Annotated in this window: 110 protein-coding genes, 2 tRNA genes and 3 pseudogenes (2 of these 115 cut by a window edge); 39 read left to right on the top strand and 76 right to left on the bottom strand. The window is 64.5% G+C overall.

Annotated features, from left to right (window positions below; genetic code table 11):
• Both gltX and GN330_RS10215 read right to left on the bottom strand, forming a co-directional pair.
• Nucleotides 1-963: the 5' portion of a glutamate--tRNA ligase gene (gltX, locus tag GN330_RS10220; RefSeq protein ID WP_156712558.1), read on the bottom strand. It extends 411 nt beyond the left edge of the window; 963 of the gene's 1,374 nt are visible here — the first part of the coding sequence; it begins with the start codon at nt 961-963; its stop codon lies off the left edge, out of view.
• Nucleotides 960-2,204, bottom strand: coding sequence for an MFS transporter (locus GN330_RS10215; RefSeq protein WP_156712557.1), 1,245 nt, complete (start codon nt 2,202-2,204; stop codon nt 960-962). The genes gltX and GN330_RS10215 overlap by 4 nt, the downstream gene beginning before the upstream one ends.
• 284 nt (nt 2,205-2,488) lie before the next feature.
• On the opposite strand from GN330_RS10215, the gene GN330_RS10210 reads away from it, so the two are divergent.
• The 5 genes from GN330_RS10210 (at nt 2,489) to GN330_RS10190 (ending at nt 5,103) form a co-directional block, all read left to right on the top strand.
• Complete coding sequence (locus tag GN330_RS10210; protein WP_156712556.1) at nt 2,489-3,295, top strand: alpha/beta fold hydrolase; 807 nt, start codon at nt 2,489-2,491, stop codon at nt 3,293-3,295.
• Between the two features lie 17 nt (nt 3,296-3,312).
• Complete coding sequence (locus GN330_RS10205) at nt 3,313-3,540, top strand: hypothetical protein (RefSeq protein ID WP_156712555.1); 228 nt, start codon at nt 3,313-3,315, stop codon at nt 3,538-3,540.
• 111 nt (nt 3,541-3,651) lie between these two features.
• On the top strand, nt 3,652-4,071 hold the full coding sequence (locus GN330_RS10200; RefSeq protein ID WP_343040521.1) for an ArsR/SmtB family transcription factor: 420 nt from the start codon (nt 3,652-3,654) through the stop codon (nt 4,069-4,071).
• A complete protein-coding gene (locus tag GN330_RS10195) occupies nt 4,068-4,442 on the top strand; it encodes an SRPBCC family protein (protein ID WP_156712554.1) in 375 nt (124 codons plus the stop codon). The genes GN330_RS10200 and GN330_RS10195 overlap by 4 nt, the downstream gene beginning before the upstream one ends.
• Nucleotides 4,443-4,482: 40 nt before the next feature.
• Nucleotides 4,483-5,103, top strand: coding sequence for an ATP-dependent Clp protease proteolytic subunit (locus tag GN330_RS10190; RefSeq protein WP_156712553.1), 621 nt, complete (start codon nt 4,483-4,485; stop codon nt 5,101-5,103).
• Between the two features lie 46 nt (nt 5,104-5,149).
• On the opposite strand, the gene GN330_RS10185 is transcribed toward GN330_RS10190, so the two are convergent.
• From GN330_RS10185 to GN330_RS10135, 11 genes are all read right to left on the bottom strand, one after another.
• Entirely contained in the window at nt 5,150-6,823 is a 1,674-nt protein-coding gene (locus GN330_RS10185) for an NAD+ synthase (protein WP_156712552.1), read from the bottom strand.
• 52 nt (nt 6,824-6,875) lie between these two features.
• Complete coding sequence (locus GN330_RS10180) at nt 6,876-7,589, bottom strand: DNA-3-methyladenine glycosylase I (protein WP_156712551.1); 714 nt, start codon at nt 7,587-7,589, stop codon at nt 6,876-6,878.
• A 125-nt stretch (nt 7,590-7,714) separates the two neighbouring features.
• Nucleotides 7,715-8,302 carry a hemerythrin domain-containing protein gene (locus GN330_RS10175; RefSeq protein ID WP_156712550.1) on the bottom strand — a complete coding sequence of 196 codons (588 nt, stop codon included), beginning with the start codon at nt 8,300-8,302 and terminating at the stop codon, nt 7,715-7,717.
• A 72-nt stretch (nt 8,303-8,374) separates the two neighbouring features.
• Nucleotides 8,375-9,193: a DODA-type extradiol aromatic ring-opening family dioxygenase gene (locus GN330_RS10170; RefSeq protein ID WP_156712549.1), complete on the bottom strand. Its 819-nt coding sequence runs from the start codon at nt 9,191-9,193 to the stop codon at nt 8,375-8,377.
• A gap of 127 nt (nt 9,194-9,320) precedes the next feature.
• Nucleotides 9,321-10,934, bottom strand: coding sequence for an ArnT family glycosyltransferase (locus GN330_RS10165; protein ID WP_197435109.1), 1,614 nt, complete (start codon nt 10,932-10,934; stop codon nt 9,321-9,323).
• A 190-nt stretch (nt 10,935-11,124) separates the two neighbouring features.
• Nucleotides 11,125-12,504 (bottom strand): class II 3-deoxy-7-phosphoheptulonate synthase, encoded by a 1,380-nt coding sequence (locus tag GN330_RS10160; RefSeq protein ID WP_156712547.1) that lies wholly within the window; start codon nt 12,502-12,504, stop codon nt 11,125-11,127.
• Between the two features lie 136 nt (nt 12,505-12,640).
• Nucleotides 12,641-13,252, bottom strand: a complete 612-nt coding sequence (locus GN330_RS10155; protein ID WP_156712546.1) for a gamma-glutamylcyclotransferase family protein — start codon at nt 13,250-13,252, stop codon at nt 12,641-12,643.
• A gap of 1,118 nt (nt 13,253-14,370) precedes the next feature.
• Complete coding sequence (thrS, locus tag GN330_RS10150; RefSeq protein ID WP_156712545.1) at nt 14,371-16,347, bottom strand: threonine--tRNA ligase; 1,977 nt, start codon at nt 16,345-16,347, stop codon at nt 14,371-14,373.
• Nucleotides 16,348-16,546: 199 nt separating this feature from the next.
• Nucleotides 16,547-16,723, bottom strand: a complete 177-nt coding sequence (locus GN330_RS10145; protein WP_106569238.1) for a YegP family protein — start codon at nt 16,721-16,723, stop codon at nt 16,547-16,549.
• 150 nt (nt 16,724-16,873) lie between these two features.
• Entirely contained in the window at nt 16,874-17,206 is a 333-nt protein-coding gene (gene yidD / locus GN330_RS10140) for a membrane protein insertion efficiency factor YidD (RefSeq protein WP_156712544.1), read from the bottom strand.
• Between the two features lie 100 nt (nt 17,207-17,306).
• Entirely contained in the window at nt 17,307-17,753 is a 447-nt protein-coding gene (locus GN330_RS10135; protein WP_156712543.1) for an iron-sulfur cluster assembly scaffold protein, read from the bottom strand.
• Nucleotides 17,754-17,993: 240 nt separating this feature from the next.
• Here GN330_RS10135 and folE point away from each other — a divergent pair, with 240 nt between their 5' ends.
• From folE to GN330_RS10120, 3 genes are all read left to right on the top strand, one after another.
• Complete coding sequence (folE, locus tag GN330_RS10130) at nt 17,994-18,617, top strand: GTP cyclohydrolase I FolE (RefSeq protein ID WP_156712542.1); 624 nt, start codon at nt 17,994-17,996, stop codon at nt 18,615-18,617.
• A 121-nt stretch (nt 18,618-18,738) separates the two neighbouring features.
• A complete protein-coding gene (gene hisI, locus GN330_RS10125) occupies nt 18,739-19,203 on the top strand; it encodes a phosphoribosyl-AMP cyclohydrolase (RefSeq protein ID WP_156712541.1) in 465 nt (154 codons plus the stop codon).
• A 78-nt stretch (nt 19,204-19,281) separates the two neighbouring features.
• Complete coding sequence (locus GN330_RS10120) at nt 19,282-20,253, top strand: patatin family protein (RefSeq protein ID WP_156712910.1); 972 nt, start codon at nt 19,282-19,284, stop codon at nt 20,251-20,253.
• Nucleotides 20,254-20,277: 24 nt separating this feature from the next.
• Here the strand turns inward: GN330_RS10120 and recJ are convergent, their stop codons facing one another.
• The 5 genes from recJ to GN330_RS10095 all read right to left on the bottom strand — a co-directional run bounded on the left by recJ (nt 20,278) and on the right by GN330_RS10095 (nt 26,211).
• On the bottom strand, nt 20,278-22,062 hold the full coding sequence (recJ, locus tag GN330_RS10115; RefSeq protein ID WP_156712540.1) for a single-stranded-DNA-specific exonuclease RecJ: 1,785 nt from the start codon (nt 22,060-22,062) through the stop codon (nt 20,278-20,280).
• A gap of 54 nt (nt 22,063-22,116) precedes the next feature.
• Nucleotides 22,117-23,094, bottom strand: coding sequence for a class II fructose-bisphosphatase (gene glpX / locus GN330_RS10110; protein ID WP_156712539.1), 978 nt, complete (start codon nt 23,092-23,094; stop codon nt 22,117-22,119).
• A 146-nt stretch (nt 23,095-23,240) separates the two neighbouring features.
• A complete protein-coding gene (locus GN330_RS10105; protein WP_156712538.1) occupies nt 23,241-24,554 on the bottom strand; it encodes a homoserine dehydrogenase in 1,314 nt (437 codons plus the stop codon).
• A gap of 37 nt (nt 24,555-24,591) precedes the next feature.
• A complete protein-coding gene (locus tag GN330_RS10100; protein WP_156712537.1) occupies nt 24,592-25,815 on the bottom strand; it encodes an LL-diaminopimelate aminotransferase in 1,224 nt (407 codons plus the stop codon).
• 69 nt (nt 25,816-25,884) lie between these two features.
• Entirely contained in the window at nt 25,885-26,211 is a 327-nt protein-coding gene (locus GN330_RS10095; protein WP_156712536.1) for a hypothetical protein, read from the bottom strand.
• A 182-nt stretch (nt 26,212-26,393) separates the two neighbouring features.
• On the opposite strand from GN330_RS10095, the gene GN330_RS10090 reads away from it, so the two are divergent.
• The 6 genes from GN330_RS10090 to GN330_RS10065 all read left to right on the top strand — a co-directional run bounded on the left by GN330_RS10090 (nt 26,394) and on the right by GN330_RS10065 (nt 33,157).
• Nucleotides 26,394-28,226: a PHA/PHB synthase family protein gene (locus GN330_RS10090; RefSeq protein WP_156712535.1), complete on the top strand. Its 1,833-nt coding sequence runs from the start codon at nt 26,394-26,396 to the stop codon at nt 28,224-28,226.
• 369 nt (nt 28,227-28,595) lie between these two features.
• Entirely contained in the window at nt 28,596-29,879 is a 1,284-nt protein-coding gene (locus GN330_RS10085; RefSeq protein WP_246188606.1) for a YcbK family protein, read from the top strand.
• Nucleotides 29,880-29,983: 104 nt separating this feature from the next.
• Nucleotides 29,984-30,059 (top strand) — tRNA-Glu (locus GN330_RS10080).
• A gap of 228 nt (nt 30,060-30,287) precedes the next feature.
• Entirely contained in the window at nt 30,288-31,115 is an 828-nt protein-coding gene (map, locus tag GN330_RS10075) for a type I methionyl aminopeptidase (protein WP_156712534.1), read from the top strand.
• Between the two features lie 418 nt (nt 31,116-31,533).
• Complete coding sequence (radC, locus tag GN330_RS10070) at nt 31,534-32,271, top strand: RadC family protein (RefSeq protein ID WP_156712533.1); 738 nt, start codon at nt 31,534-31,536, stop codon at nt 32,269-32,271.
• Nucleotides 32,272-32,431: 160 nt separating this feature from the next.
• Nucleotides 32,432-33,157, top strand: coding sequence for a class I SAM-dependent methyltransferase (locus GN330_RS10065; RefSeq protein ID WP_156712532.1), 726 nt, complete (start codon nt 32,432-32,434; stop codon nt 33,155-33,157).
• Between the two features lie 90 nt (nt 33,158-33,247).
• Here GN330_RS10065 and tig read toward each other — a convergent pair whose 3' ends face one another.
• The 4 genes from tig to GN330_RS10045 form a co-directional block, all read right to left on the bottom strand.
• Complete coding sequence (tig, locus tag GN330_RS10060) at nt 33,248-34,684, bottom strand: trigger factor (protein WP_156712908.1); 1,437 nt, start codon at nt 34,682-34,684, stop codon at nt 33,248-33,250.
• An 83-nt stretch (nt 34,685-34,767) separates the two neighbouring features.
• Nucleotides 34,768-34,852 (bottom strand) — tRNA-Leu (locus GN330_RS10055).
• 155 nt (nt 34,853-35,007) lie between these two features.
• Nucleotides 35,008-35,583 carry a GDYXXLXY domain-containing protein gene (locus GN330_RS10050; protein ID WP_156712531.1) on the bottom strand — a complete coding sequence of 192 codons (576 nt, stop codon included), beginning with the start codon at nt 35,581-35,583 and terminating at the stop codon, nt 35,008-35,010.
• Nucleotides 35,580-36,689 (bottom strand): DUF2157 domain-containing protein, encoded by a 1,110-nt coding sequence (locus GN330_RS10045; RefSeq protein ID WP_156712530.1) that lies wholly within the window; start codon nt 36,687-36,689, stop codon nt 35,580-35,582. The genes GN330_RS10050 and GN330_RS10045 overlap by 4 nt, the downstream gene beginning before the upstream one ends.
• 288 nt (nt 36,690-36,977) lie before the next feature.
• On the opposite strand from GN330_RS10045, the gene GN330_RS10040 reads away from it, so the two are divergent.
• Nucleotides 36,978-37,118, top strand: coding sequence for a DUF1127 domain-containing protein (locus GN330_RS10040; protein WP_106569223.1), 141 nt, complete (start codon nt 36,978-36,980; stop codon nt 37,116-37,118).
• Between the two features lie 214 nt (nt 37,119-37,332).
• Here the strand turns inward: GN330_RS10040 and GN330_RS10035 are convergent, their stop codons facing one another.
• Complete coding sequence (locus GN330_RS10035; RefSeq protein WP_156712529.1) at nt 37,333-37,941, bottom strand: hypothetical protein; 609 nt, start codon at nt 37,939-37,941, stop codon at nt 37,333-37,335.
• A gap of 109 nt (nt 37,942-38,050) precedes the next feature.
• Between GN330_RS10035 and trmFO the strand changes: the two genes are divergently transcribed.
• A complete protein-coding gene (trmFO, locus tag GN330_RS10030; RefSeq protein WP_156712528.1) occupies nt 38,051-39,469 on the top strand; it encodes a methylenetetrahydrofolate--tRNA-(uracil(54)-C(5))-methyltransferase (FADH(2)-oxidizing) TrmFO in 1,419 nt (472 codons plus the stop codon).
• A gap of 49 nt (nt 39,470-39,518) precedes the next feature.
• Nucleotides 39,519-40,355, top strand: coding sequence for a crotonase/enoyl-CoA hydratase family protein (locus GN330_RS10025; protein ID WP_156712527.1), 837 nt, complete (start codon nt 39,519-39,521; stop codon nt 40,353-40,355).
• Between the two features lie 353 nt (nt 40,356-40,708).
• On the opposite strand, the gene GN330_RS10020 is transcribed toward GN330_RS10025, so the two are convergent.
• The 7 genes from GN330_RS10020 to yajC form a co-directional block, all read right to left on the bottom strand.
• Nucleotides 40,709-41,140 carry a DUF1801 domain-containing protein gene (locus GN330_RS10020; RefSeq protein ID WP_156712526.1) on the bottom strand — a complete coding sequence of 144 codons (432 nt, stop codon included), beginning with the start codon at nt 41,138-41,140 and terminating at the stop codon, nt 40,709-40,711.
• The gene (locus GN330_RS10015) at nt 41,125-42,105 is read right to left on the bottom strand and encodes a sterol desaturase family protein (RefSeq protein WP_197435108.1); all 981 of its coding nucleotides are present in this window, start codon (nt 42,103-42,105) and stop codon (nt 41,125-41,127) included. Before GN330_RS10015 ends, GN330_RS10020 begins: the two co-directional genes overlap by 16 nt.
• Nucleotides 42,105-42,536 carry a hypothetical protein gene (locus GN330_RS10010; protein WP_156712524.1) on the bottom strand — a complete coding sequence of 144 codons (432 nt, stop codon included), beginning with the start codon at nt 42,534-42,536 and terminating at the stop codon, nt 42,105-42,107. Before GN330_RS10010 ends, GN330_RS10015 begins: the two co-directional genes overlap by 1 nt.
• Before the next feature lie 75 nt (nt 42,537-42,611).
• Complete coding sequence (locus GN330_RS10005) at nt 42,612-43,427, bottom strand: phytoene/squalene synthase family protein (protein WP_156712523.1); 816 nt, start codon at nt 43,425-43,427, stop codon at nt 42,612-42,614.
• A 1-nt stretch (nt 43,428) separates the two neighbouring features.
• Nucleotides 43,429-43,818: an Mth938-like domain-containing protein gene (locus tag GN330_RS10000; protein WP_156712522.1), complete on the bottom strand. Its 390-nt coding sequence runs from the start codon at nt 43,816-43,818 to the stop codon at nt 43,429-43,431.
• A gap of 7 nt (nt 43,819-43,825) precedes the next feature.
• Nucleotides 43,826-46,396, bottom strand: coding sequence for a protein translocase subunit SecDF (gene secDF, locus GN330_RS09995; RefSeq protein ID WP_156712521.1), 2,571 nt, complete (start codon nt 46,394-46,396; stop codon nt 43,826-43,828).
• Nucleotides 46,397-46,444: 48 nt separating this feature from the next.
• Nucleotides 46,445-46,786: a preprotein translocase subunit YajC gene (yajC, locus tag GN330_RS09990; protein ID WP_156712520.1), complete on the bottom strand. Its 342-nt coding sequence runs from the start codon at nt 46,784-46,786 to the stop codon at nt 46,445-46,447.
• 165 nt (nt 46,787-46,951) lie between these two features.
• On the opposite strand from yajC, the gene GN330_RS09985 reads away from it, so the two are divergent.
• On the top strand, nt 46,952-47,818 hold the full coding sequence (locus GN330_RS09985) for an ATP-binding protein (protein ID WP_156712519.1): 867 nt from the start codon (nt 46,952-46,954) through the stop codon (nt 47,816-47,818).
• Between the two features lie 101 nt (nt 47,819-47,919).
• Here the strand turns inward: GN330_RS09985 and GN330_RS09980 are convergent, their stop codons facing one another.
• The 15 genes and pseudogenes from GN330_RS09980 to GN330_RS09915 form a co-directional block, all read right to left on the bottom strand.
• Nucleotides 47,920-49,491 carry a LysM peptidoglycan-binding domain-containing protein gene (locus tag GN330_RS09980; protein WP_156712518.1) on the bottom strand — a complete coding sequence of 524 codons (1,572 nt, stop codon included), beginning with the start codon at nt 49,489-49,491 and terminating at the stop codon, nt 47,920-47,922.
• A 127-nt stretch (nt 49,492-49,618) separates the two neighbouring features.
• Nucleotides 49,619-50,272 carry a protein-L-isoaspartate(D-aspartate) O-methyltransferase gene (locus GN330_RS09975; protein ID WP_156712517.1) on the bottom strand — a complete coding sequence of 218 codons (654 nt, stop codon included), beginning with the start codon at nt 50,270-50,272 and terminating at the stop codon, nt 49,619-49,621.
• Complete coding sequence (gene surE, locus GN330_RS09970; protein WP_156712516.1) at nt 50,269-51,027, bottom strand: 5'/3'-nucleotidase SurE; 759 nt, start codon at nt 51,025-51,027, stop codon at nt 50,269-50,271. Before surE ends, GN330_RS09975 begins: the two co-directional genes overlap by 4 nt.
• 2 nt (nt 51,028-51,029) lie before the next feature.
• A pseudogene (gene serS / locus GN330_RS24270) lies at nt 51,030-51,629 on the bottom strand (serine--tRNA ligase); the annotation flags it as partial.
• Nucleotides 51,630-51,773: 144 nt separating this feature from the next.
• Nucleotides 51,774-52,460 (bottom strand): annotated as a pseudogene (locus tag GN330_RS24265) (serine--tRNA ligase); the annotation flags it as partial.
• A 142-nt stretch (nt 52,461-52,602) separates the two neighbouring features.
• Nucleotides 52,603-53,448, bottom strand: coding sequence for a twin-arginine translocase subunit TatC (tatC, locus tag GN330_RS09960; RefSeq protein WP_156712907.1), 846 nt, complete (start codon nt 53,446-53,448; stop codon nt 52,603-52,605).
• A 41-nt stretch (nt 53,449-53,489) separates the two neighbouring features.
• Entirely contained in the window at nt 53,490-54,095 is a 606-nt protein-coding gene (tatB, locus tag GN330_RS09955; protein WP_156712514.1) for a Sec-independent protein translocase protein TatB, read from the bottom strand.
• Between the two features lie 41 nt (nt 54,096-54,136).
• The gene (locus tag GN330_RS09950; RefSeq protein ID WP_156712513.1) at nt 54,137-54,364 is read right to left on the bottom strand and encodes a twin-arginine translocase TatA/TatE family subunit; all 228 of its coding nucleotides are present in this window, start codon (nt 54,362-54,364) and stop codon (nt 54,137-54,139) included.
• Between the two features lie 36 nt (nt 54,365-54,400).
• Nucleotides 54,401-55,525, bottom strand: a complete 1,125-nt coding sequence (locus tag GN330_RS09945; RefSeq protein WP_156712906.1) for an ABC transporter ATP-binding protein — start codon at nt 55,523-55,525, stop codon at nt 54,401-54,403.
• Between the two features lie 45 nt (nt 55,526-55,570).
• Nucleotides 55,571-56,317, bottom strand: a complete 747-nt coding sequence (gene scpB, locus GN330_RS09940) for an SMC-Scp complex subunit ScpB (protein ID WP_156712512.1) — start codon at nt 56,315-56,317, stop codon at nt 55,571-55,573.
• Entirely contained in the window at nt 56,310-57,113 is an 804-nt protein-coding gene (locus GN330_RS09935; protein ID WP_156712905.1) for a segregation and condensation protein A, read from the bottom strand. The genes scpB and GN330_RS09935 overlap by 8 nt, the downstream gene beginning before the upstream one ends.
• 68 nt (nt 57,114-57,181) lie before the next feature.
• On the bottom strand, nt 57,182-58,201 hold the full coding sequence (nagZ, locus tag GN330_RS09930) for a beta-N-acetylhexosaminidase (protein ID WP_156712511.1): 1,020 nt from the start codon (nt 58,199-58,201) through the stop codon (nt 57,182-57,184).
• A 216-nt stretch (nt 58,202-58,417) separates the two neighbouring features.
• Nucleotides 58,418-61,435: an SPOR domain-containing protein gene (locus GN330_RS09925; protein ID WP_156712510.1), complete on the bottom strand. Its 3,018-nt coding sequence runs from the start codon at nt 61,433-61,435 to the stop codon at nt 58,418-58,420.
• 103 nt (nt 61,436-61,538) lie between these two features.
• Nucleotides 61,539-63,296, bottom strand: coding sequence for an arginine--tRNA ligase (argS, locus tag GN330_RS09920; RefSeq protein ID WP_156712509.1), 1,758 nt, complete (start codon nt 63,294-63,296; stop codon nt 61,539-61,541).
• Nucleotides 63,297-63,345: 49 nt separating this feature from the next.
• A complete protein-coding gene (locus tag GN330_RS09915; protein WP_156712508.1) occupies nt 63,346-64,569 on the bottom strand; it encodes a deoxyguanosinetriphosphate triphosphohydrolase in 1,224 nt (407 codons plus the stop codon).
• An 85-nt stretch (nt 64,570-64,654) separates the two neighbouring features.
• Between GN330_RS09915 and erpA the strand changes: the two genes are divergently transcribed.
• Nucleotides 64,655-65,005 (top strand): iron-sulfur cluster insertion protein ErpA, encoded by a 351-nt coding sequence (gene erpA, locus GN330_RS09910; protein WP_156712507.1) that lies wholly within the window; start codon nt 64,655-64,657, stop codon nt 65,003-65,005.
• Between the two features lie 146 nt (nt 65,006-65,151).
• The gene (locus tag GN330_RS09905) at nt 65,152-65,772 is read left to right on the top strand and encodes an SH3 domain-containing protein (RefSeq protein WP_156712506.1); all 621 of its coding nucleotides are present in this window, start codon (nt 65,152-65,154) and stop codon (nt 65,770-65,772) included.
• Nucleotides 65,773-65,829: 57 nt separating this feature from the next.
• On the opposite strand, the gene GN330_RS09900 is transcribed toward GN330_RS09905, so the two are convergent.
• Entirely contained in the window at nt 65,830-67,200 is a 1,371-nt protein-coding gene (locus tag GN330_RS09900) for a uracil-xanthine permease family protein (protein ID WP_156712505.1), read from the bottom strand.
• Between the two features lie 123 nt (nt 67,201-67,323).
• Between GN330_RS09900 and xth the strand changes: the two genes are divergently transcribed.
• Nucleotides 67,324-68,100: an exodeoxyribonuclease III gene (gene xth / locus GN330_RS09895; protein ID WP_156712504.1), complete on the top strand. Its 777-nt coding sequence runs from the start codon at nt 67,324-67,326 to the stop codon at nt 68,098-68,100.
• A gap of 146 nt (nt 68,101-68,246) precedes the next feature.
• Here the strand turns inward: xth and GN330_RS09890 are convergent, their stop codons facing one another.
• The 3 genes from GN330_RS09890 to GN330_RS09880 all read right to left on the bottom strand — a co-directional run bounded on the left by GN330_RS09890 (nt 68,247) and on the right by GN330_RS09880 (nt 69,945).
• Nucleotides 68,247-68,873 carry a LysE family translocator gene (locus GN330_RS09890; protein WP_156712503.1) on the bottom strand — a complete coding sequence of 209 codons (627 nt, stop codon included), beginning with the start codon at nt 68,871-68,873 and terminating at the stop codon, nt 68,247-68,249.
• 514 nt (nt 68,874-69,387) lie between these two features.
• Nucleotides 69,388-69,630 (bottom strand): hypothetical protein, encoded by a 243-nt coding sequence (locus GN330_RS09885; protein WP_156712502.1) that lies wholly within the window; start codon nt 69,628-69,630, stop codon nt 69,388-69,390.
• Between the two features lie 42 nt (nt 69,631-69,672).
• The gene (locus tag GN330_RS09880) at nt 69,673-69,945 is read right to left on the bottom strand and encodes a hypothetical protein (protein WP_156712501.1); all 273 of its coding nucleotides are present in this window, start codon (nt 69,943-69,945) and stop codon (nt 69,673-69,675) included.
• A gap of 48 nt (nt 69,946-69,993) precedes the next feature.
• On the opposite strand from GN330_RS09880, the gene GN330_RS09875 reads away from it, so the two are divergent.
• Nucleotides 69,994-70,248: a GlsB/YeaQ/YmgE family stress response membrane protein gene (locus GN330_RS09875; protein ID WP_156712500.1), complete on the top strand. Its 255-nt coding sequence runs from the start codon at nt 69,994-69,996 to the stop codon at nt 70,246-70,248.
• Nucleotides 70,249-70,328: 80 nt separating this feature from the next.
• Here the strand turns inward: GN330_RS09875 and GN330_RS09870 are convergent, their stop codons facing one another.
• Nucleotides 70,329-70,565 (bottom strand): hypothetical protein, encoded by a 237-nt coding sequence (locus GN330_RS09870; protein ID WP_156712499.1) that lies wholly within the window; start codon nt 70,563-70,565, stop codon nt 70,329-70,331.
• A 185-nt stretch (nt 70,566-70,750) separates the two neighbouring features.
• On the opposite strand from GN330_RS09870, the gene ade reads away from it, so the two are divergent.
• Nucleotides 70,751-72,568: an adenine deaminase gene (ade, locus tag GN330_RS09865; protein ID WP_156712498.1), complete on the top strand. Its 1,818-nt coding sequence runs from the start codon at nt 70,751-70,753 to the stop codon at nt 72,566-72,568.
• On the opposite strand, the gene GN330_RS09860 is transcribed toward ade, so the two are convergent.
• From GN330_RS09860 to GN330_RS09850, 3 genes are all read right to left on the bottom strand, one after another.
• Complete coding sequence (locus GN330_RS09860) at nt 72,569-72,928, bottom strand: VOC family protein (RefSeq protein WP_246188605.1); 360 nt, start codon at nt 72,926-72,928, stop codon at nt 72,569-72,571.
• An 11-nt stretch (nt 72,929-72,939) separates the two neighbouring features.
• The gene (locus tag GN330_RS09855) at nt 72,940-74,064 is read right to left on the bottom strand and encodes an alpha/beta hydrolase (protein ID WP_156712496.1); all 1,125 of its coding nucleotides are present in this window, start codon (nt 74,062-74,064) and stop codon (nt 72,940-72,942) included.
• Nucleotides 74,065-74,257: 193 nt separating this feature from the next.
• Nucleotides 74,258-75,715, bottom strand: coding sequence for a TrkH family potassium uptake protein (locus tag GN330_RS09850; RefSeq protein WP_343040517.1), 1,458 nt, complete (start codon nt 75,713-75,715; stop codon nt 74,258-74,260).
• A 129-nt stretch (nt 75,716-75,844) separates the two neighbouring features.
• Between GN330_RS09850 and ilvA the strand changes: the two genes are divergently transcribed.
• Nucleotides 75,845-77,116 carry a threonine ammonia-lyase IlvA gene (gene ilvA / locus GN330_RS09845; RefSeq protein WP_343040516.1) on the top strand — a complete coding sequence of 424 codons (1,272 nt, stop codon included), beginning with the start codon at nt 75,845-75,847 and terminating at the stop codon, nt 77,114-77,116.
• The gene (locus tag GN330_RS09840) at nt 77,113-77,661 is read left to right on the top strand and encodes a DUF1697 domain-containing protein (protein WP_156712495.1); all 549 of its coding nucleotides are present in this window, start codon (nt 77,113-77,115) and stop codon (nt 77,659-77,661) included. The genes ilvA and GN330_RS09840 overlap by 4 nt, the downstream gene beginning before the upstream one ends.
• A gap of 31 nt (nt 77,662-77,692) precedes the next feature.
• Here GN330_RS09840 and GN330_RS09835 read toward each other — a convergent pair whose 3' ends face one another.
• On the bottom strand, nt 77,693-78,037 hold the full coding sequence (locus tag GN330_RS09835; RefSeq protein WP_156712494.1) for a VOC family protein: 345 nt from the start codon (nt 78,035-78,037) through the stop codon (nt 77,693-77,695).
• Nucleotides 78,038-78,499: 462 nt separating this feature from the next.
• Between GN330_RS09835 and GN330_RS09830 the strand changes: the two genes are divergently transcribed.
• The 6 genes from GN330_RS09830 (at nt 78,500) to GN330_RS09805 (ending at nt 88,599) form a co-directional block, all read left to right on the top strand.
• Nucleotides 78,500-79,864, top strand: a complete 1,365-nt coding sequence (locus tag GN330_RS09830) for a DEAD/DEAH box helicase (protein ID WP_156712493.1) — start codon at nt 78,500-78,502, stop codon at nt 79,862-79,864.
• 140 nt (nt 79,865-80,004) lie between these two features.
• Nucleotides 80,005-81,201 (top strand): MFS transporter, encoded by a 1,197-nt coding sequence (locus GN330_RS09825; RefSeq protein WP_156712492.1) that lies wholly within the window; start codon nt 80,005-80,007, stop codon nt 81,199-81,201.
• Nucleotides 81,202-81,298: 97 nt separating this feature from the next.
• Nucleotides 81,299-81,796, top strand: a complete 498-nt coding sequence (gpt, locus tag GN330_RS09820; protein WP_156712491.1) for a xanthine phosphoribosyltransferase — start codon at nt 81,299-81,301, stop codon at nt 81,794-81,796.
• 211 nt (nt 81,797-82,007) lie between these two features.
• On the top strand, nt 82,008-82,484 hold the full coding sequence (locus GN330_RS09815) for an NUDIX hydrolase (protein ID WP_156712490.1): 477 nt from the start codon (nt 82,008-82,010) through the stop codon (nt 82,482-82,484).
• 133 nt (nt 82,485-82,617) lie between these two features.
• Entirely contained in the window at nt 82,618-84,180 is a 1,563-nt protein-coding gene (locus tag GN330_RS09810) for an inorganic phosphate transporter (RefSeq protein WP_156712489.1), read from the top strand.
• 618 nt (nt 84,181-84,798) lie between these two features.
• Complete coding sequence (locus tag GN330_RS09805) at nt 84,799-88,599, top strand: vitamin B12-dependent ribonucleotide reductase (protein ID WP_156712488.1); 3,801 nt, start codon at nt 84,799-84,801, stop codon at nt 88,597-88,599.
• 340 nt (nt 88,600-88,939) lie between these two features.
• Here GN330_RS09805 and GN330_RS09800 read toward each other — a convergent pair.
• Both GN330_RS09800 and GN330_RS09795 read right to left on the bottom strand, forming a co-directional pair.
• Nucleotides 88,940-89,227, bottom strand: a pseudogene (locus GN330_RS09800) (GIY-YIG nuclease family protein).
• Nucleotides 89,228-89,278: 51 nt separating this feature from the next.
• Nucleotides 89,279-89,620, bottom strand: a complete 342-nt coding sequence (locus GN330_RS09795; protein ID WP_156712487.1) for a helix-turn-helix domain-containing protein — start codon at nt 89,618-89,620, stop codon at nt 89,279-89,281.
• 270 nt (nt 89,621-89,890) lie between these two features.
• On the opposite strand from GN330_RS09795, the gene GN330_RS09790 reads away from it, so the two are divergent.
• Nucleotides 89,891-90,451 carry a type 1 glutamine amidotransferase domain-containing protein gene (locus tag GN330_RS09790; protein WP_156712486.1) on the top strand — a complete coding sequence of 187 codons (561 nt, stop codon included), beginning with the start codon at nt 89,891-89,893 and terminating at the stop codon, nt 90,449-90,451.
• A 47-nt stretch (nt 90,452-90,498) separates the two neighbouring features.
• Here GN330_RS09790 and yghU read toward each other — a convergent pair whose 3' ends face one another.
• The 4 genes from yghU to GN330_RS09770 all read right to left on the bottom strand — a co-directional run bounded on the left by yghU (nt 90,499) and on the right by GN330_RS09770 (nt 93,367).
• Complete coding sequence (gene yghU / locus GN330_RS09785) at nt 90,499-91,371, bottom strand: glutathione-dependent disulfide-bond oxidoreductase (RefSeq protein ID WP_156712485.1); 873 nt, start codon at nt 91,369-91,371, stop codon at nt 90,499-90,501.
• Between the two features lie 168 nt (nt 91,372-91,539).
• Nucleotides 91,540-92,535: a glycoside hydrolase family 25 protein gene (locus GN330_RS09780; RefSeq protein WP_156712484.1), complete on the bottom strand. Its 996-nt coding sequence runs from the start codon at nt 92,533-92,535 to the stop codon at nt 91,540-91,542.
• Nucleotides 92,536-92,698: 163 nt separating this feature from the next.
• Entirely contained in the window at nt 92,699-92,908 is a 210-nt protein-coding gene (locus GN330_RS09775) for a hypothetical protein (protein WP_156712483.1), read from the bottom strand.
• Between the two features lie 210 nt (nt 92,909-93,118).
• Nucleotides 93,119-93,367, bottom strand: coding sequence for a ParB N-terminal domain-containing protein (locus GN330_RS09770; protein WP_156712482.1), 249 nt, complete (start codon nt 93,365-93,367; stop codon nt 93,119-93,121).
• 246 nt (nt 93,368-93,613) lie between these two features.
• Here GN330_RS09770 and GN330_RS09765 point away from each other — a divergent pair, with 246 nt between their 5' ends.
• Nucleotides 93,614-94,072 (top strand): DUF411 domain-containing protein, encoded by a 459-nt coding sequence (locus tag GN330_RS09765; RefSeq protein WP_246188603.1) that lies wholly within the window; start codon nt 93,614-93,616, stop codon nt 94,070-94,072.
• Nucleotides 94,073-94,151: 79 nt separating this feature from the next.
• Here GN330_RS09765 and GN330_RS09760 read toward each other — a convergent pair whose 3' ends face one another.
• On the bottom strand, nt 94,152-95,690 hold the full coding sequence (locus GN330_RS09760) for an NAD(P)H-hydrate dehydratase (RefSeq protein ID WP_343040510.1): 1,539 nt from the start codon (nt 95,688-95,690) through the stop codon (nt 94,152-94,154).
• A 303-nt stretch (nt 95,691-95,993) separates the two neighbouring features.
• On the opposite strand from GN330_RS09760, the gene GN330_RS09755 reads away from it, so the two are divergent.
• The 3 genes from GN330_RS09755 (at nt 95,994) to GN330_RS09745 (ending at nt 98,504) form a co-directional block, all read left to right on the top strand.
• On the top strand, nt 95,994-96,332 hold the full coding sequence (locus tag GN330_RS09755; protein ID WP_156712480.1) for a P-II family nitrogen regulator: 339 nt from the start codon (nt 95,994-95,996) through the stop codon (nt 96,330-96,332).
• A gap of 145 nt (nt 96,333-96,477) precedes the next feature.
• Nucleotides 96,478-97,887, top strand: a complete 1,410-nt coding sequence (gene glnA / locus GN330_RS09750) for a type I glutamate--ammonia ligase (RefSeq protein ID WP_156712479.1) — start codon at nt 96,478-96,480, stop codon at nt 97,885-97,887.
• A gap of 161 nt (nt 97,888-98,048) precedes the next feature.
• Nucleotides 98,049-98,504 carry a DUF2799 domain-containing protein gene (locus GN330_RS09745; protein ID WP_156712478.1) on the top strand — a complete coding sequence of 152 codons (456 nt, stop codon included), beginning with the start codon at nt 98,049-98,051 and terminating at the stop codon, nt 98,502-98,504.
• A 130-nt stretch (nt 98,505-98,634) separates the two neighbouring features.
• Here the strand turns inward: GN330_RS09745 and GN330_RS09740 are convergent, their stop codons facing one another.
• Nucleotides 98,635-99,294 (bottom strand): hypothetical protein, encoded by a 660-nt coding sequence (locus GN330_RS09740; RefSeq protein WP_156712477.1) that lies wholly within the window; start codon nt 99,292-99,294, stop codon nt 98,635-98,637.
• 160 nt (nt 99,295-99,454) lie between these two features.
• Here GN330_RS09740 and GN330_RS09735 point away from each other — a divergent pair, with 160 nt between their 5' ends.
• From GN330_RS09735 to GN330_RS09725, 3 genes are all read left to right on the top strand, one after another.
• A complete protein-coding gene (locus GN330_RS09735) occupies nt 99,455-99,730 on the top strand; it encodes a DUF4212 domain-containing protein (protein WP_156712476.1) in 276 nt (91 codons plus the stop codon).
• A gap of 10 nt (nt 99,731-99,740) precedes the next feature.
• On the top strand, nt 99,741-101,552 hold the full coding sequence (locus GN330_RS09730) for a sodium:solute symporter family protein (protein ID WP_156712475.1): 1,812 nt from the start codon (nt 99,741-99,743) through the stop codon (nt 101,550-101,552).
• Nucleotides 101,553-101,624: 72 nt separating this feature from the next.
• Complete coding sequence (locus GN330_RS09725; RefSeq protein WP_156712474.1) at nt 101,625-101,987, top strand: YggT family protein; 363 nt, start codon at nt 101,625-101,627, stop codon at nt 101,985-101,987.
• A 24-nt stretch (nt 101,988-102,011) separates the two neighbouring features.
• On the opposite strand, the gene GN330_RS09720 is transcribed toward GN330_RS09725, so the two are convergent.
• From GN330_RS09720 to secY, 14 genes are all read right to left on the bottom strand, one after another.
• Nucleotides 102,012-102,800 (bottom strand): ATP12 family chaperone protein, encoded by a 789-nt coding sequence (locus GN330_RS09720; protein ID WP_156712473.1) that lies wholly within the window; start codon nt 102,798-102,800, stop codon nt 102,012-102,014.
• Between the two features lie 40 nt (nt 102,801-102,840).
• The gene (locus tag GN330_RS09715) at nt 102,841-103,761 is read right to left on the bottom strand and encodes a DMT family transporter (RefSeq protein ID WP_156712472.1); all 921 of its coding nucleotides are present in this window, start codon (nt 103,759-103,761) and stop codon (nt 102,841-102,843) included.
• Nucleotides 103,758-104,741 carry an RluA family pseudouridine synthase gene (locus GN330_RS09710; RefSeq protein ID WP_156712471.1) on the bottom strand — a complete coding sequence of 328 codons (984 nt, stop codon included), beginning with the start codon at nt 104,739-104,741 and terminating at the stop codon, nt 103,758-103,760. The genes GN330_RS09715 and GN330_RS09710 overlap by 4 nt, the downstream gene beginning before the upstream one ends.
• 43 nt (nt 104,742-104,784) lie before the next feature.
• Complete coding sequence (gene crcB, locus GN330_RS09705; RefSeq protein WP_156712470.1) at nt 104,785-105,162, bottom strand: fluoride efflux transporter CrcB; 378 nt, start codon at nt 105,160-105,162, stop codon at nt 104,785-104,787.
• A 134-nt stretch (nt 105,163-105,296) separates the two neighbouring features.
• Nucleotides 105,297-105,860 (bottom strand): flavodoxin domain-containing protein, encoded by a 564-nt coding sequence (locus GN330_RS09700; protein ID WP_156712469.1) that lies wholly within the window; start codon nt 105,858-105,860, stop codon nt 105,297-105,299.
• Between the two features lie 391 nt (nt 105,861-106,251).
• Nucleotides 106,252-106,671 (bottom strand): hypothetical protein, encoded by a 420-nt coding sequence (locus GN330_RS09695; protein WP_197435106.1) that lies wholly within the window; start codon nt 106,669-106,671, stop codon nt 106,252-106,254.
• Nucleotides 106,668-107,981 (bottom strand): replication-associated recombination protein A, encoded by a 1,314-nt coding sequence (locus GN330_RS09690; RefSeq protein WP_156712468.1) that lies wholly within the window; start codon nt 107,979-107,981, stop codon nt 106,668-106,670. The genes GN330_RS09695 and GN330_RS09690 overlap by 4 nt, the downstream gene beginning before the upstream one ends.
• 18 nt (nt 107,982-107,999) lie before the next feature.
• Nucleotides 108,000-109,511, bottom strand: a complete 1,512-nt coding sequence (locus tag GN330_RS09685) for a DegQ family serine endoprotease (RefSeq protein WP_156712467.1) — start codon at nt 109,509-109,511, stop codon at nt 108,000-108,002.
• 271 nt (nt 109,512-109,782) lie between these two features.
• Nucleotides 109,783-110,214 carry a 50S ribosomal protein L17 gene (rplQ, locus tag GN330_RS09680; protein WP_156712466.1) on the bottom strand — a complete coding sequence of 144 codons (432 nt, stop codon included), beginning with the start codon at nt 110,212-110,214 and terminating at the stop codon, nt 109,783-109,785.
• A gap of 43 nt (nt 110,215-110,257) precedes the next feature.
• Nucleotides 110,258-111,268 carry a DNA-directed RNA polymerase subunit alpha gene (locus tag GN330_RS09675; protein WP_156712465.1) on the bottom strand — a complete coding sequence of 337 codons (1,011 nt, stop codon included), beginning with the start codon at nt 111,266-111,268 and terminating at the stop codon, nt 110,258-110,260.
• 103 nt (nt 111,269-111,371) lie between these two features.
• Nucleotides 111,372-111,761, bottom strand: a complete 390-nt coding sequence (rpsK, locus tag GN330_RS09670) for a 30S ribosomal protein S11 (RefSeq protein WP_156712464.1) — start codon at nt 111,759-111,761, stop codon at nt 111,372-111,374.
• A gap of 123 nt (nt 111,762-111,884) precedes the next feature.
• Complete coding sequence (rpsM, locus tag GN330_RS09665; RefSeq protein WP_156712463.1) at nt 111,885-112,253, bottom strand: 30S ribosomal protein S13; 369 nt, start codon at nt 112,251-112,253, stop codon at nt 111,885-111,887.
• Nucleotides 112,254-112,442: 189 nt separating this feature from the next.
• A complete protein-coding gene (locus tag GN330_RS09660) occupies nt 112,443-113,039 on the bottom strand; it encodes an adenylate kinase (protein ID WP_156712462.1) in 597 nt (198 codons plus the stop codon).
• On the bottom strand, nt 113,036-113,219 hold the 3' portion of the coding sequence (gene secY, locus GN330_RS09655; RefSeq protein ID WP_156712461.1) for a preprotein translocase subunit SecY. The gene runs 1,157 nt beyond the window's last position; 184 of the gene's 1,341 nt are visible here — the last part of the coding sequence; its start codon lies beyond the right edge, outside the window; the stop codon is at nt 113,036-113,038. Before secY ends, GN330_RS09660 begins: the two co-directional genes overlap by 4 nt.

Raw genomic sequence — 113,219 nt, 5'->3', positions numbered from 1 at the left:
CCGGTTGAGATGGACAAGGTCGGCGGGATCGAACTTGGCCGCCGAACGCGAGGCGGCGGCGGGGTCGAACTTTTCCGCCAGGTCGCCCATCGACGGCACCGGCTCGATGTTTTCCGACGTACCGGTCAGAACCGCGAGCGAAGCGATCGCCATCGGCTCGATGCCGTCCTCGCGCAGGCTGGCGATCGACAGCGCGCCGCTACGCTTGGAAAGCCCCTCGCCGCTTGCCGCCGTCAGCAAATTGTGATGGCCGAAGGCGGGTGCGTCCGCGCCCAGCGCCTTGAACAGCGCGATCTGCACGCCGGTATTGGTGACGTGATCGTCGCCGCGGATGACATGGGTGATCCCCATCTCGATATCGTCGACCACCGACGGCAGCGTGTAGAGATAGGTGCCGTCGGCCCGTATCAACACCGGATCGGACAGCGAGGCCAGATCGACCGTTTCCTCGCCGCGCACGATGTCGTTCCAGGATATGTCGGTGCGCTGCGTTTCGGACGGGTCGCGCTGGTAATTGGGCAGCAGGAAGCGCCAATGCGGCTTGCGGCCCTCGGCCTCGAGCGCGGCTCGGTCTTCGTCGCCGAGCGCCAGCGCCTCGCGACCGTAGATCGGCGGCAGTTTGCGCGACAGCCGGATCTTGCGCTTCAGCTCAAGCTCGTCGGGCGTTTCGTAACACGGGTAGAGCAGCCCTGCGGCCTTCAGTCTTTCGACGGCGGCCTGGTAGCGCTCGAAGCGCCGGGACTGATGGTCGACCTTGTCGGGAAAGATGCCCAGCCAATGCAGATCGTAGAGGATCTGGTCGGCGAATTCCTGTTTCGAGCGCGCCTGGTCGGTATCGTCGAAGCGCTGCACGAACCGGCCGCCGTTCTTGCGCGCGAACAACCAGTTGAACAGCGCCGTGCGCGCGTTGCCGATATGGATGTTGCCGGTGGGCGACGGCGCAAAACGGACTGTGACTGTCATGCGCGCGGCGTAGCCGAAAGGCCCGCCGCTTTCAAGGCGCGGACCCGCACCCTGGCCGCCACATAGGTCATCAAAAATGATGTCACGAAGCAATAGAGCCCCATCGCCACGATCTGCGCCGGGTAGGAAACGCCCCGGTCGATCAGGAATCCGGTCAGGCCCGGTCCCATCGCGGTCGCAAACACCATGATGGCGACCGTCAGCGCGCGGATCGAGCCGAGATGTTTGAGCCCGTAGACTTCCGGCCACAAAGCGCCGAAAAGCGTGGAGGAAAAGCCATAGGAAATACCGAGCAGGCCCATGAAGGCAAAAGCGCTCCACTGGCCGTCGAACGAACCCAGCACCAGGCAGGCGGCCCCCAGCGGAACGAGGAAGCCCGGCAGGATGGCAACCGCGGAAAACCGGTCGATCAACTGTCCCGACACCAGCGCGAAAGTAACCGTCATCGCGGCCATGAAGGTGAAGGAAACGGCGAAAATCTCGATCGACCAGCCGCGCAGCTCGACCAGATAGACCTGGTGGAAAAAGATCGTGGTGCCGATGAAGCCCGGCGCCATCACCCCCATCAACAGCAGATAAAACATCGGATCGCGGATAACCTGGCCGCGCGTCCAGTCGGGCGCGTCGACCTTCCTGGCGACCGGATCGTTAGCGCGCGGCGCGCGCTCGACGGCAATCAGCGCGCCGACCGCCGGCAGCGCCACGAGAGCCAACGCCAGCGCCGCCACGACCCACGAGCCGCGCCAGCCCACCAGCCCTGCCACCAAGACGAACAGCAGCGGAAACACCGCCTCGCCGACATTGTGGCCGAGGGTGACGACCGAGACCGCGCGGCCGCGCTGGGCCGAAAACCAGCGCGCCATGGCGGTGAATGCGTTGTGGGTCATCATGCCCTGGCCGAACAGGCGCAGCATATAGATCGAAACGGCAAGCACGACGATGTGGCTCGACACCGCCATCAGCAGCGCCGCCGCGGCGAGCAGGGGCATGATGATGAGCGCCACCGTCCGCGCGGAATAGCGGTCGACGATCTGGCCGAATTTGGGCAGCGTCAACGCGCTTGCGAGCGTGGCGACCATGTAGAGCGTGCCGAAGCCGCCATGGCTGAGCCCGTATTCGGCGCGGATCTGGCCCGCCGACAGCGAGATGAAGAAGGTCTGGCCGAACGAAGAGAACAAGGTCAGCAGAAAACCGCCGGCGAGCCAGCGGGCATTGTCGCGCAGGAAGGTGAAAAACATCATGGGCGCAGGTGACGAAGGGTGACGAAATGGGCGACGGCACGCTCACGCGCCGGCCCGGTTGGGTTCGACTGATCGCGCCAAGTCTATAGGGTCGGCACGGGCGAATTGATAGGCCGAACCGGACTGGGACCAAGGCAAATCCGGAACGCGGTTTCCACGTTCGGCCCGCGCGACCGCCAGTTTCGGCGTCGCAAGCGGGGCATGCAAGGCACCGTATGCGCCGCCTTGCCAAGCCCGGCATCATGCCCGACACTGTTTCGCACCGGTCAAGCTGGAGCGAGACCATGCCATATGTCGAGGCGAACGGGGCAAGACTGCATTATCTGGACGAGGGGTCAGGTCCGCACACCGTCGTTTTTTCGCATGGGCTGCTGTTTCGCGGCGAAATGTTTCGCGCCCAGATCGACCGTTTGAAACAGCATTACCGCTGCATCGCCTACGATCATCGCGGCCAGGGCGACAGCGCGATTGCAAGCGACGGCTACGACATGGATACGCTGACGGAGGACGCGGCCGCCCTGATTGTGGCGCTCGACGTCGGCCCGTGCCATTTTGTCGGGCTTTCAATGGGCGGGTTCGTGGGCATGCGGCTTGCCCTGCGCCGGCCCGAACTTCTGCGCTCGCTCACGCTGCTGGATACGTCCGCGGGCGCGGAGCCGGCGAAAAACCTCCCGCGCTACCGGACCCTCAATTTCATCGCGCGCTGGTTCGGACTGGGAATCGTTTCCGGCAGGATCATGCCGATCATGTTCGGCAAGACCTATCTCGACAATCCGACGCGCGCGGCCGAGCGCGAGATGTGGCGCAAACGCATCGTTTCGGCAGACCGAACCGGCATTACCCGTGCCGTTGCCGGCGTAATCGACCGCCAGGGCCTTGGCGAGACGATCGCGGCCATCAAGACGCCAACCCTCATCCTGGTCGGCGAGGAGGATGTCGCGACCCCGCCTGAAAAATCGGAGACCATGCACCGCCTGATCCCTGGATCAAAACTCGTCCGCATCCCCAAAGCCGGCCATTCCTCGACCATCGAGGCGCCGGAAGCGGTCAATGCCGCGCTTGAGGCTTTTCTGGTCGGACACGATACCTGAACCTGCGGGAGGCGCCGATGAAACGACAGAGTTTCGAACGGTTCTACCTGGAAAAGATCGCGCTCGGGGAGGGTTGCGGCTGCGCCGAGCATGTCACCCGCATCCGCGAACTCGACGCGCTCGGCGAGCGCGTCCGCAACGCGCGCAGCGGTCGAAGCCCGCAAACCTCCCGGATTCTGGCCGGCATCCGCCGGCTGTGGACGGCTTTCGCCCGGCATATGCCCTTTGTCGCGCCCGATCCCTGAATCGGTTGGTGATCGGATTACCCTGCCGCCATCGACTTCTTGCGGCCAATCCGGCACCAGGTGCAGCCCGGCAACATCTATACGCGGCGACATAAACCAGACGCCGGTTCTGTGGCCGCCACCTCCCGGCATCGAGCCGTTTCCAGCAACCGGTGGCCTTTCGGGAAAAATGGCTCCGCTCTTGAGAATCAAATAAGTGTATGCTTATCTGTTGGCATGAATGAAACGGAAATTTTCAAGGCGCTGGCAGATCCGACACGCCGAGCCGTGTTCGAGCGGCTCGTCGAGGGCGAGAAAAACGCCACACAGGTCAGAGAGGGGCTCGACGTGTCGCAGCCTGCCATCTCGCAACACCTCACGGTCCTGCGCAAGGCCGGACTCGTGCGAGAGCGGCGCATCGGTCGCCACGTCAATTACGTCGTCGATCCAAACGGTCTTACCCCTTTGCTCGACTGGTTCGACCGCTATCGCGTTTATTGGCCGGCGCGGATCGAGCGGCTGAAAACACTTTTGAAGGAGCTCGACCAATGATGCCCGGCAAAACCCGCATCCCTGACATCGCTGTGGAAACGTTGATCCAGGCGCCGCTTGATACCGTCTGGCGCGCTCTGACGAACAGCATTCTCGCTGCCGAGTGGCTTGGCGCACGGCCCGAACAAGCCGATACGAACGGCGCACCCAGGGCCGAAAACAGCTTCCAGATCATCGATGTCGTGCCGAAAACGCGCGTCGTATACCGCTGGCGCGAGGCAGATGACGACAACATCTCCTCCCGCGTCACGGTAGACATCGCGTCGGAAGGGCCAGTCGCAACCCGGCTGCGGCTTGTCCACCAGCCACCGATGCGCTTGGTGCCGCGCGCTGCCAACCAGAACGCCGGCACGCGCGCGCGCGCCGCCTGACGCCAACTCAAATCGACCTCGACAACAAAGGAGATCGCCGATGCGCGACACGATGGCGCTCGTCCCCATGGTCGTGGAGCAATCGCCCAAAGGCGAACGCTCCTTCGATATCTTTTCTAGGCTGCTTCGCGAGCGGATCATTTTCCTCAACGGCGAAGTGAACGACGATTCGGCGGCGCTCATCTGCGCACAACTTCTGTTTCTGGAATCGGAGAATCCCGAACGCGAGATTTCCTTCTATATCAACTCGCCGGGCGGCGTGGTGTCCAGCGGCTTTGCGATCTATGACACAATGCGCTTCATCAACAGCCCGGTCGCCACGGTGTGCATGGGAACGGCCGGCTCGATGGGATCGTTTCTGTTGATGGCGGGCGAGCCCGGCCGACGCGCCGCCCTCGCGAATGCGAGCATCGTGTTGCACCAACCCTCAGGTGGCTTTCGCGGTCAGGCATCCGACGTGCAACGCCATGCGGAAGACATATTGAAGCTGAAACGGCGCATGATCCGGCTCTATTCACAACATTGCGGGCGCACGGAAGAAGAGGTCGAGCGCACGCTCGACCGCGACTTCTTCATGACTGCACAGGAAGCCCGCGACTGGGGGATAGTCGACCGGGTCTATTCAACGCGAAAGGAACTGGAAAAACCGAAAGCGCCATAGTCGCCAACGCGCCGACAAATCACGGACAACGCGGCTAAATGGAATCTTACGAACGATCCCGAAACCGGTTGGTGATCGGATAGCGCCGGTCGCGGCCAAAGTTCTTGCGGGTGATCTTGACGCCCGGCGCCGCCTGGCGGCGCTTGTACTCGGCGATATAGAGCAGATGTTCGATCCGGTGCACCGTCTCGCGGTCGTGGCCGCGCGCGACGATGGCGTCGACGCCCATCTCGTTTTCCACCAGACATTCCAGGATATCGTCAAGTACCGGATAGGGCGGCAGCGAATCCTGGTCGGTCTGGTCGGGCTTCAATTCGGCCGACGGCGCCTTGTCGATGATGTTTTTCGGAATGACCTCGCCGGTGGGGCCAAGCGCGCCCGGCGGGGTATGGGCGTTGCGCCAGCGCGACAGGGCGTAGACCTGCATCTTGTAAAGATCCTTGATCGGATTGAAGCCACCATTCATGTCGCCGTAAAGCGTCGCGTAGCCTACCGACATTTCCGACTTGTTGCCGGTGGTGATTACCATCGAGCCGAACTTGTTGGAGATCGCCATCAGAATGGTGCCGCGCGTCCGGCTCTGCAGGTTTTCCTCGGTGATGCCGTCCTCGGTGCCCTCGAAAAGCTGCGTCAGGGCATGCGAAAAGCCCTGGACGGGCTCGAAGATCGGCACGGTGTCGTAGCGACAGCCGAGCGCGCGGGCGCAATCCTCGGCATCTTTGAGCGAGTCCTTGGTGGTATAGGTGTAGGGCATCATCACCGCCCTCACCCGGTCCTCGCCGAGCGCGTCGACGGCAAGCGCCGCGCAGATCGCCGAATCGATGCCGCCCGACAGTCCCAGGACGACGTTCTTGAAACCGTTCTTGTTGACGTAGTCGCGCAGGCCCAGCAGGCAGGCGCGGTAATCGGCCTCCTCCGCCTCGGGGATTTGCGACATCGGTCCGCCATCGCAGACCCAGCCATCCGGCGCGCGTTTCCAGGTCGAAACCGAGACCGCCTCCTCGAACTGGCTCATCTGGAAAGCGAGCGACTTGTCGGCACCAATGGCGAAGGAGGCGCCGTCGAAGACGAGTTCGTCCTGGCCGCCGAGCTGGTTGGCGTACAAAATCGGCAGACCGCTCTCGATCACCTGCCGGATCACGACCTGCTGGCGCATGTCGACCTTGCCGCGGTAATAAGGCGAACCGTTGGGCACCAGCAGAAGCTCGGCTCCGCTTTCGGCGAGCGTCTCGCACACGCCGAGATCGCCCCAAATATCCTCGCAGACCGGCACACCGACGCGCACGCCGCGAAAATCGACCGGCCCGGGCATCGACGGTCCCGGCTCGAAAACCCGCTTTTCGTCGAATTCGCCATAATTCGGCAGGTCGAGCTTGTAGCGTTCACCGAGCACCTTGCCGCCGTCGGCGACAATGACCGCATTGTGCAGGCCCGACGAACGCGCGAGCGGTGTGCCGATCACGATCCCAGGCCCGCCATCGGCGGTCTCGGCGGCGAGGTCGAGCGCGGCGCGTTCGCAGGCCGCCACGAAGGCCGGCTTGAGAACCAGATCCTCGGGCGGGTAGCCGGCAATGAACAATTCGGTGAACAGCACCAGCTCGGCGCCGTGGCGCGCCGCGTCGGCACGCGCTGCCCGCGCCTTTTCGAGATTGCCGACGACGTCGCCGACGATCGGGTTCAGTTGCGCGGTGGCGATACGAAGGGTCGAAGGCATGCTCATGCCACTGCCTGTAGCGCGACCGCGCCGACGCGGCAATGGCCGCGCTGCAGGCCTATTCGCCCATATACTCGCGCAATGCCTCTGGCGAATGGTTCTCGCCGATCGACATCGCCAGGATGCGCGAAAGGTGAACGTAAGCCAGGCCGGTTTCGGTGCGCCAGGCATTGAGCTGTGCCTGGATGGCGTGAAGGTCCTTCTTAGAACTCGGGCTTTCTGCGATATCGAGCCCGGCATCGCGCAAGGCGGCCGCCATGTCGCGCGAAACGATAAAACAGTCCCAGCCCAGCCAGCGCAGCAGATATTGTCCGGTATTGCCGCCGAGCCGGCTGCCGTTTTTGGCCAGGAAAGCCATCAACCCGACCTGGTCGTCGGCCGGCCAGTCGGCGAGAAACCGGCCAAACCCACCATGCTCGCGCGAAATCCTATCGACAAAGGCGGCGTTGTCGCGCACCGATTTGATCTTTTGCGGGTTGCGCACGATGCGCGCGTCACCGGCCAGATCGTGCCAGAACTCGTCCGGCTGGAACAGGAGCTGCTTGGGATTGAAACCCAGAAACGCTTCTTCGAAACCGGGCCATTTCTGCTCGATCACGCGCCACACGAAGCCGGCGCAAAACACCCTGTTGGCCATGGTCGAAAGCACGCGGTCGTCGGGGATAGCCGCCACGGCGGCATTCTCGGGCACGGACGGCAACAGCGTGGCAAGAGCGGCCTCGCCGCCCTTGCGTTCGGCGGCGCGCTCGCGGATTTGGGCGATGGTCTTCATACGATCCTCCCGCGCGTCGCGGCCGCATCAGGCCCGACACGGTGCGCAACGCAGGCAGAAAATGCGGCACCTGGCCGTGACGCGCAAGCGCTCTCCAGACCGCAACCTCGCTGATGCTGACAGGCTCACGCCACGCCGAGAGCCATTTCGCCGCGATCGAGGATCAGCGGAATGATCAAATCCTCCTCGTCGTCGAGATGCCGCGTCAGCATGGCGACGAGCCGCTGATTGGCGTCGGCATAGGCGTCGGCGGCAAAACGCCTTGCGTCCTCGTCGGCGTTAAGAGCGCGCAAAAAGTCGTTCGCCGTCGCCGCATTGCGCTCGAGGACGTCGTGGATGGCGTGATGATCGCCGTCGAGAATTTCGAAACCGCGGGCGAGCCGTTTTTCCGCCCGCGCGAAGACCGGAAAATAATGCTGGTCCTCAATATTGTGGTGCCCGTCGAGATGGCCGAGAAAATAGTTGAGGCGCGGCGCGAACCATTGCGCGAAATCGGCTGCCGACCGCACGCCCTCGCGATAGTCGGCAATACCGGTCGTCAACAGGCCGCCGAGGTCGCGGAACATGGCGTGACGTTGCAGCCAGAACTGCGCCATACCGCCAATATTGCGATGCGCGGCCCAGTCGGAGCGCGGATATTTCTCGACCAGAAAGCGCAGATCGTCGGGCAGACCTGACCGCTCCAGGAGATCGGGAGTTTGGAGTTCGCTCATTCAAACCTGTCCATTCACCCAACTCCGCCGCGGACGCGGCCTGAAAGCGCGTTGGCGCGACCGACCACGACTTTACACGTCGTCCGCCACCGATCGGCTGAAAAGATAAGCGTCGAAAGCGAAAAGGCCGAACTGCCGCGAGGCGTGAACGCGTGTACCGGTCGCTGCCTCGCCGGCGGCCCCGACGGCAAAGAATAGCGGCATCAAATGTTCGTCGCTCGGATGGTTTTCGACCGGATAAGGCGCGCGGGTCTTCCAGTCGAGCAGCGCCTCGATATCTCCGACGGCGAGATGTTCAGCCAACCAGCCGGTAAAAGCCTCGACCTTGTCGACCATCGCCTGGTCGACAGACGCGCCGCCGCGCATGACCGGAATTACCGCGCGCAGATTGTGGGTGATGTGACCGGAGCCGATCATCAGCACACCTTCCTTGGCCAGCGGCGCCAGGGCGCAGCCGACCGCGTAATGCCAGCGCGCGTCACGGTCGGGATCGACCGAGACCTGAACGACGGGAATGTCGGCCTGCGGATAGGCCAGCAAAAGCGGCGTCCAGGTGCCGTGATCGAAGCCGCGCTGGACCGTGTGGGTGGGCGCCAGGCCGGCCTTCGCCAACAGCTCGACCACGCGTCCGGCGAGTTCCGGACTGCCCGGCGCCGGATAGACCATTTGGTAAAGTTCCGGCGCAAAGCCGCCGAAATCGTAGATCATGCCCGGCTTTGGGTCGGTGACCACCGAAACACCGCCGGTCTCGAAATGGGCCGACACGATCACGATCGCCTTCGGGCGTGGAATCAGACCGGACAGGCTTTTGAGAAAATCGCGGGCCGGCGTGTCGTCGGTCACGATGTTGGGCCCGCCATGCGAGATGAAAAGGCTGGGGATTGTGCTCATGACGCCGATATAGGAAGGAACCGGTCATCGGTGCAATCCGCCCGCCGACGACTGAGCGTTCACTGGGATGAAACGATCGGTGAAACACCGTTCATAGCCTGGCCTATAGCCGTTCCCACGACGGGCATCAGCGGCCGCAGCCTTCACAGGCGACGGCGACGAAACGCGCGCCTTGAGGGCCGATCAACCGAAATCCGCCCGGATTGGGCGCAAGCTGCGCCCAGCCTCCCTCCTGCATGAACACCACAACCTTGTCCCGTCGGGCGATCTCGCCAAGGAGCGCCTCCCAACCGACGATTTCGGGAATACGGCGCCCGCAATAATACTGGAACACGCCGCTCCAGCGCCCCGGCCGCAGCACCAGCGGCTTCCACCCCGCCTCCAAATAGGGTCTGGCGGCCTCGCAGGCGGGCCGCGTGCTCTTGCGGATGTCGAGAGCCGGCAGGGTGAGTAGGAAATGCGGCAGCGACACAGCCGCGACGGACAGCGCCAACAGCGGCAGCCATCGACACCACTCGGCCGCACGCCGCAACCACAGGCTGAGCGCGAACGGAGCCAGAACCAGGCCGGCGACCAGATTGCCGGCGAGGAAGAAGCCGTAATAGTTCCGCCAGGCGACAGCGATCAGAACGGGAACTCCGAGCAACAACAGGCCGGCGACCAACGAGCGGAACAAAAGGGCCCGCCTCGGCACCAGATCGAGTACGACGCGGCCGGTCAGAACCGCGAGGGCAGGATAGAAGCAGAGCAGGAAATTCATGCTCACATAGCGCAGGAAGGTCAAAACGACGAGCGGGGCAGCGACCGACAACACCAAAAAGGCATAACCGCCATCGCCGGCCGCGCGCGCCGCGCCGAGGCGGGCGGGCCGGAGGGCCGACAGCAGTCCCGGCCACGGCAGCACCAGCAGCAACAATGTCCATGGCAGCCAGCGATAGGCGAGCATGAACAGGTAGTGCGGCAGGTGGAAATAGAGCCTGAAGCCGTCGGCCACCGCCCGGGTGCCGACATCGCCGGCCAGCGCCTGCAGATAGGCCTGCCCCTGCACGCGATAGAGCCCGAAGGCGTAAAGCCCCAGGATGGCGACGAAAACGGCGATTCCATATGCGACGTCGACGCCAAACAGCCGCGACAGCCGCCCTCGCCACAACAGCCAGGCAAACGCCGTGAGCAGCGGAAACACGATGCCGATCGGCCCTTTGACAAGCACGGCGCAGGCCGAAAAAACAAAGGCTGCGACCATCCACCCGACGGCGCGCGGCCGCGACAGCGCCAGAAAGAAAGCACCCAGGCTCCAGGCGATGAATGCACCGAAATGCGGGTCCATGCGCGGATAGTGCATGCGCTCGACGAAAAACAGGCCTGTCACGAGCACGACCGCCGCGGTGAGCGCCAGCCCTCGGTCTTGCGGCGCCACGATGCGCGCGAGCCAGACCGTCGCAGCAGCCATCATCACCGCGCCGATCGCGACGGCGAGAAAATGGATCCACGGCGCTTGCGTGCCTGTGACGAGGCTCAGCGACGCCAGCAGCCAGAAATAGCCGGCCGGCTTGTCAGGATAGAATTCGCCATTGAGAAACAGCGCCAGCCAATGGCCATGGTCGAGCAGCTCGCTCAAAACCGCGGCATGGCGCAGTTCGTCGAGCCACCACAGCTCGCGCGCCCAAAGGGTGGGAACGGTCTGGACCACTATAAGCGCGGTTACCGCAAGGTAGGGATGCGCCAGCGCCCAGCCCCACACGCGGCCGGCCGATCGGCTCGCGAGGGGCTCCGCCCGGGCTTGCGCGGGCCCGCCTATCGCGCTGCGCTCCACCAAACCGTCCCGTGCTTCGGTGACGCCCGAACCGCCTTTATCACTCTATCTTGCCTGCGCGGGCGCCTGTTGCAGGACCGGCGCGGCCGGGACCGATGTCCCGGCCGCGCCAAAAGCATCAAAGATTGACCACTTGGCGGTCGGGGATACCGCCGCGACCCTTTTTCAGCAGTTCCGAAACCAGGAAGGCAAGTTCGATCGCCTGATCTGCGTTGAGGCGCGGATCGCAATGGGTGTGATAGCGGTCATGCAGATCCTCCGCCGAGATCGCCCGCGCGCCGCCGGTGCATTCGGTGACGTTCTTGCCCGTCATCTCGACATGGATGCCACCCGGATGGGTGCCCTCGGCGCGGTGAACCTCGAAAAAGGTCTCCACTTCCTTCAACACCCGGTCGAACGGCCTGGTCTTGTAGCTGTTCAGGGTGATCGTGTTGCCGTGCATGGGATCGCACGACCACACCACCTTGCGGCCTTCCTTTTCCACCGCGCGGATCAGCTTGGGCAGATGGTCGCCCACCTTTTCCGCGCCGAAGCGCGAAATCAGCGTCAGTCGGCCGGGTTCGTTATGCGGATTGAGTAGATCGATAAGCTCGATCAGGCCGTCCGGCGTCGTCGAGGGACCGCATTTCAGACCGAGCGGATTCTTGATTCCCCGGCAATATTCCACATGGGCGTGATCGGGCTGGCGCGTCCGGTCGCCGATCCAGATCAGGTGGCCGGAGGTCGCATACCAGTCGCCCGAGGTGGAATCGACCCGGGTCAGCGCCTCCTCGTAACCCAACAGCAGGGCCTCGTGGCTGGTGTAGAAATCCGTCTCGCGCAGCGCGTGGTTGGTTTCCGACGTAATGCCTACGGCGCGCATGAAGTCGACCGTCTCGGTAATCCGGTCGGCGAGCGCCTGGTAACGTTCCCCCTGCGGGCTGTCGGACACGAAGCCGAGCATCCATTTATGAGTGTTTTCCAGGCTGGCGAAGCCGCCCTGGGCGAAAGCGCGCAGAAGGTTGAGCGTCGCCGCGGACTGGCGGTAGGCCATTTTCTGGCGCGCCGGGTCGGGCACGCGCGACTTCTCGTCGAACTCGATGCCGTTGATGATGTCGCCGCGATAGCTCGGCAGCGTCACATCGCCTTTGGTTTCGTTGTCGGACGAGCGCGGCTTGGCGAACTGGCCGGCGATCCGCCCGATCTTGACCACCGGTTGCGAGCCGGCGAAGGTGAGCACCACCGCCATCTGCAAGAAAACGCGGAAAAAGTCGCGAATATTGTCGGCGCCGTGCTCGGCGAAGCTTTCGGCGCAATCCCCGCCCTGCAGCAGGAACGCCTGCCCGTCGGCTACCGCGGCGAGCTGTTTTTTCAGCTTGCGCGCTTCGCCTGCAAAAACCAGCGGCGGATAGGTCGACAGTTGCTGTTCGGTTTCGGCCAGGATATCGGCATTCGGATAGGCCGGAACCTGGCTGATCGGTTTTTCACGCCAGGAGTTCGGCGACCATTTGTTCGTCATCACAGCACCCAATCGTCAAGGCGGACCCACGGTCCGTAGGCTCCATTCTAGGAGATGCAGCCCTATACAGGAAGGTTTCGGGCTCTTCCACCCCACCCAGCCCGGTTCGGACCGCGCCTGATCGGGCCGTCGCCTGCTACGATCGGCCCAGGAGACGGTCGAACAAATCCCGCTCGGCCGGGCTCAGCGCGATGGCGCGCGGATAGACCGGCTCATGCCGATCGTCGTGAATCGGCGTGTCGAACCCTTCCGTTTCCGCAACCAGACGCCGAAGGCCGTCCTCGCCATGCTCGACGAAGAATCCCTGCATGACGGCGTCGAGATAGGACCGCAGGATTTTGGGCGGCTCGCGGTGAAGCGGCAGGTCGGGCACGGCCTCGTAGACGTAGAGCGGGCAATCGCGTGGCAGAATGCCCCTTGGCTCAAGCGCGGCGGGCGAAAGCCGGACCCGGCGGTAGCGCGCCTCGCGCGCGTCGACGGCCGCGAGGTTTTCGGCCTTGTCCACCACCAACAACCCGTCGCAGGCCGCGCCAGCTTCCCGCCGCACGGTCAAAAGGGCGGCGGGAAAGCCGGGCATGTCCGGCCGAGGGCGCCATAACCGGCGCCAACCCGCGAGGCGTGCCGGCATCGCGTCGACGATCGTGGTGCGGTGGGTTGCGCGGTTGACTAGCGAGCCATAGCCGAAATAGGCGATCAGGGCTCCGTCCCCGTCCGTCGGATCGTCGATCGATGAGGTCTCTTGTGGCATCGTCCTTGGGATAGGCGCTGCGCACAGGCGTCGCAAGCCCAGGCGCCAACCGCTCGGCACGATCGGTTTGCGTGGCCTCTATGTGAAATAACCTACCGACAGGCCCGCCGGCTCCGCTTACCGAAAGGCATGATTGCGGCTTCCCCCAAAGTGCCCCGGCGCGACGCCACGACCTCGTCGCCGCCTCCTCCCGCCCCGGACAGAACCGTGGATATCGCCACCGTCATGTTCCAGGCCGCCGACGGATTTCCCTTGCGCGGCACGCTTTATTCAAACAGCGCCAACACCGGTCCCGCGGTGCTTCTGTCGAGCGCCGCCGCGATACGCCGCGACCATTACGGCCGCTTCGCCGAGGCCGCCGTCGCGGCCGGAGCGGCCGCGGTCCTAACCTACGACTATCGCGGCGTGGGCGGCTCGGCCGTGCCGCGGGACTGGCGCGGCAGCGTCGCGATGAAGGATTGGGGCGTCAACGACATGGCGGGCGGCGCCCTGCTTCTCAGGCGTCTTTTCCCGGGCCGCCCGCTGGTCGGCATCGGCCAGTCGATCGGCGGCACAATGCTGGGTTTGTGCCGATACCGGACGGAATTTTCCCGCTACGCGATGGTCGCGTCGGCGAACGGCTATCTCGGCTTCACCGACGAGAAGCTGCGGCTTTTCCTGGCGATGAACCTGATCGGGGTGCCGGTAAGCCGGCTGCTCGGCGTCGCGCCGGCATGGCTCGGAATCGGCGAGACGCTGCCGGGAACGATCTTCCGCGACTGGGCGCGCTGGTGCCGGCGGCCCGGCTTCCTGTTCGACGATCCGCGATTGGCCGACCATGCCGGCTTCGCGTCGATCGACATCCCGCTTCTATCGGTACGCGCCAGCGACGACCGCTGGTCGACCGGGCGCGCCACGGCAGCGCTGATCGAACAATTTTCCGCCGCTCGCTGGACGATACTGGATTTTTCGCCCGGCGATGCTGGCGCGGCCCGTCTCGGCCATCTCGGCTTTTTCCGCCAGAAAAACGCCGCCGCCTTGTGGCCGCGGGTCATCGCCTGGCTGCTCGCAGGCGAAGACACGCATCGAGCGCGCGGCGCCACCGCCGCGCGCGCTCTTCCACCTGACAGGTGGGCTGGTCAGCCCGCCTTGGCGCGCCGCCGGCGCAGATCGGGCGGCGTCGCCTCCTCGGCGAGCATGGCGACCGCGTCGGCAAACGCCAGCGACTGCTGGTCGCGCGAACCGAGCCGGCGCAGATTGACCGTGCCCTCCTCCGCCTCGCGCCGGCCGCATACCAGAAGCACCGGCACCTTGGTCAGGGAATGTTCGCGCACCTTGTAATTGATCTTTTCGTTGCGCAGATCGGTTTCCACGATCAGTCCGCGATCCTTCAGCGTGCGCGCCACGTCTTGCGCGTAGTCGTCGGCATCCGAGGTAATGGTGGCGACCACGACCTGCAACGGCGCGAACCAGAGCGGGAAATGACCGGCGTAATTCTCGATCAGAATGCCCAGGAAACGCTCCATCGACCCGCAAATTGCGCGATGGATCATCACCGGCTGCTTTTTTTCCGAATCCGCGCCGATATAGAAGGCGCCGAACCGCTCCGGCAGGTTGAAATCGACCTGGGTGGTGCCGCATTGCCATTCGCGGCCGATCGCGTCCTTCAGCACATAGTCGAATTTCGGACCGTAGAACGCGCCGTCGCCGGGATTGATCGCCGTCTTGATGCGGTTGTCCGACTGCTGGATCTGCGTCAGCACGCGGCCCATGATTTCCTCGGCATGGTCCCAGAGCGCGTCCGAGCCGACGCGCTTTTCCGGCCTCGTGGAGAAAAATACCGTGATCTCCTCGAAGCCGAAATCGGCATAGGTCGACAGGATCAGGTCGTTGATCTTCAGACATTCGGCCGCAAGCTGGTCCTCGGTGCAGAAGATATGCGCGTCGTCCTGTGTGAAGCCGCGCACGCGCATCAGACCGTGCAGGGCGCCCGACGGCTCGTAGCGGTGGACATTGCCGAATTCGGCCAGCCGGATCGGCAGGTCGCGATAGGATTTCAGGCCGTGCTTGAAGATCTGCACGTGGCCGGGACAGTTCATCGGCTTCAACGCGAAGACGCGGTCGTCCTCCGCGTCGTCTCCGGCGACCTGCACCTTGAACATGTTTTCTCGATACCAGCCCCAGTGGCCGGACGTCTCCCACAGGCCCTTGTCGAGCACCTGCGGGGCGTTGACCTCCTCGTAATCTTCCTGGTCGAGGCGCCGGCGCATATAGGCGACCAGGTTCTGGAACATCCTCCAGCCCTTGGAATGCCAGAAGACGACGCCCGGCCCCTCCTCCTGGAAATGAAACAAATCCATCTCGCGGCCGAGGCGGCGGTGGTCGCGCTTCTCGGCTTCCGCGAGCATGTGGAGATAGCCGTCAAGCTGCTTCTGGTCGGCCCAGGCCGTACCGTAGATACGCGTCAGCATGGGATTGTTGGCGTCACCGCGCCAATAGGCGCCTGCCACCTTCATCAGCTTGAAGGCGTTGCCAATCTGTCCGGTCGAGGCCATATGCGGGCCTCGGCACAGGTCGAACCAATCGCCCTGGAAATAGATCTTGAGTTCCTGGTCTTCCGGGATCGCGTCGATCAGTTCAACCTTGTAGGCCTCGCCCTTGTCGCGAAAAACCTGCCTGGCCTTCTCGCGATCCCAAACCTGTCTGGTGAACGCGTTGTTGCGGCCGATGATCTCGCGCATCTTTTTCTCGATGGCGGGAAAATCCTCCGGAGTGAACGGCTCGTTGCGCGCGAAATCGTAATAAAACCCGTTTTCGATCACCGGTCCGATGGTAACCTGGGTGCCGGGCCACAATTCCTGCACCGCCTCGGCCAGCACATGGGCGGCGTCGTGGCGGATCAGTTCCAGCGCGCGCGGATCGTCGCGGGTGATGATCTCGACCGCGCCGGAGGTGCCGATCGGATCGGCCAGGTCGCGCACCGTGCCGTCGAGCGCATAGGCGACCGCCTTCTTGGCCAGCGATTTCGAGATCGATTCGGCAAGCTGCGCGCCGGTCGTCGTCGCGTCGTGCTCGCGCACGGATCCATCGGGAAATTTTAGGGAAATCTGCGACATCGTCGTCTCCTATCCAGTCCCGCACACGAACGCGGGTGGTGTCGTATTTGATCAACCGGCGCACACGCCAAGGCAAAGCGCACCGGACGGCACGCTACATAGGCACCGTTCCGACGCGCGTAAAGCCTGCGCGAAGCGGGCGAAGCCCGTCGCGAACCGCGATAGGGGTGAAGGCGGGGGTGGCAGGCCCCGCCGCCCGTTAGCTGTTGTCTTCGACCGGAGCGTCCGGTCCGTTCTTCTTGATAGAATCGATCGCATTCTGGGCGCTCGATTTCGAGGTGTAACCCTCGGTCGAGAACATGATCTCGCTGTTATATTTGAAGCGAACGCGGAACTCGCCCTTCTTGTCCTTGTAGATCTCGAACTTATGAGCCATGTGCGGCCTCCCTCTCCGATTTGGGAACAATACGATTCGCAAACTGCCAGCGCCCGCGCTTCGGAACAAGCGCTGGTTGACGCTGCAGACGCGGTTATGCCCCAATCTGTGGCCACCCGGCGCCTCGAACGGCATCCTAACGCGATTGGCTCACCCGGCGGGCGAACCGCGCCCCACGCTCCAGTATCGCCACGGCATATACCAACGAAGCCGCGCATCGAGCCTCTCGGGCACGTTGTCGATGCCATGCGTGCCGCCCGGACCGCAGCGCATCACCCTGAAAAGGGCTAGCCACCCCCCCGGCCACAGCCCGTGGCGGGCGATCGCCTCATAGGCATATTCCGAACAGGTCGGAAAATGCCGGCAGGAATTGCCGATGAAGCCCGACAGGGTGAGCTGGTAAAGCCTCACGAAGCCGGTGCCGAACAGCCGTCCCGGCGTCTTCGCCCAGGCTCCGCCAAAATTGCGCGAGCGACCGGTCATCGTCGTGTCATCGAACCGGCGCGACGCCGACGATCACCGACACCGCCTCGCGATGGTTGGCGAGGGCCTCACAGGAGCGCATCCCGTCCGCTCCCGCTCGTCAAGCCGCTTGTTCGGCGCGCTTTTTCTCGATCTGGCCGATCGCGTCGACAACCGCGTCGAAGGTCAAAAGCGTCGAGGCATGGCGGGCCTTGTAGTCGCGCACCGGCTCCAGATATTTCAGGTCCGCGAAGCGGCCTTCCGGTGGCGCCCCCTCTTCCTTCAGCATCCTGCGCATGGTCTCGCGCACGGCCCGCAATTCCTCCGCCGAGGCGCCCACGACATGGCTGGCCATGATCGAGGACGAGGCCTGGCCGAGCGCGCACGCCTTCACCTCATGCGCGAAATCGGTGACGATGCCATCCTTCATCTTCAGGTCGACGACAACGGTGGACCCGCACAGCTTGGAATGCGCCTTGGCGGTGGCATCGGCGTCGTCGAGCCGCCCGATGCGCGCAATATTACCGGCAAAGCCGAGAATTTTCGCGTTGTAGACGTCGTTGATCATGATTTTTCACACGTCCGTCGAATTTGCGACAATCCGTTTCCGTCTGCCGCCTTCCAATTGTTGTATCCGCTCATATATAATGCCTGGGTTACCGTTGCAGCAAGACGAACGGTCTTGGCGCAACGGAAAACACGATGCCATTTTCGGGCAGTTTCGGAATTTCGTTCCCGCAATCCCTGAAAAGGCCGTGGTCCGTTCAACTCGTTCCTCCGTGGAGGGGAACTACGGGAGACGCTTTTCATGGACGCAATCGTCAAATCGTTCGCCAAATCCGTCATGACCGCCGACAGGCCCAGCCAGGCCGAGGCCGAAGATGCCGTACGCACGCTTTTGCGCTGGATCGGCGAGAACCCGGACCGGGAAGGCCTGCTCGACACCCCCCAGCGCGTCGCCAAGGCCTACCGGGAGATGTTTTCCGGCTACGAGCGCGACCCTGCCGACGAACTCGGCCGCACCTTCGAGGAGGTCGCCGGCTTCGACGATATGGTCATCGAGCGCGACGTCTATTTCCATTCCCATTGCGAGCATCACATGGTGCCGATCATCGGCAAGGCGCATATCGGCTATCTGCCGGACGGCCGCGTGGTCGGCCTGTCCAAGCTTGCCCGCGTGGTCGATATCTTCGCCCAGCGCCTGCAGACGCAGGAGGCGATGACGGCGCAGATCGCCTCCACCATCCAGGACATACTTAATCCGCGCGGCGTCGCCGTCATCGTGGAGGCCGAGCACATGTGCATGGCCATGCGCGGCATCCGCAAACAGGGCGCGACCACACTGACCTCCACCTTCACCGGTATCTTCAAGGACAGCCCAGACGAGCAGGCGCGCTTCTTCACGCTGTTGCGGGCGGGCGCGAGAGCCTGACCTTGCGCCGGCTGACGGCGGTCCGCAGTCCTTCGTCGCAAGACGGGCCCGGCCGCCCGCGAGCATCGCACGGCGCGGGCGGCTTTATGTCAAAGACGCATGGCTCAACACAGGACCCGGCATGACTCGATCCGATTTTCCCGCCCCGCCGACTTCCAAGAGCGAACTGGAGGAAGGCGCAGCCTTCACGCCGCGTTTCGACGCCAGCGGGCTGGTGACGGCCGTGGTCACCGATGCCGAGGACGGCACGGTGCTGATGCTGGCGCATATGAACGCCGAAGCGCTTGCCATGACGCTGCAAACCGGGATCGCACATTACTGGTCGCGCTCGCGCGACAGGCTTTGGAAAAAGGGGGAAACCTCCGGCAATCTCCAGCACGTCATCGAAATGCGCACCGATTGCGATCAGGATGCGGTGTGGCTGCGCGTACGCGTGGCCGGTCACGATGCAACCTGTCACACCGGGCGGCGTTCCTGCTTCTACCGCGCGGTCTTCGCCGCGGAAGGCGCTGCCCGGCTCGCCAAGGACGACGAGGCACCGAAATTCGACGCCGATTCCATGTACGGAGACCAAAATCGGCCATGAACGGGGACTGAACCGCCGATTCACGGTTTTGATACCCATTGTGGGTAAGGTGAAGACAGGGACGCAAGGGAGATGACGATGCTCGAATGGGCATCCCTTCGCACGAGACAGGAAGCCGGGGACGACCGTGAGGCGCCTCCGAACGTCGACGCGCCCGAATTCCAGCCCCAACCCAGGACCGGCATCGCGCTGGCGCTCGGTGGCGGCGCGGCCCGCGGCTGGGCCCATATCGGCGTGCTGCGCGCGCTCGACGAGGCCGGCATCAAGATCAACATGATCGCCGGCACCTCGATCGGCGCACTGGTCGGCGGGTGTTATCTGGCCGGCAAGCTGGACGAGCTGGAGGAATTCGCCCGCAGCCTCACCCGACGCCGGATCTTCGGGCTGCTCGACCTGCATCTGGGCGGCAGCGGCCTGTTCGGCGGCATGCGGCTGACGGCCCGCATGCAGCAGCATATGCGCGGGCTCACTTTCGAGGATCTCGAAAAACCCTTCGTCTGCGTCGCCGCCGAAATCCGCACCGGACACGAAATCTGGCTGTCCAGCGGCAATCTGATCACCGCCATGCGCGCCTCCTACGCGCTTCCCGGAGTGTTCGAGCCGGTCAGCGCCAACAATCGCGTGCTGGTCGACGGCGCGCTGGTCAATCCGGTGCCGGTCTCGGTGTGTCGCGCCTACGAGCAGCCGCTGGTGGTGGCGGTCAATCTCCACTACGACCTGTTCGGCCGCGCCGCCGTCATCAAACACAATGCCGGCGAACTGGTGGTCGAAAAGCCGAAACGGTCCGCCGATGTTACCGGCCATACTCACCGCGACGCCGAAGCGCGTCTCGGCATCACCGGCGTCATGGTCGAAGCCTTCAACATCATCCAGGACCGGATTTCGCGGGCGCGGCTGGCCGGCGATCCGCCCGACATGTCGTTGCAGCCCAAGCTCGGCCAGATCGGGCTCACCGAGTTTCATCGCGCCGACGAGGCGATCCGCCTCGGCTACGATGCCACGGTCGCCAATATCAACGAACTCAAGCGCTTGCAGACCGTGCTGGCCTGACCGAAACCGCTTGCCTGCTGACGCTCAATCCGCGGCCGCCGCATCGCTCAGCCGGAACTGCACCGATTTCGTTCCATTCCAGAAATTGGCCGACAGCGAGCCGGCGGCGTTGATCAGGCGGCCGCGGCTGGCCAGCAGAAAGCGGCCGAGATCGGTATCGACGCTGCGAAAGGCCATCGCCTGCAAGCGACCGCCGGCGCCGGAGCGCAGATCGATCCGCAAATGGCCCTGCCCGACCGTGCGTACGTCCGAGACCTGATGACGCGGCAAAACGAAAACCGGCTGCGGATGGCCCGTGCCATAAGGTCCAGCCCGTTCCAGCACGTCGAGAAGATCGAGATTGGCCCCTTCCGCCGCGAGCGCGGCGTCGATCTTCAAGGCCTGTTCCTCGCGCAGGCGAAACACCGCCTCGGCCGCCTGTTCCTCGAAAAACGCCCGCAAGGCGCCCAGTTTACCGCGCTCCACCGTGATGCCGGCCGCCATGGCGTGTCCGCCGCCCTTGACGATCAGACCCCGGTCCGCGGCATCGCGCACGAGCCGGCCGAGATTGAAACCGGCGATCGAGCGGCCCGAGCCGGTACCCTCGCCATTGGCGTTGAAGGCAATCGCGAACACCGGACGGCGTAATTGCTCCTTCAGCCGCGACGCGATCAGCCCGACGATCCCCGGATGCCATGTCGTGCTCTCGGTGACGAACACCGCCGGGCCCCGGCCGTTTGCGAGTTCGGCTTCGGCCTCGGCCCGCGCCTCCTCCAGCATTGAGCGCTCCATCGCCTGGCGCTCCTGATTGAGCCGGTCGAGCTGTTCGGCGATCTCGCGCGCCGCGACCGGATCGGTCTCGGCCAGAAGCCGCGCGCCCAGCGCCGCGTCGCCGATCCGTCCGCCGGCATTGATGCGCGGACCGATCAGATAGCCGAGATGAAATGTGTTGGTCGGCTCGCCGATGCGCGCGACGCGCTGCAGGGCGGCCAGACCGGGATTGTTCTGATGCCGAGCCGCGACCAGTCCCTTGACCACGAAGGCGCGGTTGACGCCGACGAGCGGCACGACATCGCACACCGTCGCCAACGCGACCAGATCGAGCAGTTCCAGCAGGTCGGGCAACGGGCCGGACTTGCCGCTGGCGCGCAGATGCTTGACGGTCTGCACCAGAGCCAGGAAGGTGACGCCGGCGGCACACAAATGCCCCTGCCCGGACAGATCGTCCTCGCGATTGGGATTGACGACGGCGAGCGCGTCGGGCAACGCGCCGCCGACCTGGTGATGGTCGAGCACGACTACGTCGGCGCCGGCCTCGTTGGCCGCCGCGACCGAGGGGCCGCTGTTGGCGCCGCAATCGACGGTGACGATCAGCGTGGCGCCCCGTTTGACGAGGTCGCGCATCGCATCGGGATTGGGCCCGTAGCCTTCGAAGATCCGGTCGGGAATATAGATCTCCGCCTCGATGCCGAAATGGCGCAGAAAGCGCTTCATCAGCGCCGAGGACGCGGCGCCGTCGACGTCGTAGTCGCCGAAGATCGCCACGCGCTCGCGCTTCAGTACGGCGGCTGCCAGCCGTGCGGCGGCCTTGTCCATGTCGGTCAGCGAGGCCGGATCAGGCAACAAATCGCGGATCGTCGGGTCGAGAAACCGTTCCGTGGCAGCAGCATCGATGCCGCGCCCGGCCAGAACGCGGGCGATGATATCCGGCAGGCCATGCGTCTGGGCGATCGTCAGCGCGTCATTCTCGCCGCGCGCGGACAGGCGATGGATCCAGGCCTGCCCGGTCGCCGACCTCTTGACGTCCAGGAAAATGCGCGCCTCACCCATGCCGTCGTCCCACTCTTGGGACGGGACCGGCGCGTCGTGCGGCGGCGAACCGCCTCAAAACTTTTCCAGATCCTGATGCTTGGCCTTGATCTCGCGCACGGTGCGCGAGGACGAACGCATGACGATCGTATGGGTCTGGACGAAATCGCGCGCGAATCTGACGCCAGAGAGCAGATTGCCGTCGGTGACGCCGGTGGCTGCGAACAGGACGTCGCCCCGCGCCATCTCGTCCATCTGGTAGATCTTGTCGGGATCGTCGATGCCCATCTTCTTGGCGCGCGCGACCTTGTCGTCGGTGTTGAGCTGCAGACGTCCCTGCATCTGGCCGCCGATGCAGCGCAGCGCCGCCGCCGCCAGCACGCCCTCCGGCGCCCCGCCGATACCGATATAGATGTCGATGCCGGTCTCGTCGGGATCGGTGGTGTGGATGACGCCGGCCACGTCCCCATCGCCGATCAGGCGGATCGCAGCGCCGGTCGCGCGCACTTCCTCAATCAGCCGGGCATGGCGCGGACGGTCTAGGATGCAGGCGGTAATCTCGCCGACCGGCACGCCCTTGGCCTTGGCGAGCCTGTCGAGATTGTCGGCCGCCGGCGCGTCGATGTCGATGATGCCGGCCGGATAGCCGGGTCCGATGGCGATCTTGTCCATATAAACGTCCGGCGCGTAAAGCAGACTGCCCTTTTCGGCGATCGCGATAACGGCGAGCGAGTTGGGCAGGTTCTTGGCACAGATCGTCGTGCCTTCGAGCGGGTCGAGCGCGATATCGACTTCCGGCCCGTCCTTGGTTCCCACCTCCTCGCCGATATAAAGCATCGGCGCCTCGTCGCGCTCGCCCTCGCCGATCACCACGGTACCGTCGATCGGCAGGCGGTTGAGCTCCGAGCGCATCGCGTCCACGGCCACCTGGTCGGCGGCCTTTTCGTCGCCGCGCCCGCGCAGCCTGGCCGCTGCCACGGCGGCGCGCTCGGTCACGCGGACCAACTCGAGGGTGAGAATGCGATCGAGACCGTCGGAAGCGAGTTTGGCCATTTTTGTATCCTGAGAAAGGGCTCCGGCAAGCCGGGGCGGATAGTCGGTCGCCCCTTTTGTCAAACGGGCCCGGCAACGGCAAGAGACGGCAGAGGCCTTTCCCCTAATCGCCAATCATAACAATCGATTAAAAAAGACCATCCGGCCTATTCGGCGCGCTCGATGCGGATCACCTGCGGCGTGTCGACGACATGGCCGTCCCTGGTGATGCCGTCGACGGCCTTGCGCACGGCGGCCTCGGTCGTCTCATGCGTGACCAGGATGACGGTCTTGCGATCGGCGCCGTTTTCGCCATTGGCGTGCTGGACGATCGATTCCAGCGAAATATCGTTTGCGGCCATGCGCTTGGCGATCGCGGCGAAGGCGCCCGCGCGGTCGATGACGGTCAGCCGGATGAAATAGCCGCCGGCGTGGGCCCGCATGCGGGCGCGCTTGTAGGGCGCGAGTTCGCGCGCCGGCCGGCCGAACACCGGCCCGTGCTGGAAGCCCGGGCTAGCCTTGGCGATGTCGGCGATGTCGCCGACGACGGCCGAGGCGGTCGCGTTGCCGCCCGCACCCGGGCCCGAAAGCAGCAATTCGCCTAAAATGTCGGTCTCGATCGCCACCGCATTGGTGACGCCGTCGACCTGCGCGATCACCGAAGCCGTCGGCACCATGGTCGGGTGCACACGCTGCTCGATGCCGCTTTCGGTGCGCTGGGCAACACCCAAGAGCTTGATCCGGTAACCCAGTTCGCCGGCCGCGCGAATGTCGGCCTGGGTGATGTTGGAGATGCCTTCCATGTAGATGTCGCCGGCCGAAATGCGCGTGCCGAAGGCCAGGCTGGTCAAAAGCGACAACTTGTGGGCGGTGTCGTGGCCCTCGATGTCGAAGGTCGGGTCGGCTTCCGCATAACCGAGACGCTGGGCGTCGGCCAGACAGTCGGCGAACGACAGCCCGTCCTCCTCCATGCGGGTCAGAATATAATTGCAGGTGCCGTTGAGAATGCCGAAGACGCGGCTGATCGTGTTGCCGGCCATCGCCTCGCGCATCGTCTTGATGACCGGGATGCCGCCGGCTACCGCCGCCTCGTAGTTGAGGAGAACGCCGCGTTTTTCGGCTTTTTCCGCCAGCGCGACGCCGTTTGCCGCCAAAAGCGCCTTGTTGGCGGTCACAACGTGACGGCCGGCCGCCAGCGCGGCCTCGACGCAATCCTTGGCGATCCCCGTCTCGCCGCCGATCAGTTCGACGAAGACGTCGATCTCGGCCTTTTTGGCAAGTGCGACCGGATCGTCGAACCATGCGGCATCGGCAAGCGCGATACCACGATCCTTGTTGCGATCGCGCGCCGAGACCGCGACCACGACGACCTCGCGACCGCATTGGCGCGTCAGTTCGGCGGCCTTGTCGGTCAGCACGCGCACGACGGAGGCGCCGACCGTACCCAGACCGGCAATTCCGACACGCAATGCTTCGCCCATGGCCGACAGCCCTTTCCCGGAAAAATCTCTTGCTGATTCAGCGCCGCGCGCTGAGCGGAACCACATTTGTCTCGCCGTCCGGCCGGACGCTGGCGGCGAGAAAACGCTTGATGGAACGCGCGGCCTGGCGGATGCGGTGTTCGTTCTCGACCAAGGCTATACGCACGAACTCGTCGCCATGTTCGCCGAAACCGATGCCCGGCGCCACCGCGACATGGGCTTTTTCCACCAGCAGTTTGGAAAATTCCAGCGACCCGGCATGGCGGAACGGCTCTGGAATCGGCGCCCAGGCAAACATCGTCGCGGCCGGCGCGGGTACGCACCAGCCGGCACGATCGAAGGCTTCGACCAGCACGTCGCGGCGTCGGCGATAAGTCTCACGCACCTCCTCGATATCCGCTCCGTCACTGTTGAGGGCCGCGGCCGCGGCCACCTGGATTGGCGTGAAAGCGCCGTAATCGAGATAGGATTTGACCCGCGCCAGCGCCGCGATCAGCCTTTCATTGCCGACGGCGAAGCCCATGCGCCAGCCCGGCATGGAAAAGGTCTTCGACATCGAGGTGAATTCTACCGTGACGTCGACCGCGCCGGGCACCTGCAACACCGACGGCGGCGGATTGTCGTCGAAATAGATCTCGGCATAGGCAAGATCGGACAGGATGATGAGGTCGTGCCGCTTGGCGAAGGCGACGACGTCCTTGTAGAAATCGAGCGTGGCGACATAGGCCGTCGGATTGGACGGATAGTTGAGGATCAGCGCCAGCGGCCGCGGTATCGAATGCTTCACGGCGCGTTCCAGCGCCGGAATGAAACCTGAATCCGGCTCGGCGGGAATCGAGCGGATGACGCCGCCCGACATGATGAAGCCGAAGGCGTGGATCGGATAGGTCGGATTGGGGCACAACACCACGTCGCCCGGCGCGGTGATCGCCTGGGCCATGTTGGCAAACCCCTCCTTGGAGCCGAGCGTGGCGACGACCTGGCTTTCGGGATCGAGCTTGACGCCGAAACGGCGCGCGTAATAGGCGGCCTGGGCGCGCCGCAGTCCGGGAATGCCGCGCGAGGCGGAATAGCGGTGGGTGCGCGGATCGCGCACCACGTCGCATAATTTGTCGACGATCGATTTGGGGGTGGGTAGGTCGGGGTTGCCCATGCCGAGATCGACGATGTCAGCGCCCTTGGACCGCGCGCTGGCCTTCAGGCGGTTGACCTGTTCGAACACGTAAGGCGGCAGCCGGCGGGTCTTGTGAAACTCTTCCATGGCGGTTCCGACGGGAATGGAGCGATCTGGGCGCGCCTATACACCCAATCCGGCACTCGGTCGATAGCGTCACTCGCCCTCGATCTTCTTGAGCGTGTCCTTGCCGTGCGTCTCGCCGAGCTCGCGCAGCCTTTCCAGTTCCGACGGGGCGATGCCCGGCTCCTTGGCGATTTGGGCCTGGCCGCTGGCCGACCGGCGCAATTCGCCCTTCTTGGCATTGGTCTCGCCGGCGCTGAACTGATTGGCAGCGCCTTGGCGTGGCACGTTCAGGTTCGGGTAGCGCCCGGTATTGCGCAACACCGGCGGCGACACCCCGTCGATGGGGGCGGTCGGGCCGCCGTCGAGCGCGCCGGCCGGAACCGCATCCTCGATCGGCACGCCGGCGCAGGCGCTCAAGGCGGCGCCCGCTGCGACGATGAGTCCGTGCAAGACGGCGCGACAAAAGAGCGGTCGAGACGATTTCGACATATTGCGTTCCCGAACGTCGGCTAGGCAAATCCAGGCCGCCGGTTCAATGGACCGCTATGGCCGTCACATGATATTGTGTCAACAAAAGGCCCGGGAGGACCACAGCCGCAATGGCCAGGCAGGACGATAAAACGAATAACGACGCCAGCGCCTCGTCGGTCGAACAGTATATCGTCAAAGACCCGGAGCAGTTCGCCCGCAACCTCGCCCATATGATCGAGCAGGCCGGCAAGGCGGCTTCGGCCTGGGTCACACCGCGCGAACGCGGCGAGATACGCGATAGCGTGGCCGAACCGATGGCCGACATGGTCAAGACCTTTTCCAAGCTGTCTGAATACTGGCTGTCGGACCCCGCGCGCGCGCTCGAGGCCCAGACCAAGCTGTTCGCCGGCTATATGAGCGTATGGTCGAACGCGGTCGGCAAAATGTCGGGCGAGCAGCGCGAGGAGGGCGACGTCGAGCCCGAGCGCGGCGACAAGCGTTTCCAGGATCCCGAATGGGGCCGCAACGCGTTTTTCGATTTCCTCAAGCAAGCTTATCTGGTGACCTCGCGCTGGGCGGGCGAACTTGTCGAACATGCCGACGGCCTGGACGAACACACCCGCCACAAGGCCAATTTCTACGTCCGCCAGATCACCCAGGCGATTTCGCCGTCCAACTTCATCCTTACCAATCCCGAACTGTTCCGCGAAACAGTGTCAACCAATGGCGAAAATCTGGTGCGCGGCATGAAGATGCTTGCCGAGGACATCACCGCCGGCAAAGGCGATTTGAAGTTGCGGCAGGCGGACTATTCCAGATTCGCGGTCGGCAAGAACATCGCCACCACACCGGGTAAGGTCGTGGCGCGCAGCGAACTGGCGGAGATCATCCAGTACGAGCCGACGACGCCGAAGGTGCTGAAACGGCCGCTGATGATCTGCCCGCCCTGGATCAACAAATTCTACATTCTCGACCTGAATCCGGAAAAATCCTTCATCCGCTGGGCCGTCGAGCAGGGCCACACCGTCTTTGTGATTTCCTGGGTCAATCCCGACGAGCGTCACGGCAGGAAAGGCTGGGAGGCCTATATCGACGAAGGCATCACCTTCTGTCTGGACACGATCGACAAAGCGACCGGCGAACGCGCGGTCAACGCGATCGGCTATTGCGTCGGCGGCACGCTGCTGGCGGCCGCCCTCGCCCTGATGGCCAAACGGGGCGACGACCGGATCGGGTCCGTCACCTTCTTCACCACCCAGGTCGACTTCATCCATGCCGGCGACCTAAAGGTGTTCGTCGACGAGGACCAGGTCGCCGCGCTCGAACGGGCGATGAGCGAAAAGGGCTATCTCGACGGCACCAAGATGGCCACCGCCTTCAACATGCTGCGCGCCGGCGACCTGATCTGGCCCTACGTCGTCAACAACTATATGCGCGGCAAGGAGCCGATGCCGTTCGACCTCCTGTATTGGAATTCCGATTCCACACGTATGGCGGCGGCCAACCACTCGTTCTATCTGCGCAACTGCTACATGGAAAACAGCCTGTCGCGCGGGCAGATGATGCTCGGCGGCGAGACGCTCTCGCTGAAGGACGTCACCATTCCCGTCTATAATCTCGCCGCCCGCGAGGATCACATCGCGCCAGCGCGTTCCGTCTTCGTCGGCTGCCAGTTCTTCGGCGGCAAGGTGGATTATGTGATGGCGGGTTCGGGACATATCGCCGGCGTCGTCAATCCGCCGCAGTCGAACAAATACCAGCATTGGACCGGCGGGCCGCCGCTTGGCGAGTTCGACGAATGGGTTAAATCGGCCAAGGAAAATCCCGGCTCCTGGTGGCCGCATTGGCAAAAATGGATCGAAAAACAGGACAGAAAACGCGTTCCCGCCCGCCGGCCGGAAGACGAAAAAGTACCGATTCTGGGGGACGCGCCCGGCGACTACGTCACGGTTAAAGTGTAGCCCTTGGTCACGGGCGCCATACAGCGCGTCGAACAAGCCAGGTTACAGGCTGAAATGCTCTGTGATGGAACGCGGCGGTGCCAACGCCGGGGAACTGTCCGTTCAACACGGTGCTGCCGCATTTCGCCCCTAGCGCGGGAGGCGGTCGGGATTGCACTTTGACCGTGACTTCGTTAGGGCTCGAATGATCGATTCCGCGATTGTCCGGCTCCGGTGGGCATGGGGTTGGAAGGGCCGCGTTCCGACTTGGAACGATAAGAGGGGAATCCGTTGAAAACAGCGCAAGCGCTCGTTGGCAGCAGAAACCGCCGCGCATTCGCTGCAGCGATGTTGTCTGTGCTGCTCGGCGCCTGCACGACGGGTGGATCGATGTTCGACGTCGCGTCCCCGTCCTTTAACGGCACCAGCGGCACCACGACCGGCCCGGTCGTCCTTGACACGATCGAGGAAAGCGACCTCGCCTCCGTCGACCAGACGCCTTCGCCCTCCGTCATTGAGGAAGGTGACACGGTTCTGCCCGCCGAGGTTGCCTATCTGCCCGCCGACAAGCCCGATTCGGGCGCGCCGATGCCCGGCGAGGATGGCAGCGAAGCCGTGGTCACCGCGCCCGACGGGGAAAATCTGCCCGGGGCAACAGCGGATGACATTGCAGCGCAAACTGCTACGGCAGAGCCGCAACCCGCGCCGGCGGTGCCCGCCGAGCCACCGAAAAAACGTGGCTTCTTCGCCAGCCTGTTCGCCAATCCGGCGCCACCGGCCACCGATACCGAGCGCGGCCGGGCACCGCGCCAAAATCCCGTCGCATTGCCCGAAACGACCGTTGCGCTCGCAATACCGCGCGACAAGCCCGAAACCGCAACACCGCCCCTGCCCGCGCCGGCGGACGCCACCCCCGAGGAGACGGCCGCATCGACCGGCGACGCCACAGCGTCCAGCGAACCGAAGCCGACTGCCTTCATCGAGAGCGGTCCGGGGCCGGCCCCCGCTCCGGTCCAAAAGCGCGGCTTTCTGGCCAACCTGTTTTCCAACACCGCGCCTTCGGCCACTGCCGCCGACCGGCCGGCGGTCAAGGTCAAGCCCCGGCGCGATCCGGTGGTGGCGCTCGCCTCGACCGGGCCGGCCAAACCGATCGTCAATCCGGTCTCCCTGTCCGGCTCCGGAGACGCCCTGCCCGGCGTACGCCAGTCGGCCCTGTTCGAGATCAACCGCAAGTCCGGGCTCGACGAGGACGACGACATCGACGTCCACGAAGCGGGCGAACCGGTGCGCGTGGCTTCGGCCGCCGGTCTGGCCCGGCTGGCCCCCAACGGATTGATCAAACAGACCGACCGGGTCGATGTCGGCTGCCTGAAACCGTCGCTCGTGCGCGTCCTGCGCCGGGTCGAGCAGCATTTTGGCAAAAAGATCGTCGTCACCTCCGGCTACCGCAGTCCGGCGCGCAACCGACGAGCGCGTGGCGCTCGCAACTCGCTGCACATGTATTGCGCGGCAGCCGACGTTCAGGTGCCCGGCGTGTCCACACGCCAATTGGCCAGCTTTGTCCGCGCCATGCCCGGCCGCGGCGGCGTCGGCACTTATTGCCACACCAAATCGGTCCATATCGATGTCGGCCCCGAGCGGGACTGGAATTGGCGTTGCCGGCGTCGGCGCTGATCCGGCGGCGGTATTTGCGGCGCGCGGCAAAAAATCTTTTCATCGATCGGTTTTGCGGGTTGTCGCCCACAGGGAAGCTGACTATAAGGCCGCACGTTCCCCGCGCGCCCATCGTCTAGCGGTCTAGGACGCCGCCCTTTCACGGCGGAAACACGGGTTCGAGTCCCGTTGGGCGTGCCAGTTTTTCCAATCGTTTCACCGCGTGCCGCAGCCCCCGTCATATCGAGGCGGGGTTTTTCAGCCATGCCGATCGCGCCGGAAATGCGCCCTTTCGCGGCTCCTTTGTCGGCCATGAAGACGCTGCGGGCTTGATGCCGACGCGCTTCGATGCCAAATCTGCGCGTGAGGGTGTCGTCGTCAAGCTAGGCATCCGCGCCCGTTGTCAACAAACGCCCGGAAGATGAGCCCATGGTCACCTATCAGGACGCGGCGACCGCGCCGCTCAAAAACACCGGCCAGATCCGGCTCTACGACGAAGCCGGCTTCGAAGGTATGCGCCGCGCCTGCGCGCTGACCGCGCGCTGCCTCGACGAGTTGGTCGCCATGATAGAGCCCGGCGTGACCACCGAGGCACTCGATCGTTTCATCTTCGAATTCGGCATGGATCACGACGCCATCCCGGCGACGCTCAACTATCGCGGCTACACCAAATCGTCCTGCACCTCGATCAACCACGTGGTCTGTCACGGCATTCCCGACCGCAAGCCTTTGCGCGAGGGCGATATCGTCAATATCGACGTCACCTACATCGTCGACGGCTGGCACGGTGATTCCTCGCGCATGTACCCGGTCGGACAGATCAAGCGCGCGGCCGAAAGGCTGCTGGAAGTGACCCACGAAAGCCTGATGCGCGGCATCGCGGCGATCCGCCCGGGCGCGCGCACCGGCGCGATCGGCGCGGCGATCCAAACTTATGCCGAGGCCGAGCGCTGCTCGGTGGTGCGCGATTTCTGCGGCCACGGCGTCGGGCTTCTGTTTCACGACGCGCCCAACATCCTGCATTATGGCAGCCCCAATGAAGGCGTGGAACTGAAACCCGGCATGATCTTCACGGTCGAACCGATGATCAATCTCGGACGACCGCACGTGAAGGTATTGTCGGATGGGTGGACCGCGGTAACGCGCGACCGGTCGCTTTCGGCGCAGTACGAACACAGTATAGGCGTCACCGACACGGGCTGCGAGATTTTCACCCTGTCGCCGGCGGGGCTCGACCGGCCGGGCCTGCGCGACTGAAAGCCAAGCGCCCCACGTCGCCCGCACGGCGATTCCCTGCGGCCGCGAAACGGTCTAGAGCCGTTCCTCTTTAACTGGAACCGTTTGACTGCCGGGATTTCGCGGTCCGGCCAGGAGCGCGTGGCGATGTGGTGCAGGCACCATGAGCCGTGCGCAACGCCGTAAGATGCGCGAGAGACCAAGGTCGGGCGATTGCGGTTTGACGGGCGATATCAAAACCATTGGCGCTCCCCGGCGTGGACGGATTTTCCGCCCCTGCGGCGTCGAAGCCCTTGCCCGATATTGATATCGCGCTGCGGGCTTCTCCTTGCCGGACCGAAAAATCCATTCCATCAAACCGCTTCCAGTTAAAGAGGAACGGCTCTAGGCTTGCCGCCGGACAAGTCGTGGACTGTGCGTCCTGCAAGCGGGAGGGTGGATGGCGCCGGAGGATGACGACGACGAACGCGGCTTTTTTGCCGAAAAACCGGTGGCCCGCCCCGGCAAGCCGCATTATTCGGGCCATCGCGAACGGCTGCGCGAGCGGTTGCGCGAGGGTGGACAGGCCGCGCTTGCCGAATACGAGCTTCTGGAAACGCTGCTGTTTCGTTCGATCCCCCGCGCCGACACCAAACCGGTCGCCAAGGCCCTGATCGCGCGTTTCGGATCGTTCGCCGAGGTCCTGGGCGCGCCCGAACATCTGCTTCGCGAGGTCAAGGGTGTCGGCCCGGCGGTCGCCTTCGACCTGAAACTGGCCGCGGCCGCGGCCGAACGGATGCTCAAGGGCCGGATTCGCGGGCGCCAGGTCCTGACCTCGTGGAGCGATGTCATCGATTATTGCCGCGCCGCCATGGCGTTCGAACCGCGCGAGCAGTTCCGTATCCTGTTCCTGGATAAGAAGAACGCGCTGATTGCCGACGAAGTCCAGCAGCGGGGAACCATCGACCATACGCCGGTTTATCCGCGAGAGGTCGTCAAACGTGCGCTCGAATTGTCGGCGACCGCCCTGATCCTGGTTCACAACCATCCCTCGGGCGATCCGACGCCCTCGCGCGCCGACATCGAGATGACGCGGCTGGTCGTCGAGTCGGCCAAGCCTCTCGGCATCGCCGTCCACGACCACATCATCGTCGGCAAGAACGGTCACGCCAGTCTAAAAGGCCTTCAACTTATCTAAAATTTTATTTATATTTTATGTTTGTTTGAAATACGTTGTATATTCCTGAAATACGAAAGGTCTTGGCAAAAAAAAGCACTGTTAACCAAATTCACGGTTTGTTAAGCATTCCAATTAACTTTCGTTTAACACTCTCTCCGGGTGACCGTGGGAGATTGTCATGCTTATTCGTCAAGCTGCCGATACTGGCGGCCTCGATATGCTCGGCCCGCGCCGGGCCAATCCATATGAGAATTCAAAGAGCCTGGAGTTCGGTTTCCGGGCCCGCCGTTTCGTCCATATTCGCAGGCTGATCGAAGCGATCATCGCCGAACGCGGCAGCGCCGAGATCCTCGATCTGGGCGGGACGGAGACCTATTGGCATATCGGCGCAGACTTCATCCGGGAAAATCGCAACCGGCTTTCCTTCACGATGGTCAACACCGAGGACCAGGAGGTCGATGATCCGGCGCTGTTCACCTTCGTCGCCGAGAGCGCCTCGGACCCCACCCTGTTTTCCGGCCGCCGGTTCGATCTCGTCCATTCCAATTCGGTGATCGAACATGTCGGTGACTGGTCGAACATGGAAGCGTTCGCCGCCAATGCGCGACGGCTGGCGCCGCGTTATTACATCCAAACGCCGAACTACTGGTTCGCTTACGAGCCGCATTTCCGCTTTCCGGGCTTCCAGTACCTGCCCAGGCGCATGCGCGCCACCTTGATCATGCGCTTCGCGCTCGGCTTCTTCCAGCGCATCGATTCGCTGGAGGAGGCGCTCGACATCATCCACCATCACCGGCTCCTGTCGACGCGCGAGATGGCAGGGCTGTTCCCCGACGCGGCGATCGTGCACGAGAAGGTGTTCGGTCTGAACAAATCGGTGATCGCGATCCGCGACGGTACGTGAACACCGCCACGCGGCCGGCAAAACGCAAAACGGCCGCCCGGGTTGGGCGGCCGTTTTCACATGATGGGAATTTAGGAAGGAAAGCGGCCGCTATTCGGCGCCCTCCTCCTTGTCCTTGGCCGCGGCCTTCTTTTTCGGCGCAGCCTTTTTCTTCGCCGGCGCCTTCTTGGCCGGCTTTTCGGCCGCCTCGTCCTCGTCGTCGGCCAGCAACTCTTCCTTGGAGACCTTCTTGTCGGTCACCTGGACCTGACCGAGCAGATGGTCGACGACCTTCTCCTCGAACAGCGGCGCGCGCAAGGTGGCGAGCGCCTGCGGGTTGCTGCGGTAATAATCGTAGATTTCCTTTTCCTGGCCGGGATAATGCCGCACCGTCTCGATCAGCGCGCGTTGCATTTCCTCGTCCGTAATCTGGACGCTGGCCTGTTCGCCGATTTCGGCCAGAACCAGACCGAGCCGCACACGGCGCTCGGCGAGGCGCTGATATTCCGCCCGCGCCTCGTCCTCGGTCGTGTCCTCGTCCTCGAAGCTGCGGCCGGCCTTTTCGAGATCGTTCGTCACCTGGTTCCAGATATTCTGGAACTCCGCCTCGACCAGCTTGGACGGCGCCTCGAACGAATAGGCAGCGTCGAGCGCGTCGAGAAGCTGGCGCTTGACCTTCTGGCGCGTCAGCGCGCCGTACTGGCTTTCGATCTGACCCTTGACGATTTCACGCAACTTGTCGATCGAATCGAGTCCGAGATTCTTGGCCAGATCGTCGTTGAGCTCCAGCGTGTCCGGCTTGGAAACTTCTGAAACCTTGACGTCAAACGTCGCCTCTTTGCCGGCCAGGTGAGCCGCCTGGTATTCGGCCGGAAACGTGACCGTGATGGTCTTTTCGTCGCCCGCCTTGGTGCCGACGAGTTGTTCCTCGAACCCAGGAATGAACTGTTTGGAGCCGATCACGAGATTGGCGCCGTCATCGGCGCCGCCCTCGAAGGGTTCGCCGTCGATCTTGCCGACATAGTCGAGCGTGACCCGATCGCCGTCCTCGGCCTTGCCCTTCTTCGGCGTGAAGCTGCGCGCCGATTCGGCTATCCGCAGCATCTGCTCCTCGATCTCTGCGTCCTCGACGTCGTAGACCTCGCGGCTCACCTTGATGTCGTCGACGGTCTTGATCTCGATCGGCGGAATCACCTCATAGGCGATCTGGAAGCTGAAATCGGCCTGGCCGGCCAACACCTTCTCGGCTTCCTTCTCGTCCTCGGTCATCGTGACCTCCGGCTGCATGGCGGCCTTTTCGCCACGCTCGGAAATGATCGAGCCGGTCGACTTGGATAGGATGTCGTTGACGACCTCCGCCATCATCGCCTTGCCATACATCTTGCGCATGTGCTGCATCGGCACCTTGCCCGGCCGGAAGCCGTTGATGCGCACTTTGCCTTTGGCGTCCTCGAGCCGCTCCACCAGCCGGGTTTCCAGGTCCTTGGCCGGAACCACTACCTGGATTTCCCGCTTCAGCCCTTCATTCAGCGTTTCGGTTACCTGCATCATCAAACCTTTGTCTTCGCGAATGCCGGCGATCCGGCGCCTGCCGTTTCGTGAACCGGATTCTCTTGCCGGGAGTGGCTTTGTGGTGCGGGTGGAGGGACTTGAACCCCCACGGCTTGCGCCACAGGAACCTAAATCCTGCGTGTCTACCAGTTCCACCACACCCGCTCCGGAGGCTATTTAGCCCCCGAAAGCGCGGCGTTCTATATCATCAGCCTTTGCGGCTTCAAAGGAAAAAGGCCGTAAAAATGCGGCTTTTTTTCCGCCATACCGGGTTTTTCCGACCAAGCGGCCCCGGGGCCTCCGCCCGAATGGCTGCGCGGCTAATAAAACGGCTCTTCATAAAGGATTGTGTCGCCGTCGAGAAACGCCTTGATCTGCGCCTGGCCGGCGTCGCTGACGGCGGCGATCACGTGGAAGCTGCGCTCGCGCATGTCGGCCTCGATCGCCCTGCCCTCGCCCTCCGGCAGGTAGAAGCGCTCGATGCCGTAGCGCAGCCTGACAGTGTCGGCCGACAGCGGCGAGGAGGACGCAAGCGTGCCGCGCAGGCGCACGCTTGCCACGCGCTGCGGCGGTGCGTTCTCGGACAGATGTGCCGCCACGGGCTGGAAAAGCCCTTTTTCGTCGGCCAAGACATCGACCAGAACGATCGCGCCCTCGGCCAGCGCCCCCGCGGGCGGCGTCGAAAACAGCGTTTTGGGAATAACCGAGATGGCATAGCCAAGCCGTACATAATCGCCGCGCAGGAGATCGCGCGGATCGACCGGCTCGACCTTGAGCCGCACCTCGCGCCCGTTACGCAAAATGTCGGCGCGGGCTTGGATCATCCATGCCAAAAAGCCGATCTGGAGCAGTGCCGCGACAAGAGCGGCGGCGAAAAGTCCGGTCCTGGCCTTCATGACGGCGCTCCCCGACCGCTCGCCGATGCGAGCAATCGCTTCTCGAGGCGAATGATGACGGCCGCCATAGCCGCCAGGATCAGCCCGGCGGCAAGCAGGAAACCGGCCGTGCCAAGCATGGTGCCGACCGTGGCGACATAAACCACGCCCAGTTCGAGCGTAAACAGCGCGTAGGCGCACCAGCGCAGCACGCGGCTTTCGCGTCCGGCCACCATCAGCGCGGCAACGCTGCCGCCAAAGGTCGCCAGTGCCGCCAGCATGAAGGCTGGTTCGTCGAATATCTCGGCCTGGATCAGCATCATTGCGGTCGCGAAGCCGATCAACCCGTGTACGGCGGCGCCGCCGCCCAGACGCAGCATCCGTTCGCTCGCCGCCTCGCGCGCTCCCGTTGCCGCCAGAAACATGGCCGAGACAACGGCAAGCACGACCGGAACCGCAAGAAGCTCGGTACGCAGGTAGATCAGGCAGACGTAACCGACAAGCGCGAGCAGTAGCAGATGCCTGGCCGGGCGGCTGGCCGTCCACAATGACACTACCCACAAGGCAGTCGCCAGCACCAGCCATTGCCACGGCAAGGGGGAATCGCGCCAAAAGTCCCAGCTATCCGTCCACAACCAGGCCACCGACAACGCGACCGCCGCCGCCGTCAAGGCGGGCGAGCGCAGCAAGATGGCGGCCAGCCCTACGCCTACGCACCAGGTCAGCAGCGCGGCCGCCTCGTCACCGGAAAGGTGATACATCTGTCCGATCAGCGCGATCGACCCGCCGAAGGCAGCCGCGGCCACCATATAGGCGGCCTCGCCGGCCCCGTTCTGGCCACGCGCGTGAAGCCCCGCGCCACCGAGATAGCCGGCGAGGATAACCGCGAACAGCATGCCGACCCGGGCGAGCCGCGGCAGCGCCTCCCAGTTCGCCGCGACGAAGATCAGGATCGCCGCGCCGAGCAGCAGCGCCGCCAACATCGCCACGACCGCGCCGAACGAAATGCCGTCGCGGCTGGTGAGGGTCACGTCGTCGAGCAAGCGACGCGCCGTCGCCGCGTCGACCAGGCCCTCGGCGCGCCAGCGCTCGATATCGGTTTTCAGTTTCGCCGCGTATGAAGCCATGGTTGCTCGCGATGTGTCGGCCGGAATCGCTCTTATCCTAGCGGTTTTGGCGACAGGGAATAGAAGCCGGTTTCCCCAGATCGCTGCGCCGCAATATACGACCCCGGCCGCCCCCCGACATGGCGCGAACCGGATTGCGATCTTTATGTGACAGCCTGCTGATGTTGCGCTGCACAAAACGCATTGCTGCTATGCAATATATGCGCTTCAAATCCGCCGGAGACACACCTATCTTCCAATTGTCAACGAGAACAGCCGAAACGAAGATTTACGAAAAGAGACACGACCATGAACCTGATCCGCAACTACCGCAACTGGCGCCGCTACCGGGAAACCGTCAACGAGCTGAGCCGCCTTTCGAACCGCGAACTCAACGATCTGGGCATCAGCCGCGGCGACATCCCGTTCGTCGCCCGCCGCTCGATCTAGCACCTAACACGAATTTCGCCAGGACCATCCTCCTCCCAGGTCCTGTCGGATAAGGCCGGCATTCACCTCCTCCCGGATGCCGGCCGCCAAAACGACACCCGCCGGACCTCCTCCCCCGGCGGGTGTTGTTTTTTTGCGCCCGCATGTCCGCCCGCGCCCCACTTCCCAAATATCCAGATCCGGTTCGACGTGGTTTCGCAGCGCAAACGCGCGATCAACGCTCGCCCATCACTCCGCGCGAGCGCCATTCGCTGTAAAGCATGATGTCGGGTGCACCACCCATCGGCTCGAACCAGCTGTCGACGGCCCACAACGTCCCGCCACGCTCGCGGAGCATGGCGGTCGAATGCGGATAGCGACCATCGACGAAAAGCCCGCGCGAGCGATTCCACTCGACTGTATGATGCTTCAACAGGCCGCGCTCCTGCAGATAAAGCAGCAGCGAACGGGTATTGGTCGATTCGTCGATGCAATCCATCTGGCCCCTGACCCGGGAGCCGGCGAGATTCGATTTCGCCCTGTCGCGCACGCCGATAACGCCACCGGCCCGATCCTCGAAATACTGCACCGCCTGCGAGATCGCGCCGCGTTCATCCGCCGCCGTTTCGGCATAGGAGAACATCTTGCCGAAGGTTTCGCCGTCGCGTTCGGTGAGGGTCAGTCTGGTCTTGTAGGAACAATTGTAGCCGTGGCAGACGTAAAGTCGCTTCGTGGTGGTCTTGGTGATCTCGCCGGTATAGTTGCTCGACACCGAGGTACAACCGGCCACGAGAACCAGCCCGAAGCCCGCGATGATGCGCCCGACATATCTGCCACCCTTCATCGCGCGACCATAGGAAACGAGGGGTCGCCCGGCAATCAGAAAAAGCCCTCCGCCCGGTGCCGTCCACCGACCGATTGCATTCGGCCCGCGCCGGGACTATTTCGACGGGATGAGCACAAAACCCATTCACGTCATCGGTGGCGGCCTTGCCGGTTCCGAAGCTGCCTGGCAGGCCGCAAAGGCCGGCGTTCCCGTCATCCTGCATGAAATGCGCGGTGTGCGCGGCACCGACGCCCACAAGACCGTCGGGCTCGCCGAGCTTGTCTGCTCCAATTCCTTCCGCTCCGACGATGCCGAAACCAACGCGGTCGGCCTGCTGCATGCGGAGATGCGGCTTGCCGGTTCGCTGATCATGGCGTGCGGCGACGCCCACCAGGTTCCGGCCGGCGGTGCGCTGGCCGTCGATCGCGACGGTTTTTCGGCCGCCGTGACGGAGAAAATCGAGACGCACGAGCTGATCACGGTGGTGCGCGAGGAAGTCTGCGGCCTACCGCCGGCGGACTGGGATCAGGCGATCATCGCCACCGGCCCGCTGACCGCGCCGTCGCTGGCGGACGCCATCCGTGCCGAAACCGGCGCCGACGCGCTAGCTTTTTTCGATGCGATCGCCCCGATCGTGCATTTCGATACGATCGACCTGGATATTTGCTGGTTTCAGTCGCGCTACGACAAGGTCGGCCCTGGCGGCACCGGCAAGGATTACATCAATTGCCCGATGGACAAGGCGCAATACGAAGCCTTCATCCAGGCCCTGGTCGACGGCGAGAAGACCGAGTTCAAGCAGTGGGAAGGCACCCCCTATTTCGACGGCTGCCTGCCGATCGAGGTAATGGCCGAGCGCGGGCCGGAAACGCTGCGGCATGGGCCGATGAAGCCGATGGGCCTGACCAACGCGCATGCCCCCGACATCAAGCCTTACGCCATCGTTCAATTGCGTCAGGACAATGCGCTGGGCACGCTCTACAACATGGTCGGCTTCCAGACCAAGCTGAAATATGGCGAACAAGCGCGCGTGCTGCGCATGATCCCCGGCCTGGAACGGGCCGAGTTCGCCCGGCTCGGCGGCCTGCACCGCAACACCTATATCAACTCCCCCGTCCTGCTGGACCGCGCTTTGCAACTGAAGGCGCGGCCCGGCCTGCGCTTTGCCGGCCAGATCACCGGCTGCGAGGGTTATGTGGAAAGTGCCGCGATCGGCCTGCTCGCCGGGCGTTTCGCTGCCGCCGAGCGGCTCGGCCGCGTTCCGGCGACACCGCCCGCGACCACCGCCTTTGGCGCCCTGCTCGCCCACATCACCGGCGGCCACATCGTCTCCGACGATGAAGCGGGCAAACGCTCCTTCCAGCCGATGAACGTCAATTTCGGCCTGTTTCCGCCACTCGACCCGGGCGCTATCGAAAAGCCGGAAGGCCGGCGCTTCCGCGGCAAGGAAAAGGCGATCGCCCGAAAAAAGGCGCTGACCGGCCGCGCGCTTGCCGATTGCCGGGACTGGCTCGGGCTTGCGCCCCGTGCCGAAGCCGCGGAATAGTCGCACCCTGGCGGCGGCAACGCCGGCCGCAACCGGGAGACACACCGCCATGACCGCGCTCGAAAGCACCTTCTTCCACGTCGAACGCCACGGCGCCGTCGTCCACTTGGTGATGAACCGACCCGACCGGGCCAATGCCATGACGCCCGATTTCTGGACCGACCTGCCGCGCCTGATCGCCGCCCTCGGGCGCGACGAGACGGTACGCTGCGCCGTGATCTCGGGCGCCGGCAGGAATTTCACCGGCGGCATGGACCTTGCCGCCTTCGCCGACATCGCCAGGCTGTTTGAGGCCGAGCCGGGGCGCGCGGCGCTGGCCATGCGCGATCTGATCCTGAGGCTGCAGGAGGCTTTCAGCGCCTTGGAGCGTGCGCGGTTCCCGGTGATCGCGGCCGCGCACGGCGCCTGCATCGGCGCCGGCGTCGACCTGATCACCGCCTGCGACATGCGGTTCGCCGCCGCCGACGCCTCGTTCGCCATCGAGGAGATCCATATCGGCATGGCCGCCGATGTCGGCACGCTGCAAAGGTTGCCCAAGCTGATCGCGCCGGCCACAGCCGCCGAACTCGCCTATACCGGGCGCCGGTTCTCGGCCGCTGAGGCGAAAGGCTTCGGTCTGGTTTCCCACGTGTTCGACGACCGCGAGGCGCTGGTGGCGGGCGCGCTCGAACAGGCCCACGCGATCGCCCGCAAATCGCCCCTGGCGATCACCGGCATCAAGCGCAACCTCACCTATGCGCGCGACCATTCTGTGGCCGACGGGCTCGACTATATAGCGACCTGGAACGGCGGCATGCTGCGGTCGCAGGACCTGATGGCGGCAGTTCAGGCGAAAATGGCCAAGCAGGACGCCCAGTTCGCCGATCTTTTGAAGGGCGAAGCCTAGATCCGTTCCTTCTTAAATGGAATCGTTTGACCGTCGGGATTTCGCGGTCTGGCCAGGAGCGCGCGGCGATGCGGTGTTAGCACCGCGAGAAGCGCGCGACGCCGTGAGGCGCGTGAAAGACCAAGGTCAGGCGATTGCGGTTTGACGGGCGATATCAAAACCGTAGGTATTTTCCGGCTTGGACGGCTTTTTCGCCCCGGCCCTTCGGGCGAGCCCGATAAACCAGACCTCACCGTCGAAGCCCCCGCCCGATAGTCATATCGCGCTACGGGCTTCCCGTTGCTGGCGCGAAAAATCCGTTCCATCAAACCGGCTCCATTTAAAGAGGCGCGGCTCTAAAGGCCCGGCACGGTCTAAGCCGCCGACCAGTCTGGGTATTTCGCTTTCATCCGCGAGACCGAATCCCGCACCATATCGGCCAGAACGGCCCGATCGTTATTGGCGAGATTGGCGAGGTAGAGGCACGAAACGCTGTGCCGGTGCCTGCCGAGGCGGGCGAGTTCGTCCCCATAGCGTCCGAACCCCGGCATGATGTAGACGGTGAGCGCCGATTTGCGCGGCGAAAAGCCGGTCAGGAAGGACTGGCCGGAATGGCCGGACTCGTAGCGGTAGGCATAGCGGCCGTATCCGACAATGCTCGGCCCCCACATGCGCGGTTCAAATCCGGTCGCCTCCGCCATAAGATCGAGCATGTCAAAACCCTCGCGACGGCGACGGTCCTGCTCCACTGAACTCAGAAAATCCTCGACGCTCGCGCCGGTCTGAACCGTCATGTTGCCCGCCATGCGGTCTCCTTGGCCGACGCCATGCCGGCACTGTCCGCCGTCGGCAGGCCCGGCTTACCGGCCTCGCCCGGATTGCGTCGCACGAAATCGGCCTTCAGGCTTTCCGAGGTCTCGCGCGAGCCGTCATGGCTCCAGCCCGGCGGCATGAACAGATAGCCCAGACGCTGGCGCAGCGTCAGACCGGGCGCGGCTGCATCCCTGAACATGCCGATCCATTCGTGGAAGGCGACCTTGAACGGGTTGAAAGTGCCCAGGTTCTTCACGATCCCGTAGCGCGGCCGCTCCTCCTCCAGCTCCTCCACGAACGTGCCGAACATACGATCCCAGATGATCAGCGTGCCGGCATAATTGGCGTCGAGATAGCGCGGATTGGTAGCGTGGTGGACACGGTGGTGCGACGGCGTGTTGAAGATCGCCTCGAACCAGCCCCACATCCTGCCGATCGTCTCGGTATGGATCCAGAACTGCCAGACCAGATTGAAGCCGAAGACGAAGGCGATCACCGCCGGATGGACGCCAAGCAGCACGATCGGCGCCTGCAGCGCGAACATGCCGGTAAACGTGCCCGTCCACGACTGCCTGAGCGCCGTCGACAAATTGTAGTGCTGGCTGGAATGGTGGTTGACGTGCTCGGCCCATACCCAGCGGCAGCGATGAGCGATGCGGTGGTACCAGTAATAACGCAGGTCATCGGCCAGGAAGGCGGCGACGAACACCCACCAGTGCAGCCCGAGATCGAACAGCCGGAACTTCCAAACCCACGACAGCGCCCAATAGGCGACGAAACCGAGCAGGATACCGGCCACCACGTTGCCCGTGCCCATCATCAGGCTGGTGAGTGTGTCGCGGGTCTCGAACGCGCCTCTGGCGCGGCCTGAACGCACCAGCCACAGCTCGAGCAGAATCGCGGCGACGAAAAACGGGATCGCCAGTTCCGTGACTTTCGGAAAATCGTAGCCGTCCATCAGGCGCTCTTTCGTTGCTCGTTGCGGTTGGCCGGCGAGAGCCGCTGCGCAATGCGCTGAGCCTCCGGCGCGCCGGCAAACACGAAGCGCCCGCCCGACCAGGTGAAATCGCGCGTGCGCAGACAGAGTGCGGCCCCGTCCGCATCGACAACCGTGAGATCGGCCGGCCGCACGATGCGGGTCAGAAAATGCATGCCCACCGCCTGGACGATCCCGGTGCGGGTGCTTTCGAGCAGCAGGAACGCGGCCGTAGGCGGCTTTGTGACAACGACTTCGACAATCGTCTCATTGGGAAAATCCTCGGCAAAACGCCGGCGCGCCTCGGCCTCGCTCGTCAGTTCGGCTTCACGCGTTCCGCCGGTCATATGCACCGCCACGACCACGGCCATTATGCCGATCACAACGATGGCGACCAGGACCGTCAAGCTCATGCCGGCTCTCCCCCGTCGGCGCCTCTTGCGCCCGCCACGATGTAGCATTTTTGACGTAAACGTAAAAGGGCGCCGTCACCAGCCACCGGTCGCGCGGCGCAAGATCAGCCAGTGTCGGCGCAGGGCCATCGGCGCGCGCGCGTCGACGCCGTCCCTCTCGATCCTGTCCAGCTTCGCCCCGGTCACCGCGAGCGGTAGGAAGGCCGGGCGCAGGCTTTCTGGCAGCCCCGGCGCGCCGCGCAAAAAGGCGCCAAGATGATCGCGGGCGAGCGACGCCATCGCCGCGACCGCCCGCTCCGCCGCTTCGCCGTCGGCGGCCAGAAAGCCGTCGCGATCGGTGCCCACGGCCGCGAGCAGATCGGCCGGCACGTAGCATTGTCCGCGCGTACGGTGGCGCGTCAGGTTTTGCAACAGCCGTGTTACGGTTTCCGCGCAGCCGGCGTGGCCTGCCAGGTCGGCCTGCTTGGCGGCCGCCTCGGCGTCGAGCACCAGCGCGGCGAGTTGGATCAGCGCCGAGCCGGTTTCCCCGCAATAGCCTTCGAGCGCGGCCCTGTCGGGCATCGGGTCGTCATAAAGGTCGAAGATGCGCGCCTCCAGCATGGCATCGAACGCAGCAACCGGCAGGCGATGGTCGCCGATCGCCGCAATCAGCGCGTCGGCGACCGGACTGCCGGTCGGCTGGCCCGCCGCTATCGCCTCGCGCCACCATTGCAGACGGATTTCGCCGGGCAGCGGTTCGTGAACGAGATCGCGTACCCTGGCCGTCTCGACATTGAAGGCGTAGAGCGCAAACAGCGCCGGCCGCTTGTCTTCGGGCGCGTAGAGCGTAGCCAGATAGCGATCGGGATCGCCGGCGCGCACGATCTCGCGCACCTGCGCGTCGCCCATCATCTCAGGACACGGCGACCAGGGCCGCTGCCACGGCCCGATCCTCGGCCAAGAGCACGTTGTAGGTGCGCACCGCCGCCCCCGTCGACATCGGCTCGGTGGCAACCCCGGCAGCGCGTACGGCCTCGCGCACCGCGTTGGGCAGCGGTTTCAGCTCCCTGCCGGTGCCGACCAGCAAAATCTCGATCCCGGCCGCCTCCTCGATAACGCGGGCGAAATCGGCTTCGGCGAGCGCTGCGGCGTCGGCCGGCTCCCAGCCATGAATGCCCGACGGCACGCACAGGATCGAGCCGCGATGCGACATTTCGGCAAACCGGAAACCGCCATTGCCGTAGGCGTCGATCGGCGCCCGGCCCGGGAAATGGGCCTCGCGCATGATGATGCCGCCGGCCATGACCGCCTTACGCTTTCGACGTCTCGACCGGACCGTCCGAACCGTCGACCTGCCCCTCGTCCTTGCCGGGCGACAGAGCGCCCGGCCGCAGCTTGAACAGGATCAGGATCGGCGCGGCGATGAAGATCGACGAATAGGTGCCGAACACCACGCCGAACAGCATCGCCGCCGTGAACGAGCGGATCACCTCGCCGCCGAACAGGAACAGCGCGCCCAGGGCGAGCAATGTGGTGAGCGAGGTCATCAACGTACGCGACAAGGTCAGGTTGATCGCGTTGTTGAGCAACTGCGGCAACGGCATCTTCTTGTAGCGCCGCAACTCCTCGCGCACCCGGTCGTAGACCACCACCGTGTCGTTGAGCGAATAGCCGACAATGGTCAGGATGGCCGCGATCGAGGACTGGTTGAACTCTATGCCCGAAATCACGAAGAACCCGACCGTGATGACGATATCGTGCACTGTGGCGATAATGGCGCCAACGGCGAACTGCCATTCGAAGCGCAGCCAGATATAGACCATGATCAGAGCGAAGGCGACCAGGACGCCGATCGTACCTTGCGTGGCAAGTTCGGAGGAAACCGTCGGCCCGACCGTTTCCACGCGCCGGATATCGTAGTCCTGCTCGAGTTCGCCGCGCACCTTGACCACGACGCTCTGTTCGGCGTTGTCGCCGGCCTCCTGCGAGGCGACGCGGATCAGCACATCGCTCTCGGTGCCGAATTGCTGAACCTGGATGTCGCCGATATTGAGGTCGGAAAGACGGCCGCGAATCTCGCCGATATCGGCGGCCTGGCCGTCGCGCGTCTGCACCTCGATCAGCGACCCGCCCTTGAAGTCGATGCCGTAATTCATGCCGACGCCGATAAACAGCACGACGGAGACCACCGACAGAAAGGCCGAGAATCCGAACGTGATGCGCCGGAACCCCATGAACGCGATCTTCGTGCCCGGCCGGATCAGCGACACGAAGGAGCGCGGCAGTTCCTTCGGCCGGCGGCGGCGGACCCATTCGGCCAGCATCCAGCGGGTGAAGGTGAAGGCGGTGAAGACCGTCGTCACGATGCCGATCGCCAGGGTGACGGCAAAACCACGCACCGGACCGCTGCCCAGATAAAACAGCACGACGGCCGCGATCAGCGTTGTGACATTGGCGTCGACGATGGTGGCGAAGGCGCGCGAGAAGCCGGCGTCGATCGCCTGGATCAGTGAGCGGCCGTTGCGCCGTTCCTCGCGGATGCGTTCATAGATCAGCACGTTGGAATCGACCGCCATGCCCATGGTCAGCACGATGCCGGCAATGCCCGGCAAGGTCAGCGTCGCCCCGAGCACAGACAGGATCGCCACGATCATTGCGATGTTGGCAAGCAGCGCCAGATTGGCGAGCGCGCCGAGCGTGCCGTAGGCGGCGATCATGAACACCACCACCAGCACGGCGCCGATCACGCCGGCAAGCTTGCCCGCGTCGATGGAATCCTGGCCGAGTCCCGGTCCAACCGTGCGCTCCTCGATGATGGTCAAGGTTGCCGGCAGCGCGCCGGCACGCAAGAGCACCGCCAAATCGTTGGCGCTCTGGACGTCGAAATTGCCCGAGATCTGGCCCGTGCCGCCGAGGATCGGCTCGCGGATCTGCGGCGCGGAAATCACCTGCTCGTCGAGCACGATGGCGAAAAGGCGGCCGACATTTTCCTGGGTCGCCTGCCCGAACCGGGTCGCGCCCTTGGTGTCGAAGCGGAACGACACGACCGGCTCGTTGGTGCGCTGATCGAAAGTCGCCTGCGCGTCGACCAGGTTTTCGCCAGATACGATGACACGGTTTTCGATCAGATAGGGCACCGGCGGATCGTCGGTGGAATAAAGCACGCTCGTGCCGGGCGGCGGCCGGCTCTCGATCGCCTCCTGCACCGGCACCGACGTGTCGACCATCTGGAAGGTCAGCTTGGCGGTCTGGCCGAGAATGTCCTTCAGGCGCTGCGGGTCCTGCAGGCCTGGCACCTGAACCAGGATGCGGTCGTCGCCCTGCCTTTGAATGATCGGCTCGGTGGTGCCGAGTTCGTTGACCCGCCGGCCGACGACCTCGATCGACTGTGACAGCGCCGAGGCGAGACGATAGGTGATGCCCTCCTCGGTCAGGGTGAAGCGCAACAGGCCCGGTTCCGGCTCTTCGCGCGTGAGCTCGGTAACCGTGCCGCCGGCGAACAGGCCGGCCGAAACCGGCTCGGTCAACTGCGCCAGCGCCTCCTTGGCGCGTTCGACATCACCGGCATCGCGGATGCGCACCTGGACGGTTCGGCTGGAACCGGAAAGGCCGGTATAGCCGATGCGGGCATCGCGCAGCAGGCGGCGCACGTCGTCGCGAGTCGATTCGAGCCGTTCCTCGATCAGGTCGCGCCTTTCGATCTGCAACAGAATATGCGAACCGCCCTGCAGGTCGAGGCCGAGCGTCATCTGGCGCTTGGGCAGCCAGTCCGGCAGGCTCGCTACCGTCGCCTGAGGCAGGAGGTTGGGCGCGGCGAATACGATGCCGGCCAGAACGGCCAACCAGATCAGCGTCGTCTTCCAGCGGGTGAAATAGAGCATCAGCCTGTCCGTCGGGGCAAAAACAAGATCAATCCACCCGGTTCTGGTTTATTTTTTGGCGTTCTGGTTGGCGACCGGCTCACCCTTGACCCGCACTTCCGCGATGGTCGCGCGCATCGCCGTCACCTTCATGCCGCCGCCGAGATCGACCTCCAATTCGTGATCGTTAATGACCTTGGTGACCTTGCCGACCAGGCCGCCGCCGGTGATCACCGAATCGCCCCTACGGATCGCCGCCAGCATTTCCTGGCGCTTTTTCATCGTCTGGCGCTGCGGCCGGATGATGAGGAAATACATGATCACGAAGATCAGAACGAACGGCAGGATGCTGATCAGCATGTCGGAGCCGCCAGCAACTCCTGTTTGCGCATAAGCCGGTGTAACGAACATCGAATTCTCCTGAGAACGCCGCCGTGCGCGAAAGGCCCCGGCCGAAGGTGGGCGGAATATAGTCTCTCGCGCCCCCAATGCAACCGGACCGACCGGGTTTCGGCCCGCTTTTGCCGGCAGCACGCGCGTGGTAGAGCGCGCAGACGGAATTTAGGACGGATGGAAATGATAAACGACCGCAGGGAAACCCTTGGTGAAAAACTCGACCGGCTCGTCGCGGCGGTGTCGCGGCTGGCGCCGCCGCCGCCGCCCAAGCCCGATTTCGAGGTGGCCGACTGCTTCGTATGGGAAGCCGAAACCGGCGTGCTGGCGCCCGTCGAACGGGTCAACCGGGTCGAGATTGACCTGATCAAGGGCGTCGACCGTGTCCGCGACATCCTTGTCGACAACACAAAGCGTTTCGCCGACGGCTACCCGGCCAACAACGTGCTGTTGTGGGGCGCGCGCGGCATGGGAAAATCATCGCTGGTCAAGGCCGCGCACGCCGCTGTCAACGCGACCCACGCGACCCGGCTGCGCCTGATCGAAATCCATCGCGAGGATATCGACACGCTTCCCGCCCTGCTCGCTTTGCTCAAGGGGGCCTCGCATCGCTTCATCCTGTTTTGCGATGACCTGTCCTTCGACCATGACGACACGTCCTACAAATCCCTGAAGGCCGCGCTCGAAGGCGGCGTCGAGGGCCGACCAGAAAACGTCATCTTCTACGCCACCTCGAACCGCCGACATCTGCTGCCGCGCGACATGATCGAGAACGAGCGCTCCACCGCCATCAACCCCTCGGAGGCGGTCGAGGAAAAAGTGTCGCTGTCGGACCGTTTCGGCCTTTGGCTCGGTTTCCACAAATGCTCCCAGGACGACTATCTCGCCATGGTCGACGGTTATGTCTCCCATTATCACCTGGCGATCGACGCTGAGAGCCTGCGCGCGCAGGCGCTGGAATGGGCGACGACACGCGGTTCGCGCTCGGGCCGCGTCGCCTGGCAGTTCGTGCAGGATCTGGCCGGACGGCTCGGCCACAAGCTCGAATGAGCACGCAGCCGCCAACGAAATCGCCCGTCCCTTGCGGGACGGGCGAAGCTGGCGGGCCCGACTGGAGGCGATGACCCGCTGCCTTCTCTTCGTATGGTGGCCTATTCGAGATAGCCGGTCGGGTTGACGGGCACTGAATCCTTGCGCACCTCGAAGTGGAGTTTCGGCAGATCGGCCGAGCCGCTCATGCCCGAGCGCGCGATCTCCTGGCCGCGCCGCACCTTGTCACCGCGCGCCACCGTCAACTGGCTGGCATGGCCGTAAACGGTGACCAGGCCGTCCTCGTGACGCACCAGGACCGTGTTGCCGAATTCCTTCAGCCCGTCGCCGGCATAGATCACGACGCCGTTTTCGGCTGCCTTGACCGGCGTCCCTTCCGGCACGGCGATGTCGATACCATCATTCGGCTTGGAGCCGGCCTTGCGGCCGTAGCCAGCGATGACCCGGCCGCGCACCGGCCAGCGCATGCGCTCCACGCCGGTCGCTTCCGGCGCGATAGCCGCGCTTTTGGTGACGGTATCGGTGATCGCCTTGTCGGAAGAGGTCCGCGCGGAGTTAGCCGCTTCGGGCGGCGTATAGGCCGTTACCGGGCTTTTCGTCGCGTCCGCGGCGCGCTTTCCGCCTGTGCTGGCGGTCATGACCGGGTCGACGGGCTCGTCCGCCACCACAACCACGGCGCCCGGGGCGGGAATGCGCAATTTCTGACCGATCCGCAAATGGCCGTCCGCCAGGCCGTTGGCCTGTTTCAGGGCCTGGGCGGTGGTGCCGCGCTGGCGCGCGATGCCGTAAAGCGTATCGCCGGCCACGACCGTGTAGAGCCCGGCTTTTGCCGGCGATGGCGTGGCGGATGATTTTTGCGCCGTGACGTCGCTTGTCTCGGCGGCGGCCACGCGTTGTTTCGGCTTCGGCGTCTGCGGCAGGATCGCCACGTTGCGGTCCGGCGACCGGCTCGGCACCGGCACCTTGTCGGCCGGCACGTCGTAGCGCGAGCCGCGCGAGGACTTCGCCGCCATAACCTCGGGATTGGCGTCAGGCGCCGAGATCGGGGCCTTGCGGGAATAGACATAGGTCGGGATCACGACCTTCTGGCCCGCGGACAGATCGTCGGCCGACGCCATGTTGTTGACTTTCATGATCGCCTTGACCGGTACGCCGAAGCGGCGCGAAAGATTGTAGAGCGTCTCGCCTTCACGGACCGTCACCTGGGTTCCGCCGGCACGCGTCCAGCCCTCGCCGCCTTCATCCGCGCCGACCGGCGCCGGTGTGGCCGCCGCTTGGCGCGGCGCGGCGGGGACCGCCATCCGATCGTTTGCAACCGGTTCGGCGCGCGCCACCTCAACCGGCCGTGCGGGCATCGGCTCGCGAGCAGCCGGCGGCAGGGTCTGGCGCTGGACGCCGGCGGTCCCGACCGCGACCGGTTCGACAGCGCGGCGATTGACCGAACCGGTATAGGTCCGGTCGACCGGAGCCGGCCTCGGGCTCACGTCGCCGGGAAAGGGCTGATCGACGGCGGCGCCAAGTATGGCGCGCTGATTGGCCGTGGATGCGGTGAAAATTTCTTCATCGAAGCGCATCGCGCCGGAACTGCATCCGGCCAGAAAGCTGCCGGCCGCCAGAATGGCCGTCATGCGGGCGAAATCGCGCCCGTCTATGCCCAAGACTTTGATACGCATCGCATTACTCGCGAACACCGGTTACGGAACGTCACTCACCCAAAATTAAAGCGCGTTAATCTTACTGTCGCGTTAAGACGGCGCGGCAGACGTCACGATTTCGCGGATTAGGCTTTCGGACCACGCGTCAGAGCGCCGCGGCCACCCCTTCCAAAAGCGGCTGGAAGCGCACGACACCGATATCGGTTCGGTCGAAACGGCTGCCCACTTTTTGCAGATGGACCAGGGCCTGCTCAGCCTCACCCGACCCGATCGGCGCGATCATCAGCCCGTTGGTGGACAATTGATCGACGAAATTGCGCGGCAGCACAGAAAACGCGGCCCAGCACACGATGCGGTCGAACGCGCCCTCGCCGGCGAGCCCGTTGGCCGCATCCGCCTGCCGCACGACGACATTGCCGATGCCGAGCGCGTCGAGGCGGTGGCGGGCTTGGTCGACCAGGGTTTTGTAGTGATCGACGGTGACGACGCGGCCGGCAAGCTGCGCCATCAAGGCTGCGGTGTAGCCAGACCCGGTGCCGATCTCCAGAACGCGGTGCTGCGGCTCAAGGCCGAGCGCATGCACGATCTGCGCCTGCAGGTCGATGCCTTCCAGCGTTTCCCCGCATTCGATCGGGATCATCCGGTCGCACCACACCACCGATTGCCACTGGCCGGACACGAACCCGCGCCGCGGCACCGCTTCGATAGCAGCAATCAGCCGCTTGTCGGCGACGCCCTTGGCACGGGCGCGCAACAAGAAGGCGGCGAAACCCTCGCGATCGTCGGCGGCTCGGGTCATGCGAGCCCCTTCGCCACCCTGTCTTTCAGTTCGTGCGCGGTCAGGTCGAGCTGAAGCGGCGTGACGGAGACGAAATTGTCGCGCATGGCGGCAAGATCGGTGCCCTCGCGCACTTCCGAGGGCTGGCGGCCGAAACGCAGCCAGTAATAGGGAAAATTGCGCCCGTCGCGGCGCTCGTCGATCCACAGGCCGTGCAGAAGCTTGCCTTGTGCCGTGACTTTCGTGCCCCGCACCTGCTCGGGCTCGCAATTGGGAAAGTTGACGTTGAGGAACGCGCCCGCCGGCAGGTCCATCGCGACCAGCTTCTTCAACAGCGCCGGCGCCAGCGTCTCGGCGATATGCCACGGCACGAAGCGCTCTTCGTCGCGGAAACTGTAGGCCTGCGACAGCGCGATCGAGCGTATGCCGACCAGCGTACCTTCCATGGCCCCGGCGACCGTACCTGAATAGGTGACGTCGTCGGCGACATTGCCGCCCGAATTCACGCCCGAAAGCACCAGGTCCGGCGGTTCCGGCATGACTTTGCGCACGCCCATGATGACGCAGTCCGTCGGCGTGCCGCGCAGGGCGAAATGGCGGTCGTCGAGCTTGCGCATCCTCAGCGGCTCGGACAAAGACAGCGAATGGGCAAAACCCGACTGGTCGGTTTCCGGCGCCACCACCCAGACATCGTCGGACAGCGTGCGCGCGATCCGCTCCAGCACCTGCAGCCCCTCGGCGTGGATGCCGTCATCATTGGTCAGAAGAATGCGCATGCTCAGCCGATCCTTTCCAGACCGCCCATATAGGGACGCAAAACTTCAGGAATGGTGACCGAGCCGTCGGCGTTCTGGTAGTTTTCCATCACCGCGATCAGCGCGCGGCCAACCGCCGTGCCCGAGCCGTTGAGCGTGTGCACGAAGCGGGTCTGCTTCTCGCCGTCTGGCCGGTAGCGGGCCTCCATGCGCCGGGCCTGGAAGTCGCCGCACACCGAACAGGACGAAATCTCGCGATACGCGTTCTGGCCCGGCAGCCAGACCTCGATGTCGTAGGTCTTTCTGGCTCCGAACCCCATATCGCCCGAACACAGCACCACGGTGCGGTATGGCAGGTCGAGGCGTTTGAGCACCTCTTCCGCGCAGCCCGTCATGCGCTCGTGTTCATCGAGCGAGGACGTTTCGTCGGTGATCGAGACCAGCTCGACCTTGTAGAACTGGTGCTGGCGCAGCATGCCGCGCGTGTCCTTGCCGGCCGAGCCGGCCTCGGAGCGGAAACACGGCGTCAGCGCGGTGAAGCGCAGCGGCAGCGATTTGGCGTCGAGGATTTCCTCGCGCACCAGATTGGTGAGCGGGACCTCGGCGGTGGGGATCAGCCACAGGCGGGTTGGCGCCTGGCGCGACCGGCGCAGTCGTTCCATCTCGCGATAAAGCTCGATCTGCGGAAAATCGTCGGGCGCCCACGCTTCCGCCAGATTGCCGACCGCCTCACCGTAAAGCGCGCTTTCGTCGAAAGCATCTTCGCCCGCTCGCGAGGTCTGGAAAAGATCGTCGGTGAATTTCGGCAATTGCCCGGTGCCGAACATCGGCCCGTCGCGTACCAGAAGCGGCGGCTGGACTTCCAGATAGCCGTGCTCGGTAGTGTGCAGGTCGAGCATGAACTGGCCAAGCGCGCGCTCGAGCCGGGCAAGCTGGCCCTTGAGCACGGTGAAACGCGCGCCCGACAGCTTCGCCGCCGTCTCGAAATCCATCAGGCCGAGCGCCTCGCCGATCTCGAAATGCTCCTTCGCCGCATTGGCGCGTTTCGGCTCGCCGACGCGGCGGATCTCGACATTGTCGGCCTCGTCGGCGCCGACGGGCACGTCGTCGTGCGGCAGGTTGGGCAGCGCCGCCAGCCGGTCGAACAGCGCCTTGTCGAGTTCGCGCTCCTTTGCCTCGCCGTCCTGGACGAAACGCTTGATCTCGGCGACCTCGGCCTTGAGTTTTTCGGCCAGCGCCAAATCCTTTTGCGCCATCGCCTTGCCGATTTCCCTGGAGGCGGCGTTGCGGCGTTCCTGCCTGGCCTGCAACTCGGTCAGATGGGCGCGCCGCGCCTCGTCCGCGGCCACCACGGCGTCGACCTCGGCGCGCGAAGCCGCCGACGACCAGCCGCGCTTTTCAAGCGCTGCGGCCAAAATGTCGGGGTTGTCGCGAATCCATTTGATGTCGAGCATGGCGAAAATCGGTTCCAAAACGGTTGGTGCTGCCGGAAAGGCAAATAGCGGCCTGCTTCGCGCACCAAAAGCACGCGAAAGACGCCGAACGGGGTAAACCGCAAATCGGAAAGGCGCAAGGCCGCGCCGCGTCGCGGCCGCTTTACGACGGGCGCGTCGCGTCCTCGTCGCCGGCTTCGGACGCAGCGGTCTCTGCCTGGGCCGGATCGGGGTCGTCGCCGTCCGTTTCCGCCTCGTCCCGGGCCGCGCGCTCTTCCGCGCGCTTCTTCTCGACCATCCGCGCGAGCCAGATCGAGACCTCGTAGAGAAGGATGGTCGGCAGCGCCAGGCCGAGCTGGCTGACCGGGTCGGGCGGCGTCAGCACCGCAGCCACGATGAAGGCGATGACGATCGCGTATTTGCGCTTGTCGGCCAGCCCCGCCGAGGTCAAAAGCTCCACCCGCGCCATTAAGGTGGTGACGACGGGAAGCTGGAAGACCAGGCCGAAGGAAAAGATCAGCGTCATGATCAGGCTGAGATATTCCGACACTTTCGGCAACAGCGAGATCTGGATTTCCTGGTCGGGATCCACCTGCTGCATCGACAGGAAGAACCACATCACCATCGGCGTGAAGAAGAAATAGACCAGCGCGCCGCCGATCAGGAACAAAACCGGCGAGGCGATCAAAAACGGCAGGAAGGCGCGGCGCTCGTTGCGATAGAGGCCGGGCGCGACGAATTTGTAGATCTGCGCGGCGATCACCGGAAAGGCGATCACCAGCCCGCCAAACATGGCGAGCTTGATCTGGGTGAAAAAGAATTCCTGCGGCGCGGTGTAGATCAGGTCGACCTTGTCGGCGTCGAGGCCGGCCCAGGCGGTTGCCCACTGAAACGGAATCACCAGCAGGTTGAAAATGTCCTTGGCGAAAAAGAAGCAGGCCAGGAAGGCGACGAAAAAACCGCCGATCGACCACATCAGCCGCGTGCGCAACTCGATCAGATGATCCATCAGCGGAGCCGACGATTTGTCGATGTCGTCGTCGTGAACGTTCACGAGGATGCCCCGGTCTTCTTGGCCGGCGCCTTGCGCTTGACCGATTTGGGTTTGGACGGTGCGGTCGCCGGCTTAGCTTGCCCGACCGCGGTCGCCTTCTTCGCCGACGCGGCGGCCTTGCTGGCCGGCTTGGTCTTGGCCGCGACGGCGGAAGCGGATTTGGCCGTGGTCTTCTTTTTGCCCGGCGCAGCGGCGGCCGGCTTCGCCGCGGCGGCCTTTGGCATCGCAGCCGGCCCTGCCTTCAGCGGCTCGGCCGGTTTGGCGTCCGCGTCCGGCGCCAGGGTCTTGGCCGGTTTCGGCTTCATCAGATCGTCGAGGCCGGCGCGCACGTCGGCGGCCGCCTTTTCCATCGGATTCAGCGCTTTCTTGATCTCAGAGGCTGGATTGAGCTTACGCGCGCTGTCGAAGGTCGACTTGACGTCGTCAAGCTCGGCCTCCTTCAGCGCCTCGTCGAACTGCTTGCGGAAATCGCCCGCCATCGAGCGCATCTTCGACGTCGTACGCCCGAACGCGCGCAGCATTCGCGGCAAGTCTTTCGGCCCCACGACCACGATCAGAACGACCGCGACCACGAGCATTTCCGGCCAACCGATGTCGAACATGTCTCAGCTTCCGGCAGCCTGCGACAGGGGCTCGTGCCCCGTCAGGACTTCGTTGCCTTTTCCTTGGTCGAGGAGGCAGTCGCGCTCTCGTCGTCGCGATGCTCGACGGTCTTGGCGTTGGCCGCCTCGTCCTCGTCCGACATGCCCTTTTTAAAGCTCTTGATACCCTTGGCCATGTCGCCCATCAGCTCCGGAATCTTGCCGCGCCCGAACAGCAGCAGCACGACCACGAGCACGATAAGCCAGTGCCAGATCGAGAAGGTTCCCATTATAAACCCTTTTGTGAACGTGTTTCGTTCCCAGATTTAGGCGTTTTCGGCCCGCCTTTCAAACACAAGCACATCAGACTTTCGCACCGTAAGCCAGATATCGCGTGCGCCGGAAGGCAAAACGCCGCATCGAATGCGTGCCCGAACCGGGGTCTCGGCGCCCGGAACCGCCAGTTCCAGCGCTTCCGCCTCGCCCAGGAAGCGCCGGGATATCACTCTTGCTTCCGTCTCGCCATCCTTTTCGCACGCCTCGATGCCGGAGAGCCGAACGGCAACCGTGACGGCGACGCCATCGCCAGTGCCCGGCGCGGAGAATTGGCCGAGCGGCGTGTCGACCCGGCCGGCGCGCGCGGTCGCCTCGAACAGGTTCAGCTCGGAAAAGAAACCGGCCGCGAAAAGGTCTATCGGGGTCTGGAACAGGGTTTGTGCCGTCCCCATTTGCACCAGTCGCCCGTCTTTCAGCAACGCGATCCGGTCGCCCATGCGCATCGCTTCCTCCGCGTCATGGGTCACCACGATCGCGGTCGCCCGGCTCTGGCGCAGGATCGCCAGCGTTTCGGCACGCACGGCGTCCTTCAGGCGCGAATCGAGCCCGGAAAACGGCTCGTCCAGCAACAACACCGCCGGGCGTGGCGCGAGCGCTCGCGCCAGCGCCACTCGCTGCTGTTCGCCGCCCGACAGGATATGTGGAAAGGAATGGGCGTGGTGCTCAAGGTCGACACGCACCAGCGCCGCCATCGCCTCCCTCTTGGCTTCGCTCGATGACAGCGCGGTCAGACCAAAGCGTACATTGTCGAGGATCGACAGATGTGGGAACAGGGCGAAATCCTGGAACACCAGCCCGATGGAACGCCTTTCCGGCGGCACGAAAACCGACGGCCCGGAAATCTCGCGATCGTTGAGCAGCACGCGCCCGCGCGTCTGCGTCTCGATGCCGGCGGCGATCCTGAGCAACGTCGTCTTGCCCGAACCCGACGGTCCGAGCAGGCAAAGTACCTCGCCCGGCTCGGCGCTCAGCGAGACACCGCGCAGCGTTTCGGCGTGGTTGTCGAAGGAATGCCAAACATTGTCGAAGGACAGGCGCGCTGCGAAGGAAACGCCTGCGGGAAGGCGTCCTGCCCGCTCGCCCGGCTCCCGCCTTGTCTTTTCAGCCTGCACCATTGTGTCCGTCACGGATCCGCGCCGCAACCAGACGCGGCGCTTCCGTCAATCATCCCCGCCGCGGGGTGTCAACAGGCCGAGTTCTTCCAGATCGATGTCGGTCAGCGGGTCTTCGTCCTCGGTAAGTTCATCGGGATCGGACGGCGGCACCGGGACAGAGAAATTGGCCGGCATGCGCGCCGACAACAGGCCCGCGCCCTTCAACTCGTCGATACCCGGCAGGTCGCCCAGCTCGCCGAGCCCGAAATGGTCGAGGAAGCTCAAGGTCGTGCCGTAGGTGACCGGGCGACCGGGCGTGCGCCGTCGGCCGCGCATTTTCACCCAGCCGGTTTCCATCAGCGTGTCGAGCGTGCCCTTGGAGGTTTCCACGCCGCGGATTTCCTCGATCTCGGCCCGCGTGACCGGCTGATGATAGGCAATGATGGCCAGCACCTCGAGCGCGGCGCGCGACAGTTTTTTCTGCTGCACGGCATCGCGGCTCATCAGGAACGACAGATCCCCCGCGGTGCGGAACGCCCACGCATTCTCGATTTTGACCAGATTGACGCCGCGCTTTTCGTAAAACTCCTGCAGCGACGTCATGATGGCGGGAATGTCGGCGCCGTCCGGCATGCGCATGGCGAGCGCTTTTTCGCTCACCGGCTCGGTGGAGGCGAACACGATCGCCTCGGCCATGCGCATGGCTTCGACCAGATGCAGCCGCTCGGCCGGGTTGTCGTTATGGGCGTCGTCGTCGAGGGCGATATCGTCGTCCTGTATGGACAGGATGCCCGCCCGGCTGCTTTCAGACATGGCTTACCTCTTTGGGCGCGGGCTCCGGCGGGCGCGCCCGCATGTAAAGCGGTGCGAATGGCTCGGTCTGGCGAATTTCGATGGCACCTTCGCGCACCATTTCAAGCGACGCCGCGAACGAACTGGCAAGCGCGGTGGCGCGTTCCTCCGGCGCGGTCAGATACTCGATCAGGAACAGGTCGAGCGCGGTCCAATCCTTGATCTTGCCGACGAGCCGCAGCAGCACCGTGCGCGCGTCCTGCAACGACCAGACGGTACGCTTGGCGATCCGCACATTGGTCACCGCCTGGCGTTGGCGCTGGCCGGCATAGGCGGTCAGCAAATCGTAGAGCGAGGCCGAAAACTCTGTCCTGCGTTCCAGGATCACCGCCTCCGGCATGCCGCGGGCCATCACGTCGCGCCCGAGCCGGTTGCGGTTGACCAGACGGGCGCCGGCATCGCGCATCGCCTCCAGACGTTTCAGGCGGAACTGCAGGATCGCGGCCAGTTCCTCACCGCTTTCGCCCTCGTCGCTGTCCTGCTTGGGGATCAGCAGCTTCGACTTCAGGAAGGCGAGCCAAGCGGCCATGACCAGATAGTCGGCGGCGATTTCGAGGCGCAATTTGCGGGCCTCGTCGACGAAAGCCAGGTATTGCTCGGCAAGCGCCAGGATCGAGATGCGGGCGAGATCGACCTTCTGTGTGCGGGCCAGATGCAGGAGCAGGTCGAGCGGGCCTTCGAAACCGGCGACGTCGACGACAAGCGCCGGCCCGGCCGGGTCGCGCGCTTGCTCGCTCTCCGTCCACAGGCGCTCCATCGGCGCCTTGTCCTGGCGTGAACTCTTCTGGGTCGCTCCCAAATCCGTTTCCTACAAAGGGCCGGGGCTCACGCCACCGACCGGGCCAGATCGTCGAATTCCGCCCTGACCCGCTTTTCGTCCTCGTTCGCCGTGCGCGCCCGCAAATCGAGCGTCCGCCGTGCCCGCTCAAGCGCCCGGCCGGCGAGTTCAGGGGTCGCAGCCGCGACCGCGCCCATCTCATCCATGACGCCGTTGCAGTGAAGAACCACATCGCAGCCGGCCGCAAGAATCGCCCGGGCTTTTTGCGAGAAATCCCCAGAAAGCGCCTTCATCGAGACGTCGTCGCTCATCAGCAACCCGTCAAAGCCGATCTCGCCGCGGATAATGTCGCCGATGACACGCGCAGAAGTGGTGGCGGGATTATCCGGATCGATCTGCCGGTAGACGATATGCGCCGTCATCGCCATCGGCAGGTCGCTGAGGGCGGCAAACGGCGCGAAATCAAACGCGCGCAAAACTTCCAGCGACGCATCGACGATCGGCAGCGCCTTGTGGCTGTCGCAGCGCGCCCGGCCATGACCGGGCACATGTTTCATCACCGGCAGCACACCGCCGGCCAAAAGCCCGTCGGCCGCCGCGCGCCCCATCGCCGCGACCACGGCGGGATCCTTGGCGTAGGCGCGCTTGCCGATAACGTCGTCGGCACCGTCCACCGGCACGTCGAGCACCGGAAGGCAGTCGGCGTCGATACCGTGGCGGGCAAGGTCGAAGGCGTGCAGACGCGACATCAGCCAGGCCGCGCGCAGCCCGGCCTCGCGGTCGGCGGCATGGATCGCGCCGAGCGCGCCGGCGGACGGATAGTCAGGCGCCAGCGGCGGACGCAACCGCTGCACCCGGCCGCCCTCCTGGTCGACGAAGACCGGCGCATCCGGCCGTCCGACGCTGGCGCGCAGATCCGAAACCAGACGCAGCACTTGCGGCGTGTCGGCGACATTGCGGGCGAAAAGGATAAAACCCCACGGTTTTTCCCGGCGAAAGAAAGCGTCTTCCTCCGCGCTGAGTTCGGTTCCGGCACAGCCGAGGATCATTGCTTTTGATTCGCTCATCGCATCAGACTAGAGCCGTTCATCCTTAAATGGAATCGTTTGACCGCCGGGATTTCGTGGTCTGGACGGCGGCGCGCGCGGCGCACGGCGTTGAGCCATCCCGGCTTGGACGGCTTTTCCGCCCCAACCCTGTCGAAGCCCTTGCCAGAAACGCCTCGGGCCGCTTCACAGCGGCCCGACTGGTTTAAAAGAACGTTTTTTCGCCAACGGCCGCCATTATTTGGCGACGAAACAGCTCCCGCCGGCGGCCTTGTACTGCTCGCACAGGCTGGTCGCCTCGGCGCGGCTTCCCGCAGGGATGCGCACTCGCCAGAACGTGCCCTTGCCGGCGATGTCGGCCTTGACGATGTTGACGCCGCGCCCCTTCAGGATCGAGCCGTAGCGCCCGGCGAGATTGACGTAGCTTTGCTGCGCGCCTTCCGGCGAAGGTTGCGAGGCGATCTGCATCGACCATTCGCCCGGCTTGGGCGCCTGGGTGTCGAGCGCGGCGACCTGGGTTTCCCGATTGACCTGACGCGTATTGCCGACGATCTCGACCGGCTGGTCGGACGGACGTGTCGGCGCGACCGGGCCGCGATCGGGAACCTTCTGGGTCCCGGACTGCCGTATCGTCGTGGTCTCGACCACGCGTACCGGCGCGCTGTCGGCTTCGGCCGGCGCCGGCGCCGCGGTGTTGTCGGAAGCCTCGGCATTGCCGACGCCATCCTGCGCGACCGGGGCTTCCGGCGCCGGCGCGACCGGTTCGGGTGCGGGCACCGCAGCAACCGGTTCCGGCGCGGGTTTCGGAGGTTCAAGCGGCGCGGGCACCGGTTCAACCTCGGCCGCCGTGGCAACCTCGAGCGGCTCGTCGCGTGGCACCAGCGTGCCGTCCGGCTTGACGATCATGGTGCGCACCCGGCGCGGCGTGACAAGCGCGGGCTCGTCGCCGGCAACGCCCGGCAGGTTCGATGTCTCCGGTGCAATTCTGTCTTCAGATTTGCCCGGTGCAGCGTCCGCCTCGTCGGGCGCGACCGGTGTGACATCGCGTACGACGAGATCGACCGGCTCTTCCGCCGCCGAAAGCAGTTTTTCCTGCGCCGGCGCGCCGGGCTCGTCCCCGCCGGCGACACGCTCGTAGACGATCTTGTCCTCGTTCGGCACGGTCACGCCGCCCGGCGTTTCCGGCCGCACCTTGACCGGTGACGGATCGGCCTTAACCATGGCCGGCGCGGCCTCGGGATCGCCCGATCCCCACGACAGCGCGAAAGCGGAGATACCGCCGACGACGGCAACGCCTGCGACCAGCGCCGCGATCATCAGGCCGCGACGGCCGGAACGCGGCGCCTCCTCGGCCGCGTCCGCGTGCGGCGCCGCGCCATGGAACGCGGATGCGAGCTCCGTCTCGTCGGTCGCATGAACCTGGTAGGCCTCGTCGGGCCACTCGGCCGCCATGGCCTCCTGGCCGGGAGCGTCGTCGAAGCCGTCCTGCCGCCACTGCCCGCCATCATCATAGTCCGGTTCGGCGCCGCCGAAATCGAACGTGTCGTCGATGGCGAGATCGGTTTCGTCGAGCCCGAGCGCAAAATCGTCGTGCGCAGCCTCATCCGCGACCCGCCGTTCCGCGGCAAGCGATGCCGCGTCGGTGGCGCGCGACCAGCCTTGCGGCTCAGACAGGCCGGGTTTGTCGCGATTCAATTCCTCGAAAGCCGAGGCAAATTCCATGTCGAGCTCGTCGGCAAGGTCGAGCCGGGGTTCGTCCTCCTGCACGAGTTCGGGAATACCGGTCTCGTCGGCGATTTCCACGCCGCCTTCCGGCACGTCCATCGTTTCGATCGCGGGCGCTTCCGCGGCGCGGGCGAAGCCGGCGCGCGGCGTCTCGGCTGGCGGTGCCTGATCGGCACGTGCCACATGCGTCGCCGCCTGAACAGGCTGCGGCCGGTTCCAGACAACCGCGTCAAAATCAGCCCGGTCGGATTGCGCCTGTGTCCAATCGGCATCGCCGGTGGCGCGCAAATCGGCAGCGTCCTGGCTCGTGTCGTTGTTCGGCGCGGCCGGTTCGACCGGCATTTGCGCAACCGCATGATCGTCCTGCCAGGCAGACTGCATCACCTCCGGTTCCACCGGCATCTCGACGGGGTTCACGCCATCGAACGCTACAGGCTGTGCGGCCCGATCCGCGCGGGGCGCCGCCTGTTCGAAACCCAGTTCCATATGCGCCAGCACATCATCCTGGACATCATCGAGATCGGAAGGGCCGAAGCGCCTGTCCGCCCAAAGCGGACGCGGGTCGGTTTCGGACGCACCGGGTCCAATCTCCGCCTGCCCGACCGGATCGGGTTCGACCGTCATCGACGCCTCGGCGATCGCTGCGTCGCGATCCCGGATTTCGCCGAAATCCACGTCCGCCCATTCCTGCGTCTCCTCCTGTTCGCCCGGTACCTCGCTGCGGGCGCGCGGTGACGCTTCGGCAATCCGCTCCGGTTCCGGAGCGGCAGGCGGCAGTGCCATCGCCGCAAGTTCGGCGAAGGGGTCGAAGACGGGTTCATTGGTAGCAGGCGCAGTCGGCGCGGCGTCCTGTTCCCGGCCGGCGATCGCCGCATCCGGCTCGCCGCCCCAGCCCACCGGCTCGTCATCGCCCGCGGATCGGGTTATGCCGGCATCGGCGGCCACGTCGGAGGCGGGCTCCTGCAGCCCGTGACGTGGCTGAGCAGTCAAAAAATCGTTCGCTTGACCAGCGGCGCGGACGGGACCGGACGCCGGTTCCGCAGGCGCGGCAGTGAAATTCATATCGACGAACGCGGCCTCGTCGTCGGCCCGGTCGAAATCGGCCGTCGGCGGCGCAATGCCGGCCTGGGCGCGGACGGGACTGTCATAGGCGCGCGCGCCGTAGCCGGTCTGGTCATAAGCGGGCGCGTCCCGGTCTACATCCTCGTGCTCGCCCATATCGCCAACTGACTCCAGCGAGGCCGAAAATTCCGCCGCCAGTTCGTCCTCGAAGGACTGGCCGAGATCCGGCAGGACATGCTCGTCCGGTGCCGGCTCCCTGGGCTGGAGCGGATGCCTCGCGTACGGCTCGACGTCCTGCTCCAACTCCCCCATCAGCTCGCGCTCGAGATCGATGCCGAAATCGTCGTCGACCTCGCCCGCGCCGGTTGCTTGCGGCATACCGCCCATGATCCGGGTCAGTTCCGCCAGGGGATCGTTTTCGGCGAAGTCATCGTCGTGCTTCACCTTCAACTGCTTGAGGTCTGCCATACCCATTTCCGCACTCACACTCACTCGGACGCTGAAAACGCCGCGAGTTTCTGGCCGTTACCAGCCCATTGTGGGCAAAAGGTGACAGATAGTACCGGGTCGCCTAGCGCATTTCTTCCGGCGCGTCGGCTCCCAATAGGCCCAGCCCCGACGTCAAGACATCGGAGACCACCTGCACCAATCCCAGTCTAGCCTGGGTCAAGACTGGGTCATTAACCTTAATAAACCGTAAGTCTTCATTGTCGGTGCCGCGATTCCACAATGCATGAAACTGGCTGGCGAGGTCGTAGAGATAAAATGCGATCCGGTGCGGCTCATGGGCAAGTGCCGCGCCTTCGATCATCCGCGGATATTCGGCCACCTTTTTGACCAACGCGATCTCGGCGTCGTCGGTCAACCGTTCGGACGCCTGCGACAGGGACGCCGGGTCCAACCCGCCGGCGCCGATCTGCTCGGCCGCCTGGCGGAACACCGAATGCGAACGCGCCGAAGCGTACTGGACGTAGAAGACGGGATTGTCCTTCGTCTGTTCGGTCACCTTGGCGAAGTCGAAATCAAGCGGCGCATCGCTCTTGCGATAAAGCATCATGAAGCGGATCGCATCACGGCCGACCTCGTCGACCACTTCGCGCAGGGTGACGAACTCGCCCGAGCGCTTGGACATGCGCACCGGCTCCCCGTCGCGGTAAAGCTTGACCAGTTGGCACAAGAGCACCGTCAAACTGATCCCACCGTCCGAGATCGCCCGGGCCAGAGCCTCCAGACGCTTGACGTAGCCGCCATGGTCGGCGCCGAGCACGAAGATCAATTCTTCGAAGCCACGGGCGTATTTGTCCTTCATGTAGGCCACGTCGGCGGCGAAATAGGTGAAGGCCCCGTCCGACTTCACCAGCGGCCGGTCGATGTCGTCGCCGACTTCGGTCGAGCGGAACAGGGTCTGTTCGCGATCTTCCCAATCCTCCGGCTTCTGCCCCTTGGGCGGCGGCAGCTTGCCCTTATAAACATGGCCCTTCATCGTCAGGTCGGCGATAGCGGTGCGGATGCCGCGCGCGCCGTCGGCGTGCAGGCTGCGTTCGGAAAAGAACACGTCATGGCGGACATTCAGCGCGGCGAGGTCATCGCGGATCATGTCCATCATCGCGTCGATGGTGCGGTCCTTGACCAGGCCGAGCGCCTTGTCTTCGGCCATGCCAAGCAGGGATTGGCCGTATTCTTCGGCCAGCGCCTTGCCGACCGGCTGGAGATAGTCGCCCGGATAGAGACCGGCGGGGATCTCGCCGATCTTTTCGCCGAGCGCCTCGCGGTAGCGCAACAGCACCGAGCGGGCGAGCACGTCGATCTGCGCGCCGGCGTCGTTGATGTAGTATTCCTTCGTGACCTCGAAGCCGGCGAAACCCATCAAATTGGCCAGCGTGTCGCCAACCACCGCGCCCCGGCAATGGCCGACATGCATCGGCCCGGTCGGGTTGGCCGAGACATATTCGACGTTGACCTTGCGCCCCGTCCCGATCGTCGAGCGGCCGTAGTCGCGGCCTGCGGCCAACATCTCGCGCAGCCGTGCCTGCCAGAAGCCGTGAGCGAGCGTCAGGTTGATGAAACCCGGACCAGCCACGTCGACGGCCGCCACTTCCGGCTCGGTGGCGAGTCGTTCGGCGATGCGCCCGGCGAGAGCGCGCGGGTTTTCGCCGACCGCCTTCGACAGCACCATCGCCGCATTGGTGGCGATATCCCCGTGGGCGGCGTCACGCGGCGGCTCGACTGTCAGGCGCGAATAATCCAGCGGACCGCCCGAAACGGGCTGAAGGTCGAGCGAATCGATGGCCTTCGTGATCCGATCGCGGAAATCGGCAAAGATGTTCATGGGTCAGCGTCCGGGTGAAAACAGGGGCCAGCTTGGGCTGGGCGAGGCCCTATCCGATCTCGGGCGTGCGGTCAAACAAGCGCCGATGCTCCTTGATCGCGTAGGTATCTGTCATGCCGGCCAGGAAATCGGCGACATGGCGGGCTTTGACCACCTCGTCGGCACGATCGAGAACGTCGCGCCAGCCCTCCGGCATCGCGGCCGGGTCGGCGAAATAGGTTGCGAACAAGTCGCGCACGATACGTTCGGCGCCGGCACGCACCTCCATCACGTCCGGATGGCGGTAGAGATTGGCGTACAAGAACGCCTTGAGGTCCTTCTCTGCCGCGCGCATCGCCGCCGAAAATCGGATGATCGTCTCACCCGCCGCGCGCACTTCGCCGCTGCTTGCCGGTTTCAGCGCGGCGAGCCGGTCGCGGGCGGTCACGATGACATCCTCGACCATGCGCGTGATCTGGCGGCGCATTAGTTCGTGGCCGGTGCGCACCGGGTCGAGCCCGGGATAAAGCGCGCGCACTTCCGCCAGAATGGCGGCGGTGAAGGGCACCTCCTCCAGCATGTCGAGCGTCAGCAGGCCCGAGCGCAGGCCGTCGTCGATATCGTGCGCGTCATAGGCGATGTCGTCGGCGATCGCGGCGGCCTGCGCCTCGAGCGAGGCATGGGAGGCGAGATCGAGCGGAAACAGCCCGTCGAAATCGCCGATCGTGCGCGGCAGCGGGCCAACGAGCCCCTCGCCTTTGTCGTTGACCAGCGGACCGTTGTGCTTGACCAGCCCTTCAAGCGTCTCCCAGCTCAGGTTGAGGCCGTCGAATTCGGCGTAGCGGCTCTCCAGCCTGGTGACGACGCGCAGCGACTGGGCGTTGTGGTCGAACCCGCCGGCAAACGCCATCATATCGTTGAGCGCGTCCTCGCCGGTATGACCGAAGGGGGTATGGCCGAAATCATGCACCAAGGCGACCGCCTCGGCGAGGTCCTCGTCCAGCAGCAGGGCCCGCGCCAAGCCGCGTGCAATCTGCGCGACCTCGATGGAGTGGGTAAGCCGTGTGCGGTAATGATCGGCCTCGTGCGCGATGAAGACCTGGGTCTTGTGTTTCAGGCGGCGAAAAGCGGTGGAGTGGATGATGCGGTCGCGGTCGCGCTGGAACGGCGTGCGGGTAGGGCTTTCCTGTTCGCGATAAAACCGTCCGCGCGTCGCGGCGGGATCGCAGGCATAGGGGGCGCGCGGCCTGTAGCCGAAGCCGATCTCTGAAAATTGCGATACGCGTTTGGACATGGAACGCTCGGTTGACTTGCGGCCCGGTTGACTTGCGGTATGACGCTTCATACCTATGGTGCGAGTGCGAACACAAGGTGACGCCATGGGCGCGGACGCATTGGCAGGCAAGAAGGGCGTCGAACTGACCGACGCCGCAGCGAAGCGGATCGCCAGGATCATGGCGGCTGAACCCGGCAAAACGGCCCTGCGGGTTGCCGTCGAAGGCGGCGGCTGCTCGGGCTTTTCCTACACGTTCGATTTGGTCGATACGCGCAACGACGACGACGTGGCCATCGAGAAGGATGGCGCGACCGTTCTAATCGACGAGATTTCGCTCGTCTATCTCGGCGGCTCGGTGATCGACTTCGTCGACGACCTGATGGGCCAGTCCTTCCAGATCAAAAACCCCAACGCCGTCGCGTCGTGCGGCTGCGGAACCAGCTTCTCGATCTGAACCGGACCTTCGCGGCCGGCAGGCATTGATTGCGCGCCCGCGCGGGCCAAAACCGCGCTCACCGCCCGCGCCGCTGAAAATCCGGAACCAACGCCAACCTTCCCCGTTCGCCCTGGCAAGGGACGCCAAACAACGGAGAAGGCAAGGTGCTGAAGACAATACTCAAGATCGGAACCCTCGCGACCGGCCTCTTAATGCCGGGGGTGGCGCTCGCGGCCGTCGACGCCATCGTGACGACCGACCTCAATATCCGCACCGGACCGGGTACGGGCTATCAGCGTTTCGACACGGTTCCCGACGGCTCGCGGGTGATCGTTTACGGCTGCGGCCGCGGTTATGACTGGTGCGATATCGGCTGGCGCGGCACGCGCGGGTGGGTTTCGGGAAACTATCTGGCCTATCGCCAGGCTGGCGACCGCCGGCCGATACCGGATGTCGGCGTCTCGATAGACTTGCCGATCATCGGTCTGGAATTCAACACCAATGACCGTCGTGGCCGCGACAGGCCGCGCTATCGCGACGGACCGCGCCATCGCGACGCAGCGCCCGACTGGCGCCGTGATCGCCGTCACGACCGCTCCGATATCCGCCGTGAACGGCGCGACGTGCGCGACGCCCGCAAGGATTTACGTGAGGCGCGCCGCGAATTGCGTGACGCACGCCGGTCGGGCGAAAACATCCGCGACGAGCGTCGCACCGTCCGCGACGCCCGGCGAGAACTGCGCCAGGAACGCCGCGAACTGAGGCGCGAACGGCGCAGGCATTAGGATTGCGCGTCGCGACTCGGGTCGCGTATCACACGGCCCGAGTCGTGTCCTTCCCTGTCAGTCGAGTTCTTCCGGCAACAAAAGGTTAAGCACGACCGCCAGGAAGGCCGACGGCAACAGCCCCGAGGTCAGCAGGATTTGCGCGGTCCTGGGCAGATGCTGCAGCGCTCCCGGCTCGAGCTGCAGCCCGAGCCCGACCGACAGCGACACGGCGAAGATCACCATGTTGCGCCGGTTCCAGTTTACGTCGGACAGCATGTTGATGCCGGCTGCGGCCACCATGCCGAACATGACGATCACGCCGCCGCCGAGCACGGTGATCGGAATCGTGGAGATGATCGCCCCGACCTTGGGGATCAGCCCGCACAGGATCAGGAAGATCGCGCCATAGGTGACGACGTGACGGCTCATCACGCCGGTCATCGAAATCAGCCCGACATTCTGGCTGAAGGAGGTGTTGGGCAAGCCGCCGAAAATGCCCGCGATCGCCGTTCCGAGCCCGTCGGCATAGGTGGCGCCGGAAATTTCGCGGTCGGTCGCCTCGCGGCCGGCACCGCCCTTGGTGATGCCCGACACGTCGCCCACCGTCTCGATTGCCGAGATGACGGCCATGAAGCACATGCCGATGATTGCGGCGGCCGACAGTTCGAAGCCCCATTTGAACGGCATCGGCACGGCGACCCAGCCGGCATTGCCGACATTGCCGAAATTCACCATGCCCATCATCAGCGCCACGACATAACCGGCGATCAGGCCGAGCAGCACCGCCGCGATCGACCACATGCCCTTGGCGAAGAATTTCAGAAGCAGCGTCACCACGATCACCACCAGGGCGACGCTCCAATTGGCCAGGCTGCCATATTCGGGTTTGCCGATCAGCGGCACGCCGCCGGCCGCGTACTGGATGCCGACCTTGATCAGGGCAAGCCCGATCATCAGCACGATCAGCCCGGTCACCAGGGGCGGCAGCGCGAAACGCAACCGGCCGATGAAGGTGCCGAGAAAGAAGTGGAAAATGCCGCCGATCAGGACGCCGCCCATCAGCGCGCCCATCGCCGCGACACCCCCACCGGCCACGACTGGGATCATTACCGGCAGGAAGGCGAAGCTCGTGCCCTGCACGATCGGCAGGCGCCCGCCGACCGGCCCCATGCCGATCGTCTGGAACAAGGTGGCGATGCCGGCAAACAGCATCGACATCTGGATCATGTAGATCAGGTTGGGAAAGTCGGGCGAATTGGAGCCGAAACCGAAGCCCGCCGCCCCCGCGACGATGATCGCCGGCGTCACGTTCGACACGAACATGGCCAGCACGTGCTGGATGCCGAGCGGCACCGCCTGCGCGATCGGCGGCGTGTAATCGGGATCGCGGAGCCGCTGCCTGAGCCCCGCGGGACTTGGCGCCTCGGTGGTCGTCGTGTCAGTCATGATAGCTGTCCCCTCTTCTCAACGCCCGTTTGTTTTGAGATTGTTTTTCGGGCAATGGACGACCATTCCCGACTTCGGCGTCGCTGACCATCAAGTAAAATTTGAAAGATCGGCAATATAACCATGAAAATCGCGACCTGGAACATCAACGGCGTCAAGGCGCGCATCGACAATCTGCTCGTCTGGCTCAAAGACAGCCAGCCCGACATCGCCTGTCTCCAGGAGATCAAATCGGTCGACGAGCTTTTTCCGCGCGCCGATATCGAAGCACTCGGCTACCATGTCGAAACCCATGGCCAGAAAGGCTTCAACGGCGTGGCGATCCTGTCCAAGCTGCGCTTCGACGAGGTCAATCGCGGCCTGCCCGGCGACGATGACGACCAGCAGGCCCGGTTCATCGAAGGGGTGTTTTCGACCGATACGGGCGTGGTGCGTGTGGTGTCGCTTTATCTGCCGAACGGCAATCCGCTCGGTTCGGAAAAGTTTCCCTACAAGCTCGGCTGGATGGAACGGCTGGAAAAATGGGCCCGCGAGCGGCTGGACCTGGAGGAGCCGCTGGTGCTGGCCGGCGACTACAACGTCATCCCGCAGCCCGAGGACGCCAAGAACCCGGACGCCTGGGTCGACGACGCGCTGTTCCAGCCCGAAAGCCGCGGCGCCTTCCGCCGCCTGTGCCATCTGGGTTACACCGACGCGGTGCGCGCCGTCAGCGACGACGTGCTCTACACGTTCTGGGATTATCAGGCCGGCGCCTGGCAAAAGAACAACGGCATTCGTATCGACCATCTGATGCTGTCGCCTGAGGCCGCCGACCGGCTGGCCGGCGCGTCGGTTGAAAAACATCTCCGCGCCTGGGAAAAACCCTCCGATCACGTGCCGGTGGTTATCGAGCTCGCCTGAGGGGAGAGACCGGCGTGACAGGCCGGCCCCCTCGCGTGGCCCAGGCGACACGCCGCCAAGGCGTTCGTGGAACCGTTGCAGGGCGGACAGAACCGACATAGGACCGTAGGCATATTCGACCTGCTGGGATCGTCTTCCGGGCGCCCCTAATTCATCCTCGAAAGAAAAATCCGCAGACCAGCGGCTCCAAAGATCAATGCGAACAGCCCTTCGAACCACTTCCTTGCTCTGACATATGTTTTCATCACCTTCGGCATGGAAAGCAAAAGCGCGTAAGCGTGGAGAATGAGCATGGTCTGCAGGCTCACCGCAACGACCACGACCGCCAACCCCGGTGCAGTGACATCTGCCGGAACTCCTATCGCGTAAAGCGCACCGAAGAACAGAATGGCCTTCGGATTCGTGAGGTGGATCGCCAAACCGGTGAGATATGCGGAGCGCAAGGAGGTCGACGTTCTGCCTCGATATTCGCTTGGCCCCGTGGAAAGGAACGCCCTGAGGGACCGATACGCCAGATAGAGCAAATAGCCCGAACCAACGTATCGGAATATCTCAAAAAACACCTGATTGGCCGCCAAGAGGGTCCCCAGTCCGAGGGCAGCTGAAGTTCCCAGGACGAACGAGCCCGTTGTCATGCCCGACGCAAGCGCCAGACCGCTCCGCCGCCCCGCACGCATCGACGCACCGGCAATCGCCAGGGTGCCTGGACCAGGACTGGCGACGGCGATGAACGCAGCCCCCAAGATCAACCAGAGATTCAGACCGTCCGCCATGTGGTGTTGCCATTCCGATGGTATTCGCCGCCAATGGAAAGCGAATGCCATTGAATAAAGCAAGCGTGATCCGCCACCTATTGCACGGAGACTGTCCCTCCGGACGCCTGCAATCTCTTTGAAAAGTCTCTTTGACGCCGGGAAAACGCCCCCGGGCCGGATGGTGCGGACGGCGGGACTCGAACCCGCATGGCCGAAGCCGAGGGATTTTCATACCAGCTACGGCTTTCGCCGCCGCCCCGCCGGGGCGTTTGTGGTCTGGACTATACCTTCACCCTAGCGTCGCCTTAGGTGCTGCCCGTCTAGTCTCTACACCTTCCCGAATCGTCTGATCGTCGGGCTTGGCTCGGGATCGCCATCTGACAGGGTTCCCCGAATTTGAGCAGTTCTACAGCCGGCGTTTCCCCCGGTGCACTCAGATTGCGTTCAAGTCCCTTGTGTCTACCGATTCCACCACGTCCGCGTGGCCATCCCTGCTAGCAGAACCGGTCACCGGGCTCAATTCTTCACTTACTCACTGCGCCGGCTCCGGCTTCGGCGCATCGTCCGCAGGGGGCTGAACGTCGACATCGGGCACCTCGATCGTGACCTTGTCGGGCACGTCGATACTAGCGGTCGACGATCCCTCGAAAAACCCGCCGGCGAACAGAATTGCAGCGATGACCAGCGCCACCACCACGCCGCCGACGATGAACCAGCCCGCCCCGCTGCTGCCTGTGGTGACGATGGTCGTACGCTCACGAGGTTCCTGTTCCATGGCGGCATCTCTCCTTTTCAATGTGACCTGTGCTGAGGGTTCTCAACCGGTAGCCATGCCGATCACGACGACAAATCCGGCCAGGCCGAAAACCGGGTCGTTCAGCCGCCGCGCTTCCCGGGCACTGTTGTGCATCGTACTGTCCCCCGTATCCGCTTGAACTGCTTGCGAGGAAAACTCGCGATCGCGAAATCGGTTCCCTGTCTGCCCGAAAGCGCGAAATGCGGCATCGAAAACGCGCGTGCCGGAACGCGGAATGAATGCCCGCGCGACCGCGGGAGAGCCCACAGGCTTGTGAGCGTGGGTGATCGACATGACGCGCGCTTTCTGCTTCCATCACATAGCCAATGGAGGGAACTGAATATGGGCATTGAGAGTCTCATCGTCTTCATCATCATCGGCGCCATCGCCGGCTGGCTCGCCGGACTGATCGTCAAAGGCTTCGGCTTCGGCCTGCTTGGAAACATCGTCGTCGGCATCGTCGGCGCCTTCATCGCCGGGTTCCTGTTTCCCGCGATCGGCATCTCGCTGGGCGGCGGCATCCTCGCCGCCATCATCCACGCCACGATCGGCGCGGTGATCCTGCTGGTGATCATCAAATTGGTGAAATCGAGCTAAGGCGTCGCACAGACACCGGAAACGGCCGGTCTCTTCACGAGGCTGGCCGCTTTCTTGTCAAAACCGTCGAAGCCGGGCAGTCAGCGCGTTCCAACGACGTCCTTCGACCGCTCACCTCGCCTTGCGCGCAACAATGGCGCGATCCGCCAGGCGATGAAGGGCGTCAGCGCGAGACTGACGACGACAACCGCCGGAAGCAGATAAGTCGCCCAAGCGCTCAGGGCCGGTACTGACAGCACGGTCACCACGCCAACCCCGAACAAAACCGCATTGACCATCAAGCCGATCATGCCCGCCATATAGGTCCGCGTTCGCATCGAAAGATCCTTCCCTTTGAGGGAACAACGCGGCCGGACAAGCGCCGGTTCCTCCAGCAGGGCAACCCGGCGCGCCGAACAGCGGCCAGCGGCGGGAAGTTGTCCATCTTTTCGGCCTTTCGCCCGCTTGCGACTGGCGCTTGTGCGCGGCTGTTGGCACAGTGCGCCAACAAGGAGATCCGATCATGGCCGCATCGCCCTCACCCCAGAACCGCAAGCCGCAACCCTGGACCGAAGTCGCACCGCTGCTGGTCGACGTCGCCATGGGCCGGCGCGCGGCCGATCTGGTGATCCGCAACGGGCGCTGGGTGAACGTTCATTCCGGCGAGGTGATACCGGTCACCGATCTGGCGATCGTGGCCGGCCGCTTCGCTTATTGCGGGCCCGATGCCAGTCACGCCATCGGCGAAGGCACCAAGGTCGTCGACGCAGCCGGCCGCTATCTCGTGCCCGGCCTGTGCGACGCGCATATGCATGTTGAAAGCGGCATGGTGACGGTGACCGAATTCTGCCGCGCCGTCATTCCGCGCGGCACCACGTCGATGTTCATCGATCCGCACGAGATCGCCAATGTGCTGGGGGTCGAGGGGGTGAGGCTGATGCACGACGAGGCGGCCGCGCAGGCGATCAACGTCTTCGTGCAGATGCCGTCCTGCGTGCCCTCCGCACCCGGGCTGGAAAACGCCGGCGCACAACTCGGCCCCGCCGATATCGCCGAGGCGATGGGATGGCAAAACATCATCGGGCTCGGCGAGGTGATGAATTTTCCCGGCGTGGCCGCCAACAACCCTACCATGACCGGCGAAATCGCCGCGACCGTTGCGGCCGGGCGCACGGTCGGCGGCCACTACGCCTCGCCCGATCTCGGCCGGGCCTTTCACGGCTATGTCGCCGGTGGGCCCGAAGACGACCATGAAGGCACGCGCGCCGAGGACGCCATCGCCCGCGTGCGTCAGGGCATGAAGGCGATGCTGAGACTGGGTTCGGCCTGGTACGACGTCGCCGAGCAGATCAAGGCGGTGACGGAAAAGGGCCTCGATCCGCGCAATTTCATCCTGTGCACCGATGACAGCCATTCCGGTACGCTGGTCAATGAGGGCCATATGGACCGCGTCGTGCGCCATGCGATCGCGCAGGGGCTGGCCCCGGTGACCGCCATCCAGATGGCGACGATCAACACCGCCCAGCATTTCAGGCTCGAACGCGAGCTCGGCTCGATCGCGCCCGGCCGGCTCGCCGACGTACTGATCGTCTCCGATCTCGCCACGCTTGAAATCGACGAGGTGTTCGCGCGCGGCGTCAGGCTAGCCAAGGCCGGCCGGCTCGAAGTCGAGATCGCTCCCTACCCCTATCCGGCGAGCGCGCGCGACACGGTCAGGCTCGGCAAGACGTTCGCCGCGGCCGATTTCGACATTCCCGCCCCCGACAACAGCGCCGAAGTGCGCGCCCGCGTGATCGGCGTGATCGAAAATCAGGCCCCGACCAGGGCGCTGGAGGCCGACCTTGCGGTCGAGGACGGCATCGTGGCAATGGACCGGCGCAACGATGTCTGCCAGATCGCGCTGGTCGAGCGCCACAAGGGCAGCGGCGCGGTCGTCAACGGCTTCGTGTCGGGCTTCGGCTATACCGAGGACTGCGCGATGGCCTCCACCGTCGCGCACGATTCGCATCACATGATCGTGGTCGGCACCAACAAGGACGACATGGCCCTTGCCGCCAACCGGCTCGGCCAGGTCGGAGGCGGGGTGGTGATGGTTTCGAAGGGCAAGGAGTTGGCGCTGGTGGAAATGCCGATCGCCGGGCTGATGTCGGACGAGCGCGCCGAGATCGTCGCCACCAAGGCCGAAAAACTGTCAGCGGCGATGCGCGACATGGGCTGCTCGCTCAACAACGCCTACATGCAGCACTCACTGCTGGCGCTGGTCGTCATCCCAGAGCTCAGGATCTCCGACCTCGGCATTATCGACGTGACGAAGTTCGAGAAGGTGGATCTGTTCGTGTGATCAGCCGGCGAGCGTCGCTCCGACCATGAAACGGTGGCCGTCGGGCGTGCGCACGCCAAACTCGCGCATGCCCCAGGGCCGGTCTGCGGGCGGAAACAGAATGTCGGCGCCGCGGCTCGAAACCGCGTCAAACCAGGCGTCGACATCGGCCACCTCGAGATAGCCGAAATATTGGTGGTCGCCCAGATCGCGCGGATGGATCTCGTCCGGACAACTGCCGAGCATGATGGTCACCTTTCCCGAGCGCACGAACACCCAGCCCTCGGGTTGGCCGGCGATCTCGAACCCCATCACCTCGACCCACCAGCGCGCGGTCCGCTCCGCGTCGGGCACGGCGAGCACATGTGCGGAACCGCGCATGGCCTCCATCATCACTCCACCCCCACGGTCGAAAGAACCTCGGCAGGCGTGGTGATGACGATGCTGGCGGCCGAAACGGCGGTCTGGCCGAGCCCCTTGGCGAGGTTTTCGATATTGCCGGCAAGATCGGTGCGGCGCTGCACGAACGTGTCGCCGGCCTTCAACCGGTCGCCGATCAGCTTCACCAGCACCGGGTTGTCGGCGAATTTGGTATGGTTGAGCCGGTCTCCCGCTTCGACGTCGGTGACGTTGACGACGACGATGCCGTAGCTGGCGATATCGTCGGCGTCGGCATATTCGCCGAGCCTGGGCCGGTTGCCGGCGATCAGGCCGGACAGGTTCAATGCCCGGTCGTTTTGCGAAAGCATGACAAAAAACGGTTTGTCCGGCTTGCCGTAGCGCTTCATCTGGCTCTTGAACACGTCGACATCGACATCCGGCGACGCCAGCACCACGTCGCCGAGCTTGCCGCCAATATCGCGATCGCCGGAAATCGCGAGTTGGCGCAGCGCCTCCAGCGTCAGCCAGTTGCCCATCGAGTGAGCGATGATGTCGATGCGCTGCGCGCCGGCGCGGCGCACCAGCCGCAGCGTGCGTTCCAGACCGTCGCGGGCGGTGGTGGCGGAATCGCGGTCATAGACATAGTCGACCGTGCGCCCGCGCGAAGCCCAGGTAAAAAGCACCGGCGCACCGTCGTAACCGGCATCGTGCACGATCTGGGTCAGGCGGTAGACGGCATCGTCGAAACGGGTGTTGTAGCCGTGGATGAAGACCAGCGCCCTGCCCCCGCGCGCAGCGATCGCCTTGGCAAGCCCGGCCTGGAAGGCCGCCTCGTCCTCATAGCCGCCGACACCGGTGGCGGTAAAATACTTGGCCGGATCGCGCGTACTGTTTTTCGGCCGCTCAAGCGCGCCGGTTTTGTGGACCGCCGGCACGGTCACGTCGGTCACGGCATAGCTCAGCGTCAGCGAGCGTTCGCCGTCGAACACCTCGCGAGGTTCGGCCGAACGCTGGCGGGTTGTGGCAACGAACAGCCGGTGCTCGCCGGCGATCTCTGCCGCGGTCGCCGACACCGTCTCGGTGCCGACCAGAAGATGCGCGCCCTTGTTGGCGCAGCCCGCGAGCAAGGCGACCATGAGACCGGTAGCGAGACATTTCAGGAATTTCGCTGTGACCGACAGGACCCGACCTCCATGACTGTGCCGTTTCGATAAGCAGATCGTCCAGGCCGCGTCTACCCGTCATGACGGCAATAAGGGGTGCGGACGAACACGTTGTCTTGCGCGCTGTCACGGATTTGCCCGGCGACCGGCGGATTCGGTGCGTCGCTCAGCGGGCCCAAAACACCGGCGTGAAGATCACCAGCACAGCCAGAATCTCCAGACGGCCGAGCATCATGGCGAGCGACAGGATCCACTTCGCCACGTCCGGCAGCGGCGCGAAATTGCCGGCCGGGCCGATATAGTCGCCGAGCCCCGGACCGACATTGGTGAGCGCAGTCAGCGCACCGGTCATTGCGGTAATCAGGTCGAGACCGGTCGCCGACAGGAGCACGGTGGCGATCGCCCACAGCACGAAAAACGACGAGATGAACAAAACCACGGCGCGCTGCATGTCGTCGTCGACCGGCCGATCGCCGTAGCGCACCGTCTGCACCGAACTCGGATAAACCAGGCGGCGCAGGCCGTTGGCCATCAATTCAAACAGGATGATGAAGCGGTAGGCCTTGATACCGCCGCAGGTCGAACCGGAGCAGCCGCCGAGGAAGGTGGCAACGAAGGCGCAGGCGACGACGAACGGCCCCCAGGACGTATAATCATGCGTCGAATAACCGGTCGTGGTGATCAACGACATGAAATTGAAGGTGGTGTGCGTCAGGGTCTCGAAGAACGGCGCACCGGTGGTGATGCGCGTATAAATGGCGGTCGCCACCGCGAAGAACACCACATAACCGGCGAACACGCGGACCTGCGGGTCGCGCAGAGCGTCGAGCCGGCCCCGCACCATGAACAGGATCAGGATCGAAAACGGCAGCGCGCCGATGAACATGAACACGATCGCGATCCACAGGATCGCCGAATTGTGGGCGAAATAGCCGAACGAGGCGTCATGGGTGGAAAACCCGGCCGTCGAGATGGTGGTCAAGGCGTGGTTGAGCGCGTCGAAACCGCTCATGCCGGCAGCCGCGTAGGCGATCCCGCAGGCGAGCGTCAGCGCCGAATAGATGCTGATCAGGCTGATCGTGAAGGTCGACAGCCGCTCGAACGGGCGATCCTCGATATCGGTCGATTCGATCTTGAAATAGGACACGCCGCCGACATTGAGGAACGGCAGGATGAACAGGCCGAGCGCGATCACGCCGAGGCCGCCCATCCATTGCAGGATCGATCGCCACAACAGCAGCCCCGGCGGCAGGAAATCGAGCCCGCTCAGCACCGTGCTGCCGGTGGTCGTGGTCGCCGACACCGATTCGAACACGGCGTCGGCAAGCGACATTTCCAAGGACGAGGCCAGGAACGGCACCGCGCCGACCATCGCGGTGGTCGCCCACAGCAGATTGACCATCAGGAAGCCGAACCGCGATGAGACAGGCGGCGGCTTGCCCTGGGTGGCGAGCGCGACGGCGAGCGACAGCCCGCCGGTAAAAAACGCCGACAGCGCGAACACCCGCCAGTCCGGATTGCCCTGGTAGAGGTCGACGAAGGCCGGAATCAACATCGCCAGCGACAGGTAGATCCCGAATATCGCGGCTATATGGATCGCGGCGCGGAAGGCGAAGCTCTGCACGAAAAGCAAACCCCGATCTAAGCGGCGGCCTGGCCTGCCGGACCCCGTCGTCTTGGCGCGCCGACAGTGGCGGGACGCGGCCTTTTATGCAATAGGGCGCGAAGGCGCAACCGGGAGACGGGACGGATCGTGGTCGATAACTCTGGGCTCGCCGGCTTCGGCACCGGCGTCGAGGAAGCCGCCGAGGCCTTGCGCGCGCTGTTTGCCGAAACGCCGCTGCAGGAAAACGCGCACCTGTCGCGCAAGACCGGCGCGCGCGTCTTTTTGAAGCGCGAGGACTTGACCCCGGTGCGCTCGTACAAGCTCCGCGGAGCCTATAATTTCTTCCGCAAGGCGCTCGCGCGTCCCGACGCGCCGCAATCCTTCGTGTGCGCCTCGGCCGGCAACCACGCCCAGGGTTTCGCCCATGTCTGCCGCCAGATGCGCAAGCCCGGCGTGATTTACATGCCGGTGACGACGCCGCGGCAGAAGGTCGACAAGACGACGACGTTTGGCGGGGAGTTCATCGACATTCGCCTGACCGGCGACTTTTTCGACGACTGCCTGGCCGCCGCTCTGGCATATGCGGCCGAGACCGGAGCGCTGATGGTGCCGCCCTTCGACCATCCCGACATTATCGAGGGCCAGGCGACGGTGGCACTCGAAATCGCGCGCCAGATGCCGGATGGGGTGCCGGACTTGATGCTGCTGCCCGTCGGCGGCGGCGGGCTTGCCGCCGGCGTGACGCGCTACGGCGCGGTCAACGACTGGTCGACGCGCTTCGTGTTCGCCGAGCCGGACGGCGCGCCGAGCCTCAGAAGGAGCCTGGAAGCCGGACGCCGGGTCAAACTTGCCCGTGTCGACAATTTCGTCGACGGCGCGGCCGTAGCCGAGATCGGGCGCGAACCGTTTCGCCGGTTGAAGGGCTTCGCCGCCTCGGACGTGCGTCTGGTTCCCGAAAACAGACTGTGCGCGACCATGATCGAAATGCTCAATGTCGAAGGCGTGGTGTTGGAACCCGCCGGCGCGCTCACCATCGACACGCTCAAGGATTTTTCGCGCAAGGAGTTGAAGGGCAAGACCGTGGTCGCGGTCGTATCGGGCGGCAATTTCGACTTCGAGCGCCTGCCCGACGTGAAGGAGCGCGCGCTGCGTTTCGAGGGACTGAAGAAATATTTCGTCTTCCGCTTTCCCCAGCGCCCGGGCGCGCTGCGCGATTTTCTTGAACTGCTCGGCCCCGAGGACGACATCGTGCGGTTCGAATATCTGAAGAAGTCGGCGCGCAATTTCGGCTCGGTGCTGATCGGCATCGAGACCAGGCAGAAGAAGAATTTCGCCGCGCTGCGAAAACGCTTCGACCAGGCCGGCTGGTCCTATCAGGACATCACCGACAACGAGGTTCTGGCGGGCTTCATCATATGAGCGACACGGTCTGGATCGTCCTGTTCCGCGGCGTCGGCGGCAAGACGCTACTGCCGGTCAAGCCCTTGCGCGACAAGCTCGCCGAAGCAGGCTTTCGCCATGTCGCGACTTATATCAACAGCGGCAACGCCGTTGTGGTGAGCGAACGTTCGCGCGAAACGGTGCGTGCCGCGATCAGCGAGATTTGCGCACGCGAATTCGGCTTCGAGAAGGATATCCACCTCGTTTCCCTTGCCGAATGGGAGCGGCTGATCGCGCAAAACCCGTTCCCCGAGGCGACCGGGGCGGGAAAATACCTGCACGCCGCTGTTCTTGGCGCCGAGCCCAAGGCCGCCGACGTGACCGCCCTGCGCGTTCACGCCGTCGACGGCGAAAGCATCGCCGTCGTCGACCGGGTCGCCTATCTCCATACCCCGCACGGCTTCGGGCTCTCGAAGCTGGCGGCAAAGTTCGACAAAGGCATCAAGGTTCCCAACACCGCCCGCAACTGGAACACGGTCGTCAGACTGGGCGACCTGGCGCGGGCGGCTGCCAGGGCTGCGTGATCGGCAAGACCGGATTGTCGGAAAACCGCGCTCAGGCGCCCGCGGGCTCGACCAGCACCACTCGATTGCCGTCCGGATCACGCAGTTGCACAAGCTCAGCGCGGGTAGCGGGTTCGACCTCGCCAGGCCGCAGTCCCGCCGCGTTCAGCCGCTCGGCTTCGCCGCGGAGGTCGTCGACGATCAGCGTCAGCGTACCTCTGCCCGCGTCTGCGGCGTTTTCGAAGAGCTGAAACCCTGCGCCAGCGTCATGATGCCACTCGGCGAGCCCGGCCATTGGCCGAGCATCCGGGCTCCGGTCGAACAGCGCCTCGAACCAGGTGATGGCTACGGTAAGATCGCAGCAATCCAAATGGGCGTAGATTTTCCGCAGCTTCATCTTGCAGGCCTTCGCTCCCCTTATTCGTCGGCCCGACCCCGGTTCGACGCTCGGGCATCGCCAACCTTGCCTGTAGTCGGCAACCAGCAATATCCTCACTTCAATGATTGCAAAATGCAAGCAGAAAAACGGGCCGAAATCGCGCGGCAGGCGGCCGAAATCGCGTAAGCCGATGCGGGGCCGGCGAAAATTCGTTTGCTTTCCGGGCCGAACTCCCCCATATGGCAGCCAGACGCAAGGGCCGGCATCGACCGGCCCGCCTGAACTGGCCTTTGCTGCGTCTGGTTCCCCTTCCCCACTTCGGCAGGTGTGAACGATCACCCGCGAGCGTTTGCGCGCGGAACGACAGCGCAGCCGCGCGTGGCCTCAGGTCCGCCGCCTCGTCGTTTTTGAAATCATTTTAACGGCAGGTTGCGCCCTGCCGCGCAAGAGGCGGTGCCAAGCCGCCGAAAGAGAAGAATTTTGACAGATATCGATACTGCGAACCCGCAAGCCGGCTTCGCCGATCTCGGCATTGCCGGCGCCCTTTTGAAAGCGCTGGCCAAAGCCGGTTTTTCCGACCCCAAACCGATCCAGAACCAGGCCATCCCGCATATGCTCAAGGGCCGTGATGTGCTCGGCATCGCCCAGACCGGCTCGGGCAAGACGGCCGCCTTCGCGCTGCCGGTGCTGTCGGCCATCATGTCGCTCGGCGCGCGTCGGCAGCCCAAGACCGCGCATGCGCTCGTGCTTGCGCCGACGCGCGAACTCGCCGTGCAGATCGAGGAGGCCTTCCGGCTGTTTTCGCGTGGGGCACACATCACCACCGCGCTGGTGCTCGGCGGCGTTTCGCGCAGCAGCCAGACCAAGCGGCTGCGCGACGGCGTCGACGTGCTCGTCGCCACGCCGGGCCGGCTGACCGACCTGGTGCGTGCCGGCGATGTCAGGCTTTCCGAGACGCGCTGGCTGGTGCTGGACGAGGCCGACCGCATGCTCGACATGGGCTTCATCAACGATGTGCGCCGCCTGGCGAGGGCAACCCACCCCAAACGCCAGGTCGCGCTGTTTTCGGCGACGATGCCGGCCGAGATCGAAAAGCTCGCCATGGAACTGCTCAAGGATCCTGTGTCGGTTTCAGTCGCGCCGCAGGCAACGACCGTGGCCGAAATCCGCCAGCACGTGGTGCTTGCCCGCACCAAGCAAAAGCGCGTCGTGCTCACCGGACTGCTCTCCGAGCCGGCGATGAAATCCGTGATCGTGTTTTCCCGCACCAAGCACGGCGCCGACAAGGTGACCCGCCAGCTCGAACAGGACGGCATTTCCGCAGCCGTGATTCACGGCAACAAGTCGCAGAACGCGCGCCAGAAGGCGCTGAACGGCTTCCGCGGCGGTGACGTGCGCGTGCTTGTCGCAACCGATATCGCCGCGCGCGGCATCGACGTACCCGGCATCACCCATGTCGTGAACTATGACCTGCCGGACGAGGCCGAGACCTATGTGCACCGGATCGGCCGCACCGGCCGCAACGGCGCCGACGGCATCGCCATCACGCTGTGCGCGCCCGATGAACGCGCCAAGCTGCGCGCCGTCGAACGGCTCGCCCGCACCCGCCTCGAGATCATGGCCGACCATACCGGCGAGCCCGATCCCGCCCCGCAGCCCCGCCCGGCGCGGGGTACGGCCGAAGCCGAAACGGATCGCCCGCGGGCCAAGGCCTTCAAGCCGGCACGCAGCCATGACGGCAAGCACAAGCCCCGGCCCGCCGCCAAGGAGGCCGGTGCCCCCGACAAAACCCGGCCGCAGCGTCGCCGCCGCCCACAGCGCGCACGCTTCGCCAAGGCAGCCTGACCGGCCCTGGTCCAATATTTGACGGCCTCGCACCAATTGTGCGGGGCCGTCGTGCTTCTGTAAGCTTTTATGGCAGGGCCGGCCGCGGCTGGCCATGGCGCGACGGATCGCGCTGTGAGCTCCAGCATATATGGGACAAGATGGCCGGGATCGCCGCATTCGCCTTCGCTTACATTCTGTCGCAGTTTTACCGTTCCTTCCTCGCCGTTCTGACGCCCGCACTCACAGGCGAGCTCGGCGCCAGCAAGGCGGATCTGTCGCTGGCATCCGGCGCCTGGTTCATCGCCTTCGCACTGATGCAGTTCATCGTCGGTGTCTCGCTCGACCGGTTCGGACCGCGCCGCACCGCCTCGATCATACTCGCCGCCGGCGCCGGCGGCGGAGCTTTGCTGTTTTCCCTGGCCGGTGCCCCCTGGATGATTGTCGCGGCGATGGTGCTGATCGGTGCCGGCTGCTCGCCGGTGCTGATGGCGCCATTGTTCATTTTCGCCAAGACATATTCGCCGGTGCGGTTCGCGGTATTGACCTCTTGGTTCGTCGGCATCGGCACGCTCGGCAACGTGCTGGGCGCCGCGCCGCTCGCCGCCTCGGCCGAGCTGTTCGGCTGGCGCCCGGTGATGGCCGGTCTCGGCCTGATCACGCTGGCAACCGCCGCCGCGCTGCATCTGATCGTGCGCGATCCGGAACCCGAGCCGGCCGCGGACGGCACCTCGACGGGCTTTTCAGGCTATTTCGAGCTGATGCGGCTGAAAGTATTGTGGCCTATCATTCCGCTGACGGCCATCAACTACGCTCCTCCGATCGGCATTCGCGGCCTGTGGGCCGGCCCCTTCCTGACCGACATGCACGGCGCCGACGCACTCATGATCGGCAATGTCACGCTGTTCATGGCGCTGGGCATGGTGGCGGGCTCGTTTTTATACGGGCCGCTCGACACCGTCTTTCGCACGCGCAAATGGATCGTCGTCGCCGGCAATACGATCTGTCTCACGGCGCTCGCCTTTCTGGCGCTGGTTCCGGCCGCAACGATCGTGGCCGCGGCGACGGCGCTGGTCGTGATCGGCGTCACCGGCGCGAGCTACGGCATGCTGATGGCGCATGCGCGTGCCTTTTTCCCCGCGCACCTGACCGGCCGCGGCGTGACGCTGATGAATTTTTTCGCCATTGGCGGCGTCGGCCTGATGCAGTTCGCCACCGGCGGCGTCGTCAGCGCGGCCGCAAGCCCCGACCGGCCGGCCGCCGCCTATGTCGGGCTATTTGTCTTCTACGCAGTGGCGCTCTGCGCGGCACTCGTGATCTACCTCGCTTCCCGCGACGCCGCACCGGGTCGTCGCTGAGGCGCGATCGCTCACGCCGCGACGCAACGCTTGCCTTTTTGCCCCAACTGCGCATAAGGCTCTGCCGCATCGAGATGCTGAAAAAGAGACGGTCGCGATGTCGCTCCCCGAAAAAGCCTTTCCCGTCTCCTGGGACCAGTTCCATCGTGACGCGCGCGCCCTCGCCTGGCGGCTGGCCGATAATGGCGGCTCGTGGAAGGCGATCGTGTGCATCACCCGCGGCGGCCTAGTGCCGGCGGCGATTATCGCGCGCGAACTGGGCATCCGCGTCATAGAGACGGTTTCGATCGCCTCCTATCACGACTATGCCGCGCAAGGTGAACTGAAGGTCCTGAAGGAAGTAAGCCCGGTATTGTTGGAAAATGACGGCGCCGACGTGCTGATCGTCGACGATCTCACCGATACCGGCAAGACGGCCGCCGTCGTACGGGCGATAATGCCGAAGGCTCACTTCGCCACCGTCTACGCAAAGCCCAAGGGGCGCCCGCTGGTCGATAGTTTCGTCACCGAAGTGTCGCAGGATACCTGGATCTATTTTCCCTGGGACATGGGCTTCACCTATCAGCGCCCGATTTCCGAAGACGATCGCAGCTAGACCCGTCCAGCCGTCGCGCGACGGGCAAGGCGGTACACCTTCCTGCAAGTCAGACCCTTGAATTTTCACGATAAAGCCGTAATTTGATTGCATAGTCGGCTCACGGATATGCAAACATCCGACTGGCGATGAGAAAATATTCACCGCTGGCTGGCATGCTTCATGCCATCAGCTAAGCTTGCGATTCAATTCGCGGGGATTCGGTCCACAAATGCTGGTCAGTCAGCGTTCATGGCAGCATTCGGTCGACAGGGTTCGCCAGTTCCTCGGCGGCGTTCCGCCGCGCGTGCAGGTTGCCGCGCTGCCGTGGCGCCATGCCAAGCGTGGGCTCGAGGTGATGCTGATCACAAGCCGCGACACCGGCCGCTGGGTGCTGCCGAAGGGTTGGCCGGAAAAGGGTGAATTGCTGCACGAATCGGCCGCCCGCGAAGCGACCGAGGAAGCTGGCCTGCATGGGACGATCTGCGTGGAGGAGATCGGCCACTATCTTTACGGCAAGAACCTGAAGAGCGGCCTTGAAGCCCGTTGCGAGGTGCTGGTCTTTCCTTTGAAGGTGGAACGAATCGACAAGAGCTGGCCCGAAAAGGGCCAGCGTCTGCGCCAATGGCTTTCCACCGGCGAAGCGGCGAGCCGGGTTCGCGAGCGGGATCTCGCCGAGTTGATCGGTGATTTCGCGATTCCGGTCTGAGCGGCGGCCGCACGATACGCGACGAACGGTTTTCCACGATTATTCGCCATGCCATGCTCCAACCGCATGCTGCGGCCTTGAGCCTCCCGTCCGTCTCCTCTACCGCAGGGGCTGAGATGGGAGCGGTATCGCGATGACCGAGGCCAGCGAGACGGCGCGCAAGGCGACGCTCGACAAGGATCTGGAAAAACTTGCCCAGGTTGAGGAAGCGACAAGCTTTCTCGCGCGCGGTCTCGCCGCGCCCGGACTCGCGCTTTTCTTCATGGCCTTCGTCGCTATCGCCGTCGCCGTCTTCGCGGCCGGCGAGCCGGGCGCGGTCGCCATCATCGCCGCCGCGGCGATCGGCGCCTATATGGCGCTCAACATCGGCGCCAACGACGTCGCCAACAATGTCGCGCCGGCCGTCGGCGCGCGCGCGCTCACCATGGGCGGCGCCCTTGTCATGGCCGCGCTTTGCGAAACCGCCGGAGCGCTGATCGCCGGCGGCGACGTCGTCGACACCATTTCGAAAGGCATCATCGACACCAACGCCGTGGCCGGACCGGGTGTTTTCGTCAGCGCCATGATGGCGGCCCTGCTCGCCTCCGCCGTCTGGGTCAATTTGGCGACCGCGATCGGCGCGCCGGTGTCGACGACCCATGCCGTCGTCGGCGGCGTGATGGGCGCCGGTATCGCCTCGGCCGGCTTCACCGCCGTCAACTGGCCGGTGATGGGCGGCATCGCCGCGAGTTGGGTGATCTCGCCCCTGCTCGGCGGGGTGATCGCGGCCTCGTTCCTGGCTTTCGTGAAATCGCGCATCATCTACCAGGACGACAAGATCGCCGCCGCGCGCCGCTGGGTGCCGGTGCTGATCGGCGTCATGGCCGGCGCGTTTGCCGCCTATCTCGCCACCAAGGGGCTGAAAAAGGTCGTCCACCTGCCCGCCACGCATATCGTGCTGATCGGGGTGGGAACCTTCCTGCTGGCCTGGGGCCTCGCCCACCTTGGCGTGGCGCGCCAGTCGCGCGGCATGGAAAACCGCAACCAGTCATTGCGCCGGCTATTCGCGCTGCCGTTGATCATCTCGGCCGCGCTTTTGTCCTTCGCGCATGGCGCCAACGACGTCGCCAACGCCGTCGGCCCACTCGCCGCGATCGTCCAGGCGGCCAGCGGCGGCGGACTGGCGGCCAAGGTCTCGATACCGTTCTGGGTGATGTTGATCGGCGCGTTCGGCATTTCGCTCGGCCTGCTCCTGTTCGGCCCCAAGCTGGTGCGCATGGTCGGCGAGCAGATCACCAAGCTCAACCCGATGCGCGCTTTCTGCGTGGCGCTTTCTGCCGCGCTCACCGTCATCATCGCCTCCTGGTTCGGTCTGCCGGTCAGTTCGACCCATATCGCTGTCGGCGCCGTGTTCGGGGTCGGCTTTTTCCGCGAGTGGTATACGCAAAACTCGCCGCGCCGGCGTGCCTATCTGGAACGCAAGGGCGTGCGCCTGCGCGCCGAGCGCCGGCTGCGGGCGGGCGATGCCGAGGCGGTTTTCGACGACGAGGACGAGGCCGACACCGAACCGCTGGCGTTTTCGCGCGAGGAGGCGAAACGGCGCAAGCTTGTGCGTCGCGCTCATTTTTCCACCATCGTCGCCGCCTGGGTGGTCACCGTACCCTCCACCGCCCTGATCGCCGCGTTGATCTTCCACGGGCTGGCCTTCCTGTCCTGACGGCGGCCGACCTTCCTGGCCGAACGGCGGAATTGCAGCGTTCCCGCAAGCGCCACCGGCAAAGCCTCGCCATCCCCGCTATCCACATTTACGACACACAAGATGTTGCGGTCATAAAACTTCCAAGAACGAGCCCTTGACGCTGCGGGACGAGTCGCTTTTTATTGGCCATGCGCTCTTGTTGAGAGTGCGGCCGGAGAGTTCCGAGCCCGGTCTTTTTCCAGATTTTTGTGCGTTTGAGCCGTTGTCCGCCCAGTTTCGAGGGTAGCGGACGCCGTGGAAAAAAACGTGCCGAGGGGGACCTGAAAGCGACGGGCCGGGGTGGCAAAAATTGCTTGTTAACACTATATTTAGTGTTTGCGCCCAACCTCGGCACTAGATAGCGTAAAATTCTCCGGGACGGGGAATCGCGATCAGCGGGAGTACGAGGAACCCGCCGCCCTTGCCGATCGCCAGGAAGGCGTTTTTCAAACGCCTTCTCGGCCTTGGACAAGGGTCGGCGAAAGGAGACCCGAGCGCACATGACGAGGCGTACGGGAATGGCGGATCTGTGTCTTTGGAGCGAGCGCATGGCGCTTGTGGACGAAGGCGCTATATTTAGGGACTAGAGGGACCAAAATGCGCATCGAGCGTCGTTTCACCAACCAGGGCCTGTCGGCCTATGCGGAGATCGAATTCCGCAAGGCCACGAGCGAGATCAAGAACCCCGACGGCTCGGTCGTCTTCAGGCTCGCCGACATCGACGTGCCGAGACAGTTCAGCCAGGTCGCAGCCGATATCCTGGCGCAGAAATATTTCCGCAAGGCCGGCGTGCCCGCCCGCCTGAAGCGGGTCGAGGAAAACGACGTGCCGTCCTTCCTGTGGCGCTCGGTCGCCGACGAGGAGGCCCTGGCCGAGCTGCCTGAGGACGAGCGCTACGGCTCCGAAACCGACGCGCGCCAGGTCTTCACCCGCCTCGCCGGCACCTGGACCTACTGGGGCTGGAAGGGCGGCTATTTCGACGGTGAGGACGACGCCCAAACCTTCATGGACGAGCTGTGCTACATGCTCGCCACCCAGCGCGTGGCGCCCAACTCGCCGCAATGGTTCAACACCGGCCTCTACTGGGCCTACGGCATCGACGGCCCCGGCCAGGGCCACCATTACGTCGATCCCTTCACCGGCAAGCTGACCCGGTCGAAATCGGCCTATGAGCATCCCCAGCCGCATGCCTGCTTCATCCAGTCGGTCGGCGACGACCTCGTCAACGAGGGCGGCATCATGGATTTGTGGGTGCGTGAGGCGCGCCTGTTCAAATACGGCTCCGGCACCGGCTCCAATTTCTCGCAATTGCGCTCCGAAGGCGAAAACCTGTCGGGCGGCGGCAAGTCGTCGGGCCTGATGAGCTTTTTGAAGATCGGCGACCGCGCCGCCGGCGCGATCAAGTCGGGCGGCACGACCCGACGCGCGGCCAAGATGGTGGTGGTCGACGTCGACCATCCCGACATCGAGGCCTATATCGACTGGAAGGTGAAGGAGGAGCAGAAGGTCGCCTCGCTCGTCACCGGCTCCAGGATCGTCAAGAAACATCTCGACGCGATCATGAAGGCCTGCGTGAATTGCGAGGCCGACAACGGCGACTGCTTCGATCCGGCCAAGAACCCCGCGCTCAAGCGCGAGGTGCGCGCGGCCAAGAAGAGCGCCGTGCCGGAGAATTATATTCGCCGCGTCATCCAGTTCGCACGCCAGGGCTACACCGCGCTCGATTTCAAGACCTACGACACGGACTGGGATTCGGAAGCCTATCTGACGGTATCGGGCCAGAATTCCAACAATTCGGTCTCGCTCAAGGACGACTTCCTGCGCGCGGTCGAGGCTGACGGCGACTGGAACCTGATCCGCCGCACCGACGGCAAGGTCGCCCGCACCGTCAAGGCCGGCGATCTGTGGGAAAAGATCGGCCACGCCGCCTGGGCCTCGGCCGATCCGGGCCTGCATTTCAACACCACCATGAACGACTGGCATACCTCGCCGGCGGCCGGTCCGATCCGCGCGTCGAACCCGTGCTCGGAATATATGTTCCTCGACGACACGGCCTGCAATCTGGCCTCGCTCAACCTGCTCGCCTATCGCGGCAAGGACGGCGCTTTCGATATCGCCGCCTACGAGCACTCGGTCCGGCTGTGGACCATGGTGCTCGAAATCTCGGTGATGATGGCCCAGTTCCCGTCGAAGGAGATCGCCAGGCTTTCCTACCAGTACCGCACGCTCGGCCTTGGCTACGCCAATATTGGCGGGCTGTTGATGACCGCGGGCATTCCCTACGATTCCAAGGAAGGCCGCGCCATCTGCGGCGCGCTGACCGCGATCATGACCGGTGTGGCCTACGCCACCTCGGCCGAGATGGCCGGCGAGCTCGGCGCCTTCCCCGACTACGAGCGCAACGCCGACAATATGCTGCGCGTGATCCGCAACCATCGCCGCGCCGCGCACGGCCAGGCCGACGGTTATGAAAAGCTCGCCGTCGACCCGGTGCCGCTGATTGCCGAGGATTGCCCCGAGCCGGCCCTGATGGAGCACGCCCGCAAGGCCTGGGACCGCGCGCTCGAACTCGGCGAAAAGCACGGCTACCGCAACGCCCAGGCGACCGTGATCGCGCCGACCGGCACGATCGGCCTGGTCATGGATTGCGACACCACCGGCATCGAGCCCGATTTCGCGCTGGTGAAGTTCAAGAAACTGGCCGGCGGCGGCTATTTCAAGATCATCAACCGCGCCGTGCCGGAGGCACTGCGCACGCTCGGCTATTCCGAGGCCCAGATCGCCGAGATCGAGGCCTATGCGGTCGGCCACGGCAATCTGAACCAGGCGCCGGGCGTCAATCCCAGCACGCTCAAGGCCAAGGGTTTCGGCGACGAGCAGATCGCCGCGCTCAACGCCGCGCTCAAGAGCGCCTTCGACATCAAGTTCGTGTTCAACAAATGGACGCTCGGCGAAGCGTTCTGCAAGGAGGGGCTCGGCCTCACCGACGAGCAGCTCGACGACTTCTCCTTCGAAATCCTGCCCGCGCTCGGCTTTTCCAGGAAGGAGATCGAGGCCGCCAACATCCATGTCTGCGGCGCGATGACGCTGGAAGGCGCGCCGCATCTCAAGGACGAGCACCTGCCCGTCTTCGACTGCGCCAATCCGTGCGGCAAGGTCGGCAAGCGCTATCTGTCGGTGGAAAGCCATATCCGCATGATGGCGGCCGCCCAGCCCTTCATCTCGGGCGCGATCTCCAAGACGATCAACATGCCCAACGACGCCACGGTTGACGACTGCAAGGCCGCCTACATGCTGTCGTGGAAGCTGGCGCTGAAGGCCAACGCGCTCTACCGCGACGGCTCCAAACTGTCGCAGCCGCTCAACGCCTCGCTGATCGCCGACGAGGAGGACGACGAGGACGACGCGGTCGAAACGCTGGTGGCGCATCCGGCCGCTGCGCGGGCTGCCGCCGTCACCGAAAAGATCGTTGAGCGCATCATCGAGAAAGTGGTGCGCGAGCGTGAGAAGCTGCCCAACCGGCGCAAGGGTTATACGCAAAAAGCGGTCGTCGGCGGCCACAAGGTCTATCTCAGGACCGGCGAATTCGACGACGGCCGGCTCGGCGAGATCTTTATCGACATGCACAAGGAAGGCGCCGCCTTCCGCGCGATGATGAACAATTTCGCCATCGCCATCTCGCTCGGCCTGCAATACGGCGTGCCGCTGGAGGAATATGTCGAGGCCTTCACCTTCACCAAGTTCGAGCCGGCCGGCATGGTCCAGGGCAACGACGCCATCAAGAACGCCACCTCGATCCTCGACTACGTGTTCCGGGAACTGGCGGTTTCCTATGTCGGCCGCCACGACCTCGCCCATGTCGACACGTCGGACTTTTCCAACACCTCGCTCGGCAAGGGAATTTCCGAGGGCCGGTCGCTGCCGGTTTCCAAGGGGCTGACCCGCGGCGCCGCCTTCCAGGTGGTGTCGGGCTCGGGCGAACCCAAGGGCCAGGCCGGCGGCGGCGACAGGCCGGCGCGCCAGCCCACTGCCCAGGGCAGCAATGTGCGCGCCATCGCCACGGCCGCCACCGCGGCCGCGCTCAAGCCGGCCGTGTCGGAACTGCAGCACCAGGCGACCGCCTTCAAGCGCGATTACGAGGAGCGCGCCAGGGAACTCGCCGACGAGGTCGCGGCAGAAGACAGCGCCGCGGAGACCTCGGGAGCCGGCGCGGCCTTTTCCGAGACCGCGCACAAGGAAGCGAGCGAGGCCAAGGCGCTCGCCGCCGAACGGCGCCAGAAGGCGATCATGCAGGGCTATACCGGCAATATGTGCTCGGAATGCCAGAACTTCACCATGGTCCGCAACGGCACCTGCGAAAAATGCGACACCTGCGGGTCGACGTCAGGGTGTTCGTGACACATCACAACCGGCAACGGTGAGACAGAATCAGGTCGGCCCGGTCGCAAGACCGGGCCGATCTGCTTTGCGGGCCTGGAACGATTGCTTCTCGCGCCTCTACCCTTTCAATCTCGGCGGCCCGGCAATTGTCGCAACCTTCGTCATCCCAGGGCAGTGCAGCCGCGAAGCGGCGTCGCGGAGACCCCGGTGTCCATGCCTGAAGGCGGCGACCGTGCGAGACGGTGAAGGAAGAGACCGTTCGGCATCCCCCACCCTTCGCCAGCGTTCTGGCAGAATCCTCGGGTCAAGCCCGAGGATGACGACGCGGAGAGGAGCCGCGCGTCATGCTCAACTGAAGCTACCATCCTGTCCCGCGAAAAAGCTCTTCCCAATCGGGGTTCATGCGCTCGCATCAGGTCGACCTTCCATTGCCGCGGCCAGCGCTTGAGCGATTTTCGCCCTGGATAGCGTCGCGGATGTCGAAATGCTCCTCATACCCGACGAGCCGCCGCACACCATATTTGCCGCCGAACCGCGACCCGCGACCGACCTTGTGCTCCCGCATCCGGCGACCGTGCGAATTGGTGACGCCGACATAGATCATGCCGCGCTTCTGGCTCGCCGGCATGTAGACGTAGCCGGTCACGGCGCACCTCGCGATCAGTCGCGGAACGGTCGCCGCAACGCTTCGACCCGGTCAAAGCCGCTTCACCTGCTCGATACACGTTTCAAGATCGGACCGAAGCCGGTCGAGCGCCCGCAGCACCTCGGCCCTGCCGCCATCGGGCACGGTGTAGGGCCGCGCGGCCTCGGCAAAACCGACCGGTACCGCATCCTGCGCACCGAGAATCGCCAACGCCTCCTCCAACCGGCCGGCCGGTATCCGGCTTTCTCCGCGTTCATATTTCCCGACCTGCTGCCCGGACAATCCAAGCCGCCGCGCAAGTTCGGCCTGGGACTGGCCGGCCGCCTTGCGATGGCGTGCGAGAGCCCGTCCCATCTGCTTGTCGCGTTCGTCGGGTCTTCTGGACGTGTACATGACGGCATAATTGAAAGGTGCACATGCTACTATTCACGATCACAAATTGCAGACAATATATTTCGAGTTGTATATCCTCGGAGAAATAAACTTCAGAGTTCATTTTGGTTTTTCCAGACGATGGCAGAACCCCTCTCGCCAACGTCTGAAATCGAGTGCAGGCCGTTCCGCTGCCGCCGGCCCTCGATGTTCGGCCGTACCTCTCGGGCCGGAACCCTTTCCCCGCCCTCCCCGTTTGGAAAGAACGCACCAAACGACGGAGGCTCAAAAATGCACGATCTTTCTGGAAAGCACGTCGCCATTCTCGCTACGCACGGCTTCGAGCAGTCGGAGCTCGAAGTGCCGCTGCAAAAGCTCAAACAGGCCGGCGCCAACGTCCACGTCATCGCGCCCGAAAGCGGCGAGATCAAAGGCTGGGACGACAAGGACTGGGGTCGCGCCGTGCGCGTCGACAAAACGCTCGAGGAAGCCAATGCGGCCGATTACGACGCGCTGGTCCTACCCGGCGGTCAGATCAACCCCGATCTGCTGCGGGTCGAAAAGGACGCGATCGCGCTGATTGCGGCCTTCTGGAAAGCCGGCAAGCCGATCGGCGCCATCTGCCACGCGCCCTGGCTGCTGGTGGAGGCGGGCATCGTGAAAGACCGCAAGCTGACCTCCTACCCTTCGATCCGCACCGATGTGGTCAACGCCGGCGGCAAGTGGCAGGACGGCGCGGTCGTCACCGACCAGGGCCTGGTCACCAGCCGCCACCCGGGCGACCTCGAGGCCTTCTGCGCCAAGCTGGCCGAAGAAATCGCCGAGGGCCGCCACGGCCGCCGGGCGGCCTGATTCCGGGCGGCATCCACCGACAGGGGGAGCCACCACTCCGATTTCGCCTATTCGGCGGCCAGCTTATCCTGTGTCATCGTGTCGAAATCGGAGGCGTCGTGGCGCTCGTGCAACTGGCCGGCCGGATCGCCGGACGTCCGGTTGACCATGCGCCCGCGCTTGACCGCCGGACGGGCGTGGATCTGGTCGGCCCAGCGGATGACGTTTTTGTATTCGTGCACCGACAGGAACTCACCGGCGCCGTAGTTCCAGCCCTTCACGAGACCGCCATACCAGGGCCAGACCGCCATGTCGGCGATCGTGTAGTCGTCGCCGGCCAGATAGTCGACCTCGGCCAGCCGCCGGTCGAGCACGTCGAGTTGACGTTTGACCTCCATGGCGAAGCGGTTGATGGGATATTCCCATTTTTCCGGCGCGTAGGCGAAAAAATGGCCGAAACCGCCGCCGAGATAAGGCGCCGAACCCATTTGCCAAAACAGCCAATTCAGACATTCGGTGCGTGCCGGCTGCGTCGTCGGCAGGAATGCCCCGAATTTTTCGGCCAGGTAGAACAGGATCGAACCGGATTCGAACACCCGCACCGGCTCGGATCCGCTGCGATCCATCAGCGCCGGAATTTTGGAGTTCGGATTGACCTCCACGAAACCCGAGCCGAACTGGTCGCCGTCGCCGATGCGGATCAGCCAGGCGTCGTATTCCGCGCCCTTGTGGCCGAGGGCCAGAAGTTCCTCCAGCATGATCGTCACCTTCACGCCGTTGGGCGTGGCCAGCGAATAAAGCTGCAGCGGGTGCTTGCCGACCGGCAGGTCTTTGTCGTGCGTCGCACCGGCGACCGGCCTGTTGATCGAGGCGAAGGTGCCGCCGCTTTCCTTGTCCCACGTCCAGACTTTCGGCGGGGTATAGGCGGTGGTATCCGACATGCGTTGGCTCCTGGGGCTGGTTGTATGGTTCGGGGGTCAGATAGGTCGATCGTCCGCCGAACGCCATGCCCAACGATTGGTCCACACAATATTGTGTTCGCCAGGCCATAATTCACCAGATGCGGCAATACCCGGCACGTGATCATGCGCGCCGGCCCGTCCGCCTGCCTATCCGGCAGCGCGCGCCAGCCATTTGCGCCATTCGCCGGTGCTGCCGCGAAACACGTTCAGGTCGATGCGGCCGTCGACGCCATGCGACAGGCCCGATCCGGAATATTGCCAGAACAGCCATTTGCGTCCCGGATAGACTTTTGACGGATGAGCCGCGACCGAGCGAAGCCAGAACGGATGGTTCGGGAAAGCGCCCTTCAGATTGTCGGCGTAGAAATCGGGCGCGGTATAGATGACCGGCCTCTGGCCATAATGTTTTTCGAGCCGGTCGAGAAAGACCTGCATCTTTTCAAGCACCGTTTCGCGCGACGGGCGCTTCTTGCAGGCCGACAGGTGATTCCATTCCACGTCCAGCACCGGCGGCAGGGCGCCCTTTTCCTTCGGTACGTTGCGGATGAACCAGTCGGCCTGCGAGGAGGCCGAGCGGCACCAGTAGAAGAAATGATAGCCGCCGCGCGGGATGCCGGCTGCCTTGGCCGCGCGCCAGTTCTTCTTGAACATCGGATCGAGATGGTCGCCGCCGTCGGTCGCCTTGATCCAGGCGAAATTGGCACCCTGTCCGCGCAGCTTGGCCCAGTTGATATCGCCCTGCCAGCGCGATACGTCGACGCCGTGCACCGCGTGGTCGCCGGGCGTGACCTTGCCGAAATTGATCGGATGGGCGTCGCGAAAGCGCTGGCGCACCACCTTGCCGCCCGCGACAGGCGGCGCCGGCCGGCTGGTCGGTTTGGCGGGCACGATCAGGGCGACCTTTTCGGCCGCCTCCGCGGTGACGACGTCGGGTTCGGCGAGCGCCGTCACGCCGGCCTCGTTCTCCTCGACAGCCAAGCCGTCGCTGTCGCCCTCAGGCACGACGGCCGCCGGCCTGACGATCGAACTCGTCGTTTCCTGCGACGGACCGACGCTGTTCAAGGCGTCGAGGCCGGGGCTGGTCGTGCACGCGGCAAGCGCGGCACAGGCAAAAACGAGGGCGGCAATAGCGGGCGAGTGCATGAGGACCTGTACGCGGGACAAAACAGGTCGACGACACATCGCGCGCCGTCCGACCGAACCAGCGTCGATCCTCGTTCAAAAAGACCAAGAAAGTTTGAATCGAATTTTTACCATGTCCGCTTCGCGTTCGAACGCGAAGCGGATCGGCGATGAAGATTACGGCTCAGGCGCAAAGCCGCAACGGCCCCGCGCCCACGGCCGACGCCGCACCGCTGGTCAGCGCCCGGGCCGTCCGGCCGGCCTTGTGGGCGCGCATATGCACCTTATCGGCCAGGCGCCTGATCTCGCCGGGCGACACGCCGTCGCTTCTCATCATCATCAGGATGATCGGATCGTTCAGCAATTCATCGAGTGTGGCTTCGTCCTGCAGCATGTCCGTCTCCGAATCTTCGAGCCCGCCCGCATCGTCTAGGCGGGCAAGGTGACGGCGCCATGTCCGATTGGTGACGATCGGGTGGCCGGGCGAAGACATCGCGGTCACATTGCTTAACGCTCAGGCGATCACCAAGCCGAGACCACCGGTCGGCAGGCCGAGGATCGACGTTGTCCGGCGCTCGCCATATGTGGCTCGACCGTCGTTCCGTCAGTGCTTGCGCGCTTGCACGAAATAGACGTCGATCTCGGTCTCCCCAAGCCATTTCGCCGCCTCCAGCCGGTGCAGGCCCTCGACCAGCACGTGGCGCTTGCCGTCATGGCGGACCTGGATCGGCACCTTCATGCCGTTCTCCAGAATGTCCTCGGCGAGAAGCCGCACCGTATCGGGATGCAGGGTCTTGCGCCGCGCGGTCGGCACATAGATCGACGCAATCGCGACCTTCTCGATCCTCAGCATCATGGCTCCCGGCTGGTTTTCCTGAAGCCGGGATCATGAGCGGGCTTTGGGGCAAAGTCCAGCGCGGCCACGGCCGGGCCGGTGTGCGGCCATATGGGCGAAAGCGGTATGTCCGGCCGTATCCGCGGCGGACCTCCGGCCGACACCGCACTTGACCTTCCAGCTACGAGAACCCCCAACGTTTCACCCCATCGACGCCCGCCACCCAACCGGCTGCGCCGTCAGCCCCATTCGAGGAGACCCCCGTTGACCCTGCGCCGAACGCATTTTCTTGTCTCGATCCTTGTTCTCGCCCTGACGTCCCATGCCGCGCTCGCGGCCGATCGAGGCACCATCACGGTGTGGAAATCGCCCTGGTGCGGCTGCTGTCAGGCCTGGGCCGACGCGGTCGAAAAGGCCGGCTTCGACATCAAGATGCACGATGTCGAGGATCTCGCACCGGTCAAGAAACAGGCCGGCGTTCCCGACGCCATGCAGGCCTGTCATACCGCCGCCATCGACGGCTATTTTCTCGAGGGTCACGTGCCGCTGGAAGCCGTGGACAAGCTGCTTTCAGAAAGGCCGCAGATCGCCGGCATCGCCGTGCCCGGCATGCCCCAGGGCTCGCTCGGCATGGGCGACGATCCCGACGCGAGCTATCTCGCCTATGCGATCACGCGCGAGGCCGGCATCGAACCGACAGTCTTTTACCGGGCCGGCCGCTGACGGCGGCGACCATGTCGCGCAGCGGCGGAACGGTCGAAGGCGAAGGGGCATCAACGATTTGCGCGTTGAGGGGGAGTGCCTAGCGCGGCCCCTCACGAAAACTCTCGTCGGCCGCAGATAAGCCCGCCAACACGGCGGGGATCGCGGCGGGCAAATCTTCCGCGACCAGCCCCGCCCCCAGGCGCAGTCCGGCGTCGCCGTGCAGCCACACCGCCGCCGCCGCGGCCTCGAACCCCGGCATGCCCTGCGCTAGCAGGCCGGTAATCAGACCGGTCAGCACGTCGCCGGACCCGGCGGTCGCCAGATAGGGACTGGCATGGATGTTGATCACCGCGCGTCCATCCGGCGCGGCGATCACGCTGTCGGACCCCTTCAGCACCACGGTTGCGCCGGCGCGCGCCGCCGCCCGGCGGGCACGCTCCACCTTCGACAGACCAACATGCGCGCCGAGACCAGGAAACAGGCGGGCGAATTCGCCTTCATGCGGCGTCAGCACCACCGATCCCGCCTCCTCCACCCCGCCGAGGTTCAGGCAGGCAAACAGCGCCTCCGGCTCGCCCTCGAACGAAGTCAGCGCGTCCGCATCGAGAACCAGGCCCAGCCCGCGTTCGCGTCTCAGTCCTGCCGCCATGGCCACGAAAGCGCGGCATTTTTCGCCGACGCCGTAGCCCGGCCCGATCGCCAGCGCCGACAATTTGCGCTCGCCGGCGAAGGCGGCGACGTGGTCGGGATCGTCGGCGCGCTGAAGCATGATCGCGGTCAGATGCGCTGCGTTGACCAGCAGTGCCGAGGCCGGCGACAACAAGGTGACGGCGCCGGCGCCCGATCGTGCCGCCGCCATCGCTGCCAATCTTGCCGCGCCGGTCGCCGACGGGCCGCCGGAAAAGATGCCGGCATGGCCGCGGCTATATTTGTGGCCGAGCGGATCCGGGGCCGGCAGCGCGGCGCGCCACCGGCGCGGCGTGTTTTCAAACAGGTCAACGCCGATCTCGGCCAGAACCCGGCGCGGAATACCGATATCGGCGACCTCGACCGTGCCGCAAAGCCCCCGGCCGGGAAAAAGCAGGTGCCCGGGCTTGCGCCGGAAAAAGGTGACGGTTCGCAGCGCGGCCATCGCCGCGCCGAGCACGGCGCCGCTTTGCCCCGAGACACCGGACGGCAGGTCGACAGCCACGACCGGCGCCCCCGACAAACGCGCCTTGTCGACCAGCGTGGCAAAAACGCCGTCCAGCGGTCGGGCAAGGCCGGCACCGAACAAGGCGTCCACGACGACATCTTCCGCCGTGGCGCAAAACGCCTCCAGCGGCCGCACCGTCTCGGGGAAATCGGCAAGCGCGCGCGCCACCTCGCCGCCCTCGCGCGGCGCGGGAGCGAGATAGGCCGAAACCGCCATTCCCGCCTCGCGTAGAAAGCGCGCGGCCACCAGCCCGTCGCCGCCATTATTGCCGGGACCGCACAGAATATGCGCATGCCGGGCTTGCGGAAAATGCGCCAGCACGACAGCGGCCACAGCGCGCCCGGCATTAAGCATCAGCCCATAGCCGTCGAACGGCCCGCCTTCGATCGCCAGGCGGTCGGCTTTTGCCATCTGGTCCGGCGTCAGCAATTCGTCGCTCACCGCGCATCTCCCTGTTCGCACCCAACACTATTCGCCCGCGCGTGCCCCCGCCACGGCATCGTCTGCCGTTTTTTTAGGCCGGTTGCACACGGATTAATCACGCCGCATGATGACCCCGCACGGCCCGCAATCCTGTGCCTCGCCAAACCGGAGCCCGAACAGCGTAAATCCCCGATTTTACGCGGCCAGGGCGATGGCGAAGTTTGTCTCTCTGCCATGAACCGAACTGGCACGGTTCATGCTTTTAAGGTCGCAGCGCGGGAAAACGACCCGACATCGATGCCAGCGGAGGCAGAAACCTAGATGAAAAAGATCGAGGCGATCATCAAGCCGTTCAAACTCGACGAGGTAAAGGAAGCGCTCCAGGACGTGGGCCTGCAGGGCATCACGGTCACCGAAGCCAAGGGGTTCGGGCGCCAGAAAGGCCATACCGAGCTTTATCGCGGCGCCGAATATGTGGTCGACTTCCTGCCGAAGGTCAAAGTCGAGATCGTGCTGGCCGACGATGCGGTCGAGGCGGCGATCGAGGCCATCCGCAAGGCCGCGCAAACCGGCCGGATCGGAGACGGCAAGATTTTCGTCTCCAGCGTCGAGGAAGTCGTGCGCATCCGCACCGGCGAAACCGGCGTCGAGGCGATCTAGCGCGCCCCGCCAGACCCAGGCCGGTTTTTCAAGCAAACAGCCGAACAGGAAATAGAGCGGTGTGTCCGTTTGCGAGAAAACGACGACCACTCTTCAAAAATCTGCCCGCAAGGCATCTCACGCGTCAGACAGGGAAAGAGAGACCATGACGACAGCCAATGATATTCTCAAGCAGATCAAGGACAACGACGTCAAGTTCGTCGATCTGCGCTTTACCGACCCCAAGGGCAAGCTGCAGCACGTCACCATGGACGTGGTGGCGGTCGACGAGGACATGTTCGCCGACGGCGTCATGTTCGACGGCTCCTCCATCGGCGGCTGGAAGGCCATCAACGAGTCCGACATGGTGCTGATGCCGGACACCGAAACCGCCCACATGGACCCGTTCTTCGCCCAGTCCACCATGGTTGTGTTGTGCGACATTCTCGATCCAGTGTCGGGCGAAGCCTACAACCGCGATCCGCGCACCACCGCCAAGAAGGCGGAAGCCTATCTGAAGTCCGAAGGCGTCGGCGACACCTGCTTTGTCGGCCCGGAAGCCGAGTTCTTCGTCTTCGACGACGTCAAATACAAGGCCGACCCCTACAACACCGGCTTCATGCTCGATTCGACCGAGCTGCCGTCCAATGACGACACCCACTACGAAACCGGCAATCTCGGCCACCGCCCGCGCGTGAAGGGCGGCTATTTCCCCGTGCCGCCGATCGATTCCCTGCAGGATATGCGCTCGGAAATGCTGACCGTGATGTCCGAGATGGGCGTCGTGGTTGAAAAGCACCATCACGAGGTCGGCGCCGCCCAGCACGAACTCGGCATCAAGTTCGATACGTTGACCCGCAACGCCGACAAGATGCAGATCTACAAATACGTCATTCACCAGGTCGCCAACGCCTACGGCAAGACCGCCACTTTCATGCCCAAACCCGTCTATGGCGACAACGGTTCGGGCATGCATGTGCATCAGTCGATCTGGAAGGACGGCAAGCCGACCTTCGCCGGCAACGAATATGCCGGCCTGTCCGAAAGCTGCCTGTTTTACATCGGCGGTATCATCAAGCACGCCAAGGCAATCAACGCCTTCGCCAACCCCTCGACCAACTCCTACAAGCGCCTGGTTCCGGGTTTCGAGGCCCCGGTGCTGCTCGCTTATTCGGCCCGCAACCGCTCGGCGTCCTGCCGCATCCCCTACGGCACCTCGCCGAAGGCGAAGCGTGTCGAGGTGCGTTTTCCCGATCCGGCCGCCAATCCCTATCTTTCCTTCGCCGCGATGTTGATGGCAGGTCTCGACGGCATCAAAAACAAGATCCATCCCGGCCAGGCCATGGACAAGGATCTCTACGATCTGCCGCCGAAGGAATTGAAGCGGGTGCCGACCGTGGCGGCCTCGCTACGCGAGGCTCTTACCAGCCTCGACAAGGACCGCGCCTTCCTCAAGGCCGGTGGCGTGTTCGACGACGACCAGATCGATGCTTATATCGAACTCAAGATGCACGAGGTACTGCGTTACGAGATGACGCCGCACCCGGTCGAATTCGATATGTATTATTCAGTCTGATTCGACCCGTCTGGCGGCACCGCCGAGATTGCGAAACCCCGCGGCCGCGCCGCGGGGTTTTTCTATGTTGTGGAAACAAATCATAAAATGCCGCCGCGCCTTGTCGGCGCGCGCGCAAGTTCCCTAGGTGGGCGCCTCGACAATCCGCATGGGGAACGGACATGGTGGCGACAGCGCGCTTGGCGTTGATCGGATCGGTTTTCGGTCTGTTGGCGATCGTGCTCGCCTCGTGCCAGACGATGAGCAAGGAGGAATGTGCCGTCGCCGACTGGCACATCGTCGGTGAAACCGACGGGGCGGCCGGCCGCGCCTCCGATTATATTCTCAAACATGCCAAGGCCTGCCAGCGTGTCGGCATCGTGCCGGACCAGTCGGCGTGGCTCGCCGGTCGTGAAACCGGCCTGATCCGCTATTGCACGCCCCAAAACGGCGTCAGGATCGGAACCGAGGGCCAGAGCTACGCCAATGTCTGCCCGCCGCCACTGGATTCCCTGTTCACGCATGGCTATCAGCTCGGCAAACGCGTCTACGACGCACGCGCCCGGCGCGACAGGGCTCAAAACGACATTTCCCGCAAGGAGAACGAACGCCGCGAATTGACGGCCTCGCTCGGCTAGGACCCGGCCAAGGATGCCGCCATCCGGGCACAGAATCAGCCAACTCGACCGCGACATCGGTTTTCTTTATGGCTCCCAGAGCAGCGTCAATCTCGAATTGGGCCGCGCCGAAGCCGAGGCGGAGGGCTTTTTAGCCTCTCTCTAGCGCCCCGTCTGCCGCCACGGCGCGGGCGTCGAGACGCCGCGCCAGGTCGCGTCGGATCTCGATCCAGGCAAACCGGATCGAGTTTTCCACGATCTCGGCGTCGTAGCGCTTGAGGCGGTCGGCGACCGGCGCCCAGTGCAGCAGCGCCGCGGGGCTTTCGATGAAGGCGTCGCCGCCCGCTTCCAGATTTGCCCAATGCACCTCGTCGAGCCGCCGTTCGAACGCCGCCAGCCAGCCGGCCATGCTCGCCTCGTCCGGCACCTGGCTAACATTGTCGGCCAGTCCGACACGAAAACAGGTGCGCGCCAGGGCGCGCCGGCTCGTCTCGTCCAACCCCGTGCCCGCGCCGACACGGCCGACCGCATACACGGTGAGATCGGAAAGCGATGCGGCAAACACATGCATCTTGGCGATATTGACCGAGGCCACGAACGCCTCGTCCTCGAACATCGACGGATAGCGTGTGCCCATGCGCGCCTTGAGGTAGCCATAGAGCTTTTTCTGCGTGGCAAAAGCGGCCCTGGTGCTGGCGAAGCGGCACAGCGTCTCGACGCTGTCGATCGGCGCCGTGTCGCGCCGCACCCTCAACCGCTGGGCGAATTCGCGCAAAAACGCCAGGCCGGATGCCAGTTTAACGCTCACCATCGCGCTCTCCTGCAACCGATGGATACGACCAATGTCTCAATTCCCATTGTCCCGCCGATAACCGATCCTATCCAATCATCGATGTGATTCCCTGCCGGGACTCCGCGATGAGGCCGCTTGCAGCCAATGCTGCCAGCACAATGCAGGGAGGGAAAACACCATGTCCGGCGAACACGCTCCTCTGAGCGATGAAGCCCGGGATCGCTATTGGTCGAAAACCAGAAGCCTGACGATCGTCGTGCTCGTACTCTGGTTCTTCTTCTCACTTGTCATCCCCTGGTTCGTCAGCTCGCTCAACAGCGTCACTTTCCTGGGCTTTCCACTTGGCTACTACATGATCGCCCAAGGCTCGCTGATTGCCTTCGTTGTCCTCATATTCTTCCAGAACTGGCGCCAGGACCAGATCGACGAAGAATTCGGCGTCGCCGACGAATAGGAGGCGTATCATGGCTATGATCAAAGGAAATTTCCTCGACAATATCGGCCGCGTCTACGGGATCTACACCGGTGGCTTCATCGCCTTCATCATCCTGATGGCGATCCTCGAGCAGATGGGGGTTGGTGCCGACACGATCGGCATCCTGTTCGTCGCCTTCACCATCGCCATCTACGCGCTGATCGGCTGGTTGTCGCGCACGATGGAAGTCGACGCCTATTACGTCGCCGGCCGCCAGGTTCCGGCGGTGTACAACGGCATGGCGACCGCTGCCGACTGGATGTCGGGCGCGTCCTTCGTAGCGCTCGCCGGCGGCATCTATTTCGGCGGTTACGGCTATATGGCCTTCATCGTCGGCTGGACCGGCGGTTACGTGCTCGTCAATTCGCTGATGGCGCCTTACCTGCGCAAATTCGGCTGCTACACCGTGCCCGACTTCGTCGGCACGCGTTATGGCGGCAATCTGGCCCGCTTCTGCGCCGTCGTCGTGCTCGTGGTGGCATCGTTCACCTATGTGACGGCGCAGATCAACGCCACCGGAACGATCGCCGCCCGCGCCCTGCATATTCCGTTCTCTTACGGGGTGTGGTTCGGCCTGCTCGGTATCCTGTTATGCTCGATGCTCGGCGGCATGCGGGCCGTGACCTGGACCCAGGTGGCGCAATATATCGTGCTCATCATCGCCTATCTGGTGCCGGTGATCTGGATGTCGAACGCGCAGGGTTTCGGCATCATTCCGCACTTCACCTATGGCGAGGCGGCGACCACGATAGCCGGGCTCGAAACGCAATACGGGCTCAATCCGCCGGCCGAGGCCGTCCCCGGCCTGTCAGTGCTGACCACGCCCCATACCGGGCCGGTCGGCGATCTGGCGGAGTGGAAATTCGTCACGCTGGCTCTTTGCATGATGGCCGGCACGGCATCGCTACCGCACATCCTTATGCGTTACTTCACGACACCGTCGGTGCGGGCGGCGCGCAAATCGGTGGCCTGGTCGCTGCTGTTCATCTTCCTGCTCTACTTCACCGCACCGGCGCTCGCCACGCTGACGAAACTGCAATTGCTCGATCCCAGCCTGCCGACGGCCATCATCGGCAAGTCGATCGAGGAGGTGCAGAACCTGGCCTGGATTCAGAACTGGTCCAGCGTCGGCTTCCTGGCGATTGCCGACCAGAACGGCGACGGCATCCTACAACTGAACGAGTTCTTCATGCGGGCCGACATCGTCGTTTTGGCAACGCCGGAAATCGCCGGCCTGCCCTATGTCATCTCCGGCCTCGTTGCGGCCGGCGGCATGGCGGCCGCGATGTCGACCGCCGACGGTCTGCTTCTGGCGATCGCCAACGCGCTTAGCCACGATCTTTACTACAAGATCATCGACCCGAAGGCGGACACCGCCGTCAGGCTGATCGTGGCCCGTGTGCTTTTGGTCGTCATCGGCGCCGCGGCGGCCCTGATCGCCTCGATGCAGTTGACCGGTATTCTGGGGGCTGTGGCCTGGGCGTTCTGCTTCGCCGCATCGGGCCTGTTCTTCCCGTTGGCGCTCGGCGTGTGGTGGAAACGGGCCAACACGCCCGGCGCGATCGCCGGCATGGTCTTAGGCTTCGCCTCCGGCTCGGCCTATCTCTACTACGTCTATACCGGCGGCACGCCGTGGATGGGGCTCGACCATCTGCGCTTCGGTATCGTCGGCATGGCGACCAGCCTTGTCGCCATGGTCGTCGTCACCCTGCTGACGCCGGCGCCGGACGAGGAAACCCAGCGCATGGTCGACGAAACCCGGGTGCCGACCGGGCCGGCCATTCTTGCGGCCAAGCACTGACTTGACGCACACTGCGCGCGGGGACGGGAACAATTCCCGTCCCCGCGTTTTCGCGCAACGGATCCTTTCGGCATGGACCACACATTCGCGGCCTTTCCCCTCTGGGTGATCGTGATCGACTATCTGCTCGGCATCGTCATGTGGACGCTGGTCGGGCGGGCGGCAATGAACGTCTTCCTGCCGGAGGATTCCGACTTCTTTTTCATGAAATTCTTCGTCCGGGCGACCAACCCGATCCTGCGCCTGTTCCGCCCGATCACGCCGTCTTTTCTGCTCGAACCGCTGGTGCCGGTCTTCGTCGCCTGGTTCTTCTACATGATCCGCTTCTACCTAATGCCCTGGCTCCTGGGCTATTCGGTCATGGGCATGCTGTCCTTCCCGCTCGAAGGGGAAATCGCCCAGGCGCTCTACCGGATGTTCGGCAGCGGCAACTGAAGACATGGCGGCGCGACTGCCCGCTCAGTCGAGAGTCGCCAAAAGGGCGTGGGCGGCGGCGATGTCGGCAAAGCGCATGCCGCGCTTGCGCGCCGCCTCGGTGTCTTCGCCCCATTGGGCAATGTTCCAGTCCTCGTCGACATGCGCACCTGACCAGGCCTGATCGAGATCGACGGCACCGTCATCGAGCGCCAGCGCGATCAGCGCCGAGCCGGTAAGCGTGGTCATCACATGCAGGCAGGCGAGCCGGAACGGATCGGAGCGCGCGCGCAGATGGGTGCCGAGGACCGCGATCGACTCGCGCGGCTGTTCGACATGCATCACCCCCTCGGCAAGCACGAAACGCGCACCGAGCCGCGTCAGTGCCCAGTCGAGCACGGGATCCCAGGCCTCGGCCTGCAGCGCGGCCAGCCGTTCCGGGCTACCGGCGCGGTAGCACACCAGGTCCGACGCGGCGAAGCGCAAAATGTCCTCCAGAACCGCCTGCGGATCGTGGGCGACACCGTCGATCACTGTATTGGCGATGCGCGTCACCGGCATCGTCATAGGATCGATGATCTCGCCCTGCGCGGCGAACTCGCCGGCCACCAGCTCCGCCGCCGCCGCGTTGGGCAGCGCAAGCAGCGCCCTGCCCGGCGTGCGCACCGGCTTGCCGTCGAGCCGCACCTCGTGGCCGGCATCGCCCGCATAAGCCAGCACCTGTTTGTAAAAGCGCTTCGGCAAGGGCTGGCGCATCTTCTCCTGCGCCCGCTTCATCGGATCTGGCTGCGCCAGCCCGCGCCCATCGTCGAGATCGTTGAGTATGTCGCGCATAATGTTGTCCATCGGCAGAAAAGAAAACGGGTGGTGCGGCTCAGCCGCGCGCCGTGCGCCGCGACGGCCAGTTGGCAAGCACGATACCGACCGCGATCAGGCCAAGCGCGGCCACGATGTTCACCGAAACCGGTTCGTCGAGCAGTAGTCCTCCCAGCATGACCCCGAAAGCCGGCGTCAGGAAGGCGAAACTGGCAAGCCCGCCCGCCGGATAGCGCCGCACCAGCCAGAAAAAGACCAGATAAGTGAGCGCGACGACGTAGATCGCCTGGAACAACATCGCCGCGCTCGCCAGCGCCGTGACCTCGCGCAGGGCGGGACCGGAGACCGCCAACAGCGGTAACACCAGCACCGCCGACACGACAAGCTGGTAAAGCAGCACTTTTTCCGGGCTCGCCGTCGCCAGGCTGCTTTTGCGGATCACCAGGACCGTCGCCCCCCATAACGCGCCGGCGACCAGACACATGATGTCGCCGCGGATCGCGGCCGGACCGGGCAGGCTGAGCTTGTCGGAAAAGACCAGCGCGACCCCGCCAAAAGCCAGCACCGTTCCTGCGAGCTTCAGCATCGACATCCGCTCGCCGAGTAGGAAATGCGCGCCGACCAGCACCCAGAACGGCATGGTGTTAAGCATCAGCGCGCTGCGGGCGACGCTGGTATAGTCCAGCCCCCAGAACAAAAGCACGAACTCGCCGCCGAAAAGCAACCCCGCCAAAATGCCCGGCCACATCGTGCCGTCGCGTTCGAACAGCGCGACCCCGCGCCAGCGGCACCAGCCGTAAACGCACAAGGCCGCGATCGCCGAGCGCATGATCGTCAGCAGGACCGGACTGTAACCGACGCCCGCCAGCTTGGCGGCGACCCCGTTCAGCCCCCATGAAAAAGTGAGCACGATCATCAGTCCGGCCGCGAAGGTATCGATCGCGCCGTGCCGTTGAAGAGCCTGTGCCGTCCTCGTCATCTGTCCGGCGCCTCACCCTCGTCGAAACCAAGCAGGTTGAAGCTCTGCACCATATGCGGCGGCAGCGGCGCCGACACGTCGATCGTGCCGCTACGCGGGTGCGGGATGACGATCCGACGCGCGTGCAGGTGCAACCGGTTCTGGATGCCGCCCGGCATCTCCCAGTTCTGGTCGGCCTCGAAATATTTGGGATCGCCGATGATCGGACAGCCGATCGAGGCGGCGTGGACGCGCAATTGGTGGGTCCGTCCGGTAAACGGTTCCATCTGCAACCAGGACAGCGTCATGCCTGCCTGCTCGATGAGCCGGTAATGCGAGATCGCGTGGTCGGCCCCCGTTTCGCCATGCCGGGCAAGCCGCATGCGGTCGCCGTCCGGGGTCTGCTCCTTGACGAGCCAGGACGATATCCGGTCCTCGCGCTTGCGCGGCACGCCCTTGACCAACGCCCAATAGGTCTTTTTGGCGTCGCGCCCGCGGAAGGCTTCGGCCAGCCGCATCGCGGCCTGGCGCGTTCGGGCCACCACCAGCACACCCGAAGTGTCGCGATCGAGACGATGCACCAGACGCGGCTTTTCGCCCTTCTTGCTGCGCCAGGCCTCGAGCATCTGGTCGACATGCCGCGACACGCCCGAGCCGCCCTGCACCGCCAGGCCGGATGGCTTGTCGAAAACGAATACCTGCGGATCCTCGTAAAGCAGCATTTTTGACAGGAGATCGGCATCGCTGCGGTCGCGCATGGTGCGCTGCGTCAGCGGCGCGTCCCCCTTTCGGTCGACGGCGAGCGGCGGAACCCGCACCACCTGTCCCGGCTCCACGCGCGTGTCCGATTTGACACGGCCGCCATCGACCCTAATCTGGCCGGAGCGCAGCAGCTTTTGCAACTGCCCGAAGCCGAGACCGGGAAAATGCGCCTTGAACCAGCGGTCGAGCCGCATGCCGGCCTCGCCGCTTTCCACTTTGATCTGCTCTACGCCCGCCATCGCCCGTCGCCGGTCATGTCCGTTTCAAGCCGCGCACTTACCATCAGGCAAGGGCTCTTGCGAGCCACAATCCGCAAAACAGCGCCCCGACCGCGCCGATCACGCTGGCGGCAAGGTAAAGCGCCGCCAAGCAGAGGGCCCCGCGCTCCCACAAAAGCGCCACTTCGAGCGAAAAGGCCGAAAAGGTGGTGAAGCCACCCAACAGGCCGGTGGCCATGAACAGGCGTAGCTCGGGCGAGGCGCCGACGCGGCGGGCGAGCAACTCGACCAACAGCCCCATCGCGAAACCGCCGACGATGTTGACGGTCAGCGTTGCCCACGGAAAGCCCGGCCCCAGCAACCGGAGAAACAACACCCCGGTCAGATGGCGCAACGAAGCGCCGATGGCGCCGCCGGCCGCGATGATGGCGATATCCTTCATGCGGCGACACCTTGGCCATCGGCGGCCCGGAGTCAATCCGGAGCAGGCGACTTGTTGGGCCGCCCAGGTGGTGGCCGGTCCCCCGTCGCAGCCCGGTTTGAGAGGGGCGCGAGGCCCCCTGCCCGTATCGTTCCTCAGACGGCCTGCCGCTTGGCGCCGGCCTGCCCGGTGCAGTGCTCGACGAAGCCGGTCACGAAGGCGGCGAGCGCGTTCCAATTGGTGAATTCATGGTCCTTGGTCACATCGGTCGGCCCGCCCTCGCGATAGGCGATGTGTTTCATCAACAACCGTTTCAAAAAATCATAGCGCGGATAGCGCAACGCACCGGCCGCCTGATGCACCAGCACTGGATGCCAGCCGGTCTGACCGAAAAACGTCTGGGTGATCTTCTGGATCTCGGCGTGTTCCTCGGGGAATGGCGACGCGGAGGCAAGCGACACCGAGATGAAGGCGCCCGGCAGCTCGGCGAGCGCGCTGTCGTGCGCGGTCAACCAATGCGCGATCGCGCTCGGAAACTGGCCCATATGAACGGGCGCGCACACGATGACCGCGTCGGCCAGATCGAGGTCGGCGTCGCCAAGATCGCCGGCATCGAACACGGTGACCTGATGACCGAGGCTCTGGATTGTCGCCGAGACGTTGCGCGCGATCTTGCGCGTATGGCCCTCGACCGTTCCGTAAATGACGATGACATGCATGTAACCGTTCCTTTTCCTGTCTTGAAGGGGTCAGCAGACCCGCACCGCGCAAGCCTCGAAGGTGAAGTCGGTATCGGGCTCGGTCCGCGAGGCGCCGAACTGGCGTCCACCAACGCACTGGACGCGCGTCTCCGACACGTACCGGCCGCCGAGCTCGTCTTCACGCGGTGATGAAATAGCCGGCTTCGCATTGCTTCCCGGCGGCGATGGCGCGCGTGACCTCGTGCAGCCATGCCGGCTCGGTGGACTGCGCTGCCGCCGGCAACGCCAGTGCGCCGACGACAGGCAGGGATGTGAGGATAAGCCAAGGCTCGTTCTCCGAAATCCGCTCGCAAAATGGCGGCTTTTGGAAAGGCCGTCCTTGATCCCGGTCAAGCAGTCCGCAAAAGCGTCACCGACCCAGGACCGCCAATTGGTCGCGCAGGCGGAGGCCGACATGCAGACCGAGCGCGGCCGCCGGCGCGTTGACGGCCGAAACGACGCCGCAGGCCAAACTATCGCCTGCCTCGCCGATCCGCGCCGTGTCGTGCGCGACCGCGCAAGCGGCGATGCCCGCGCGTGCCAGCCGGTCGAGCCCGGCGATGCCGGCCCGCTGTTTGCCGATGCCGGCGTCGTTGAAGACGTAGAGCCTGGCCGCGACCGCGGCCGCGAAACGGGCCGCGCTGACGCCGCCATGCGAACCGGTCACCACCACCTTGCCGGCATCCTCGGGCAGGATCTGGGTGATGGAATCGATCAGGACGAGGTCGACATCGCCGAGCCTGTCGCTACGGCGACCGGATCCGGCGGTGTCGGCGTCAATTCCGTTCATCCTCCCGAACGGTCCCGGCGCAGTTTCGACCAATAGTCGAGCCGCTTGCGAAGTTCGCGCTCGAAGCCTCGCTCGGGCGGATCGTAATAGGTCTGACGCCCGATCCGTTCGGGAAAATAGTCCTGGCCGGAGAACGCGTCGTCCTGGTCGTGGTCGTAGAGGTAGCCGCCGCCATAGCTCTCCGCCTTCATCAGCTTCGTCGGCGCGTTCAGGATGTGCTTGGGCGGCATCAGCGAGCCATGCTGTTTGGCGTCGCGCATCGCCGCCTTGAAGGCGGTATAGACGGCGTTCGATTTCGGCGCGGTGGCCAGATACACGCAGGCCTCGGCCAAGGCCAGTTCGCCCTCGGGCGAACCGAGATAGTCGTAGGCGTCCTTGGCCGCATTGGCGACGACGAGCGCCTGGGGGTCGGCCAGGCCGATATCCTCGCTTGCCATGCGCACCAGCCGCCGACCGATATAAAGCGGGTCCTCACCGGCATCGAACATGCGCGCGAGATAATAAAGGGAGGCGTCGGGATCGGAGCCGCGCACCGATTTGTGCAGCGCGGAGATCAAATTGTAATGCCCGTCCTGGCCCTTGTCGTAGATCGGGGCGCGGCGCTGGACGATTTCCTGCAAGGCAGCCGCGTCGAACACCTCGTCAGCGCCCGCCGCGCGCCAGATCTCCTCGGCAAGCGTCAGCACCGCGCGGCCGTCGCCGTCGGCCATCCGCGTCAGCACGGCGCGCGCCGCTTCGTCGAGCGGCAGCGGCCGCGCTTCGATTTCCTCGGCCCGCCTCAAGAGCAGCGCCAAGCTGTCCGCGTCGAGCGCCTTGAAAACCAGAACCCGGGCCCGCGACAACAACGCGGCGTTGAGTTCGAAGGACGGATTTTCCGTCGTCGCGCCGACGAGGATCACCGTGCCGTCCTCCATCACCGGCAGGAAGGAATCCTGCTGGGCGCGGTTGAAGCGATGGATTTCGTCGACGAACAACAAGGTCTGATGGCCGTTGGCGCGCCGCAGCCGGGCCGCCTCGAACACCTTCTTGAGATCGGCGACGCCCGAAAAGATCGCCGAAATCTGCTCGAAGGCGAGCCCGGTTTCGCCCGCCAGCAGGCGTGCCACCGTGGTCTTGCCGGTTCCCGGCGGCCCCCAGAAGATCATCGAGCCGAGCGAGCCCGAGCGGATCAGTCGCGTCAGCGCGCCGTCCGGCCCGGTCAGATGCTCCTGGCCGACGACGTCGGCGAGTTTTTGCGGCCGCAGCCGGTCGGCGAGCGGGCGGGCCGGCTCGCGTTTCGGTGCCTCCTCGGTCTTAAACAGATCCCCCATGCGGCGCGCACCACCCCGTCAGTAACGCAGCATCTGGCGCAGCAACTGTCCGTCGCGCTCGACGGTCAAGCGCCACCAGCGCGTGTTTTCGGCCGCCGCGGAGACCAGCGCCTCGACCGTGTCGATCGGCACGCCGTTGACTTCGCGCACGATGTCGCGCGGCCGGAACCCGAACCCGGCCGCCGGCGATCCGCGCGGCACCTCGACCATCGCCACGCCCGTCGTGCGCGCCGGCAGGCGCAGGCGCCGGGCAAGGCGCGGCGAAAGCGCGGCCACGCTCGCGCCGGCGAACGGACTCTCGCCGGCGATCTCGACCGGGCCGCCGCCGCTGCCTTCCGGCGCCCGCGCCAGCGTCACCGTAAGCTTGCGCTTCGCGCCCTGGCTCAATATGTCGAAAGCAACCGCGCTGCCCATCGGCTGCGTGGCCAGGCGATAGCCAAGCGCGTCGACATGCTCGATCGGCGCGCCGTTGAGCGCCAGCACCACGTCGCCCGGCTTGAGCCCCGCCGTTGCCGCCGGTCCGTCCACGTCGACCGCCGTCACCAGTGCGCCGGCCGGTCGCTCCATGCCGAGCGCCTCGGCGATCTGCGCGGTGACGGGCTCGAACTGCGCTCCCACGAAAGGCCGTTCGAAATGGTCCTCGCCCTGGCGGGCGGCTTCCACCACCGCGCGCACCATGTTGGAGGGAATGGCGAATCCGATGCCGATCGAGCCGCCGGTGCGGCTGTAGATGGCGGTGTTAATGCCGACCAGGCGGCCGGCCATGTCGATCAGCGCCCCGCCCGAATTGCCCGGATTGATCGCCGCGTCCGTCTGGATGAAGAACCCGAAATCGACAATGCCGATATGGTTGCGCGCCAGCGCCGACACGATGCCGCTGGTCGTCGTCTGGCCGACGCCGAACGGATTGCCGATCGCCAGCACGAGATCGCCGACCTCCAGCGCATCGGAATCGCCGATACCGATCGCCGGAAACGCCGCATCGGCCTCAATCTTCATCACCGCCAGGTCGAGCGATTCGTCTTTGAGCAGGATCGTGCTTTCATATTCGCGGCCGTCCGACAGCGCCACCTTGATGTCGTCCGCCTCGCCAATGACGTGATAATTGGTCACGATGATGCCGGACGGATCCACGATCACGCCCGAGCCGAGCGAGGACTGCACCCGGGGCGGCATACGCCGGCCGAAAAACTGTTCGAAGAACGGATCGCCGGCAAACGGCGAGCGCGTCGCCTCGACCTGCTTGGCATAGACGTTGACGACTGCGGGTGCGGTTTCGCGCACCAGCGGCGCGAAGGAAAGCTGAATGTCCTGGCGGGCGAACGGCACCCGGCGCTCGGGCCCGCTTTGCGCCGGCCCGGATTCCACGGCCGCCTTGTCATCCGGCGCGTCCCGGCCGGGCAGAAGCTCGTTCAACAGACCGCGCAGGCCGCCAACATCCTCCTGCGCGTATGAAGGCACGGCGGCGCCGAGCGGCATCAGGGCGACAAACGCCAACGAAACCAGCGCGGCGGCCAGCAATTTTCGCATCAACGAATCCTCCATCACGGCACTCGTCGCATTGTCACCGTGATTGTGCAAATTGGAAGGCGAGCTCGCCCCGGAACGGCGGCATCGGCCCGGTTTCCGCGAAACAGTGCCGCCCGTCCGCATGGTCCACAACCTGCCGCGCGATCGCGATGCCATGGCTGGCCCAGGCAGGTTCGGCGCAATTGCCCGCTCACGCAATCGACCTTGCCCCTCACGCAAAGAAGGGGCCGAACGGCCCCTTCCTGTTCTACCGATTCTGACCAGGCGTTGCTTACGCGGCCTCGGTCTCCTCGACCTTTTCCTCTGCTTCGACGCGGGCGCGATCGGCGGCGCCCTTGGCCGAGACGTCGCGGTCGACGAACTCGATCACCGCCATCGGCGCGTTGTCGCCATGACGGAAGCCCGCCTTCATGATGCGCAGATAGCCGCCATTGCGCTCGGCATAACGCGGCGCGATGGTGTCGAACAGGCGTTGAACCAGCTTGTCACTGCCGACGCGCGAGATCGCCTGGCGCCGGGCATGCAGATCGCCGCGTTTGCCGAGCGTGACGAGCTTCTCCACGATCGGGCGCAGTTCCTTGGCTTTCGGCAAGGTGGTGGTGATCTGCTCATGCTCGATGAGCGAGGCGGCCATGTTTGTGAACAGGGCCTTGCGGTGGCTTGCGGTGCGGTTCAGCCGGCGGCCGGAACGTCCGTGGCGCATGAGCCTTCTCCTTCAAATCCAAACTGTCCGGACCTGCCGGCTCTCAATACTGATCTTCGTAGCGCTTCGCGAGATCTTCGATATTGTCCGGCGGCCAGTCCGGCACCTCCATGCCCAGATGGAGGCCCATGGCGGCCAGAACTTCCTTGATCTCGTTCAAGGATTTGCGCCCGAAATTCGGCGTGCGCAGCATTTCGGCTTCCGTCTTCTGGATCAGGTCGCCGATATAGACGATATTGTCGTTCTTCAGGCAGTTGGCCGAACGGACCGACAATTCCAGTTCGTCGACCTTCTTCAGAAGGGCCGGGTTGAAGGCCAGTTCGGTCACCTGTTCCTGGGCGACCTCCTTCTGCGGCTCCTCGAAATTGACGAACAGGCCGAGCTGGTCCTGCAGGATGCGCGCGGCAAAGGCCACCGCGTCCTCGCCGGTAATCGAACCGTCGGTCTCCAGCGTCATCGACAGCTTGTCATAATCGAGAACCTGCCCCTCGCGGGTGTTTTCGACCTTGTAGGACACCTTCTTGACCGGCGAATACAGGCTGTCGACGGGAATGAGCCCGATCGGCGCGTCCTCGGCGCGATTGCGCTCGGCCGCGATGTAGCCCTTGCCGGTATCGACGGTGAACTCCATGCGGATCTCCGCGCCCTCGTCGAGCGTACAGATCGCGTGGTCGGGATTGAGAACCTCGATGTCGCCGACCGTCTGGATATCGCCGGCCACGACAACGCCCGGCCCCTGCTTGCGCACGACCATGCGCTTGGGGCCGTCGCTTTCCATTCGGATCGCGATTTCCTTGATGTTGAGGATGATATCGGTGACATCCTCGCGCACGCCCGCGATGGAGGAAAATTCGTGCAGGACGCCGTCGATCTGGACGGCGGTCACCGCGGCGCCGCGCAGCGACGACAACAGCACCCGGCGCAACGCATTGCCGAGAGTCAGCCCGAAACCGCGCTCCAACGGCTCGGCGACGAGCGTCGTCACCGTCTTGCTCTTGGACGAGAACTCGATCTTGTTGGGCTTGATCAGTTCCTGCCAGTTCTTCTGGATCATGTGTTTGTCCTTCCGGTACCCCGCCACCATCCAATCGTGGCGGGCGAGCTGGAAACCGCGGAGGAGCGCACGGAGCGCTCACGCGGCGTCATGTTGACTCGCGTCAGACCCGGCGCTTCTTGCGCGGGCGGCAGCCATTGTGCGGGATCGCCGTGACATCCCGGATCGAGGAGATAGTGAAACCGGCCGCCTGCAGGGCGCGCAACGCCGATTCGCGGCCCGAGCCCGGTCCGCTCACTTCGACCTCGAGCTGGCGCATGCCGTGTTCCTGGGCCTTGCGCGCGCAATCCTCGGCCGCCATCTGGGCGGCGAACGGGGTCGACTTGCGCGATCCCTTGAAGCCCTGCGCACCGGCCGACGACCAAGCGATGGTGTTGCCCTGCGCGTCGGTGATGGTGATCATGGTATTGTTGAAGGTCGAACTGACATGCGCCACGCCCGACGAGATGTTCTTGCGTTCGCGACGGCGAACACGAGCGGCTTCCTTGGCCATTTTATTCCTTTCGTTCGATATCGACGCCGCCGTAATGCCAGCGGCTACACCTTGAGAGAGCGACATGTCTCAGCATCGGGCGCGGAACCAAGCCGTCACCCATGAGACATCGCCTGCCCGCTCTTACTTCCTCTTGCCGGCGATCGCCTTGGCCGGCCCCTTGCGGGTGCGCGCATTGGTATGCGTGCGCTGGCCGCGAACCGGCAGCGAGCGGCGATGACGCAGGCCGCGATAACAGCCGAGGTCCATCAGGCGCTTGATGTTCATCGAGACTTCGCGGCGCAGGTCGCCCTCGACCTGATAGTCGCGGTCGATCGATTCGCGAATATGCATAACCTCGGCGTCGGTCAGCTGGCTGACGCGGCGATCGGCTGGAATGTTCGCCTTGGCGACGATCTCGGCCGCGAATTTCGCCCCGATGCCGTGAATATACTGCAGCGCGATGACGACACGCTTGTTGGTCGGGATATTGACGCCGGCTATACGAGCCATCTGCTTCTCCATGTGGGCCGGCCGTGCCGGCGCTTGTCCGTGTTCACTCCGCGTCCGGTGGAGCCCGGCCCCTGCGAAGGTCCCCTTCAGATGCAACAACAAAGCCGAGCCGAACCGGCCCAGCCGACTGCCTGTCTGATGGGAGACGCGCCGCTATAATCCAAGCAGCCCGCCCCGTCAACCGGTCATTCAGTGCACCGGCGCTATTTCCTCGAGAACGCCTTCGATCGCTTCCGTGACAGCGTCGATCGAAGCCATGCCGTCGACGCCAACGAGCTTGCCCTTGGCGTGGTAATAGCCGATCAGCGGCGCCGTTTTTTTGTAGTATTCGCGCAGACGCTCGTCGAACACGTCCGGGTTGTCGTCCTTGCGCGGCGGCTGGCCGGCGGCCTGTGCCTCCTCGGCCCGCTTGACGATCCGGCCGACCAGGGCCTTGTCGTCAACGACGAGCTCGATCACTGCGTCGAGGCCGACGCCGCGTTCGCAAAGCATTGTCTCGACCGCGTCGGCCTGAGCGAGCGTGCGCGGATATCCGTCGAGGATAAAGCCGCGCGCGCAGTCCGCCTGGTCGATCCTCTCGCCGACAATGGCGTTGACGATCGAATCCGAAACCAACTCACCGGCTTCCATCACCGCCTTGGCGCGACGTCCGACATCAGTCTCGGCCTTGACCGCCGCCCGCAACATGTCGCCTGTCGACAATTGCGGGATACCGTGTTTTTCGACCAGCCTCTGTGCCTGGGTCCCCTTCCCCGCTCCAGGCGGACCGAGCAGTATCAGCCTCATCGACCCCTCTTTCCTCCGCGAAGCTTCGATTTCTTGATCAGCCCCTCATATTGATGTGCGATCAGATGCCCCTGGACCTGCGAAACGGTGTCGAGTGTTACGCTGACTACAATCAGGAGGGAAGTACCACCAAGGTAGAAGGGAACGCCCGTCGCCGAAATCAGGAACTCCGGCATCAGG

Source organism: Nitratireductor arenosus, from assembly GCF_009742725.1.
Lineage (GTDB): Bacteria > Pseudomonadota > Alphaproteobacteria > Rhizobiales > Rhizobiaceae > Mangrovimarina > Mangrovimarina arenosa.
This window is presented reverse-complemented; position numbering and strand designations above follow the sequence as displayed.

Bases quoted from the DNA above. Each gene is read 5' to 3' on its own strand.
- GN330_RS10215 (WP_156712557.1), bottom strand. From the start codon at position 2,204: ATGATGTTTTTCACCTTCCTGCGCGACAATGCCCGCTGGCTCGCCGGC.
- GN330_RS10210 (WP_156712556.1), top strand. From the start codon at position 2,489: ATGCCATATGTCGAGGCGAACGGGGCAAGACTGCATTATCTGGACGAG.
- GN330_RS10205 (WP_156712555.1), top strand. From the start codon at position 3,313: ATGAAACGACAGAGTTTCGAACGGTTCTACCTGGAAAAGATCGCGCTC.
- GN330_RS10195 (WP_156712554.1), top strand. From the start codon at position 4,068: ATGATGCCCGGCAAAACCCGCATCCCTGACATCGCTGTGGAAACGTTG.
- GN330_RS10190 (WP_156712553.1), top strand. From the start codon at position 4,483: ATGCGCGACACGATGGCGCTCGTCCCCATGGTCGTGGAGCAATCGCCC.
- GN330_RS10185 (WP_156712552.1), bottom strand. From the start codon at position 6,823: ATGAGCATGCCTTCGACCCTTCGTATCGCCACCGCGCAACTGAACCCG.
- GN330_RS10180 (WP_156712551.1), bottom strand. From the start codon at position 7,589: ATGAAGACCATCGCCCAAATCCGCGAGCGCGCCGCCGAACGCAAGGGC.
- GN330_RS10175 (WP_156712550.1), bottom strand. From the start codon at position 8,302: ATGAGCGAACTCCAAACTCCCGATCTCCTGGAGCGGTCAGGTCTGCCC.
- GN330_RS10170 (WP_156712549.1), bottom strand. From the start codon at position 9,193: ATGAGCACAATCCCCAGCCTTTTCATCTCGCATGGCGGGCCCAACATC.
- GN330_RS10160 (WP_156712547.1), bottom strand. From the start codon at position 12,504: ATGACGAACAAATGGTCGCCGAACTCCTGGCGTGAAAAACCGATCAGC.
- GN330_RS10155 (WP_156712546.1), bottom strand. From the start codon at position 13,252: ATGCCACAAGAGACCTCATCGATCGACGATCCGACGGACGGGGACGGA.
- thrS (WP_156712545.1), bottom strand. From the start codon at position 16,347: ATGTCGCAGATTTCCCTAAAATTTCCCGATGGATCCGTGCGCGAGCAC.
- GN330_RS10145 (WP_106569238.1), bottom strand. From the start codon at position 16,723: ATGGCTCATAAGTTCGAGATCTACAAGGACAAGAAGGGCGAGTTCCGC.
- yidD (WP_156712544.1), bottom strand. From the start codon at position 17,206: ATGACCGGTCGCTCGCGCAATTTTGGCGGAGCCTGGGCGAAGACGCCG.
- GN330_RS10135 (WP_156712543.1), bottom strand. From the start codon at position 17,753: ATGATCAACGACGTCTACAACGCGAAAATTCTCGGCTTTGCCGGTAAT.
- folE (WP_156712542.1), top strand. From the start codon at position 17,994: ATGGACGCAATCGTCAAATCGTTCGCCAAATCCGTCATGACCGCCGAC.
- hisI (WP_156712541.1), top strand. From the start codon at position 18,739: ATGACTCGATCCGATTTTCCCGCCCCGCCGACTTCCAAGAGCGAACTG.
- GN330_RS10120 (WP_156712910.1), top strand. From the start codon at position 19,282: ATGCTCGAATGGGCATCCCTTCGCACGAGACAGGAAGCCGGGGACGAC.
- recJ (WP_156712540.1), bottom strand. From the start codon at position 22,062: ATGGGTGAGGCGCGCATTTTCCTGGACGTCAAGAGGTCGGCGACCGGG.
- glpX (WP_156712539.1), bottom strand. From the start codon at position 23,094: ATGGCCAAACTCGCTTCCGACGGTCTCGATCGCATTCTCACCCTCGAG.
- GN330_RS10105 (WP_156712538.1), bottom strand. From the start codon at position 24,554: ATGGGCGAAGCATTGCGTGTCGGAATTGCCGGTCTGGGTACGGTCGGC.
- GN330_RS10100 (WP_156712537.1), bottom strand. From the start codon at position 25,815: ATGGAAGAGTTTCACAAGACCCGCCGGCTGCCGCCTTACGTGTTCGAA.
- GN330_RS10090 (WP_156712535.1), top strand. From the start codon at position 26,394: ATGGCCAGGCAGGACGATAAAACGAATAACGACGCCAGCGCCTCGTCG.
- GN330_RS10085 (WP_246188606.1), top strand. From the start codon at position 28,596: ATGTTCGACGTCGCGTCCCCGTCCTTTAACGGCACCAGCGGCACCACG.
- map (WP_156712534.1), top strand. From the start codon at position 30,288: ATGGTCACCTATCAGGACGCGGCGACCGCGCCGCTCAAAAACACCGGC.
- radC (WP_156712533.1), top strand. From the start codon at position 31,534: ATGGCGCCGGAGGATGACGACGACGAACGCGGCTTTTTTGCCGAAAAA.
- GN330_RS10065 (WP_156712532.1), top strand. From the start codon at position 32,432: ATGCTTATTCGTCAAGCTGCCGATACTGGCGGCCTCGATATGCTCGGC.
- tig (WP_156712908.1), bottom strand. From the start codon at position 34,684: ATGCAGGTAACCGAAACGCTGAATGAAGGGCTGAAGCGGGAAATCCAG.
- GN330_RS10050 (WP_156712531.1), bottom strand. From the start codon at position 35,583: ATGAAGGCCAGGACCGGACTTTTCGCCGCCGCTCTTGTCGCGGCACTG.
- GN330_RS10045 (WP_156712530.1), bottom strand. From the start codon at position 36,689: ATGGCTTCATACGCGGCGAAACTGAAAACCGATATCGAGCGCTGGCGC.
- GN330_RS10040 (WP_106569223.1), top strand. From the start codon at position 36,978: ATGAACCTGATCCGCAACTACCGCAACTGGCGCCGCTACCGGGAAACC.
- GN330_RS10035 (WP_156712529.1), bottom strand. From the start codon at position 37,941: ATGAAGGGTGGCAGATATGTCGGGCGCATCATCGCGGGCTTCGGGCTG.
- trmFO (WP_156712528.1), top strand. From the start codon at position 38,051: ATGAGCACAAAACCCATTCACGTCATCGGTGGCGGCCTTGCCGGTTCC.
- GN330_RS10025 (WP_156712527.1), top strand. From the start codon at position 39,519: ATGACCGCGCTCGAAAGCACCTTCTTCCACGTCGAACGCCACGGCGCC.
- GN330_RS10020 (WP_156712526.1), bottom strand. From the start codon at position 41,140: ATGGCGGGCAACATGACGGTTCAGACCGGCGCGAGCGTCGAGGATTTT.
- GN330_RS10015 (WP_197435108.1), bottom strand. From the start codon at position 42,105: ATGGACGGCTACGATTTTCCGAAAGTCACGGAACTGGCGATCCCGTTT.
- GN330_RS10010 (WP_156712524.1), bottom strand. From the start codon at position 42,536: ATGAGCTTGACGGTCCTGGTCGCCATCGTTGTGATCGGCATAATGGCC.
- GN330_RS10005 (WP_156712523.1), bottom strand. From the start codon at position 43,427: ATGATGGGCGACGCGCAGGTGCGCGAGATCGTGCGCGCCGGCGATCCC.
- GN330_RS10000 (WP_156712522.1), bottom strand. From the start codon at position 43,818: ATGGCCGGCGGCATCATCATGCGCGAGGCCCATTTCCCGGGCCGGGCG.
- secDF (WP_156712521.1), bottom strand. From the start codon at position 46,396: ATGCTCTATTTCACCCGCTGGAAGACGACGCTGATCTGGTTGGCCGTT.
- yajC (WP_156712520.1), bottom strand. From the start codon at position 46,786: ATGTTCGTTACACCGGCTTATGCGCAAACAGGAGTTGCTGGCGGCTCC.
- GN330_RS09985 (WP_156712519.1), top strand. From the start codon at position 46,952: ATGATAAACGACCGCAGGGAAACCCTTGGTGAAAAACTCGACCGGCTC.
- GN330_RS09980 (WP_156712518.1), bottom strand. From the start codon at position 49,491: ATGCGTATCAAAGTCTTGGGCATAGACGGGCGCGATTTCGCCCGCATG.
- GN330_RS09975 (WP_156712517.1), bottom strand. From the start codon at position 50,272: ATGACCCGAGCCGCCGACGATCGCGAGGGTTTCGCCGCCTTCTTGTTG.
- surE (WP_156712516.1), bottom strand. From the start codon at position 51,027: ATGCGCATTCTTCTGACCAATGATGACGGCATCCACGCCGAGGGGCTG.
- tatC (WP_156712907.1), bottom strand. From the start codon at position 53,448: ATGGATCATCTGATCGAGTTGCGCACGCGGCTGATGTGGTCGATCGGC.
- tatB (WP_156712514.1), bottom strand. From the start codon at position 54,095: ATGTTCGACATCGGTTGGCCGGAAATGCTCGTGGTCGCGGTCGTTCTG.
- GN330_RS09950 (WP_156712513.1), bottom strand. From the start codon at position 54,364: ATGGGAACCTTCTCGATCTGGCACTGGCTTATCGTGCTCGTGGTCGTG.
- GN330_RS09945 (WP_156712906.1), bottom strand. From the start codon at position 55,525: ATGGTGCAGGCTGAAAAGACAAGGCGGGAGCCGGGCGAGCGGGCAGGA.
- scpB (WP_156712512.1), bottom strand. From the start codon at position 56,317: ATGTCTGAAAGCAGCCGGGCGGGCATCCTGTCCATACAGGACGACGAT.
- GN330_RS09935 (WP_156712905.1), bottom strand. From the start codon at position 57,113: ATGGAGCGCCTGTGGACGGAGAGCGAGCAAGCGCGCGACCCGGCCGGG.
- nagZ (WP_156712511.1), bottom strand. From the start codon at position 58,201: ATGAGCGAATCAAAAGCAATGATCCTCGGCTGTGCCGGAACCGAACTC.
- GN330_RS09925 (WP_156712510.1), bottom strand. From the start codon at position 61,435: ATGGCAGACCTCAAGCAGTTGAAGGTGAAGCACGACGATGACTTCGCC.
- argS (WP_156712509.1), bottom strand. From the start codon at position 63,296: ATGAACATCTTTGCCGATTTCCGCGATCGGATCACGAAGGCCATCGAT.
- GN330_RS09915 (WP_156712508.1), bottom strand. From the start codon at position 64,569: ATGTCCAAACGCGTATCGCAATTTTCAGAGATCGGCTTCGGCTACAGG.
- erpA (WP_156712507.1), top strand. From the start codon at position 64,655: ATGGGCGCGGACGCATTGGCAGGCAAGAAGGGCGTCGAACTGACCGAC.
- GN330_RS09900 (WP_156712505.1), bottom strand. From the start codon at position 67,200: ATGACTGACACGACGACCACCGAGGCGCCAAGTCCCGCGGGGCTCAGG.
- xth (WP_156712504.1), top strand. From the start codon at position 67,324: ATGAAAATCGCGACCTGGAACATCAACGGCGTCAAGGCGCGCATCGAC.
- GN330_RS09890 (WP_156712503.1), bottom strand. From the start codon at position 68,873: ATGGCGGACGGTCTGAATCTCTGGTTGATCTTGGGGGCTGCGTTCATC.
- GN330_RS09885 (WP_156712502.1), bottom strand. From the start codon at position 69,630: ATGGAACAGGAACCTCGTGAGCGTACGACCATCGTCACCACAGGCAGC.
- GN330_RS09880 (WP_156712501.1), bottom strand. From the start codon at position 69,945: ATGTCGATCACCCACGCTCACAAGCCTGTGGGCTCTCCCGCGGTCGCG.
- GN330_RS09875 (WP_156712500.1), top strand. From the start codon at position 69,994: ATGGGCATTGAGAGTCTCATCGTCTTCATCATCATCGGCGCCATCGCC.
- GN330_RS09870 (WP_156712499.1), bottom strand. From the start codon at position 70,565: ATGCGAACGCGGACCTATATGGCGGGCATGATCGGCTTGATGGTCAAT.
- ade (WP_156712498.1), top strand. From the start codon at position 70,751: ATGGCCGCATCGCCCTCACCCCAGAACCGCAAGCCGCAACCCTGGACC.
- GN330_RS09860 (WP_246188605.1), bottom strand. From the start codon at position 72,928: ATGCGCGGTTCCGCACATGTGCTCGCCGTGCCCGACGCGGAGCGGACC.
- GN330_RS09855 (WP_156712496.1), bottom strand. From the start codon at position 74,064: ATGGTCGCCTTGCTCGCGGGCTGCGCCAACAAGGGCGCGCATCTTCTG.
- GN330_RS09840 (WP_156712495.1), top strand. From the start codon at position 77,113: ATGAGCGACACGGTCTGGATCGTCCTGTTCCGCGGCGTCGGCGGCAAG.
- GN330_RS09835 (WP_156712494.1), bottom strand. From the start codon at position 78,037: ATGAAGCTGCGGAAAATCTACGCCCATTTGGATTGCTGCGATCTTACC.
- GN330_RS09825 (WP_156712492.1), top strand. From the start codon at position 80,005: ATGGCCGGGATCGCCGCATTCGCCTTCGCTTACATTCTGTCGCAGTTT.
- gpt (WP_156712491.1), top strand. From the start codon at position 81,299: ATGTCGCTCCCCGAAAAAGCCTTTCCCGTCTCCTGGGACCAGTTCCAT.
- GN330_RS09815 (WP_156712490.1), top strand. From the start codon at position 82,008: ATGCTGGTCAGTCAGCGTTCATGGCAGCATTCGGTCGACAGGGTTCGC.
- GN330_RS09810 (WP_156712489.1), top strand. From the start codon at position 82,618: ATGACCGAGGCCAGCGAGACGGCGCGCAAGGCGACGCTCGACAAGGAT.
- GN330_RS09805 (WP_156712488.1), top strand. From the start codon at position 84,799: ATGCGCATCGAGCGTCGTTTCACCAACCAGGGCCTGTCGGCCTATGCG.
- GN330_RS09795 (WP_156712487.1), bottom strand. From the start codon at position 89,620: ATGTACACGTCCAGAAGACCCGACGAACGCGACAAGCAGATGGGACGG.
- GN330_RS09790 (WP_156712486.1), top strand. From the start codon at position 89,891: ATGCACGATCTTTCTGGAAAGCACGTCGCCATTCTCGCTACGCACGGC.
- yghU (WP_156712485.1), bottom strand. From the start codon at position 91,371: ATGTCGGATACCACCGCCTATACCCCGCCGAAAGTCTGGACGTGGGAC.
- GN330_RS09780 (WP_156712484.1), bottom strand. From the start codon at position 92,535: ATGCACTCGCCCGCTATTGCCGCCCTCGTTTTTGCCTGTGCCGCGCTT.
- GN330_RS09775 (WP_156712483.1), bottom strand. From the start codon at position 92,908: ATGCTGCAGGACGAAGCCACACTCGATGAATTGCTGAACGATCCGATC.
- GN330_RS09770 (WP_156712482.1), bottom strand. From the start codon at position 93,367: ATGCTGAGGATCGAGAAGGTCGCGATTGCGTCGATCTATGTGCCGACC.
- GN330_RS09755 (WP_156712480.1), top strand. From the start codon at position 95,994: ATGAAAAAGATCGAGGCGATCATCAAGCCGTTCAAACTCGACGAGGTA.
- glnA (WP_156712479.1), top strand. From the start codon at position 96,478: ATGACGACAGCCAATGATATTCTCAAGCAGATCAAGGACAACGACGTC.
- GN330_RS09745 (WP_156712478.1), top strand. From the start codon at position 98,049: ATGGTGGCGACAGCGCGCTTGGCGTTGATCGGATCGGTTTTCGGTCTG.
- GN330_RS09740 (WP_156712477.1), bottom strand. From the start codon at position 99,294: ATGGTGAGCGTTAAACTGGCATCCGGCCTGGCGTTTTTGCGCGAATTC.
- GN330_RS09735 (WP_156712476.1), top strand. From the start codon at position 99,455: ATGTCCGGCGAACACGCTCCTCTGAGCGATGAAGCCCGGGATCGCTAT.
- GN330_RS09730 (WP_156712475.1), top strand. From the start codon at position 99,741: ATGGCTATGATCAAAGGAAATTTCCTCGACAATATCGGCCGCGTCTAC.
- GN330_RS09725 (WP_156712474.1), top strand. From the start codon at position 101,625: ATGGACCACACATTCGCGGCCTTTCCCCTCTGGGTGATCGTGATCGAC.
- GN330_RS09720 (WP_156712473.1), bottom strand. From the start codon at position 102,800: ATGCGCGACATACTCAACGATCTCGACGATGGGCGCGGGCTGGCGCAG.
- GN330_RS09715 (WP_156712472.1), bottom strand. From the start codon at position 103,761: ATGACGAGGACGGCACAGGCTCTTCAACGGCACGGCGCGATCGATACC.
- GN330_RS09710 (WP_156712471.1), bottom strand. From the start codon at position 104,741: ATGGCGGGCGTAGAGCAGATCAAAGTGGAAAGCGGCGAGGCCGGCATG.
- crcB (WP_156712470.1), bottom strand. From the start codon at position 105,162: ATGAAGGATATCGCCATCATCGCGGCCGGCGGCGCCATCGGCGCTTCG.
- GN330_RS09700 (WP_156712469.1), bottom strand. From the start codon at position 105,860: ATGCATGTCATCGTCATTTACGGAACGGTCGAGGGCCATACGCGCAAG.
- GN330_RS09695 (WP_197435106.1), bottom strand. From the start codon at position 106,671: ATGAACGGAATTGACGCCGACACCGCCGGATCCGGTCGCCGTAGCGAC.
- GN330_RS09690 (WP_156712468.1), bottom strand. From the start codon at position 107,981: ATGGGGGATCTGTTTAAGACCGAGGAGGCACCGAAACGCGAGCCGGCC.
- GN330_RS09685 (WP_156712467.1), bottom strand. From the start codon at position 109,511: ATGCGAAAATTGCTGGCCGCCGCGCTGGTTTCGTTGGCGTTTGTCGCC.
- rplQ (WP_156712466.1), bottom strand. From the start codon at position 110,214: ATGCGCCACGGACGTTCCGGCCGCCGGCTGAACCGCACCGCAAGCCAC.
- GN330_RS09675 (WP_156712465.1), bottom strand. From the start codon at position 111,268: ATGATCCAGAAGAACTGGCAGGAACTGATCAAGCCCAACAAGATCGAG.
- rpsK (WP_156712464.1), bottom strand. From the start codon at position 111,761: ATGGCCAAGGAAGCCGCTCGTGTTCGCCGTCGCGAACGCAAGAACATC.
- rpsM (WP_156712463.1), bottom strand. From the start codon at position 112,253: ATGGCTCGTATAGCCGGCGTCAATATCCCGACCAACAAGCGTGTCGTC.
- GN330_RS09660 (WP_156712462.1), bottom strand. From the start codon at position 113,039: ATGAGGCTGATACTGCTCGGTCCGCCTGGAGCGGGGAAGGGGACCCAG.